This is a genomic window from Lentibacter sp., assembly GCF_965657785.1.
Taxonomy (GTDB): domain Bacteria; phylum Pseudomonadota; class Alphaproteobacteria; order Rhodobacterales; family Rhodobacteraceae; genus Lentibacter.
The window spans coordinates 9623-95500 of sequence record NZ_CBFHPP010000010.1 but is presented as its reverse complement, the minus strand read 5'-3'; the positions used below and the strand labels follow the sequence as shown (position 1 = coordinate 95500).

The following is an 85878-nucleotide window of genomic DNA, read 5'->3' as shown; positions in this document are numbered from 1 at the left end:
AATGGCCTTAAAGCCCCCCGTGCCCCAGCCCGCGTTGATAAAGCAGTTGCCCAAAGGCGTCTTGCCAATCACGGGGCTGCGGTCTCCGGTCACGTCCACAATCCCGCCCCATTGGCGCAGCATCTTGAGACGGCTCACCATCGGGAAGGTCTCCACAAGCGCGCGCACGGTTTCCTCGATATGGTGGAACGAACCCCGCTGGGTGTAGTTGTTAAACCCGTCGGTGCCGCCGCCAATCACCATCTCGCCCTTGTCGGACTGGCTCATATAGCCGTGCACCGTGTTGGCCATAACGACAACATCCATACAGGGCTTGATCGGCTCAGACACAAGCGCCTGCAGCGCCACCGATTCCATCGGCAGCCTGAAGCCCGCCATATTTGCGAGCGCGCCCGAGTTCCCCGCCACAACGAGGCCGAGCTTGTCACAGTCAATCGCGCCCTTTGTGGTCTCCACACCCGTGACTTTGCCGCCCGATGAGCGCACAGCCGTCACTTCGCACTGCTGGATGATATCCATGCCCATATCCGAGCACGCCCGCGCATAGCCCCAAGCCACAGCATCATGCCGCCCCGTGCCGCCGCGCGCCTGATACAAGCCGCCCAAAACAGGATAGCGCGGCCCCTCCAGCGAAATGATCGGCACAAGCTTTTTGACCTCTTCTGGCCCGATAAAGCGCGTCTCAACGCCCTGAAGCATATTGGCGTGCGCCGTGCGCTTGTAGCCGCGCACCTCATGCTCGGTCTGGGCCAGCATGATCACACCACGCGGGCTAAACATCACGTTATAGTTCAGATCTTGCGACATCGTCTCATAAAGCGAGCGCGCCTTCTCATACAAAGCCGCCGACGGGTCTTGCAAATAGTTGGAGCGAATAATCGTGGTGTTGCGCCCCGTGTTGCCGCCGCCCAGCCAGCCCTTCTCAAGGATCGCCACATTGGTGATCCCGAAGTTCTTGCCAAGATAAAACGCCGTGGCAAGCCCGTGCCCGCCCGCACCGACGATGATCACGTCATATTTCTTCTTCGGCTGCGGCGAGCGCCACGCGCGCTCCCAACCAGTGTGAAAGCGCGCAGCCTCGCGCGCCACAGCAAATGCAGAATACCGTCTCATGGCTCGAATCCAATCGTGTTAGATGCTTGGCTCCTGTCTGCCGCAAAACCGGCCCACATCCCCCCAGCATTGCGCCACAATCCCTCACAATTGCGACATCATCGCGCGTGCATCCGTTTTGCCCTTCCCAGACGCCCCCCGCCGCCCTAAATACCGCTCATGTTGTTCTGGATCATCTCCGCCGCTCTGGCCCTGCTCATCGCCGCTCTCTTCGCCCTCGCGCTGCTCACCCGCCGCGCCGAAGCCGAGCATCCCGCAGCCTATGATCTGCGCATTTATCGCGACCAGCTCAAAGAAGTGGAGCGCGATCTCGCCCGTGGCGTGATCAATGAGGCCGATGCCGAGCGCATCCGCACCGAAGTCGGCCGCCGCGTTCTGGCCGCCGATGCCCAGCTCTCCCAAGCCGAGGCCAAAGGCGAACAGCCCCGCGCCCTCACAACAGCCACAGCCGCCGTTCTGGCCCTCCTGCTCACGGGCGGAGGTTTTGCGATGTATACCCAGCTCGGCACAGCGGGCCTTGGCGATCTGCCCTATAAGGCCCGCCTGCAAGCCGCCGAGGCGCTCTACACAAGCCGCCAAAGTCAGGCGGCCTTTCTCGCCCGCCTGCCCGCGCGCACCGCCCCGCCGCAAGAGGCCAGCTATCTTGAGCTGGTCGCGCGCCTGCGCGAGGCCGTTGCACAGCGCCCCGACGAGCTTCAGGGTCAGGAATTCCTCGCCCAAAGCGAAGCCCGCCTCGGAAATTACGCCGCCGCCCGCGCCGCCCAAAGCGCGGTCATCCGCCTCAAAGGCGACACTGCCAGCGCCAGCGACTTCGTCACCATGGCCCAGATGTATATCACAGAGGCCGAGGGCTACGTCTCCCCCGAAGCCGAAGCCGCCCTGCGCCGCGCCCTCAAAGCCGATAACACAGACCCCGTCGCGCGCTACTTCCTCGGCCAGATGTGGCTGCAAAATGACCGCCCCGACCGCGCCTTCGGCCTCTGGTCACAGCTCCTCACCCAAGGCCCCGAAGCGGCCCCCTGGATTGCCCCGATCCGCCAGAGCATTGATGACATCGCCTGGCTCGCAGGCGTCGACTATACCCAACCAGCCGCCGTCACTGCGGGCGCTGACACAGGCCTCAATATCCCCGGACCGAGCGTTGAGGATATTGAAAACGCAGGCGAAATGACGCCCCAAGAGCGTCAGGAGATGGTCCAGAACATGGTCCAGCGCCTCAATGACCGCCTCGCCACGGAAGGCGGAACCCCCGAAGACTGGGCGCGCCTGATCAGCGCCTATGGTGCCTTGGGCGACGAGGGCCGCGCCCTCGCAATCTGGCGCGAAGCCCAACAGCGCTTTGCCGATGCGCCTGACGCGCTGGAAACCGTGCGCCGCGGGGCCGCCCGCGCAGGGGTTGATCAGTGATCTGCGAAACCCCTGAAGACTTCCGCGCCGCCCTGCCCGCCTATGGCGCGCTCATGGGCCTTGATCTGGGCGACAAAACCATCGGCCTCGCTGTCTCTGACACGTTCAGAAGCTCCGCCAGCCCGCTGGAAACCATCCGCCGCAAAAAATTCACCCCCGACGCCACAGCCATGCTGGCGCGTGCCACCGAACGGGGCATCGCAGGGCTCGTCCTCGGCCTGCCGCGCAATATGGACGGCACCGAAGGCGCGCGCTGCCAATCGACCCGCGCTTTCGCCCGCGCCCTCACCCGCATGACAGACCTCCCGATCACCTATTGGGACGAACGCCTCTCCACCGTGGCCGCAGAAAAAGCCCTGCTTGAGGCGGATACGACCCGAAAACGTCGCGCAGAGGTGATCGACCATGTCGCCGCCTCCTATATCCTCCAAGGACTGCTCGACCGTCTCGGGCATATGAAGGCAGAGTGATATGAGCGAAAATTCCAAAGTCTGGCAACGCGCCGAAATCGACAGCCCCTGCATCCAGATCTGCGTGGTGCACCCCGAAACACGGCTCTGCACAGGCTGCGCCCGCTCGATTGACGAGATCGGCCGCTGGTCGCGCATGAGCCCCGAGGAGCGCAGCGCCATCATGGCCGAACTGCCCGCCCGCGAAGCCGCCCCCACAGGCCGCCGCGGCGGACGCGCCGCCCGCCTCACCCGCTGATCACAGGCACCAAAGAAAGCCGCCCGCGCCATCACATCACACCGAACGGCCCGATCCCACATCGCGCCGCCCCTTTCTTTTTGCTCTAAATATCCAAACACACCACCAGCCAACCCACGCAACATCAGCGGCCCCGCAGGCTGCGCATTCACCGCGCACCTCCCAACGCCGCAGCGCTTCCAAACGGCCCGACCCCAGACCGCGCCGCCTCTTTCTTTTTGCTCTAAATATCCAAACACAACACCCACCAAACCACACGGCGCTGGCGGCCTTCGTAGGGGGGGGGCGCATTCACAGCCCCCACCGTGCGCTGCATTATCTTAATTTCTGTTAACACTTACCTGCTTGGGGTGGTGCACGCATGGTGCACGCAAGGTGCACGGATATCACCCCCCCAGAATCACCCCGCGCCGCACCCGTTAACCATCCGGAACGCCGCCTTAAGGGGGCCTTAATCCGCCATCAACCAGCGCCGCCGGTCGTGCAATTCGGGGCGAAAATACGCCACCATACGGGGCGCTGTCCCAGCCCCGCTCCAAGGCGCGACTCCATGCAGCGCAAACCGGTGCACGAGATAGGCCTCGCCCAGTGTGGCGGACACCTCAACCCTCTGACAGGTCTCAAAAATCTCGGCCCGCGCCGCCTGATAGGCGGCCGTCAAATCGACCTCATGCCAGCGCGCTTCAGGCACGCCCTCAAAGGCTTGTTTCAGCATTTGTGCAAGCTTGAGATGGCTGCCTTCCCACACAACCATCGGAGACTGCGCACTCTCGCTTAACGGAACGCCAAGCACCCAAGCGTGATACTCCCCCATCCGCCTTTGCCGCTCAGGCCCCTCCAGTTTCAACCCATCCAAATGCGCCGCCGCGCGTTTGACCCGATATCGCCCCGCCGCTGCGCTCTCCCCCTCACGGGGTTTGGGATAGCCCGGATAAATCACCGAAAGCTGCGCCCTATGCAGCGCCAAGGAGCCGAACAGATTTGACGCAAACCTGTAAGCCGCCCCCGATAGCGCTCCACTGTCCGCAAGAGCGCCACGCGGGTCGTTTGGCAAAGCGTCCACACCAACAAACCACGTGCCCTCACATTGGTGCCAATGGGCGTTCTGAGGCGCCTCGACCGCCGCCCATGCGGGCGCGCAAACAGATTTGGCCCAGTTGACAAGCGGGCCGTCACAGGGGAATTTTACCCAACCTTTTTCAAGGTATTCTTTCAATATCCCAATGCCTTACGCAGCATATTTAATGCAACAAGCGTGAGAAAGACGGCAAACACCCGTTTCAGCGGCTTCGGATCCATAGCGTGCGCGAGCTTCACCCCGTAAGGCGCTGTTATCATTGTCATAGATACGATCACGCCAAAGGCCACAAGGTTCACAGCCCCGAGTGTCAAGGGCGGCGCCTCTGCCACCTCCATAAAGAGAAACCCGACCACAGCAGGCACCGCAATAATGACGCCAAACCCCGCCGCCGTCGCCACTGCACGGTGAATAGGCACGTTGAACAAAGACATCAAAGGCACCCCGAAACTGCCCCCGCCAATGCCCATCAACACCGAGAGAAATCCGACCGCAGGCGACAGCGCAGCCCGCCCCGCCGCTTTGGGCATCTCCTGCCCCAGCCGCCAGTCACTGCGCCCGAAGCCCATATAAAGACCGATCACAACGCCCAAACAGCCAAAGATCGCTTGTAGCGTCACAGAGCGCAAGGACGAGGCCACCACCATTCCAAGAGCCGCGCCAATCGCAATTCCAATCGCCCAAGAGCGCAGGATATCCCAGTCGACAGCGCCCTTTTTGTTGTGGCTCAAGACCGAGCGCACAGACGTGACCACAATCGTCGCCAGTGACGTCGCCAAACAGACCTGCATCAGCTGCGGCCCGTCATATCCAAGCACCTGAAAAGCATAGAAAAAAGCAGGCACAAGAATAATCCCGCCGCCCACGCCGAGAAGCCCCGCAAGCACCCCCGCAAAGGCCCCGATGGCCAGTAGCATCACCAGCATCTGAAGTAGCAAACCTGTCTCTGGCATCGTTTCGTCCTTATTTTTGCGCCTCAAGCGCACCCTCGCGCGCGCCGCGCACAACGTCCAGCGCTTCTTTGATCAAAGCCACACCCGCGCCCTCCTTATGCGCTCCCTCCGAGAGCACCCGCCGCCAAAGCCGCGCCCCGGGCTGGCCCGCAAACAGGCCAAGCATATGCTTGCTGATCTGGCCAAGCTTGCCACCTTCGCCGAGGTGTTGCGCCACATAGGGCAACATGGCTTCGACGCTGTCCAGAGGGTCCGCAAATGGCGCCTCAGCACCAAACACGAGAGGGTCCGCCGCGCCCAGAATATCCCAAGGCTGATGATAGGCCGCCCGCCCGATCATCACCCCGTCAAGCCCCATCTCAAGGTGCTTTAAGGCCTCCTCAAGCGTGCCCACCCCGCCATTGAGCGAGAGGTGCAGATCAGGAAAATTTCGTTTCATTTCATAGACAAGCGGATAATCAAGCGGCGGGATATCGCGGTTTTCCTTGGGCGAAAGCCCCTTCAGCCAAGCCTTGCGCGCGTGAATGCTAAAGCGCGTCACACCAGCGCCAGACACCGTCTCAAGAAAGGCTGGCAAAACCTCTTGCGGCTCCTGATCATCCACACCAATGCGGCACTTCACAGTGACAGGCACATCCACCACCGCCTGCATCGCCGCGCAGCACTCGGCCACAAGATCGGGCTGGCGCATCAACACCGCGCCAAAAGTCCCCGACTGAACACGATCAGACGGGCAGCCCACATTGAGGTTGATCTCGTCATACCCCGCCTCAGCCCCGATCCGCGCGGCTTCTGCAAGCTCGGAAGGGTCAGAGCCACCAAGCTGCAAGGCCACAGGGTGCTCTTCAGGGCTATGCGTCAACAAATGAAACGCCCGCCCCCGCACCAAAGCAGGCGAGGTCACCATCTCTGTATAAAGCAGCGCTTCGCGCGACAGGAGCCGATGCATAAAACGGCAGTGCCGATCCGTCCAGTCCATCATAGGCGCAACGGAGAGTCGCGCAGCGTGGCTCACAGGCTTCGCTTTGTCTTTGATATCTTTGTTTTTTTGCATCATCAGGCACCCGAGGCTCTGCGCCAACCCGTTCCAAGCGGTTCGGCTCAAGCCTCCGTTTAGGCCATCATGCCCCAAACGTAAACGGGGCAGCCTCAGTCGCGAAAGGCGCGGTCTTTGATCCGAACCACAGGTTGTGTCAAATAGGCCAAGACAGTCTTTTTCTGTGATAGCATATCCACCTGAGCAATCATCCCGGGAATAATCTCAAGCTCAACGCCATCCGCATCAGTCAGCGTTCCGTTTAACCTAATTTCAACCACATAGACGCTACGCTCGCCGTCAGGCGCCGCTACAGTGTCCGCCCCTATACGCGTCACAGCTCCGTCCAGCGCGCCATAGCGGGAGGCGTCATATGCCGTTATACGCACCTTCACCTCTTGGTTCGGACGGATAAAGGCAATATCCGCAGGGTCGACAAAAGCCTCCACAGTCACCGTGTCGCCAAAAGGAACGATTTCCGCAACAGTCTGGCCCTGCTGGGCAACGCCCCCGAGGGTGGCAAATAAAACCTGATTTACAATCCCGCGTGTCGGGCTACGAATCTCGGCGCGCTTCAGGCGTGTTTGCAAAGCCGGAATGCGGGTTTCAAGCGATGCCAAACGCGCATGAACCTCGGTCAATTCCTGGTGCGCTTTGGTGAGCTGGTCCCGCTTGCGCGCAACGATCTGGCTTTCAATCTCTATGACAGCGGTTTGCGCCATGACAATTTGCGTTTCTGTCTCTTTGAGGCGCCCGTTCAGCTCCGCAAATTGGCGCCGCAATGAAATAAGCGCGAGCGGGCTCTCGATCCGCTTTTCTACAAGAGGTTCCACAACTTTGATTTCCTCCAGCAAGAGCGCAATGTTTTGCTCCGCTACGTCGCGCCCCACTTCTGCGCCCTCAATCTCAGCCATCTTGATGTCGCGCCGCGCTTCCAAAACCAGAAGGTCCGCAGACAGCTGTTCTTTGAGAGACAAGAACAGCTGCTGTTCCGCCTCCAAAATGTCCTGCGTCTCAGCCTCTGTTATCATATTGAAAGCCGTGCCTGAAATCTGTGATTTCAAACGGTTCTGACGAATGAGCAACGCGGCGGCATCCGCCTGTGCCGTGTTCAGTTCCGAGCGCAGCAAGGTCGGATCAAGCCGCATAATCACATCATTTGGCTCAACAATATCGCCGACCTTGACCCCAATCTCGGTGATCGTGCCAGTTTCAGCCGCTTGCACCACCTGCACCAATTGGCTCGGAACAACGCGCGCGTCCGCACGTGTCACATCGTCAATCTCCGTCATATGCGCCCAATAGCCGACACTCAACAAAACCAAACCCACAGCAACCAACAGATAGGTTCCAGAGCGGCCTGAGCGGCCGCGCAGGTCTCGGGCAATTTTATCAAATTCTGCATTAGACATTGGCGAGCGCTTCTTTGTTTTCTGGGCGGCGTGCCCGCGCCATCATTTCGTTTTTGGTGCCATCAAAGCTAACTTTTCCGTCCTTCAAGACAATCACCCGATCCACCAGCGCCAACAGACTGGTGCGATGTGTCACAACTATCAGGGTCCGCTGGTCAGTGGCCCAAGATTTTATATTCTCAATAACCTTGGCTTCTGTTTGCACATCCATGCTTGAGGTTGGCTCATCCATAATCAATGTGGGCGGATCGCCAATCAAACTGCGCGCGATTGCGATGGCTTGCCGCTGCCCGCCAGAGACACCCATGCCGCCCTCGCGCACCGCCATGTCAAATCCGTGCGGATGACGCGCCGCCATGCTTGCGGCCAAAGAAAGCTTCGCCTTTTCAGCAACTTCTTCGTCACTTACGCCAAATCGCCCCGCCACGATATTGTCGCGCAAGGTGCCTGAAAAAAGCCAACAATCTTGCAACACAGCCCCGATGTTGCGCGTCCGGTCCGCAGGGTCCACCGCCCGCGCATCAAGCCCGTCTAACATGACAGCCCCGTCATCCGGTTCAAAAAGCCCAAGGATCAGCCGCGCCAATGTGCTTTTCCCAGACCCGACAGGCCCCATGATGGCGACTTTTTCGCCCGGCTTAATCTCCAGATTAAGCCCGTTCAGCACAGAGCCAAGCTCGGGATCATAGGCAAAACTCACATTCTGAAACGCCACATGGCCCTCAATGCGATCGCGGCTCAAATAGCGACGGCCTGTCTCGCGCTCGCCTTCTGACTTCATCATCTGGTCAATCTGGCGATAGGCCACAATCGACTGATTGAGACGCGTTAAGATTTGTGAAATCTGCCCCAAAGGCGCGAGTGTTTTGCCCGTCAAAATCACACAGGCGATCAATGCGCCCATAGACACAACACCATCGCGGATCAGAAAAACGCCATAAAACACAATCCCGATCTGCGCCACTTGCTGCACCAGTTGGGTAAAATTCACCGTGCCCTGCGCCAGAAGCCGTCCCTTGCCGCCACTTTCCGATTGGTTCTTCACAGCTGCACGCCAACGCGCCCGCATGACGGGTTCCGCCCCTGTCGTCTTGAGCGTTTCCAGGCCCGAAAGGGTTTCCATTAAAATGGACTGTTTGGTCTGCCCGTCACTGCTCGCTTCTGCGGCATATTTGCGCAAAAAAGGCTGAACAATCAGCCCCGCAATCAAGACAACAGGAACAGCCACCAAAGGCACAATCGCCAGCGGCCCGCCGATCATATAGATCACAGCGACAAACAGCGCTAGAAACGGGAAATCAACCAAAGCGGTCAAAGACGCCGAGGTGAAAAACTCGCGCACCACCTCAAAATCACGCATGATAGAGGCCATCTGCCCGTTCGAGCCCGTGCGGGCGCGCATCTTGAGAGCCAAGAGATGATTGAACAGCCGTTCTGCCATTTTTTCGTCGGCATATTTACCCGCTGCATCAATAAACCTGATCCGTAACGACTTGATAAGAAAATCAAACCCAAGCGCAAATCCAACGCCAAAGGTCAGCGCCAGCAGGCTGTCAATCGCCTCATTCGGCAAAACCCTGTCATACACAACCATCGTAAAAAGAGAGGAGGTCAGCCCCAGCACATTGGCCACCGCTGCCGCAAGAATGATCTGCAGGTATACACTGCGCAGGCCTTTGAACGCCCCCCAAAACCAATGCCCGTGTTCGGGCGGCTTCCCCGCCTGCCATTGCCGGTTTCGGCTCACGCGCAGGACATAGGACAGAGCCTCAAGCCGAGAGTCACCACTCTGCCAAATCTGCTCTTCAGGCCCCTGTGCAAAATCAACCACCGTAAAGTCGCCAGCCTCACTCTTTGACAGGACAACACATGAGGCCCCCTGCGCATCAAGGCAAATAAGCGGAAACAAGACGGGATCAAGCTGACTCAGATTGCCCGCGCCAAACTCGGCGGAAAACCCTGCCGCCTCTAGCGCATGAACGGCGTCTTCCACACCGTAAGCTTCTGTTTCGCCTTGAAACACGCGCAACAAATCAGCTTGGCTTAATTTATGTTCAAGCTGTTCCGTTAAAAAGATCAGGCTTTTCTGGAGGGTATTTTGCATCGCGATACGGCCTCACTCTTGCTCTTGACGATCGTCAAGCCCAACAGGTCGCAGCGGCGCAATAATACCAAGCGCATCCAGAATATCGCCCGTGACAGCCAAAATGGCATACTCGGCGCGGCGTGCCTCGCTCTTTTGACGGATATAGCGCTCTTGCGCCACGTCAAGCTCACGCACGGCCTCAACAATTTGCGTGAAATTCCCTTTTCCAAGCTCAAACTGCCCCTTTGATGTCACCAAGGCCTGCTCATTGAGCGCCACAGCCCGCTGTGTGGCCGAAAGCCGTGCCTGAATGGAGCCTGTCTCCGCCTTGGCCTGGCTCAAACTGCGCGTCAACTCACGCTTCAAGCTATCAAAAGCCGCCAATGCCTGATCGCGCCGCGCCTTTGCACTGGCGGCTGACGCATCCTCCAGCCCGCCGCGATAAATCGGAAAGTTAACACCCAGCCGCGCTTGCACCCCGTTAGAAAAGCTTCCCTGATTAAAATCCGTCTCCAAAATCGCAGAGACCGTCGGGACGCGTGCACGCGCACTCAAGTCCAGTTCCTGCTCGCGCGTCTCAAGAACAAGCGCAAGCTCGCGCAGCCTCGGACTGTTTTCAAGAGCAAATCCCTCATCGGTCTGGCGCAGTTGCGGCGCAGGTGGAATGCGCAAGCTCTGCTTGGGCGGCGCACCAAACACCTCGACCCAAACGGCTTTGGACGAGGCTAAATTGGTGCTGGCTTGTGCCACATCCGACTGTGCATTTGACAAGCGCCCCTTGGCCGAAAGCACATCTGCAATCGAGCCAGCGCCAGCCTCAAAACGCTCCTCAATCAGCCCGACAAGCCCCTCAATCTGAGCCGCATTTTGCTTGGCTTGTGAAAGCAGGTCTTTGTCTCGTTCAAAATCAATCACAGTTTCAACGGCTTGAAAGGTCCGCGCACTCAAGCTTGCCACTTCAGACTGATAGACGCGCTTGGCTTCGGTTTGCCGCAAGGCCACACGCGCCTCTGTGCGCCCGCCATCATATATAATCTGATTGAGGCGCAAAACAGGCACAGATGTGCCACCAGAGGTAAGCGACCCCTCGGCGCTGATCTGCGGGCGCAACGCGCTTTTCTCAATTTCTATTTGCGCGCTGGCATCAAGGATAACCGATCCAGCCGCCTTTGACAGCGGTCCCGTCGTGACACCTTGCTGGATCAGAGCCGCAAAGCGCGTTTGCGCCAATGAGCCGTCTGTGCGCGCCCGAGCAGCCGCAGCATTTTTGTGACGCGCCGCGCTGGCGTCAGGCTGCGTCTCCGAGCTGAGCGCAGGGGGCTCCCCGCCCCCAGTTTGGCCTGCCTCACAGCCAGCCAGTGCCAAAAGGCAAATAAGGGCCACAGGTTTCATAATGGTTTAACTCTCAAAATCAACTTCTAAGGCGGGGACATCTGCCTCAAGGTCGCGCGCAATCGAGGACAAAAAACCGTCGCTCTGAACAAAGGTCTCCGGCCGCGCAGCTTGCGCCCCTTGTGACTTCGCCACAGCCTTACTGTGCAACGAAAAAAGTTGCGCATACGCCAAGCCAAGCGCCCCCGATTTGTGCAGTTTTACAATCGCTTGCTCGGATAGGGACATAAGCTTTGGTTCATCAATCTCATAATACCTAAACTTGCTTTGCCCCGCAGGCTTCAGCACCCCAGCGGCCTGCAAATCTCCTGTCAGCCGCGCAGCCAAGCCCAGATCTGCTCCAAAACTCTTAAAATATGCACTGACTTTAGCAACAGGCACGGTCACCTTAGCACCCTCAAAAAAGCTTCGCCCCTGCCCCTGGTCTCCCACCATGTTATCCCAAACAGCAAGGCACAGGCGCCCCTTTTCTCTCACAAAGGTAAACGGATAGAGTCGCAGCAAAAAAGGCAGCCCCAAGGCGGCCTCTTCGCGCTCAAACCCGCACATCTGGGCCTGAACCTCATCGGTTAAGGCCACAACAAGCGCCCAGCCCGCATCTTCCCGCTTGAAATACCAGCCGTAGCTGCGCCCAACGCGCGCAGCCTCATTCGCCCCGATCTGGACGTCGGTCAAACTCCGCACAAAGTTAAGGTCGGAAGGCGCGCGCCAGGTTTTCTGTGCAAGTCGTCCTGCGCTCAAAGCAATAGCGCGCGGCGGGTGCGCATCAAATGACACCCCCGCCGCCCCGCCTTAAGCGACCTCCGGTGTGGGCGGAATATCTTCCACGAAGAGCAACACATTGTCATGCAGCGGCGCGTTAAAGCCGTTTTGTTGCAGGTTCTCAAAGATCGCTACGGTCTCTTGAACAACAACATCGCCACTCTCATTGACTTCAAGCTTGGCAAAGACAGCCTCGCTGCTGCCACCCTCAACGAACATTCCATAGAGCAAGTCATCTTGGCCGTCATACTCAAAGAACGAAAGGTCGTTGTTGATCACAGCAAGATCGACTTCGCCCGTCGCAACATTGACCATTTCAGGCAGGTTGCTGTCAAAGATGGTGAAGTAATCAAACTGCTCGAGCCCGCCCAAGTCGCGCATCACGATTATGTCGCCTTGGTCCGCGCCTGGCGCCATTCTGAAGCCAGAGATCGTATCAACACCCTCGTCTTCGATATCAATGTAGATAAAGGTCTGATCATTCAGCGTCGCGCCATCAAAACTTGATTTGTAAATCTCAAGCCTGTCGCTGCCGTCTCCCAGCACAACCCCAAAGTCGCCTGTTCCGCCGACATCAACGGTGTCATCCCCAGCGCCTGAGTCAATCCAGGTGTCAGCCCCGTCCCAGCCGTCTCCCGCGCTGGCGTCACTGTCAATCAAGATAAACTGCGCATCTGCCCCAAAGACCTCGGCGGTGCTCATATCGCCCGTAACCGCGTCATAAAGCTCTGTCGGGCTAAGGTTCAGATCGCTGATCGACAGCCAGGTGGCCCCGCCTGTCGGGCCAAAGTCAAGGTCCACAATATTGCCAAGCAGCTCTTGGTTCTCGCCCGTGCCCGAGACAGCAAAGCCGCTGCCGGTCACAACCGCGCTATAAGAGGTGCCCTGATACACCCCAACAAAGGTCACGCTTGTTGAGGAGAAACTCGCAACATCAATATCGCCGTTTTCAACTACCGCATCAAAGGCATCATAAGGATCAACACCCCCCGTATCAAACTGCTCGAAGGTCACCACACGGCTGCCAAAGTCAGCCGGGTCAAACGGTGCCTCCGAGTAGACAAATGACGACAACACATCAAGGAACTCAGCCGCCGTATACCCAGCGATCGTGACCGAATTTCCGCCGCCAAAGGCCACATTCACTGCCGCAGCCCCGTTATAAGTGGTCTCCGTAAGCGCTGTGTCAAAATCAACGTCCACGTCTTCGGCGGTGTAAATGTCGTCGCCCTCTTCTGGATCAAAGTCGGTAATGGTGTCATTGCCCGCTCCGACAACAAACTCATCTGCCCCCGCGCCACCTGTCAGAACATCATCCCCACCAAGGCCATTGAGCGTGTCATCGCCCTCTGTGCCCACCAGCGTGTCGTTTTCTGATGTGCCTACAATGCCATCAAGGCTCGCAAGATAGTCTTCCACATCCTCGATAAAGACATTTTCGAGCAAGACCGTTGTGCCGCCTATCGACACTTCGGTTGAGCCACCAACAGCGGTCAGAACCAACTCTTCCTCGCCACGACTGTCTGCCAGAGCATCAACAATCATATCGCCTTCTGAGATGTTGAAATCAGCGATCACATCATAGCCGCCATGACCAACAACAAAGGTGTCGCCGCCATCACCGCCACGCAGGTAGTCGTTGCCTGTCCCGCCTGTGAGCGTGTCATCGCCCGCATAAGCGCGCAGCTGTGAGCCTGTGTTGGCCGCCGTCAAGCTGTCAGCGCCGTCCCGCGAGCCGCGGATCGCTTCAACGCTTACAAGCGTATCGCTAAAGGCCACACCGTCCCAGGTGCCCGTGACAATCCCCGCGCCCAAATCCGCCGTGATCGCCCCAACGCCGTAGCGTTCATAGCGCACCATGTCAAAGCCATCGCCCGCATCCAGCGTGTCATTGCCGCCGCCCAGAATAAAGCGGTCATCAAACGCGCTACCCATCACGCTGTCGGCCGCCGAGCTGGTCTCTAGCTCAATATTACCCGCGCCAGCGCCCGCGCCTATCAAGTTGATCTGAACAGACCCTGCGCCCCCGCCAATATCAACCGCACCCGTGCCCAAATCAGCCACAACCGCGTCATCGCCCTTGATAGAAACACGTGTTGTGCCCGAGCCAGGGCCGACATTTACATTCACAACGTCATCGCCGCCTTGATAGTAGAAAGCACTCCAAGTGTAGCTGTTCTCCGCCCCTTGGGTAATCGTCACACTGTCGTCTTCCGCTGTGGTGATAAGGCCAAAACCCCAGTTGGAAACCGAAGCCACCCCTACCAAAGTATCCGTGCCAAGCGCGCCTTTAGAAACGCTGCCGGTGTTGGCCTGATAGTCCACCGTCGCGGTGATACCTGTGCCAACGAGCTTTGAGTAATCCACTTCGGCATAGGTCGTCTCCGTGCCACCCGAGAACACAAGCTCATCATCCCCGAGGCTGGCCACCAGACGGTCAGTGCCATCGTCGTTGCTCACGCCGTTGAGCGTATCATTGCCAATGGTGCCTTCAAGCGTATCACTGCCCGTGGTGCCCGTGCGCGACACGCCATCAAGCTCAAGGTCCAGCAACAAAGCCTGCGCCTCGGCCCCGCTCACGCCGTTCAGCGCCAAGCCGTTCCCATCGCCAAAGTTCAGGAAAGCGCCTTGATCATACGGCCCAGTGCCGTTGCTGTATTCGCTCACAGACACATTCAGAACGCTGCTTGCAGCCGCACCGGCAAACTCAAGCGTGTCTTCGCTGACATCAAAGTCCTCGACCCAATCGTCGCCGCCCGAGTAATGCAGCACATCAGCGCCCGCGCCCAGCATTATTTTATCATCGCCCGCGCCCGACACCACAGTGTCATTGCCGCCGCCCGCGCGCAGCTCCGAACCGCTGTCCGCCGCGGTCAAACTGTCGGCAAACTCGGTGCCCTGCACCTCTTCAAAGCCCGAGAGTGTGTCAGTTGCGCCAAAGCCGTCTGTCGCCGTGCCAGCTTGCAAGTCAACCGTGACACCAGCGTTGCCGCCATATTGCGCATCGCGGTCATAAGACACACGGTCATTGTCACCACTGCCGCCCATCAGCGTATCGTTGCCATCAAGGCCGCGCGCCCGTGATGGTCCATCGCCATCCGCCAGCTGAATGCTATCGGCAAACATCGAGCCACGCACCATTTCAACATTGGTAATCGTGTCGACCGAGCCATCGCCCTTGGTGGCTGTGCCAGCGTTCAAATCAACGGTGACACCATCCTCAGCACCCACATAGGCCACTTGGTCATAATCGCCCGCGCCGCCGTCAATGGTGTTTGAGCCGAGGGTGTCAAAGATATAATCGTCGCCCTCGCCGCCCTGATAGCTGTCATCCCCTGCACCAAAGCTCAGGTTATCGTCGCCCGCGCCGCCATCAACACTGTCATTGTTGGGAGATATACCATCAAAATCAAGGTCATCGCCCTCAGCCGAGCCTGTCAACGTGTTAGTAAAGGCACTGAACAAGTCATCAAATGCGTCTGCGTTGATCACACCCGCCTCAGAAACAAGCGCCGCCAGCCCTGAGGGCAATATCGCCGCAGGAACAGCCAGCCCCGTTGCCACCAGAGCATTGGGTGTGGCCGTTGTGCCCACCGTATACCCCGAAATAACGCCCGTGGCGCTGCCGTCTGCATAACTCAGCCCCGTGCCTGTAAAGCTGAAGACAACCCCGTCATCGCTTGTAAAGGTGATGGCTGTGTCGCTCACAACAGGGGTGCGCAGGCTGGCCGATCCGTCCACACCCTGCACAAAGACATCAGGCCGCGCGCCCGAAATAGCGACAGCCTCCGTGTTATACGGCACTACAAAATTAGACACAGCCGCATTCAGCACAATATTCGCGCTCAAATCCGTGTCGCCCAACGTGACCGAGCGTGTCGCCGCATCGCCTGTGTTGCCAAGCGCGTCTTCCGCCACCGCAGAAATGTCAAAAGGCCCTTCTGATGGCAGATCAGCGGCGTCAAATGTCGCGCTAAAGCTGCCATCTGTCTCGGAGGCCGTGACGTCCACATCCACCTCACCGATGCTCACCGTGACAGTTGCGCCAGTCTCAGCCGTGCCCGTCACCGTCAGGTCTTCGAATTGCTCGATCAGGTTGAGTTCGTCATCACCCGTCACCGCGTCAATCACAGGCGCATCAGGCGCCGTAGCATCCACCTCAACAGAGCCAACCACGCGCCCTAGCGTAAAGACAGTGCTCCCCGCAGGGGCCGCCGCAACACGAACATCATACTCTCCTGTCGCCTCAGGCAGATCCGCCGCCGCAAAGCTCACGCTCCACGCGCCCTTCGTGGCACCCTCAAGCGCCGCAGCCACAACAACCGTCTCAACCGCATCCCCGATCGTGACTTCAACCGTGCTCCCGGGCCGCCCCAGGCCTGCAACCGTGATGTCATCCTCGGGGCCATCCGCCCCATAAAGCTCACTGATTTCCGTTGAAACCGTCGGGCGCAGCGGCACAACAGCCGCCGCTTGCTGGCCAACGTCCAGATCGTCAAGATCGGTGTTGCCGTCCTCACCCGACGCTTCAATCGCGTCCACAAGCTCACCTTGCACAACTTCTTGCACGGCCTCGATCTGCTGCTGCACCTCTTGCAGGTCAGAGCCAGCCGCCTGCTCAATCAGCGTGTTGGCATTTTTCACTTGCCCCGCAATCGCGCCAGACTTCGTAGCATCCACACCCGCGCTCTCAAGAGCAGCCCCGATCGCATCCGTATCTTCCAATGCGCTATCGTTGCCCGCCGCCAGAAGCGACTCCGCCAGCGAACCTGTCGCCTGCTCCGAGCCTTCCAGCGCCGCAGCATCATCAGCAGCCCCTGCCGCCGCCGCGTTGATCACAGCCGCGACTTTGGCCGCCGCCTTAAAGGCGTCCGCATCCGCCGCACCGGTGCCATTTTCAATCGCTTCAATCGGGTCAAGCTCAAGCAGGTTCTGCCCAGACAGCCCAAGCGCTGTGGCCAACTGCGCGCTCGCATCTTCGACCGAAATTTCGTTGCCATCTGCGGCCCGCTTTTCAACCAGACTTTGCACAAGCGTCGTCAGCGGCGTGATGACATCCGCGCCCGCAGGAGCCGTCAATACCCCCGTGAAGGGTTTGCCCGTCGCCGCGTCGGTGCCGCCAAAGGAAATCAGTTTCGCGGTCGGATTGGCACTGCTTTCCGCCAAGGTCCAGTTGCCTTCGCTGTCGGTCGTCGTATTCGGCTCGCCCGCGTCCAAGGCCTCGTTGCCATTCAGGTCGCGATAGACGGTCGCGCCCACCAGATAGCCGTCCACAACGCGGCCACCATTGTTAAACACTGGCGCAGGTGCCGCCGCTGCGGTCCCCGAAGAGCCGCCACCAAGCGCCGCCAAGGCTCCAACACCCACGGCACCGCCCGCAGCCATTCCGGCCGTGATCGTCGCGCCGGCTTCAAGGCCCGCGGCCATAACTTCGGCCACTTGCTGTGCCACAGCCTGCGAAACCACAATATCGCCCGCAGGGCCTACGGTGTAACTGCCTTCCGGAATTCGGATCGTCTCGCCATTTTCTAGCGTGACAAGCAAAGACCCATCGGCCTGTTGCACCGCAGAGGCCACGCCCTCAAGCCCCGCAATATCCAGCCCCGCGCCTTGCGCACTTGCATCATCAGCACCCAACAACACCAGAACCATAGCAGAGCCGCCCACAGCCAGACGCAGGGCATTCTGTTTTGCAAACCGCTTGAAATAACTTTGCCGCGCCTCATTCTCCCGTGGGATCGCGACAGGCATTGCCTGTGCTTGGCTGAGCTTTGAGAGCCTCGTGGCAAATTCTGATGAAGACGAAACAGACACAACAGACGGCAGAGCACCGCGAGAAAACACAACCATTTAAACAACCCCAAGGCTAACCAGTTAATATATTTTTAAGCTCGGCCAATGCTGCCGCCAAGTCAACCCATGTGATATGCGCTATAAATGTTTAGCGAGATTTTGCACTTTAATCATATGTTATTAAGAATAAATTTTTTTCCCTTGGTGCGCGCTCTTTTCGGCGCATCTTGGGCCATCGGGATGGGCACACGCCTCACGCCAGACAAAACCCGAATCTCACAGCAGATCAAAGCCCAGCAGAGTCCTGTTTTCCGCCCTTGCACTGGCTCTGTTTTCGGGCAAATTGGGCCCAATTCCGACCCGCGCGCCGCGCCCCTGCCGAAAGTCAATTCCGTGCAAACTTCTTACGACATAATCATCATCGGCGGCGGCATCATGGGTGCCTCAACAGCCTGTTTTCTATCACAAAATCCTGATTTTGACGGCACCATTCTGGTTGTCGAGCGCGACCCGACCTATGAGTTCGCCTCCACCTCTCACACAAATTCCTGTATGCGCCAGCAGTTTTCAACAGGGCTGAATGTGCGCATCTCCCAGTTTGCCGCCGACTATGTCAAAAATCTCGGCACATACCTCAACGATAGCCGCATCCCCAAGCTCGACATCCAGAATTTCGGCTATATGTATCTCGCCGATAGCGACGAAATGGTCGCGACCTTGCAGACCAACCACGCGGTCCAGCAGGCCGCAGGCGCAGCCACCCAGCTCATGAGCCGCAACGAGATTGCCGCCGCCTACCCTTTCTATGCGCTCGACGATATCCTCCTTGGCTCGATCAACACGGTTGATGAAGGCTTCTTTGATGGCCAGGCCGTATTTGACTGGCAGCGTCGCATCAGCCGTGAGGCAGGTGTGGAGTATATCGCCGCAGAGGTCACAGCCCTCAACAAGAACAGGGCTGGCAACCGCATCGAAAGCGTCACGCTCAGCACAGGCCAGACCGTATCTTGCGGCCAGCTCGTCAACGCCACAGGCCCCCGCGCCGCGCGCACCGCCGCCATGGCAGGGATCAGCCTGCCCGTTGAGCCGCGCAAGCGCTTCACATGGGTGTTTCGCGCCGAAAACCCGCTGGAGCAGCCGCTGCCACTCACGATTGACCCCTCTGGTGTGCACGTGCGCGAAGTCAGCGGCGGAACCTATATGGCAGGCGCCCATACAGAAGAAGACCCCGCCGTCGCTTTTGATGATTTCGCTATGGATCACAGCCTTTGGGAAACCTACGTCTGGCCCATGATCGCAACCCGCATTCCCCAGTTTGAGGCCATCAAGGTCGTCTCCGAATGGGCAGGCCACTACGCCTATAACACGCTCGATCAAAACGCCATCACAGGCCCCCACCCCGAGATTGGCAACTTTCTGTTTCTCAACGGGTTTTCAGGCCACGGGCTACAGCAATCCCCCGCCATGGGGCGTGGCACGGCCGAATGGCTCACCTATGGGGCCTACCGCAGCCTTGATCTTAGCGCCTTCCATTACGAGCGCGTGACCACAAACACCCCGATCCTCGAAAAGGCCGTGATCTAGGCCAGTTTCGGCAGATCAGTGCCCGCCACAGCACAGATGTCGCCCGCCCCCACAAGGATCGCGGCTTGGGCCAGATCGTCGGCCATATAGCGGTCGTCCGTGAGGCTCGCGATATCTTGGCGCAGGCGGCTCACGACGGCTGCCAAAGGCGCACTCGTCGCCAAAGGAGCGCGAAACTCGACACCCTGTGCCGCGCACAAAAGCTCAACTCCCAAGATGTTTTCAAGGTTACGCACCATCTGCATCAAGCGCCGCGCCCCATGGGCCGCCATGCTCACATGGTCCTCTTGATTGGCCGATGTGGGCGTGCTGTCGGTGACAGTCGGGTTTGCCAAATGCTTGTTTTCGCTCATCAATGCCGCCGTCGTCACCTCGGCAATCATAAGGCCCGAGTTCAGCCCCGGATTGGGCGTCAGGAACGGCGGCAAATCAAAGCTCAAGGTCGGATCGACCATCAGAGCCACCCGCCGCTGCGCAATCGCGCCGATTTCCGAAAGCGCCAGTGCAATCATATCGGCCGCAAAGCCCACAGGCTCGGCGTGGAAATTCCCCCCCGACACAATCAGCCCCGCCTCGGTCAACACGAGCGGATTGTCCGTCGCCGCATTGGCCTCGATAATGAGCGTGCTCGCCGCTTGGCGCATCACATCCATAGCCGCCCCCGTCACCTGCGGCTGACAGCGGATGCAATACGGGTCTTGCACACGGGTGTCGCCCTCGCGGTGGCTCTCGCGGATCTCCGAGCCGTCAAGAAGCGCGCGCATCGCGCTGGCGGCCTCGATCTGCCCTGCATGGCCGCGCAACTCGTGAATTTCGGGCTGCAAAGGCGCGGTCGAGCCCATGATCGCGTCGGTCGACAGCGCCGAGATCACAAGCGCGCTCTGCGCCGCGCGCCAGCCCTCAAAGAGGCCCGCCAGCGCATAGGCTGTCGAAAACTGTGTGCCATTGATACAGGCCAGCCCCTCCTTGGGGCCAAGCGCGACAGGCGCAAGGCCAGCCTGCGCCAAAGCCTCGGCAGCAGGCATCAATACGCCCTTGTGGCGCGCCTTGCCCTCGCCCATCATGGCCGCCGTCATATGCGCCAAGGGGGCCAAGTCGCCAGAGGCCCCGACAGAGCCTTGCGCAGGAACTTCAGGCGTTACGCCCGCGCGCAACATCCCTTCAAGAAGCTCCACAAGCGCCCAGCGCACACCAGAGGCGCCGCGGCCGAAAGACAAAAGCTTGAGCGTCATCATCAGGCGCACATGGGCCTCAGGCATTGCCTCGCCCACGCCGCAACAATGGCTCAGGATCAAGTTGCGCTGAAGCTGGGCTGTATCCTCGGGGGCGACTTTCACGCTCGCCAATTTGCCAAACCCCGTGTTCACACCATACACAGCGTCCGAACCAGCCGCCGCCTCGGCAATGCGGCTCGCCGCCCGCTCCACAGCGGGCTTACACGCAGGGTCCAGCACAGGGGAGATCCCGTCGCGATACACCCGTTCCAGCTCGGTAAGCCCGACAGACATAGGCGTCAAAACGATTGTGGTCATGAAAACTCTCCCCCTTAGGTTTGGGGAAGAGTTACCGACTTAAAAATAATATGTCCACACATATTAAGGCGGCGATCACGCCAGCGAGGGCAACCAAAGCACAATGCCCGGGAAGGCAACAAGCCCCGCAATCGTGAACGCATCTGCAATGAAAAACGGTGTCACGCCTTTGAAAACATCCTGCACCGTCAAATCATCGCGCACGCCCGCGACGACAAAGCAGTTGAGGCCAATCGGCGGGGTGATCAGACAGAACTCCGCCATTTTGACAACAAGTATGCCAAACCATATCGCACACATCGGCCCCGACATCCCGAAAGCACTGTCGATCGCGGCCACGTTTTCGCCCCCGTTCAGGGCCATAACCGCTGGATAGACCACAGGCAGCGTGAGCAACAGCATCCCGATCGCATCCATAAACATCCCAAGCACAGCATAGGCCAGCAGGATACAGATCAGAATAACCATGGGCGACAGCTCAAGCGATGTGATCCAGCTCGAAAACGCATCAGGAAGTTCCGCAAACCCAAGGAAGCGCACATAGATCAAAACGCCCCAAATGATTGTAAAAATCATCACCGTCAGCTTGGCGGTTTCAAGCAGCGCTTCCTTCAACTTCGGCCAACGCATTCCGCGATAAAGCGCCATCAGAAAGACGATAAACGCCCCAACAGCGCCGCCCTCGGTGGGTGTGCCCCAAGCGTCGCCAAACGGGTTGTAAACAAAGAAAATAATGATCACGACCACAGCCACAATCGGCAAGGCAGGTGGCAGGCTCTCAAAGCGCTCCTTCCACGTAAAGCCCGTGACAGGCGGGCCAACGTTTTTGAAGACCACTGCAATCCCAATGATAATCAGCGCATAAACAACCGCTGAAAAAACACCCGGAATAAACCCTGCGAGCAAGAGCATCCCCACGTCTTGCTCCACGATAATGGCATAGATCACCAAAATCGCCGAAGGCGGGATAAGCGAGGCCAAAGTCCCCCCCGCCGCCACAACACCGGCAGCAAACTGCTTGTTATATCCGATCTTGAGCATCTCAGGGATCGCGATCCGCGCAAAGACAGCCGCCGTGGCCACAGAGGCGCCCGACACAGCCGCAAAGCCCGCCGTCGCAAAGACTGTCGAAACAGCAAGCCCCCCCGGAACCCAAGCGATCCAGCGTTTACAGGCCTCAAAAAGCGCGGTCGTCAGCTTGGCATGATAGGCGAGATAGCCGATCATGATGAAGACAGGGATCAGTGATAACACCTGTGCAGAGACTTTCGAATGCGGCGTCAGCCCTGCAATCTTGGTGCTGATTTCCACCGCTTTCCAAAACCGTTCGGGATCATAGTCAAATCCGTTCCAGCGCAGCCAGATCAGGCCAACATAGCCCGCAAGCCCCGCCGCAAATGCGACGCGCATCCCGAGCAAAACCAACACAAGCATCCCCGCGGATGTATAAAGACCAATTTCAATCGGCTCCATCAGTCAGCTCCCTCCAGAAGTTTGGCCTCAGCCATCGCCTGTTCCTCTATCGTCAATGACAAAGGCACAGCCACAGGGCTTTCCAGCCCCAAGACAAGCGCGCGGCCATAGCCCCAAGCCTGAAGCACCAAACGCAACATCAAAACGCCAAAGGCAAACGGCACAACAAGCTTGCTCGGCCAGATCGGCAGGCTGATATCAATCGAGCTGTCACGCGAACACCAAGGCCGCGAACAGTCAAACGAGCGGTCAAAATGCTCCCAGGCGCCATAGGTGAGACCCACAATCAGCAAAAGCATTAATAAAACTGAGATCAGTTCAAAAAACCAAAGCAGTCGCCCCTTGAGCGCATTGACCAGCATATCCATGCGGATATGCGTCCCGTCTCGCGCCACATAAGAAACACCCATGATTGCAATCACAGGCATCGCCGCTTCGATATAATCGACATAGCCCAACAAAGGGCTGCCAAAAAACTTGCGCGCCGTCACAGAATAGGCCGCCAAAAACATCAACGAAAAAATCGCGAGGCCGCTCAATAGAGCGCAAAAGCGCTCCAAAGGCAGCAACATACGGTCCAATTTGCTTAGTAAGCTGGAATCCTCCAGCACAGCAGCTGACCCTGCCATTTCACTCTCCCCCGATTGTTATCACATAGAATATGCGCAAAAAGGCCGCGCGATGTCGCGCAGCCTTCCGTTTTTGGTCAAGGGCGCAGTGCCCCTGCCCGCCGATCAGCTTCCGCTTTGCGCATCAGCAAGTGTTTTGACAACAAGGTCATAAAGCTCTTGGCCTGGAATGCCTTGAGCTTCCATATCCGCAATCCACGCATCGCGGATCGGATCTGCCGCTTTGGTGCGGAATTCAGCAATCACGTCAGGCGCGATCACGACTTTTTCCACGCCTTTTTCTTCCAGAACAGCGTCCCAACGCTTCAGAAGCTCGCCGTAGTTGCTGAGGTAGAACTCAAGCGCCTCGGGAACCGAGCTGTCAAGCGCCGCGCGGTGCTCATCTGAGAGGCTTTCATAAGCGTCGATGTTCACAACAACAGGGCAGTTCACAGTGCCTGGGTTGAGGTTTGAGGTCCACCAGTCGGCTTCGTTGATTGTGCCAAAGCTCAGGTGAGCGTGCTGGGCAAAGGCAACTGTGTCCACAACGCCAGATTCCATCGCCTGGTAGGCTTCCGAGGAGGTCACCGATGTCGGAACAGCGCCAACCGCTTCAAAAGCTTGGCCGATACCGCCCGTCGCGCGCACGCGCATCCCTGCAAAATCACCCAGCGTCGCGCGAGGCTCGCCTGTGCCAACAAGGTTATACTGCGGCATTGGGGATGTCATAAGAAGCTTGGCATTCCACTGCGCCATTTCTTCTGTGGCAGCAGGGTGTGCATAAACTGCGTTTGACACAGCAAGCTCTTGCTCAAGATTTTCCACGCCAAGGAACGGCAGCTCAAGAACTGTCACAACGCGGTTTTTGTCGCGGTGATAGCCCGCACAGAATTGCGCCATTTCAAACGCACCAATCGAAATACCATCAAGGTTTTCGCGGTTTTTTGACAGGCCGCCATAGCTGACGTTCATAGTAAACTCGCCACCCGTCTTTGCGCTGACAAGCTCGGCCAGTTTTTCGACGTGCTCGGTAAAGGCGCGACGCTTGCCCCAGACAGATACGTTCCACTCGGTGGCCGCAGCCTCGGTGGCAAAGCTCAAAGCAACGGCAGCCGCTGCCAGTTTTGCAACTGTGTTCATAAGGTCTTCTCCCATTTTGCAGCCCTGTTCGCAGGCCGTCTGCGCGAAAGTTAACGGCAAGACGGCCCTAAGCCAAGCCTGTTGATCCTGTGACGCGGCGAATTTCTTACGCTTCCCCTTTTCAACTGGGCCGCATATAACCGAGAAAAGAGACGAGTAAGCGCGGTCGCGTTCGCAAAATAAGGGACAAGAGCCATGGCTCACATTATCGTTGTCGGCAATGAAAAAGGCGGCGCAGGCAAATCAACGGTGTCCATGCACATCGCCACAGCGCTTTCGCGTCTGGGCCATAAAACCTCTGTGCTTGATCTGGATTTGCGCCAAAAAACCATTGGTCGCTACCTTGAGAACCGTATCGAGTTTTGCACCAAAGCGGGCCTTGATCTGCCCACGCCCGAGTATCACGAGCTGCCCGAGATCGACAAAGACACCCTCAAACCCGGCGAAAACATCTATGATCACCGCCTCTCCGCCGCCGTTGCCAGCCTTGAGCCTGACAATGACTTTATCCTGATTGATTGCCCGGGCTCTCACACCCGCCTCAGTCAGGTGGCGCATTCGCTTGCCGATACGCTTGTCACCCCGCTCAACGACAGCTTCATCGACTTTGACCTGCTCGCCCATATCGATTCTGAGGGCGAAAAAATCAAAGGCCCCTCGGTCTACTCCGAGATGGTCTGGGCCGCCCGTCAACTGCGCGCCCAAGCGGGCCTCAAGCCGATCGACTGGGTGGTGATGCGCAACCGCCTTGGCGCACAGCGCATGGTCAACAAAGAGAAAATGGAGCGCGCCGTCAGCAATCTCGCCGCGCGCATCGGCTTTCGTGTGGCCCCCGGTTTTAACGAGCGGGTGATTTTTCGCGAGCTCTTCCCGCGCGGCCTGACCCTGCTCGACTTGAAAGACGTGGGCGTGCAAAAGCTCAATATCTCCAATATAGCCGCCCGTCAGGAACTGCGTGAAATGATGAAGTCCCTCAAACTTCCCAACGTCAGCGTCGACTTTTAAGTGTCAGATATTTTTGATATTTTCCTGATCTGCCCGCCCGGGCTCGAGAAGGCTTTGGCCGCTGAGGCGCTAGAGCACGGCTTTGCCCCCGCCACCGCGATTGCGGGCGGCGTTGAGATCAAGGGCGGCTGGCCCGAGGTCTGGCGCGCCAATCTGATGCTGCGCGGCGCGGTCCGTGTGCTGGTGCGCATCGGCGCATTTCGCGCCTTTCACCTCGCCCAGCTTGACAAGCGCGCACGCAAGTTTCCATGGGCCGACTTTTTGCGCCCTGATGTGCCTGTCCGCGTCGAAGTCAGCACCAACAAGCGCTCCAAAATTTATCATGCAGGCGCCGCCGCCCAGCGCATCGAGACCGCAATCAAGGAAAGCCTTGGCGCGCCCGTCTCTGCCGAGGCCGCGCTCACGCTCAAGGCACGCATTGAGGACAACCTCGTCACCTTCAGTCTCGACAGCTCAGGCGAAAGCCTGCACAAACGCGGCTTCAAAGAGGCCGTCAACAAAGCCCCCATGCGCGAAACGCTCGCAGCCCTCTTTCTGCGCGAGGCGGGCTATACGGGAAGCGAGCCTGTGCTTGACCCCATGTGTGGCTCTGGCACCTTCCCCATCGAGGCCGCCGAAATCGCCATGGGCCTCGCACCGGGGCGCGCGCGCAGCTTCGCCTTTGAAAATCTCGCAAGCTTTGATCCCGCCGCTTGGGAGAGCCTGCGCAGCAGCGTAACCCCGCGCAGCACCGATCAGCGCTTTTACGGCTCCGATCGCGACCAAGGCGCCATTGCCATGAGCACGCGCAACGCCGACGCCGCAGGCGTCTGCGCCCTCACCAGCTTCGCCTGCACCTCCATCTCCGATCTCAAGCGCCCCGACGGCCCAGCAGGCCTTGTGATCATCAACCCGCCCTACGGCGCGCGCATCGGCAACAAAAAGCCCCTCTTCGCGCTTCATGCCGCGCTCGGAGCCACGCTCAAGGCCGAGTTCCGCGGCTGGCGCGTCGCGATCATCACAACAGAGGCCTCCCTCGCCAAAGCGACAGGCCTCAAGCTGACAGCAGGCCCCTATGTGCCCCACGGCGGCCTTAAGGTGCGCCTCTACCAATCGGGGCCGCTTTAGGGCGTTTGCGCAGGAGCACACTGACGTTGGACAGCGCCAAAGCCCCGATCACAATCGCCCCGCCAACAAGCGCATAACCTCCGGGGTCTTCGCCCAGCGCAAACCAGACGAGCAAAGGCGCCAGCACCGACTCAAGCAAAATCAAAAGCGCCACTTCCGCCGACGGGATATACCTCGGCCCCAGCGCCAGCCCGATCGAGCTGATCGCAATAAACACCCCGTGCAGCCCGATAAGATAAATCTGCCCTGCCCCAAGCTGAAGCGGCTGCACAAACGGCCAGAGGCACAGCGCCGACACCAGATAGGCCACAGGCAACATCGGCACCATCGAGACAGAGCGCACCCGCCGCGCCGCCGTCAGCGCAATGGCAAAGACAAAAGACACCCCCACAGCCAGAAGATCGCCCTTAAGGCTCGCACCGTGGGTTTCGCCCGAGCCATAGGTGATCACCCCAAGGCCGATAAACACCGCAATCATCGTCAGCATCATCCGGCGGCTCATCCGCTCTCCGAGCCAAACAAAGCTCAGCAGCGCCGCAAAGACAGGCATCGAGGCAATGATAAACACCACATTGGCCACGCTGGTGTGACTCACCGCAAGCGTAAACAAAACCCCTGTGACGCTCATCGCCACCAAATAGACATAGGCATAAGGCCCCCCGCGCAAAGCCGCGCCCACAGAGCGCGCCCCCGTGCTCAGAAGCACATAGACCAAAACCAAAAGCCCCGTGCTCAGGCCCCGCCAAAACGAGATTTCCAACGGCGGCACCTCAATCAGCCTGATAAACAGACTGTCAGGCACAACAAACAAAACGCCCATCATGGTGATGAGCAGCCCCTTAAGCTGGTCACTCATAGCTTAGCCAAATGGTGCAAAAGCTTGCGCAAAACAGCCACCTCTTCGGGCGAAAACGCCGTCGCCAGCTCCGCGTCATAGTCAATCGCGACGCCGCGCAGCTCCTGATAGGCCGCCCGCCCTGCCCCCGTCAGCTCCAGATACTCCAGCCGCCTGTCGGCCTCGTCGCGCTCGCGCGTCAAAAAGCGCCGCACCTCAAGCCGCGCCACCGCGCGGCTGATCTTGGTCTTGTGCATCTTGGAGCGCTCGCCGATTTCCTTGGCTGTCAGCCGCCCGTATATCCCGAGGTGAAACAAGACCCGCCACTCGGTCCGCAACATTCCGTAGCGGTCTTTGTATATGTTCTGAAACGCAAGGCTGCTTTCCTCTGCCGCCTGATTGAGCAGGTAGGGCAGAAAATCTTGCAAATCAAAGTCATCTTTTTTTGGCATAGCGCGTCTCCCTCTGTTGTTAGTTACAAAATCAACTGTTAATGACGCAACCAAATTCGACAGGATGCGCGCCATGACCCAAAAAAACGTTCCTCACAGCTTCACACAGGCCCCCTCTCTGGACGGCCCGCACAAAGGCTATATGCCCGGCTTTGGCAATGATTTCGAAACCGAAGCCTTGCCCGATGCCCTGCCCCAAGGCATGAACTCCCCCCAAAAGTGCAACTACGGCCTCTACGGCGAGCAGCTCTCTGGCACAGCCTTCACAGCGCCAAGCCATCAAAACGAGCGCACATGGTGCTACCGCATCCGCCCAAGCGTGAAACACTCACACCGCTACACAAAAATAGATCTGCCTTATTGGAAATCTGCCCCCCATGTGGACCCTGATGTTGTGTCCCTCGGTCAATACCGCTGGGATCCCGTCCCCCACGCAGGCGCGCCGCTCACATGGCTCACAGGGATGCGCACCATGACAACTGCGGGCGATGTCAATACACAGGTCGGCATGGCGAGCCATATCTACCTTGTGACCGAAAGCATGGTCGATGCGTATTTCTACTCGGCTGATTCCGAGATGCTGATCGTCCCCCAAGAAGGCCGCCTGAGATTTGCCACCGAGCTGGGGATCATTGACCTCGCCCCTCAAGAGATCGCCATCATCCCCCGCGGCCTCCTCTACCGCGTCGAAGTGCTCGAAGGCCCCGCGCGCGGCTTCGTGTGCGAAAACTACGGCCAGAAGTTCGAACTTCCGGGCCGTGGCCCCATTGGTGCCAACTGCATGGCCAACCCGCGCGACTTCAAAACACCCGTCGCCGCCTTTGAAGACCGCGACGCGCCTTCAACCGTCACAATCAAATGGTGCGGCCAGTTCCACGAAACCAGGATTGGCCACTCCCCGCTTGATGTCGTCGCATGGCATGGCAACTACGCGCCCGTAAAATATGACCTCAGCACATATTGCCCCGTCGGCTCGATCCTCTTTGATCACCCCGACCCCAGCATCTTCACAGTGCTCACAGCTCCCTCGGGCCAAGAAGGCACAGCCAATATCGACTTTGTCCTGTTCCGCGAGCGCTGGATGGTGGCCGAAGATACCTTCCGCCCGCCGTGGTATCACAAAAACATCATGTCCGAGCTCATGGGCAACATCTACGGCCAGTATGACGCCAAGCCCAAAGGCTTCATTCCGGGCGGCATGAGCCTGCACAATATGATGCTGCCCCACGGCCCCGACAAAAACGCCTTTGAGGGCGCCTCCAATGCGGAGCTGAAGGCTGAAAAGCTCGACAACACCATGAGCTTCATGTTTGAAACCCGCTTCCCGCAGCACCTCACAGGCTTCGCCGCCAAGGAGGCCCCGCTGCAAGACGATTACATCGACTGCTGGACTGACATCGAAAAGAAATTCGATGGCACCCCTGGCAAGAAATAAGGAATACCAATGACATTGCTCCCCTCATGGGTTGCCTCGGCCAATACCGCCGACGCCCCCTTCCCGCTCAACAACCTGCCCTATGGCGTCTTCTCCACAGCCGACAGCGACCCGCGCTGTGGCGTCGCCATTGGCGATATGATCCTTGATGTGGCCGCCGCCGAAGAGGCTGGCCTGATTGCTCTCACAGATGCGCCACTCTTTGATGTGCCCTTCTGGAACGAGGTGATGGAAGAAGGCCCCGCCCTATGGGCCGCCCTGCGCGCCCGCCTCACAGAGCTGCTCGCCGAAGGCGCAGCCGAGAAGGCCGAGCTTGCCGAAATGCTCGTCGCGCAATCAGACGCCGAGATGCACCTGCCCTTCCTTGTGAGCGAGTTTACAGACTTCTACGCCTCCAAAAACCACGCCACCAATGTCGGCACAATGTTTCGCGGCGCAGAGAATGCCCTGCCGCCGAACTGGCTCCATATTCCCACCGGTTACAATGGCCGCGCCTCCTCTGTGGTGGTTTCCGGCACAGACGTGCGCCGCCCTTGGGGCCAACTGAAGGGGCCAAATGACGACGCCCCCCGCTGGGCGCCGTCCCAGCGCTTTGATCTTGAGCTTGAAATGGGCGCCATTGTCGGCACGCCCTCTGACGGCCCCGTCACAGTGGCCGAGGCCGACGCCATGATCTTTGGCTACGTGCTCCTCAACGACTGGTCCGCGCGCGATATTCAAGCGTGGGAATACCAGCCCCTCGGCCCGTTTCAGGCCAAGGCAACAGCCACAAGCATCTCCCCGTGGATCGTCACAAAAGCCGCGCTTGAGCCGTTCCGCACAGACACACCGCCGCGCGAAAAAGAGCTGCTCGCGCACCTTAAAGACTGCGGCCCGATGCTCTATGATATCGACCTGCAAGTGACGCTGACGCCTGAAGGCAAAGCGCCAAGCACAATCGCCACAACAAACTACAAAGAGATGTATTACTCCTCTGCCCAGCAGCTCGCCCACCACACCACATCAGGCTGCCCGATGAACCCCGGTGATCTTTTGGGCTCAGGCACAATCTCCGGCCCCGAGAAGCACCAGCGCGGCGCGCTCTTGGAGCTCTCATGGGGCGGCAAAGAGCCGGTCACTCTGGAGACAGGCGAAACCCGCTCCTTCCTTGAAGACGGCGACACGCTCACCCTTCATGGCGCCGCCAAGGGTGACGGCTACACCATCGGCTTTGGCACCTGCGCAGGCAAGCTTTTGCCCGCTCTCGCAGATCCATACCAACGCGAGCCCTTTCTTTTTGCTCAAAATATCCTCGCCGAAGGCTCCAACAGCGCCACAGGCACAACGCTCTGAATAGGAAACCCAATGTCTAAAAAATTCGCATCCCAAGGCGACATGACCGAAAAAGAAATCTCCTTCGTCGAAGTCGGCGAGGGCCTCTGGGCCTTCACCGCCGAGGGCGACCCCAACTCTGGCGTCATCATCGGCGATGAGAGCGTCATGATCGTTGAGGCCCAAGCCACGCCGCGCTTGGCCCAAAAGGTGATCGAAAAGGTCCGCACCGTCACAGACAAACCGATCAGCCACCTTGTGTTGACCCATTATCACGCCGTCCGCGTGCTCGGCGCTTCCGCCTATGGCGCACCCGAAGTGATCATGTCTGACGCCGCCCGCTCCATGGTCGTTGAGCGCGGTCAGGAAGATTGGGACAGCGAGTTCCAGCGCTTCCCGCGCCTCTTTGAAGGCCACGAGAGCATCCCGGGCCTCACCTACCCGACCACAACCTTTTCCGAAAGCATGACCGTCTACCTCGGCAAGCGCCGCGTTGACATCATGCACTTGGGGCGCGCCCACACTGCGGGCGACGCTGTCGTTCATGTGCCCGATCAGAACGTGATGTTCACAGGCGATATCGTCGAATATCACTCCGCCTGCTACTGCGGCGACGGTCACTTTGCCGATTGGGGCAACACGCTCGACAACATCGCATGGTTTGATGTCGACGCTATCGCGCCGGGCCGTGGTGATGCGCTCATCGGCAAAGACATGGTCAACGCCGCCATCGAAAACACCCGCGACTTTGTCGAAAGCACCTATCGCCCCGTGGCCCGCGTGGCCGCACGTGGCGGTTCGCTCAAAGAAGCATGGGACGCCTGCCGCGCCGAATGTGACCCCAAGTTCGCCGACTACGCGATTTATGAGCACTGCCTGCCCTTTAACGTGGCCCGCGCCTATGACGAAGCGCGCGGCATGGACCACCCGCGCATCTGGACCGACAAGCGCGACATCGAGATGTGGGAACAGCTGCAAAGCTGATCCGCCCTGCCTCTTTGGGCCAGCCTCCGCGCGAGGCTGGCTTGCCAGAGACAGAGACCAAGACACGCGCCCCATGTCACAAGAGGAGACTGATATGTTTGATGACCGTTATACACTCGCCTACCGCCTCTACCCCTATGCGCGCCACGCCGACCAAGACAAAGCGGCGCCCGTGCGCCACCCTGTCGTGGTCATGGGCGGCGGCCCCGTCGGCGTCGCCACAGCGCTTGATTTGGGCGCACAAGGCATCCCCGTTGTTGTGCTGGATGATCACGAAGGCGTCGGCATGGGCAGCCGTGCAATCTGCTTTGCCAAACGCAGCCTAGAGATCGCCGACCGCTACGGCGCAGGCAAGCCCATGGTCGACAAAGGCGTGGTCTGGAACCTCGGGAAAGTCTTTCACAAAGAAGACAAAGTGTTTGAATTCAACCTTCTGCCAGAAGAGGGCCACGAGTTCCCCGCCTTCATCAACCTCCAACAGCCCTATTTTGAAAGCTTCATGATCGAGCGGCTGTTTGAGATGCAAAAGGCCGGTGCGCCGGTTGAAATCCGTGGCAAAAACCGCATTGATAACGTGACTGTCAAAGACGGCCATGTGGTGCTTGAGGTGATGACCCCCGATGGCCCCTACACCATGGAGGCCGACTGGCTGATTGGCTGTGACGGGGCAAATTCTCCCCTGCGCAATATGCTCGGCCATGACTTCAAAGGCAAAGTCTTCCAAGACAGCTTCCTCATTGCCGACATCAAAATGATCAACGAAAGCTTCCCGACAGAGCGCTGGTTCTGGTTTGAGCCAAGCCACGGCTCGGGCGCATCAACGCTCCTTCACAGACAGCCCGATGATGTCTGGCGCGTCGATTTCCAGATCGGCTGGGATGTCGACCGCAAGGAAGAGATGAAAGAAGAAAACATCCGCCGCCGCCTTGATGCCTTCCTTGGCGAAGGCGTCGAATACGAGATGGTCTGGTCCTCGATCTACACCTTCCAATGCAAACGCATGGAAAAATTCCGCCACGGTCCGGTGATTTTTGCCGGCGATGCCGCCCACCAAGTCTCGCCCTTCGGCGCGCGCGGGGCCAATTCGGGGATGCAGGATATCGACAATCTCGGCTGGAAGCTCGGCCTTGTGATCGCGGGCAAAGCCCCCGAGAGCCTGCTTGATAGCTACAACATGGAGCGCGTCCACGGGGCGGATGAGAATATCCTCAACTCGACCCGCGCCACCGACTTCATCACGCCCAAGAGCGAGATCAGCCATATCTTCCGCAACGCGGTTCTGGAGCTGTCCGAGCACTGCGAGTTTGCCCGCCCGCTGGTCAATTCGGGCCGCCTCTCGCTGCCCTGCGTCTATGACGGCTCGCCGCTCAACTCGGCCGATGGCCTGCCCCAAGCCCCCGAGCGCACCCGCCCGGGCGCGCCCTGCCCTGATGCGCCCTTGGGCGAGGGCTTTTTGTTGCCAAAACTTGGCGGCACATTCACCCTGCTGACGCTTGATGCCGAGGCCCCCGAGAGCTTTGAGGAGAGCGGCGTCACCGTCACCCGCCTCGCCCTCTCCGCCAAAGACGACCCCACAGGCGCACTCGCTGCGCGCTATCTTGGCGAGGCCAAATCAGGCGTCTATCTCATCCGCCCCGATCAACACGTCGCCGCGCGCCGCGACCGCTTTGACGAAAATCTCTTCCGCACGGCCCTGCGCCGCGCAACAGGCAAGGAATAATCCCATGAGCACATTGACCCTGACCCCCAATATCAAAGGCGGCGATGACTTCTATGAAGAGCTGCTCGGCGCCCATGACGGCCTCAGCAAGGACGAGAGCGACAGCTACAACGCCCGCCTGATCCTTATTCTCGCCAACCACATTGGCACGCGTGAGGTGCTCTCCGAAGCCATTATAGCCGCGAAGCGCATAAAATAAATCAGAAGAGGGCGGAGCAGATCGCGCATCGCCCTCTTGCCACTTCGCCCGCACAATCCGCTTGTCAGCCCCGAAAATGCAGTTACCCTGTTAACAAACGAGGGAGCCGCAAATGCGCTGGACAGATTTTCCAAAATGGGGCCGCTACGTGGCCGATTGGGCCGCAGAGTATCACAGCTCCCTGCGTGAGCGCCCCGTGCGCGCTCAAACAAAGCCAGGCGAGATCGCCGCCCAGCTTGCCACTGCCGCTCCCGAAGAGGGCCAGCCTGTGGAGGAGGTCATCAAAGACTTCGAGCGCATCGTAATGCCCGGCATTACCCACTGGCAGCACCCGCGCTTCTTTGCCTATTTCCCCTCCAACGCCTCTCCCGCCGCCGTGCTGGCAGATTTCTTCACAACCGTGATGGCCCCGCAATGTATGCTCTGGCAGACCTCGCCCGCCGCCACCGAAATGGAAACCCGCATGATGGGCTGGCTGCGCGACGCGCTCGGTCTGCCGCAAGCCTTCCACGGCGTTATTCAAGACAGCGCCAGCGGCGCAACACTCGCCGCCGTGCTCACCATGCGCGAGCGCGCCCTCGACTGGGCCGGCAACCAAAAGGGCCTCACAGGCCAGCCGCGCCTGCGTGTTTACGCCTCCGAGGAGGTGCACAGCTCGGTGGACCGCGCGATCTGGATCGCCGGGATCGGTCAGGAAAACCTCGTGCGCATCCCCACCCATGGCCCCCTGCGCGCCATGGACGCGGCCAAACTTGACGCCGCAATCAAAGCCGATATCGCCGCAGGTTTCCTCCCCGCAGGGGTGATCGCCTGCACAGGCGGCACAGGCACAGGCGCCTGTGATGATATATCCGCCACCTGCGATGTCGCCGCCGCACACGGGCTTTACACCCATGTTGATGCCGCTTGGGCTGGATCGGCCATGCTTGCGCCCGAGTTCCGCAGGCTCTGGGCAGGGGTCGAGAAGGCCGACAGTGTTGTGCTCAACCCGCACAAATGGATGGGCACGCAATTTGACCTCTCCGCCCATTTTGTGCGCGCCCCCGAAGACCTCACCCGCACCTTGGCGATCCAGCCTGAATATCTGAAAACCCACGGCAAAGACGGGATCATCAACTACTCCGAATGGTCCGTCCCCCTTGGGCGGCGCTTTCGCGCGCTCAAGCTCTGGTTTCTCTTTCGCACCTATGGGCTTGAAGCCCTGCGCACCATGCTGCGCAATCATGTGACGTGGTCCGAAGAGCTCTGCGAGCGCTTCCGCGCCACGCCCGATTTCGAGATCGTGACAGAGCCTGTGCTCTCGCTCTTTACCTTCCGCTACGCCCCCACGGGAGCCACGGACCTTGACGCCCTCAACCAAAGCCTCGTGGATCGGGTCAACGACGACGGCCGCATCTATATCACCCAAACCCGCAGCCAAGACGCGCTTGTGATCCGCTTCCAAGCCGGCCAGTTTGACGCCACCCGCGCCGATGTGATGATGGCTTATGATGTCATCACCGAGCTTGCGGCCACCCTTTAAGGAGAAAGATATGCCAGCCCCCCACAACCCGTTCAAAGCCGCGCTCAAAGCGGGCAAAACACAGCTCGGCTGCTGGGCCAGCTTTGCCCACCCCTACCCCCTCGAAATGGTGGCAACCGCAGGCTTTGACTGGATCGTGATCGACGGCGAACACGCGCCCAATGATCTGCAAACCATCACAGCGCAACTGCAAGTGCTTGAAGACAAACACTCCCACGCCGTGGTGCGCATCCCGACAGGCAACGACTGGCTGGTGAAACAGGTGCTGGATGCCGGCGCGCAAACCGTGCTTGTGCCGATGGTCGACACCGCCGAGCAAGCCGCCGCCCTCGTGGCGGCCATGCGCTACCCGCCCCACGGCATTCGCGGCGCAGGCGCTGCCGGCGCGCGCGCCTCCCGCTTTGGCGCGATTGCCGATTATGTGGCCACAGCCAATGACGAAGTCTGCTTGCTGGTGCAGGTCGAAACCCGCCTCGGCATGGAAAACCTTGATGCCATTCTGGCGGTTGAGGGCGTTGATGGTGTCTTTATCGGCCCTGCGGACTTGGCCGCGGACATGGGCTTTCCCGGCAACTCTGCCGCGCCCGCCGTGAAAGCCGCGATCAAGGATATGCTCGCCCGCATAGGCGCGTCTGACAAAGCCGCCGGCATCCTTGGCGTCACGGAGGCCGCCACTCAAGACTATGCCGACTGGGGCGCGCAGTTTCTGGCTGTTGGGGTTGATGTGGGCGTTTTTACCAAGGCGATCAGAGATCTGGAAAGCCTCTGGCGCGCGCGCCTTTAAGGTCGAATTTTTCCTTCGGAAAAATCCGACCCAGCGAGGGGGCCAGCCCCCTCGCGCTCCCCCGGGATATTTGAGGCAAAAAGAAAGGGTATATTTTAAGGACCTTTGAATATTGAAAAGCTGGACCTCTCGGCCAATTTCGATCAGATTGCGCTTATGGCAGGCCAAACAGACACCATCATTGCCGCAGTCTTGCGGGATATTGAGACGGGGGCTTTGCGCCCCGGCGACTTTATTGAAGACGCCGCTCTCATGGCGCGCCATGAGGTGTCGCGCACCCCCGTGCGAGAGGCATTGATCCAGCTGGAAGCCACAGGGCTTGTGGCCCGCGTGGCTCGCAAGGGCGCTATTGTTTTTCGCCCGACGCTTGAGCAGTTTCTGGCCATTTTGGAAGTCCATGCCAAGCTTGAGGGCCAAGCGGCAGGGCTGGCGGCACGGCGGCTTTCGCGCGCCCATGCCGAGGCTTTGGAAGCGGCCGTTGCGGCCTGTGAGACCCATGCGCGCACCCATGGCGACGCCGCAGCTGACGCTTATTACCAGCTCAATATGGACTTTCATCGCGTTGTCGCCGAGGCCGCAGGAAACCCTTATCTGCTTGAGATGATCAAGACCAATGCCCGCAAGCTCATGGCCTATTATCGCGCGCGCTATCACTACACAGGCGTCATCGCGACCTCGGCCAAAGAGCACCGCGCAATCGCCGATCTCATCACAGCGAGACGCGCCAAGGAGGCCGAAGCCGCTATGGAGCAGCACGTCAGCTTTGACCATGTGACCGCGCTTGATCTCTTGGCTGCTTTAAGCTGATTTTCTTTCTAAAAACAGTGCGATGCGCTCGGCCATTGCAATCATATCCGCTTCATTCACCAGCGAGGCGCGCGCCCGCTCTGTCACCTCTTGGGGCAGCTCTTCGGCCAGATGCTCCACCAGCGCCGCAATGAAGGCAGGCTCCATCTCAGGATGATACTGTGTCGTCATGATCTCCCCGCCGATCACAAACCCCGCTACATTGCAATCAGGCCCCGCAGCGACCACCTCGGCCCCTTCGGGCAGCTCTGTCACCTGCTCCGAGTGGCTGGCATAGAGCGGCAGAACGCTCCCGTCGGCAAAGCGCTTTTCCACCAAACCAAAGACCCAACCCGCAGGGTTCGGCCCGACGTCGCCCCCCAGAGCCTTGGCAATCGCCTGATGCCCGAAACACGCCCCGAACATTGGCAGCCCTGCGGCGTAGATCTCGTGAATGAGTTCAAACAAACGCGTCACCCAAGCGGCGCCCGAGTTCACAGAATGGGGCGAGCCGGTGATCAACACGCCGTCAAGCCCCGCCAGATCCGCAGGAAACACCCCGTCTTTCACAGAATAGACCTCAAACCTCCAATCAGGGCGGACCTTGCGGATCATCGCAGGAAACTTCTCGCCATCCTTCGGCCAGCGCGCCGAGAAATCGCTCTCATCAGTGTTGGTCATCAAGACAGCAATGCGCATCTGGCCGCTCCAGTTCAGATTCTTCTTTACATATTTATATGCCCTTATAATATACTTAACAAGTGAAACTAAGCAAGAGGCGGCCCCATGACAGTCTGGACCCCTACAGATGACGGCTATGCCGACCTCTCAAGCCATGACACTTTTGAGGCAGGCGCGCCGCACAACACCTTCAAGCGCCTGCGCGATGAAGACCCTGTGAGCTGGACAGACTACGCCGACGGAGACAACTACTGGTCGATCACCCGACACGCCGACATGATGGAAATGAACCGCAACACACGCGTCTTTTCTTCGGCGCGCGGCATCCGCATGGAAGACCAGTCTTATGAAGAGTATCTCGCGCGGCGCACCTTTCAGGAAACCGACGCACCCGAACATATGCAAACCCGCATCAAAGTTGCCAAAGCCTTCTCAAAGCCCGTGATTGCCAAGTTTGACGCCGAAATCGGCGTTCTCTGCGACGAGATCCTCGAAGAGGCGCTGAGCGTCGACAGCTTTGACGCGACCAAGACAATCGCCCGCGAACTGCCGATGCGGATGCTGGGCCGTATCCTTGGGCTGCCCGAAAAAGACCTGCCCTGGCTTGTGGAAAAAGGCGATGCGCTGATCGCCAACACAGACCCAGAGTTTACAGACCATGTGCTCGACAAAATGGAAACCGACGCGTTTCGCATGATGCCGTTCAACTCCCCTGCGGGGGCGGAGCTGTTTCTCTATGCCAAAGACCTCATGAAAGAAAAAGAGGCCGCCGGCGACACAGAGGGCGTGCTGCATATGATCTTGCAGCCCGACAAAGACGGCAACACCATTTCCGAGGAAGAGTTTCGCAACTTCTTCTGCCTTCTCGTCGCCGCCGGCAATGACACCACGCGCTACTCTATCGCCGCTGGAATGCAGGCCATGTGCCATCAGCCCGAATTGCTCGCCCAGATGCAAACCGGCGATATCTGGAGCACCGCCCCCGACGAAATCATCCGCTGGGCCACGCCTGCGCTCTACTTCCGCCGCACGGCGATGCAAGACTACGAAGCCCACGGCAAAAAAATCCGCGCGGGCGACAAAGTCCTCTTCTGGTGGTCCTCAGGCAACCGCGACGAGCGCGCCTTTGACGCGCCGATGCGCGTCAATCTGATGCGCGAAAACAACCGCCACGTCAGCTTTGGCCAAGGCGGGCCACACGTCTGCCTCGGGATGTGGCTGGCGCGGCTTGAAGTGCGGGTTTTGTTTCAAAAGCTTGCCAAACGCCTCTCGGCCATCGAAGCTGACGGCGAGCACCAGTTTTTGCGCTCAAACTTTGTCGGCGGGATCAAGTCCCTGCCTGTGCGCATCAAAAGAGCCTAAACAGAACAGAAAAAAGGGCAAAGACCCTCAGGGAGACACATATGAAAGACCGCCTGCGCGTATTATTCTGCGACCACCTCAGCATCATGCGGGGAAAATACCTTCCCAATAGCAAAATCGCCGATGCCAGCACCCGCTTTTGCCGTTCCACATTCGGCGTGCATTACGACAAGGACCTGCTGCCAGCTCCCGGCTCCATGATGATGGAAGGGCTGCCCGATATGGAGCTGATGTGGCGCGCCGAAGAAATCCGCGACAGCTGGGATGAGGGCACCAAAATTGTTCTGGGCGATCTTTATGATGCCGACGGCGCCCCGCTTGAAATGTGCCCCCGTGGCGCGCTCAAACGCGCGGTTGCGGCATGGGAGGCCAAAGGCCTGACGCCCAAAATAGGCATCGAGCTTGAATGTTTCGCGCTGCAACTTGACGACGCCGGCCAGATCGCGCCCTATGATACCCCCGGCGGGGTGGTCTATGGCACAGGCCCGTTCTCTGATCCGCTGCGCTTTAATGATGCGATCTGGGAAGAGGCCGACCGCCTCGGATTTGATCTGGAAGTGATCACCAGCGAATATGACAGCCCGCAGTTTGAATATGTGCTGACCTTCTCAGATGCTGTCAAAGCGGTCGATGATATTGTGCTCTTCCGCCTTATGGCGCGCGAAATCGCGCTCGAACATGGCGTGCTCTTGAGCTTTCTGCCAAAGCCGCTGGCCGAGGCGGGCGGCTCGGGAATGCACATCAATTTTTCGTTCACCGACCAGAGCGGCAAAAATGCACTCGCATCGGGCGCAAAGGGCGGCCCCGAGCATATGAATGATCTGGCGCGCGGCTGCCTTGCGGGCCTCTTGCATCACCACAAAGGCCTTGCCGGCCTGATCGCCCCGACGGCCAACAGCTATGAGCGCCTCCAGCCCGGCTCGCTCTCGGGCTTCTGGAAAAACTGGGGCGGCGATCACCGCAATGTCACAACGCGGATCAGCTCGGAAGGCGGCGCCAAAGCGCGGCTGGAGCACCGCATGGCCGACGCCTCCTCAAACCCCTACACCGCCACAGCCGCCGTGCTGCAAGCCGCGCTTTTAGGCGTAGACAACGGCTATGAGCTGCCCGCCATGGAAACGGGCGACGGGTTTGAAACAACCGACGCCACCGAGAGCACCGCCACCAGCCTTGCGGGCGCAATCGCCGATCTGCAGGCCGATACAGCCCTCACCCGCGCCGTGGGCCAGGGTCTCTGTGACAACCACATCTTTATGAAAGAACAGGAAGTCGAAAAAACCCGTGATCTGCAAGGCGAGGCCCTGCGCGACTTTTATGTTTATTTTGTGTAAAGGACGACGCTTATGAATGTGACATGGTCCCTGCCCGACGGCAGCGAAATTTCAGCCGACGTCGCGGAGGGGGTGAACATGATGGAAGCCGCCCTCGCCAACTCTGTGCCCAATGTGATCGGAGAATGCGGCGGCAGCCTCGCCTGCGCGACCTGCCATGTCTATGTCGATGAGGGCTGGCACGACAAGACCGGGCAGGCGGGGGATTTTGAGGACGCCATGCTCGACGCCACAGAGGCCGAACGCGGGCCACATTCGCGCCTGTCCTGCCAGATTGTGGCAAGCCCCGAGCTTGACGGGCTCAAGCTGATCGTGCCTGCCGTTTAAGTCTTTGGCAGGCGTCGAATTTTCGCTGCGCGAAAATCCGACCCAGCGAGGGGGCCAGCCCCCTCGCGCTCCCCCGGGATATTTTTAGAAAGAAAAAGGCAGAATTGGGCTTATTCGGGCCTAAGGGCTTTTTTTGTGTATTAAATTGATTTAGGTTTACCGAAGATAAATTTCGGGAATCCTGAATATGCAAACCAAAGCCCCTTCCGTTCATGACGCCGAGCCGATCCCTGAGGCCGCGCGCGAGGCGATTGACCAATTGCTCGCTTCGGGCGATCTGTTTCGCTATACAGCCCCTGAGGACGCGCCTGTGGCGCTTCTGGAGCGGGAATTTGCCGAGCTGCTCGGTGCAAAATATGCGCTCGCTGTTTCGTCATGCTCTGCTGCGCTTTTTCTGTCGCTCAAGGCGCTTGGCCTGCCGCGCGACGCCCGCGTGCTGATCCCTGCTTTTACATTTGCCGCCGTGCCCTCTGCGGTTGTTCATGCTGGGTGTGTGCCTGTGCTCTGCGATGTGGGCGACACCTATCGTATTGATATGGCTGATTTCGAGGCCAAGCTTCACGAGGATATCAGCGCCGTGATCATCTCCCATATGCGCGGCCATACCTCTGATATGGACGCCATCATGGCGCTCTGTGCGGCCCGCGACATCCCTGTTGTTGAAGACGCAGCCCACAGCCTTGGCACCACATGGCATGGCAAAAATATCGGCACGCTCGGGCGCATCGGCTGTTTTTCCTTTCAGTCCTACAAGCTTGTCAACGCAGGCGAAGGCGGCATCCTGATCACCGATGACGCCGACCTGCTCGCGCAAGCCGTAATCATGTCAGGCGCTTACGAGCACAACTGGCGCAAGCATGGCGAGATCGATACGGCCCTTGAAGCCGCCTTTGCGCGCTGGCAAAACCGCCTGCCGCTCTACAACCTGCGCCTGAGCAATCTCTCCGCCGCCGTGATCCGCCCCCAGCTCCCGCTTGTGGCCGAACGCGTCACCAAGGGCCGCAGCAATCATGACTATGTTGCCGCAAAGCTCTCCCAAAGCCCCTGGCTCACAGTGCCCGCCAAGCTCGCCCCCGAAGAGCGCGCGCCAGACAGCATCCAGTTCAACCTTGTGAACATGACAGATGACGAGGCCACAGCCTTCGCCAGCGCCGCCGCCACGCGCGGCGTCAAAGTCCAGATTTTCGGGATGAGCACAGACAACGCCCGCGCCTTCTGGAACTGGCAGTTTATCGGCGGCGAGACGCCAGAGCTGCCACAAACCCGCAAGATGCTCATGCGCGCCTGTGATACCCGCCTGCCGGCGCGCCTGTCGCGCGAGGACCTCGACTTTATCGCAGAGGCGCTTTTGGCGGCTGCCGAAGACGCCAAGGCAAAGCCCGCGCTCAAAGCAGGTTGATCACACCTTCGGTGTCCGGAAAAGCCTCCAGCGCCGGATCAATAATGGTCTGGCGCAGGATCGGGCGCAGCTTGTTGGCGACCCCCTCTGGCATATCCTGCAAGATCCCCTCGCGCGCCGTCAGGCTGATCCGCCGCGACAGCGGCTCAAACGGCAGCGCCATCACATCAATCTTGGGCGCAAAGCGCCGCGCCCGCATCAAAGCCAGCGGCGTCAGGATCGTCCAGCCCGCGCCCTGCCCGACCATTGCCAAGATCGCATGATAGCTATCCAGCTCAAAGCGGTGCGACAGCCGCAAGTTCTGGCGCGACAAATGGCTGGCAATCTGGCGGCCCATATGGTGGCGCGAGGTATATTGAATAAGCGGCAGACGCTTGAGCTGGCGCAGCACATCGACCTTGCGATCAATCGCGCCCTTGGGGGCTGCCACAACAAAGCCTTCCTCCATCAAGGGATGCACTTCCATACCGCTCAAGGCTTCGCCCATCTCGGCGGCGACAATCACATCGAGCGCCCGCGCATCAAGCTGGTCGTGCAGAAAATGGCTCGCCCCTGTCTCAAGCAGAAACTGACAGGTCTTCAGCTCGTCTGCCATCTGGGTCAGAAGCTGGGGCGTCACATCTGCCGCCAGATCTTCGATCATCCCGAGGCGAAACCGCGTCAGCCCGCGCATATCGCTCATCGCAAGCTCGGCGCGCACCTGTTCGGCCTCGTTCATGATGTTTTGCGCCCGCCTGCGGAAAATCTCTCCCGCAGGGGTCAGCAAAATCGGCCGTGCATTGCGCTGCAAGAGCGTGACGCCCATCGCGCCCTCAAGATTGGTCAGCTGCTGGCTGACCGCAGACGGGCTGGCTCCAAGGCGACGCGCCGCCGCAGTGATCGAGCGCTCCTCGGCTGTCGCGATAAAGACTTCCACCCCCCAAAGGGTAATCCGCCCTGTGTTATCCGCCATCTGGCCCTACTTGCCCATCTTGGACAGCTTGGCCTGAAGCGCCGCCAGCTCGGCCTTGATGTCATCCAGATCGTCGGCGCTGTCGTCCTTGGCAGCCGCAGCCGCTGCAGGTTTGGCCGCGCTGCTGCCGGCCGCGCCAAAGCCGCCCGTCATCGCCTTCAAAAACGCCTCTTGCTGGGCCTGAAGCGCTTCAAAGCCCGGCATCTGCGGCATAGGGCTGATCGTGCCCATATTTTTCATCATCTTTTCCTGCCCCTCACGGAGCATATCAAAGCTGGCTTGCAAAAACTCGGGCATCATCTGGGTGGCTTGGTTTGTATAGCTGCGCACAATGTCATTGAGCACAGAAACCGGCAGCATATTTTCGCCGCGGCTCTCGTGGTCTGCAATGATTTGTAGAAGATACTGCCGCGTCAGGTCATCGCCAGACTTGAGATCCACAATCTGGACCTCCCGCCCCTCGCGGATAAAACTCGCAATATCGTCAAGCGTCACATAGTCGGATGTTTCGGTGTTATAAAGCCGACGGCTTGCATACCGCTTGATCAGCAATGTTTTCTGAGCCTCGTCCACGCCAGAATCCTCCCAAATGAGCCGCGCTGCACTGCAGCTTAGGGGAGTGTCTCAGAAAAAGAAAGAGCGGGCCGCAATGGACCCGCTCAAGAGTGGAGCGCTTTCAGAATGGGAGGAGACTGTTGCGCTCTATCTCGGTCTGCTTACTTCGCAGCAGCTGTCGCTTTTTTCGCGGCAGCCGTCATGTCTTCAGTCGCTTTTTTAACGGCTGTTGTGGCTTCTTCCGAAGCTGATTTGCCAGCGGCCATCAGAAGCTCAACAGTTTCCATTTGAACTTTTTTCGCAACTTCAGCGAAAGCGGCCATGTTTTCTGAAGCCACTTCAGCTTGGGCTGAGGCGAAATCTGTGATCGCTTTGGCGTAATCAGCAGGCTCTGCTTTGGCTTTTGACATATCGCCAAGCTTGGCAAGTGTCTCAGATGTCCATTTTGTGGAGATCGCAGCTGATTTTTCAGCAGCGCTCAGTGCCACAGAAGAGAATTTCTCGCCGAGCTCGGCTTGGCTTTTGAACTGGCCTTCAAAAGCGGCTGTGTCTACGGGGAATGCGCCCATCATGTCTTTGAGAGTCGCTGTGAAATCTTGTGCTTTAGCCATTGTAAAATTCCTATCAGGTTGGTCGGGCTGTAACTGTCTTGCCCGAGGTATTGGTTACGCGTCTGAAGAATATATACACGCTGCACCGCAGCATTTCAAGTCTTTTTCTGCACTGCAGCAAAATAAAAGTGACCCAAGGTAAACCCTTTGTTTTGCAGGGCTTTTCAGCTTAGCCGCAGCGCAGCATTATTCTGTTACAAAAGTTTCACAGAATCGCATGGCATCGCATGACATCGCGGGGCATCCACGGCCCCCTCCCTCGCAGAGGCAGGGCCACAAGGCCAAGCCCGCCAGATCAAGGCCTCAGACCTCAGGCTTCAGACATCAGGCTTCAATGTCACATAGGTCCCGGGCGCAGGGCAAAGCGCCTCATAGCCCTTGCCGCCCAAGGCACGCGCCGCAACCATCGGCCCCGAGCGTTTGCCAAGCCAGCTTTCCCAGCGCGGCCACCATGACCCGGCATGAAACTCGGCCCCCGCCCACCAGTCTGCCGCCGTCTCGGGCAAAGCCTCATTGGTATAATGGCCGTATTTCTTCTTGCTCGGCGGATTGACCACGCCGGCAATATGCCCCGACTGGCTCACAACAAAGGTCTTGTCTGTCGCGCCCGTCATACCAAAGCCACGGTAACAGTCGCGCCACGCCGCGATATGATCGGTCTCACAGGTTACAGCAAACAACGGGATGTCCACATCCCTCACATGAAGCCGCTCGCCCAAAAGCTCATAGCCCTCGCCAACAAAGGCGTTCTTCTGGCACAGCCCGCGCAGATACTCCATGACCATCTTGCCAGGCAGATTGGTGCTGTCCCCGTTCCAATAGAGCAAATCAAACGCAGGCGGCGTCTCGCCCATCATATAAGACTTGATCGCAGGCCCGTAGACCAGATCATTGGAGCGCAGAAAGCTCATGGTCCGCGACATGATCACCGAGCGCAAGACGCCGTAGTTGGCGACTTCCTCCTCGATCCCGTCAACAAAATCATTCTGCAAAAACGGCGTAAACTCGCCCTGCTCGCCAAAGTCCGACAGCGCCGTAAAGAATGTGGCTGATTTGACCGAGGTGTCGCCCTTGGCCTTCATATCCGCCAGCGTCAGATGCAGCGTCGTGCCCGCAATGCAATATCCCACAGCATTGACCTCTGCCTCGCCGGTGATCTCTTTGGTCGCACGGATCGCTTCTTTAAAGCCCGTCTCGATATAATCCTCCATGCCCCAGTCGCCCTCGGCACGGCCCGGATTGCGCCAGCTCACCACAAACAAGGTGTAGCCCTGCTCGGTGATCCACTTGATCAGGCTGTTTTCGGCCTTCAGATCAAGAATATAAAACTTGTTGATCCATGGCGGAAAGATAATCAGCGGCGTCTGATGCACCTCTTCTGTCGCGGCCTTATACTGGATCAGCTCCAGCATCTCGTTGCGAAACACAACCGCGCCCTCGCTCGTCGCCACATTACGCCCCAGCTCAAAGGCGCTCTCGTCACAAAGCTTGACCAGAAGCTCGCCGTCATTGGCCTCCATATCCGCCACAAGGTTTTCCAGCCCGCGCACAAGGCTCTCGCCCTCGGTTTCCACCGCCCGCTCCAGCGCGTCAGGGTTGGTGCCCAAAAAGTTGCTCGGCGCCATCATCGCGATGATCTGCTCGGAAAAATAGCCAAGCCGCCGCTTGTCCGTCGCGCTCAGATCTTCCACATCCGCAACAGCGGTGCGGATCGCCTCCGAATTGATCAGATATTGCTGCTTCACAAAGTTAAAGTAAGGGTGGCTCTGCCACAAAGGGTTCTGAAAGCGCTTGTCCGTCTCGGTGTGGTCTGCGGGGGCCTGAAAGCCCTCTTTCACAAAAGCCTCCTGCGCCTCGACAAAATGCTGGACCGACTTGCCCCAATATTCCAGCTGCTGTTCATAAATGCGCTGCGGGTTCTCCACCATCTCGGCCCAGTAGTTCACAGCCGCCTGCGCATAAAGCTCGGGTCCGGGGCCGCTCAGCGTCGGATTCACCGCTTTTCGCCCGCTGATTGCCCGCATCAACCGCTCGGTCAGCGCCTCGACCCGCTGCAAATTCGCCTGCATTTTGTCAAGATTTTGACCTGCGACATCATCTATTGTTGTCATCTTAACAAAATTCCCCTATCTTTTTCTGCAACGCAGCATAATCATTACGGTTCGCACAACAACGCGACGAAGTGACTTACCCTAGGTAAACCCAAAGCAAAAGGACGCCCAAATGCGCTATATGGCCAGCTACGACTTTATGGAATCGTTTCGCAATGCCAACCAATGGTTCGGCGCAACCGCCAAGTCCTTTGCATCTTACCCCGCTTTTGCGCTCACGCCAAACCCTGCTTTTCAATGGCTCGCCGCTTGGGGCGAAGTGACAGAGCGCAGCTTTGAGCGCATGGTCGCCAAGCCCGACTGGGGCATTGACACCTTCACCTGCGATGATGGCAAAGATCACATCGTCAAAGTCGAGAAAGTCGTCGAAGGCGCCTTTGGCGATCTGATCCACTTTAACGTGACAGGGCGCGAAAAAGCCCCCCGCAAAGTGCTCATCGTTGCGCCGATGTCAGGCCATTACGCGACGCTATTGCGCTCCACGGTCAGAAGCCTCATTCGCGACTGCGAAGTCTATATCACAGACTGGCACAATGCGCGCGACATCCCCGTTTCCGAGGGCAAGTTCGACATCGAAGATTATACCCTCTATCTCGTTGATTTCATGCGCGAGCTCGGCCCCGACACCCATGTGATCGCCGTGTGCCAGCCCGCACCGCTCACGCTTGCGGCCACAGCCTATCTCGCCGAAAAAGACCCCGAGGCACAGCCCCGCTCGCTCACCCTCATTGGCGGCCCGATCGACCCGGACGCAACCCCGACCGAAGTCACAGACTTTGGCCGCCGCGTCACAATGGGCCAGCTCGAAGAAAGCATGATCCAGCGGGTCGGCTTCAAATACAAAGGCGCAGGCCGCAAGGTCTATCCGGGCCTTTTGCAGCTCTCCTCCTTCATCTCGATGAACTCCGAAAAGCACAGCAAAGCCTTCATGGACCAGATCTCGCGGGTCGCAAATGGCGAAGCTGGCGAAAAAGACAAGCACAACAAATTCTATGACGAATATCTCGCCGTGATGGATATGACCGCCGAATTCTATCTCTCCACGGTCCACCGCATCTTCAAAGAGCGCGAAATCGCCAAGAACGAATTCGTCGTCGCGGGCCACAAAGTCGATATCGGCAAAATCACCACTGTCGCTGTCAAAACAGTCGAAGGCGAAGAAGATGATATCTCCGCCCCCGGCCAATGCGTTGCGGCGCTTGACCTCTGCACAGGCCTGCCCGACAGCAAAAAAGCCTCCCACCTTGAGCCAGGCGCAGGCCATTACGGCATCTTCGCGGGCAAAAGCTGGCGCAACAATATCCGCCCGCTGGTGCTTGATTTCATTGATGCCAATTCCGAGGCCCCGGCCAAGCCGCAAAAAGCCGCTCAAAAAGCAGGCAAAAAAGCGGCCAATACAAACGCCGCCTAAAACAAGAGCCAATCCATCACGCTCAAGGCTGCGCCACAGGGCAGCGCAATGGCAAGCGCCAGCAGCGCCGCCCCCAGCGGCGTGAGCTTCGGAGCGGGCAGATCATGGCCGAATACTGTGTTTTTCTGTCTCATAAGGCGATGTTAACCACGCATTAGGTTTCTTTTGGCTTAACAGGCCTATGACAGAGGCACATTCGTTTCAACAATCCGAGCTTTTCAACAGCGCCCTCGCCCGCATGGGCCGCGCCCCGCGACGGATCGCTCTGCCCTCGGGCGAGGCTTTCACCCTCAGCCGCTTTGGCCTGTCGCTGGCGAGCCGCCCGCGCGACACCGCCGAAATCTATGAGGCCCTCGCCGCGCAGCGCATCCATATCATCAACGCCGAAAGCGCGCACCCCGCTCTGCCGCAAAACGGCTATCGCCAGCTCATCAAGCCCGCCCATATCGCCTGTCTGGGCCTCTCGCCCGACCCCGAGGCGCAGCGCGCCGCAATGCGGCCCAAATGGCGGCGCAGCCTTGAGCGCTTTGAAGCCGCGCGTCCCGCCCACATCGGCCTGAGCCAACGCGCCTTTGATCCTGATCAGGACGCATGGTTGCTCAAGGCCGAGGCCGCCCAGTCGCGCGCGCGCCGTTACAAGAGCTATCCGCGCAAGCTCACAGAGACCATGGCCGAGGTCTGCCCCAAGGCGCTGCGCCTCTTCACCCTGTCTGAGGCAGACCAGCCCCTTGCGGCCATGCTCTTTGCGCTGCACGGCCCCTGCGCCACCTATTACATCGGCTGGTCTGGCCCCGAGGGGCGCCGCCTTGGCGCACATTGGCTCCTGCTCTGGCGCGCCATGCAAGACCTGCCCATCCGCCGCATCACCACGCTCGATCTCGGCCTGATCGAGACAGACCACAGCGCAGACCTTGCCCGCTTCAAGCTCGGCTCTGGGGCCGAAGTGCGCGCCTTGGGCGGCACATGGGCGCGCCTGTTCTAAGCCCCTGTTTTGGCCTCTGCCACGCGGCTCTGGCCTGTCCATACTGCGGTCTATACAGCCTGCCCCATAGGCGGCCCCACGCCCTCAGGCGCGCAAAACATAGGGCTGGCGCAGCCATTCGCTCAACAGTGCGTTGACCGCCTCTGGCGCTTCCAGCGTCGGCAAATGCCCCGCACCCTCCACCACCGCCAGCTTGGCATAGGGGATCAGCTCGGCCATGAACTCATGCCGCTTCACAGGCGTCAGCCCGTCATGCGCCCCACAGACCACAAGCGCTGGCATCTTGGCCTTTCGCAAGGCCGCCTGCTGGTCACGCCTGCGCTGCAAAGCTTTGATTTGTCTGATAAAAACCTCAGGCCCAAGGCTCTCCGCCATCTCCTGAACCACCTTCAAAACAGCGGGCCGCTGCGGCGTCGGGGCCAGAAACTCGGGCTTCAGAAAGCCGCGGATCACATCCATCATCCGCCCCGCCTTGATCCCCACAATCATAGGCTCGTAAGCGGCCGCCGATTGCGGCGTCTCCGCCAGCGGGTTGGTGTCCATCAAACACAGCCGCGTCACACGGTCAGGCGCACGCCGCACGATCTCCATGGCGATAATCCCCCCCATAGACAGCCCCACAAGCGCAAATTTTTGCGGCGAATCCAACAAGATAGAGGAAGCAATTTCTTCAATTCGCTCGCCGTCTGTGGTGCAGGCCATCATCACATTATGGCTGCGGCTAAAGTGCTCGATCTGAGGCTGAAAAAGCCGCGCGTCACACATCATACCAGGGATAAACAACAGCGGCTCACGCATCAAACAGGCTCCTTACAGGCCCAGATTGGCAGAAGCGCCGCCAAGGTCAACCGCTCAAATCAAACAGCCTTTATCAGGCCGCAATAACCTCCTCCACCGCCGCCTCGATCAGCCCCAAACACACCTCGTCTGAAAAGCGGTGATCCGCGTCCTTGATCAGAGCGAGCCTCATATCAGGCCCCTCGGCGTGCTCCAAAAGCCTGACAGCCGTCGCCACGCTCACAGCGGTATCCGCCGTGCCCTGCAAAAACCGCACAGGAAACCCCAGCTCCAGTTTATCCCGCAAAACCAGATGCTTGCGCCCGTCCTCAATCATCCGCTTGGTAATAATATAAGGCTCCATATAGTCAGAGGGCAGCGCCACATGGCCGACCGTGTCCAGCTCCGCCTTCTGCGCCTCGCTAAAGTTGGCCCAATAGCCATCCTCGGTAAAATCAGGCGCCGCCGCAATGGTCACAAGCCCCCTGATCCGCCGCGGAATGGCCCGCGCCAGCAAAAGCGCCTGCCAGCCCCCCATAGAAGAGCCAACAATCACCAATGGCCCCTCCGTCACCCCCTCAAGGATCGCCAATGTGTCCTCATGCCAGTCGCCAATGCAGCCCTCTTCAAACGCGCCAGAGCTTTCGCCATGCCCCGAGTAATCAAACCGCAGGAAGGCCAGCCCGCGCGCCTTGGCCCAAGCCTCCAGATGAATGGCCTTGGTGCCTTCCATGTCCGATTTCAGCCCGCCACAAAACACAAGCGTCGGCCCCGCGCCGCCCGCCTTGTGATAGGCAATCCGCCGCCCCTGTGGCGTTTCAAAATAATGGGCTTTGCTCATGAAATCGCTCCTTCTTTCGCCTCACTCTGCCTCAGAGCCGCCGCCCTGCCAAGCCCCCCGCTTGCGCTTGACAATCGCCCCCCCGTGTCGCAGTTAACGCCCGAACCATACCCGCAACCGGGCGCTTTCGTAGGCGCCAAACTGACGAGGAGCTAGGCATGAGCCAGATTTCCCTTACCTTACCCGATGGCAATTCACGCGACTACGCAGCCGGCATCACCGCCGCCGAAGTCGCCGCCGATATTTCCACAAGCCTCGCCAAAAAGGCGATCTCGGCGACAGTGAATGGCCAGCATTATGACCTCGCATGGCCGATTGAGGCCGATGCCGACATCGCGATCCATACGCTCAAAGACGAAGATCAGGCCAACGAGCTGATCCGCCACGATTTTGCCCACGTCATGGCCCGCGCCGTGCAAGAGCTTTGGCCTGATGTCAAAGTCACAATCGGTCCGGTGATCGACAATGGCTGGTATTACGACTTTGATCGCGAAGAGAGCTTCACTCCGGAAGACCTCGGCGCAATCGAAAAAAAGATGAAAGAAATCATCAACCTGCGCGACAAAGTTCGCACAGAAATCTGGCCCCGCGACAAGGCCGTTCAGCACTACAAAGACAAGGGCGAGCCTTTCAAAGTCGAGCTGATTGACGCCATCCCGGGCGACGAGCCGCTGCGGATGTATTGGCACGGCGAGTGGCAGGATCTCTGCCGCGGCCCGCATTTGCAGCACACAGGCCAGCTCCCCGCTGACGCCTTCAAGCTGATGAGCGTGGCAGGGGCCTACTGGCGCGGCGACAGCAAGCGCGAGATGCTGCAACGGATCTATGGCGTCGCCTTCACAGGTAAGGAAAAGCTCAAAGCCTACCTCACCATGCTAGAGGAAGCCGCCCTGCGCGATCACCGCAAACTTGGCCGCGAAATGGACCTCTTCCATATGCAGGAAGAGGCCCCCGGCCAGATCTTCTGGCATCCCAACGGCTGGACCATCTACACCACCCTGCAAGATTATATGCGCCGCCGTCAGCGCGCGGGCGGTTATGTCGAGGTCAACACCCCACAGGTGGTCAACCGCAAGCTCTGGGAGGCCTCAGGCCACTGGGAGAGCTATCAGGAAAATATGTTCATCGTCGAAGTCGACGAAGACCACGCCCGCGAAAAAACCGTCAACGCGCTCAAGCCGATGAACTGCCCCTGTCACATTCAGGTCTTCAACCAAGGTCTGAAGTCCTACCGTGACCTGCCCCTGCGCATGGCCGAATTCGGCTCCTGTAACCGCTATGAGCCTTCGGGCGCGCTGCACGGTATCATGCGGGTGCGCGGCTTTACGCAGGACGACGGCCATATCTTCTGCACCGAAGATCAGATCGAAGACGAAACAGCGCGCTTTATCAGCTTCCTGTCCGAGATCTACGCCGAACTCGGCTTTACCGATTGGTCGATCAAGCTCTCCACCCGCCCCGAAAAGCGGATCGGCTCGGAAGAGACATGGGACCAGCTCGAAAAAGCCCTCGGCAACGCCTGTAAAGCGGCGGGCTATGACTATGAAATTCAGGATGGCGAAGGCGCTTTTTATGGCCCCAAGCTCGAATTTGTCCTGACAGACGCCATTGGCCGCAACTGGCAGTGCGGAACGCTGCAAGTTGACAGCAATATGCCCGAGCGCCTTGAGGCCAGCTACATCGGCAAGGATGGCGACAAGCACCTGCCCTATATGTTGCACCGTGCCACGCTCGGCTCTTTTGAGCGTTTCATCGGCATTCTGATTGAGGAACACGCAGGCAAGCTGCCGTTCTGGCTCGCGCCGCGCCAGGTTGTGGTGGCGACGATTGTCTCGGATGCGGATGACTACGCCGCCGAGGTCTGCGCCGCGCTCAAAGCGGCAGGCGTGCGCGCCGAGCTGGACATCCGCAATGAGAAGATCAACTACAAGGTCCGCGAGCACAGCCTTGGCAAAGTGCCTGTGATCCTTGCGGTCGGGCACCGCGAAGTCGAAGAGCGCACCCTCACAGTGCGCCGTCTTGGCGAGAAACAGACACGTGTTGCAGGCCTTGATGAGATCGTCAGCACACTGTCCAAATCCGCCACACCGCCCGATCTATTGTAACATCTGATCGGAACCAGAACCGCAGGCAGGCGCTCTCACGGCGCCTGCTTTTGCATATGAGCTGCCCGTCTTGCGCTCAGAACAAAAGCTCATGTAATAGATTAAGTTACGCTGCGAAGCTCTTGTTAAAAAATAACAATACGAGATTACAAATCACAGCCTCAGACCCCAAGCGCCGCCTGTGTGTCCTTGGCCCAGCCCAAGTAAAGCACACCGTTCGCCTCGATCAATGGCCGCTTCATCAGCGCAGGATGCGCCGCAATCAGATCAAGCGGCGCACCCGCACGTTCAGCCTCGCTCAGGCCCCGCCATGTGGTCGACCGCGTGTTCAAAATCGCCGCGCCAAAGGCCGCCTCGGCCCGCGCAAGCAGCCCCTCAGGCAGCCCCGCCTCGCGGATATCGACAAGCTCCGCCCCCGCCAGCGCCTTCTGCGCCTTGCGGCAGGTATCGCAGTTTTTCAGCCCGTAAATCTTCATCTTGCTCTCCGAATCTCACATTTCATTTGATTTTTACAAAATATATGCAACCCTTCCCACAGTGACTTTCTATTTCTGACTTCCGCCCAGTCACCCTGACGGAACCACGAGATCGTGAGTGACGTAAGGTGTATGAGGCCCGCCCCAAAAAGGCCTCGGTAAAAGGGAAGAAGGAGAAGCGGAATGCCAAATGGCACCGTGAAGTGGTTTAACACAACAAAAGGCTACGGCTTTATCGCCCCCGATGATGGCGGCAAAGACGTTTTCGTTCATATCTCTGCGGTTGAGCGCTCTGGCCTCACCGGTCTGGCAGATGATCAGAAAGTCAGCTTCGAGCTGGAAGAAGGCCGCGATGGCCGCCAAATGGCCTCAGACATCAAGCCCCAATAAGCCGACAAAAACGGCGCGGAAGGCTTCCCCTCCGCGCCGCTCATATAGGCCTTAAATCAGGCGCAAAAGGCTCAGGAACAGCCCTTCTCGCCTTCAATGCAAGTGTCACTGGGCACATAGCGCACGCGCTTTTTATAGACGGTTTTGTGCCGTTTCACTGCCGGCTGCGCCATCATGGACGAATAGCTCACAGTCTGGTTCGGCGTGCCACAGCAGATCACCCCGCCCATCACAACAGGCGAAAGACCCGTCGGGCAGTTGTTTGCGCCCTTGTAAGGATAGAGTGGCATAGCGTCGCTTGCCATGGCAGGTGCGCCCATCAGCGCCACAAAGGCAGCCCCGAGAATGACTTTTGTTTTCATAACACTTCCCTCGTTAAAAAATGATCAACACTTGGATTAACGCTACCAATCCCAGCCAAAAGGTCAAACAAAAAGCAAGGCTTTGCTTTCCAATCTGTCAATCTTCAGCCCGACCAACAGCCCAGATCGGCGCGTCTCTGGCTCAGTCGAGCAGTGTGCGAAACTCGCGCCACTCGCCCTTGCTCATGCCCGAGGCTTCCTGCGTCACCTCTTCGCCCTTAAGCATCCGCTTGACCACATCAAGCGCCTTGCTCGAGAGCGTCGCGCCGCCCATGCGGTAGTCCTCAAAGGCGCTATAGGCCGCAGGCACCCAATCGGCCACAACTTTGCAAATCTCGTCCGCATAAACGCGGATCTCGTGTTGCGCGTGCGCATCGGCCCGTAGCCGCAGGAAATGCAGCAAATTGTGCAGATCGACCTTCCAGTACCACTGCGTATAGATATTGGCTGGCAGGTTCATCCGCGCCAACTCGCGCGCAAGGTTGTCCGGCTCGCCTTCTTTGCCGATCATTTCCTCGTAATGGTCATAGCAGCGCGCCGCATCGCCCTTCAGGATTTCAAGCACCCGCGCAGAGGCTTCGGCCGAGAGCGGCTCGCCGCGGCCCTGATTGTTGATCACAGATTGCGCCGCCAGCTGCTCGGGCTGCGGAATGTAGAACTCGCGGTCAAGGATCGAGTAGCGCGCCGAATATTCGTTCACATTCGCGGTGCGGTGGCGGATCCACTGACGCGCCACAAACACAGGCAGCTTCACGTGCAGCTTGATTTCGCACATTTCAAACGGCGTCGAATGCCAATGGCGCATCAGATAGCGGATCAAGCCCTCATCGTTCTGCACAGATTTCGTGCCCTTGCCATAGCTCACCCGCGCCGCCTGACAGATCGCCGCATCATCGCCCATATAGTCGATCACACGGACAAACCCGTGGTCGAGCACAGGATAGGCCTTGTAAAGATGCGCCTCCATCCCTTCGCTCACCGCGCGCAGCGTCGGCGTCGATGTCGCGCGCAATGTCTCGATTTCGGCCTGCTGGTCTGGGGTCAGAGACATGGGGGCATCCTTCTTATAGGGTCTGAGTCGCCCGCGACTATATCTTGTGAACCCAGAGCATTGAAGCACTATAAACTGCGCTAAATTGCAACGGGTCAGAATTCATCAACCCTCCCCCCCCTCACGCTGATTGACAAGCCAGCCCCAAAGGGCGATTTTCGCCTCGTGTTGTGTAACAAGGGTTTGTTTTTATGAAACGTTTTGCCGCCGTCTTGGCCACTCTGAGCTTTCTGGGCGCGTGTAGCGGCGACGGGACCAACCCGTTTGATCCCCCCACAGCAGCCACCACAGACCCCAGCACAATCAATAACAAATACCTGTTTGATCTCACCGACAAGCTGACCATGAACAGCGTCACCTACGACCAGACAAACAACGAACTTCTGATCAACAACCTGCCCTTTGACGGCCCTTCCCAGCGCTATGAACACCGCCGCCTGCAAAACGGCGTCGATGTCTTTCGCAGCATCCAGACGCCGACAACAGGCCGTGTGCGCAGCTATGCCGTCTTCATGAAAAACGCCAACGCCGAAGTCACAGCCGCCGTCGGCGAAACCTGGGCTGGCTTTGGCTATGCGGGCGCCAATGTAAAGCGCGCCGCCTATGGCCTGCCAAGCGGTGTTGGCGAATATGTCTACCTTGGCACATACGGCGCCGTGCGCACGCGCGACGACGGGCCAAGGCTTGAGCTCGTCACAGGCGATGTCGAACTGCTTCTCGACACAGGCGACTTTGACCCGACAACAAGTGCCGCCGATAGCGACACCACGCTGGAAGGCGCAATCGTGGGCAGCGTCCGCAACCGCTTGAGAACAGACCCCGACGGCAACGCAATCAGCAATCAACTGCCCAATATATCGCTGGTTCTGGTGCAATATGACCCCGCCACAGGCAGCTTCGTCGACGGCGAAGTGACGACCTATTTTGGCCTCGACGTGCGCGACACGGGCGAATGGGAGGGCCTGATCTCTGGGCCACAAGGCGAGACTTTGGCCGGCTATGTTGTGATGACAGGCACAGCCGAAATCCAAAATGTCCGCTACGAAGTGATCGACTGGACAAACCCCGTCACAGGCGAAACAGGCACAGCTGAGGGCTATACAACCGAGGAAGATTACGACCGCATCTTCGCTCTGGTCAACGCAGGCCAGCAAGTCCCCCTCGAAACGGCTGTTCTGCCCGCTGGTGCCGTGGCCAATGGCCCCGCGCGGATCGAGGAAATCCAGTTTGAATCAACCGCAGAGGCGCGCGAAGTCGGTGTCTTTTCGACAAATCAACAACCGACAAACACCACGCCCCTTCCATAAGCCGATGCCCGTGCGCCCCGCCTCTCTTGTGCAGAGCCTGCTGTCTGGCGGCCCCGTTCTGGCCGCTCTGCTCGGGCTTTGCCTCTTGGCCGCGCCCCTTGCCGCCCAAGACAGCCCCAAGCGCCTCAGCCCGCCCGAGGCGCGCAGCTTCGCGCTTGGCCTTTTGCACCAAGGCGAGCCGAGGGACGCCCGCGCCATTGCCCTTGGCCTCTTGCGTCAGGACAGCCGCGACTATATCGCCCTCATGGTCCTCGCCGAGGCCGAGCGCAGCCTTGGCCGCCCCGCGCAAGCCAAGTTCGCCGCCCGCCGCGCATGGCGCTCCACCACAGTTGAAAAAGAGCGCTTCGCCGCCGCCTTTGCGATGTCCAATGTTCTGAAATCAGAACAGAAGTTCGGCCAAGCCCAGCTCTGGCTGCGCCGCGCCAGCACAGCCACAAACGCACCCCGCTTTGAGGAGGCCGCCCGCACAGAATACCGCCGCGTGCAAGCAGCCAACCCGTGGAGCCTCAGCTTCAACCTCTCCCTCGCGCCCACCTCCAATGTCAACGGCGGCCCGAATGACAACACCTACACCATCGGCGATCTTGTCTTTGTCGATCCGACGGCTGTGCCCCTCTCAGGGGTCGAAGTCGGCACAATGCTCAGCGTCACCCGCCGCCTCAAGCCCGCCGATTGGGGCCGCGTCAGCTTTGGTCTGCGCCATGACGCGCGCCGCTACCTGCTCTCCTCCGCCGCCAAGCGCGCCGTGCCCGCAGCCAGCGGCAGCGACTACGCCTTCACAGCGCTTGATGCCCACATCCGCGTCGATTTTGCCTCCTCAAAAGAGCGCGCCCGCACCAGCGCAGAGATCGGCCTCAGCCACGTCTGGCAAGCTGGCACGCGCCTCGCCACAAGCCACAGACTGCGCCTTTCGCGCGGCTTTGCCCGCAAGCGCCTCGCCTTCGCAAGCTACGGATTTGCTATCGAAAACCAGACCCGCCACGACAGCGCCCCGCGCTCCAATACGGCCTATACGCTCGACGGCTTCGCGCTCACCGCGCTGCCAAACAAGAGCCTGTTGCGCTATGGGGCGTCGCTCTCCAAGGTCGAAAGCGCCTCCTCGGATATGGCCCATACCGCCGCCAGCCTCTCGCTCGCCTATCTGCCCGCCGCGCCTCTGCTGGGGGCAAAGACCAGCCTCTCTGGCGCGCTCCAGCTGCGCAAATACGACCGCCTGCGCTACGGCAGCACCCTGCGGCGCGATCAAAAGCTCTCATTTGCCGCCAATTTCACCTTTGAACAGATTGATTACATGGGGTTTTCCCCCTCCCTGACGCTCAACGCCACGCGCAACATCTCAAACAAAACGTTTTTTGACACGCAAGAGTTCGGCCTCAGTCTCGGGATAAAATCGACGTTCTAGTCTTGGCGCGCCTCAAATATTCGCTAGTCTCTCGGGCAACCACAGGAGACGCAAAATGCAAGTGACGTATCTACACACCATGGTCCGCGTGAAGGATCTTGAAGCATCCATCCGCTTTTACGAGCTGATCGGCCTTGAAAAAACCCGCCATTATGACAGCGAAGAAGGCCGTTTCTCGCTGATTTTCATGGCCCCTCCCGGACAGCCTGAATGCCCCCTCGAGCTGACCTATAACTGGGATGGCGATGACGCTCTGCCCGATGACAGCCGCCACTTCGGCCACCTCGCCTATGAGGTCGAAAATATCTACGAGATGTGTCAGCGCCTGCAAGACAACGGCATCACAATCAACCGCCCGCCGCGCGACGGGCGCATGGCCTTTGTGCGCTCGCCTGACAATATCAGCATCGAGTTCTTGCAAAAAGGCGCGCCGCTGGCCCCCGCAGAGCCATGGGCCAGCATGGACAACACGGGCCACTGGTGATGCTGCGCAGGCTTGCCGCCCTCGTCCTGAGCTGCGCGCCGCATATGGCCGTGGCCCAAGACGCGGGCTGCCGTCTTGCTCTGGTGCTCGCGATAGATGTTTCTTCCTCCGTCGATCGGGGCGAATACGCGCTGCAAAGCGGCGGCCTCGCTTCGGCGCTCATCTCTCCCGATGTGGTGCGCGCCTTTCTCGCCTCGCCCCGCCCCGTGGCCCTTGCGGTCTTTGAATGGTCGGGGCGCTACAATCAGGTCATGGTGCAAAACTGGGTGATGATCCGCTCGCGCGCCCATCTGCTCTATGTCGCCGAAAAAGTCGCCCGCTTTGAGCGCAGCTATGACGAATTTCCGACAGCCATGGGCTACGCTTTGGGCCATGCCGCAGGCCTGCTTGAGCGCGCCCCCGACTGTGACGCAAAGACAATCGACATTTCAGGCGATGGCGTCACCAACGAAGGCTTCCAGCCGCGAGATGCCTATAACGCCTTTGATTTTGACGGGGTGACGGTGAATGGCCTCGCCATCAATGGCGCGGACATGGAGGGCGAAACCGACCTCATCCCCTATTATCAAACAGAAGTGCTCCACGGCGCGGGCGCTTTCTTACAGGTCGCCCAAGGCTTTGCCGACTTTGAGCGCGCCATGGCCCGCAAGCTTGAGCGCGAAGTCGCCCCCGGCTTTATCTCCGCGCTACAGCCCCCGCACCGCCCCTGAAAAAAGGGCACGCCGCTCCGGCGCGCCCCCGTCGTCTTGCCTTGCCCGTGTCTTGTTCTGCGCGTTTGGTCTTGCCCTGCCCGTGTCCAAGCCTGCTTAATAAATATAACGAATTTGGTCCGCCCAGTAGCGTTCCATCCGCTTGAGCGCGCTGGTGATATCCTCCAGCCCCTGATGGCTGAGCACCTGTTTGTTGACAAGCCCGTCGGCATGGCGCTGAAACAGCTCCGCCACCACCTTATGGATCCTGCGCCCCTCAGGCGTCAGCTTGACCCGCACAGAGCGGCGGTCGATCTCGCAGCGTTGATGGTGCATATAGCCCATCTCCACCAGCTTCTTGAGGTTGTAGCTCACATTGGAGCCTTGATAATATCCGCGGGTCTTGAGTTCCCCCGCCGTGACCTCATTGTCGCCAATGTTAAAAAGCAAAAGCGCCTGCACAGCATTGATCTCCAACACCCCCACACGCTCAAACTCGTCCTTGATCACATCAAGAAGAAGCCTGTGCAAACGCTCGACAAGTGCAAGCGCCTCCAGATATCCTGACATGAAACTGGCTTCAGGCCCGTTTCCCATTTGCATTTGAAAGCTCATCCATTTGTCTCCGTCGTATCTGCTCAACGGAGAACCTGAGCTAAAAAGCCGAAAAATCAGTTAAACACGGGGGTGATTTGCTAAAATGCAAGTTATATCGCCCCGTGCCGCGCCCTTTCAGCGCGCAGAAACGTGCTCTGCAATCTCCTCGATCAGGCCCGCAAGCCCTTGTGGCGCAGGGGTTTGCCCGCTCACCCACTGGTAAAGATCCTGATCGTTTTCATCGAGAAGATTTTCGTATAAATCGAGCGCCTCTGCGCTCATTTCGGCAAGACGCGCCTCTGAAAAGCGCATCAGGATGAGATCCATCTCCTTAATGCCCCGCCGCATCGAGCGCATTTTGAGCCGTTTCAGTCGGGTTTCGCGCGTCTCGCCTGTCATGATCAGTCCACCCAGCTGCGCAGTTTTTTCTCCAGCGCTCCAAGACGGTTCGCTGTGCGCAAGGCGCGGCTCTTCAGATCGACGATCTCCGCCAAGATCTCGTTCATGTCCTTTTCTTCGCGGGTCTCGCTCTGCACAGGGTCAACGCCCTCGCCCGTCCCGTCCAGAAGCCACATCATCGAGACATTCATCATCCCCGCCAACATACTCAAACGGTTGGCGCGCGGCTCGGCCATGTCGTTTTCCCAGTTCTGGAGCGTGCCAAGCTTGACGCCAAGCCGCTTGGCAAGCTGCTTCTGGGTCATGCCCGCCGCTTCCCGTGCGCCCGCAACGCGATCCCCGAAGGTGGATGTTTCGGGGTCAAACCAGTCTTTTGTCATATCCTCAGACATATCTCTCCTAATCCGCCGATCTTCCTTGATCAGCCTCACTCTGCAACCTAAGACGTTACCAAGCCAATGCAAACCAGGTATATCCCCATGTCCTTCCTGTCCAAGACACTTTCCCGCGTCAAACCGTCACCCACCATCGCAATCAGCACAAAAGCCGCCGAGCTGAAGGCCGCGGGCCAGGATGTGATCAGCCTCTCCGCAGGCGAGCCAGACTTTGACACCCCCGATCATATCAAAGCCGCCGCCATTGCCGCGATCAACGCAGGCAAAACCAAATACACAGCCCCCGACGGCATCCCCGAGCTCAAGCAGGCGGTCTGTGACAAGCTCGCGCGCGACAACGGCCTCTCCTATACGCCCGCGCAGGTCTCCATCGGCACAGGCGGCAAGCAGATCCTCTACAACGCGCTCATGGCCACGCTCAACGCGGGCGACGAAGTCGTCATCCCCGCGCCCTATTGGGTCAGCTACCCCGATATGGTCCTGCTCGCAGGCGGAACCCCTGTGGTTGCCCCCGCCAAAGCCGAAAACGCCTATAAGCTCACGGCCGAAGAGCTTGAGGCCGCGATCACACCCAAAACAAAGTGGCTGATCTTTAACTCGCCCTCAAACCCCACGGGCGCTGGCTATACATGGAACGAGCTCAAGGCCCTGACAGATGTGCTCCTGCGCCATCCCCATGTCTGGGTTATGTCTGATGATATGTATGAATTCCTCGCCTTTGACGGGTTCAAGTTCTGCACCCCCGCCCAAGTCGAGCCTGCGCTTTATGATCGCACGCTGACCTGCAATGGCGTCTCCAAAGCCTATGCCATGACTGGCTGGCGCATCGGCTATGCCGCTGGCCCCGTCGAGCTGATCGCCGCCATGCGCAAGATCCAGTCGCAATCGACTTCAAACCCGAATTCCATCGCCCAATGGGCCGCCCTTGAGGCGCTCAACGGCTCTCATGACTTCATCGCCGAAAACAATGCCGTCTTCACCCGCCGTCGCAATCTTGTGGTCGATATGCTGAACGCCTGCGAGGGCATCACCTGCCCCAAGCCCGAAGGCGCATTCTATGTCTACCCCTCCATTGCGGGGCTGATCGGCAAGACATCCGCCCAAGGCACGCTGATTGACACAGACGAAGCCTTCGCCACCGCGCTTCTCTCCGAAACAGGAGTCGCCGTGGTCTTTGGCGCCGCCTTCGGCCTCAGCCCCGCCTTCCGGATCAGCTATGCCACATCAGACGAAGCATTGGTTGACGCCTGCACCCGTATTCAGGCATTCTGTTCAACACTGACATAAGCGTAAATCATAAGAGTAACACAGCCTGTCCATGGTCGCCGATCTTCCACCATATTACTTTCGCGTCCGCGACAACGGCGCTTTCGTGTTTCGGGTCGATACCGAAAACCGTCAGCGCCGTATCGAAATGGACCAGATCGCCGTGGTCAATATCCGCAACGGAGAGATCAAGCCCCATGGCGGGCGGGTGCTGGAACCAGAAGATATGGCCGCGATAGAACAGTGGATGCAAGAGCGCGCCCGCCTTCTGGCCTATCGCGATATTGATGACATCCACCGCGCTGTGGACTATCTCAACACCACAACCCAATGGGCACAGGCCAAAGCAAGCGATGAACAGCTCGAAGCCGTCACAGACGCGCTTCTGCTCGCCATGCACGATCTGCGCACAACCCTCGTGCGCAAGAAGTCAGAACGCCTCTTGCAAGACTGACGCAGCGCGCGCGCTCACTTTGCGTCAGCTCATTTCACGCTCAGCCCGCTCAGTTGCGCAACAATATGGCTGTCGGTGTCGTCGCTATCTGCCGAAACAGCAAAGCCCACAAGCGCCTCAGGCGTTCCGCCAAAGGCGCGTTTGTAGTCGGCGGCAAAATCCACGCTCTCACTGTGCGCCCCCGTCCCCGCGCCGCGCAAAACAACAGTCTTGCCACGCGCGCCAAGATAGGGGCTGTCCAAGAGCGCGCCGCGCCTGTGCGCCCCGCCCCAAACATAGACCAGAACCCGCACCTGCTCATGGGCCAAAAGCTTGGCCACAGAGGCCCCCTTGAGCCGTTCGGCCTCGGCGCGGGGCATAAACACCGCATAAAGCGCGATGTTGCGGTCGTCCCCGCCCTTGTTGCGGAGGTCTGTCGCAGGCACAGAGCGCTCCACAGCCCAGGACCAGCGCGCCGCACTGCGCCCCCATTGCGCCTCAGGCAAAGGCTTGTAGATCAGCGAGACCGAGCCTTCAGAGCCAATGCTCAAAGAGCGCCCGCCATAGCCATAGTCATTCTTGGAAAAGAGCGAGAATTTCTGGTGTGTCCAGCCAGCGTCAAAGCGCACCGCCTCAGCAAAGGCTTGCGCCCCAAAGCCAAGCACCAAACCGCAGACTAGACCAGCTTTGCCAAACCTCACACGCATCACACACCCACTCCCCTATCTGGACAGGAGCCTAACGTGACAGCGCCCGAAGGCAACTCAAGCCTGCTCCGCAGCCCTCACAGTTGAGTGATCGCTCAGCGGCTGCCAGCGCAGAAACCGCCAGATCAGCAAGACAGCCGCAACAGCCAGCCCGACCGCCAGCCCAAGCCATATCCCGACACCGCCCATGCCGAATGTGACCCCGAGAAGATAGGACACAGGCACCCCGATGATCCAATAGGCCACCGCCGCAATCACCATAGGCACCCGCGTGTCCTGCACCCCGCGCAGAACACCAAGCGCCATGACCTGCGCCGCATCCACAAGCTGAAACAGCGCCGCCGCCGCCATCAACCCGACGCCAATCGCCATCACCGCAGGTGCATCAGGATCGCTCGGATCGAGAAAGGCGCTCAAAAGCGTCTCAGGCATCACCAGAAAAATGACGACAGCCACCAAAGCGAAAATCATCGACATCCCAAAGACCGTATAGGCCCCGTGCCGCAACGCACCGATGTCTGCGCGCCCGAAGGCCCGCCCCGCGCGCACCGTGGCCGCATTGCTCAAGCCCAGATGCACCATAAAGGCCAGCGAAATCACCTGCATCGCAATCCCGTGCGCCGCAAGCTCCAGCGTCCCGATCCAGCCCATCATCACAGAGCTGGCCGCAAACAGCCCGACTTCGGCCAGCGCCGTGATCCCGATCGGCCAGCCAAGGCGGAAAACCTCGCCAAAGGCCTCCCAATCCGCCCGCCAGAAGCGCACAAAAAGCTGGTGTTCGGGCGTCGCCCATTGCGCGTAAGCCACAATCAGCACAAACGACAACAGCTGCACCACAAGCGAGGCCCAAGCCGCCCCGACAATGCCCAGTTCAGGCGCGCCCCAATGGCCGAAAATCAGCGCATAATTCACCAGCGCATTGGCAAAGACCGCCGCCACCGTAATCCAAAGCACAGCCTGCGTCTTTTCCAAAGCCGCCAGAAAGCTCTTCAGCGTCATAACCATCAGCGCCGGAAAAATACCCCAGCCCGCAATCGCGAGATACTCCGCCCCCATCGCCGCCAGCGCGGGCGCTTGCCCCAAAGCCAGAAGCACAGGCTCCGCAAACACAAAGAACGGCATCACCGCGACCCCGAACATGATCGAGGCCCAAAGCCCCATCCGCGTGACCCGCCGCGCCGCGCGCTCGTCGCCCGCGCCCTCTGCTGTCGCCACTTTGGGCATCACCGCCCAGGCAAAGCCCGACCCGAAGATGAAAAAGACAAAGAACATCGTCCCCGCCAGAACCTGTGCCGCCAAAGCGTCAACATCATACCAGCCAAGCATCAGCGTATCGATCAGCGTGATCATCATCTGCGCCACATGGCTGCCCACAAGCGGCAGCCCAAGCACGAGATAAGCCTTGATATGGTCACGCGTTGTCTGGGTCATTCCCAAGACCTACGCCGCGCGGCACGGCGGGGCAAGCACTCAGCACCCCTCAGACCAAATGTTAATATCTCCCCGTGCCACCGCACGGCGCATTACCTAATTTTCCCTTAACACAGCTCGGAGTCAGCCGGTGCACAGGTGGTGCACGTCCTGTGCACGCTTATCACCCCCCCAGAATCAGCGGCTCCCGCCCCCGTTAAGACAGCAAAACGCGAGCGTTACAGAATATTAACCCGCCTCTGCCTGCTGCAATAAAGATTGTCTCCCGCCCCCCTTTGCGCTTTAGAGGGCAGCGTTGCAAAACCCAAAGGTCCGCCCCGCTATGTCACACGCCCCAACCCCGCTTGATCCTGCGCCCGTCAGGCTCGCAAAGCGCACGCTGCTCTGCCTTATGGGGCCGGTTTACTTTCTCTATATCGGCTTTGTGCCGCTCCTCTGCGCGCGCCGTCAGGGCTTTCGCGGCTGGTATTGGCGCACCGTCAAACGCGCCTGCTCACGCCTTCTAAAGCTGCTCAGCATCCGTGTGAACATCTCGCCAGAAGACCAAGACACACTGGCCCATGACACCAACAGCCTGATCGTCATCAACCACCGCAGCCACCTTGACGGCTTCACCCTGATGGACGCCATCCCCGATCAGAAATGGTTCACTTTTGCCGCCAAAAAAGAGCTGTGCGACGCCGCCCTGCTTAGCACAGGCTTCAAAGGCGCAGGGCTGGTCGAGATCGACCGCCAGAGCGGTAAAATCGCCATGGAAACCCTGTCATCAGCCGTTGAAACCATGCCCGCGCGCCGCTCGGTTGTGCTCTTTCCCGAGGGCACACGCGTCACATCTCCCTCCCTTGGCCCCTTCAAAGCAGGCGCCATCGTGGTGGCCCGCGCCACAGGCCGCAGCATTCGCCCCGTCGTGATCCTCGGCGCCGACACCCTCCTGCCGCGTGGCAAGGTTCTGCCCCATAGCGGTTTGATAACGCTCAAAGTTTTGCCGCCGTTTCACTGCGATCTATCAGCCTCCGTCGAGGCCGACCTCGCCCGCCTGCATCGGGAAATGTCAGAGGTCTTTGAGCGCGGTGCTTAGGGCTCGCGGAACGCCTCGCGTGACTTGTAAAGCGGCTTGAGCAAATAGGTCAAAACCGTCTTCGCCCCTGTGTGCAGCTCTACATTGGCCTGCATTCCGGGGCGGATTTCGATCCGGCTCTGGCGCGCATTGAGCTGGCTCATATCGACTTTCACAGTCACTTTATAATGCGCCGAAGCCTCAGGGTCGCGGGCGTTTTCGTCCTTGAACGTATCGGCCGAAATCACATCAACCACGCCCTTGAGCGAGCCATATATCGTGTAATCATAAGCAGATAGCTTGACAGTCGCCTCCTGCCCACGGCGGATATTGGCGATATTCTTGGGCTGCACCCGCGCCTCGACAAACAGCTCTTCATCCAGCGGAATGATCTGCAAAATTTCTTCTCCAGGGCGCACCACCCCGCCAATCGTGGTCACAGCCAGCCCGTTGACGATCCCGCGCAACGGCGCGCGCAGCGTGGTGCGGCTCAGCTGGTCCTGACCCGACTTCAGCCCCTGCTTCAGCGTGGCAATTTCCTTGAGCGTGTCAGAGTATTCTTCGGCCCGCTCCAGCCCCGTCTTGGTAACAATCTCGTCATGGCGGATCTTGGCATCAGCATAGGCCTTGCGCGCCCGCGTCACTTCGATCAGCGCCACGATCTTCTTCTTGAGCAGCTCTTCCATCAGCTGCTTTTCCTGCTCCGCCTGCAACAGCACCTGCCGCGCGCCTTCGCGCGCCGTGGCATATTCTGTCTGACGCGCCACCAAAAGCGCGCGCTCTGAGGCGACAATCTCGGGGCTGCGCAGCTGCAAGACCTCGGGCACGCCAAATTCGTGACGCCCCTCAAGCTCGGCCTCCAGCCGCAGACGGCGAATATCAAGCGCAATGATCTGCTCTTGCAAGTCATCGACCGAAGACTGGAACTGCGTGCCTCTCAGCCGCGCCAGCACATCGCCCTCGGCCACAACCTGCCCTTCCTTGACAAGCAGCTCGGCCAGAATGCCGCCTTCAAGGTTCTGGATAATCTGGGGCCGCGAGGAAGAAATCATCTCGCCATCCGCGCGCACAATTTCATCAACCCATGCAAAAGCGGCCCATAAAATAAAGATAAAGACAGTCGCCGCACAGAGCCAGATGGTGAGGCTCGGCCCGCGCATCTTGAGGTTGAGTTGCCCTGCCAGATGGGTTGAAGATGCCATGCTCATGCTGCTCCGCCTCCTGCATCCTTATTGAGATGCGCCAAAACCTGATCGCGCGGCCCGTCCACAGCCATGCGCCCGTTTTGCAAAATCAGCGTGCGCGTGGTCAGCTGCAAAATCGGCACACGGTGCGTGGCAATCACAGCGGTGCGGCCCTTAAGCCAGCTCTGCAAGCGGTCCACGAGGACTTTTTCAAGCGTCTGATCCAGCGCCGCCGTTGGCTCGTCCAGCAAGCAAATCTTGGGGTTTTGCAGCCAGAGCCGCGCCCAGCCGATCGACTGGCGCTGCCCGACAGACAGCCCCGATCCGCCATCGCGGATATCCAGATCAAGCCCCTTGGCGTGGCCCTTCACAAACGGCCCAAGCCCCGCAAAATCGAGCGCCTCAAGCAGGCGCGCGTCATCGCGCTCCAGCATATTCAGGTTGAGATTGTCCCTGAGCGTGCTGGCAAAAAGCTTCACCTCCTGGCCCAGATAGCCCACCATGCGGCGCAGATCGCGCGGATCGATCTGGCCCATCTCCATACCGTCCAGAAGCACGCGGCCCTGCGTCGGCGCATATAGCCCCGCCAAAACCTTCAGAAGCGTTGACTTGCCCGAGCCGTTGGAGCCGAGCACAGCCACAGCCTCCCCTGCCTTGAGCTGAAGGGCCGCAACATCAAGCTGCGGCGTGCCGCCTTCGTCATACTGAAAGCGCATCTCGTGCATCTCATAAGTGCCTTCAAGACGCTCGCGGCGCAAATAGCTGCGCCCCTCGGCGCGGTCTTGTGGCGCATCGGCAATCGCATCCAGACCATCGAGCGCTGCCTTAACATTGCCCCAACGGGCCATCGTTCCCGCAAGTTGGGTCAAAGGCCCCAACGTGCGCCCCGTTAACAATCCAACAGCAATAATCGACCCGACCGTAAATTCGCCCGCAAAAACAAGGTAAGTCCCCATAATCACAGCAAAAACATAAGTTGCTTGCTGCACAGCCTGCGACCAGAAGGTCAGCGCCGAGGCCAGCTTGCGCTGCTCGCTTGATTTCAAAGCCGACAACGCCGTCAGCTCCTCCCAAAGCCGCCGAATCCGGTCCTCGGAGCGCTGTGTTTTAACGGTATCAAGCTCGAATATTGTCTCATGCAACATCCGGCTTGCCTTGGCGCTCGCCCCTTGCGTCTCTTTGGTCAGTCGGATCATTTTTTTCTGGAGGAAAAAACCGGGAAGAACCATCAGAAGACCGCCAAGGACGAGCACCCAGACGACGTTTCCTGCTATCGAAGCCACCAGCAGGAGAAAGACAAAAATAAAGGGAATATCGGCCAATGCACCGACTGTGGAGGCGGTGAAAAACTCGCGCACAGAGCCAAATTCGCGCATCGAACTGAAGAGCTGGCTCGGCTCCTGCCCCGCGCGTTCACTGCGCATTCCAAGGATACGATCCATCAGCAGTTTCTGCACCCCAAGCTCGATCTGCCGCCCCGCCCCGTCCATCAGACGGGCGCGCGAAATCTTGAGAAGCGCCTCCATAAGAATCGCAAGCCCCGCCCCCGCCGCGAGCACCCAAAGGGTCGCCTCGCTTTGATGCGGGATCACGCGATCATAAACCTGCAAACTGAAAAGCGCGACAGCCACAGCAAGCAAGTTCGCCACCAGCGAGCCAAGCACCACCTCGCCAAACGCGCGGCGAAAGCGACCAAACTGCCCCCAAAACCAATGTGGCGCGCGCGTCTCGGGCGTATGCGTCTGGCTGATCTGCGTAAGAGCGGCCTCCGCCTTCACAACAAGCCCCGTGAAATAAGGCTCAAACTCGCCCAAAGGCACACGCGCACGGTTGTCAGCACAGGTCTTGTCATAGATCACGAGGGCGGCGTCTTCTTGCCCCATCACCAGCAGAAGCTGTCCCCCCGTCATAACAGCCAGCGCTGGCCAGTTCGCATTGATCGCATGGCTGACAGTCTCGACCGAGGTGTTTAGGCCCTGCGCCCGCAACGCCTGCGCCAGCGTGTTCGGGTCAGCCTCTTGGGCGCTCTGCTCCATACCCTCAAGCACATCACGCGCCACACAAGAGACACCCAATATTCCAGCATAGGTCGCGGCCAGCTCGGCCCGCGCCATGAGGCGCGCGCCCGTCACAGGCATCTCCACAGACGCCACAGACGCCTCAGGCGGCGTCGCATTCGCAGGCCGCGCCATCACTTTTATGGGCTTGATCTGTCCGATCACAGGGGCCTTGCCGCGCTCAGCAGCCCGCTCTGCGGCCCGCTCGGCCGCCACGCGCAGAGCATGGCCGTCCTCGTCCACGACCCGCCGCTCGATCCGTGGCTTCGCGTCAGACGCGCCAATAGGCTCCGCCTGATTGGCAACAGGTTTCAGCTTGGCCCGCCCGCCAGCCTTGATTGTCAGCGAAAGCGGCGTCTTCTGGGTCAAATTCTGCTCCCATCCGCCAAAAGTCCAAGCTCATTGGCCATATCAAGCCGTGCGCGCACCAAATCATACTTAAGCGCAATCGCGCTCTCCGCCTGCGCGGCATAGGTCTCATAAACCCCGACCACATCCATCACCTGCCGCTGGCCCGCGTCATACTGGCTCTGGAACAGATCAAGGTTGGCCTTCGCCCCGCCCGTCAAAGCCTGTGCCTCCAAAAGCTGGCGGCTCAAAGCTGCCGCTTCGGCCTCCTGCTTGGCAAGGCGGCGGTTGGCCTCCTCCTGTGACTGCGCCACACGACGGCCCGCGGCCTCTTCGGTTGCCTTGATCGCCTCAAGATTGGCGCCCATACCAATGCCAAGGGGGTTTGTCGGCGCAACCTGTCCCGTCACCCCGCCCCCGCTGGAAGAGACAGACGCCGAAACAGTCGGCAAATAGCCCGCACGGTCGATCTGCGCATTGGCAATCGAGCGGCCCTTTTCGGCTTCAGACAGCAACACAGACAAAGGCTGCGCGTCATAACGGCTCACAGCAAGCTGCGTCAGCCCCTCAACATCGCCAAGTTTTCTCACAGACATGGCGTTCAGCTCAGCCAAAGAGGCCAAAGCCGTCTCGGTTTCAGTGTTGAACTGGGCTTGCATCTTGGCGAGCTTGTGGCGGATCACGCTGAGGTCAGACATATCCGACACCCCGCCCCTGACCCGCTCGGTCATGATCCATTCAAAATGCTTCATATCCTCCAGCGCAACCCCAAGCATAGCCGCCGTCTCGCGCGCCTCTTGGCCCTGCAAGTAGAGCAGCAGCGCCGTGTGCACCCGCGCGTTGGTATCAATCGACAGGTTTACGGCGGCCACTTCCACATCTGATTTGGCAAAGGCGCGCTCCGCCGTCTTGCGCCCGCCCGCGTAAAGCACAGTATCAAGCACAATGCTTGCCACAGCGTCGCTCAAGGACGTCAGGGAAATGCTCGGCCCGAGCGTGGGCAGCCAGTTCTTGGATTGCGCCTCTGCGCGCAGGCGCGCGGAGCGAAGCTCGCTCTCTGCCGCGCGCGCATTCGCCGCCAAAACAGGCGTCGACACCCGTTCAAATGCGCTGCCGCTGGGCAAAACGCTTTGGCGCGCCTGAAGCGCAGAAATGACAAGCGACTCCGCCGCTTCCTTTTCCCGCTTCTGCACAGCCTGCGTGTCAAGATCCGCCGCCTTAAAGCGGCTGACCTCTGGCAAACCCGATACGCAACCGCTCATCAAGGTCACCATTAAAAATGCACTCGTGGCCCTCAGGCCCAATAGGTTATGCCCCATAGATCGCCCCGTTTTTTATTAGGCGTTATAATTTGGGTGAACGGGGGCGCGCTGTTTTGCCTGTGCGCGCCCCGCGCTCCTCATTTAGATGACGACGTTCACATCATCATCGATCAAAACAGTATGGTCACTGCCAATAGTGTAGACATCATAAGTCTCATCGCCTTCGCTCACAGTCGCCGTGGTCTTCACAGCGCCAGTGATCGTAACCGTGTCATCATCTCCACCATGGATCACCACAGTGTTGGAGTTTTCCGAGAAGGCCTCGATCTGGTCCAGCGACAGCGTGAGGTTGGTGTCTTCCGCAAAGGTCAGATCAATCGCCTCGATCTCAAGCCCCGCAAATCCTGTGTTAACGCTGCTCATGTCGATATTTGACCCGCTCGGATCATCCAGCGCCATAAAGGTGCTCGAGACGTTGCCCGCGTCATCCGTGGCTGACACAACAAGATGCGATCCGTCAGGAACGGTGCTGTCAAACTCGAAGTCCATGTTTGATCTGATCGCAACCGCATCGTCCGCATCCGCCACAAGCCCGACAGCGCCGCTCTCGTCCACCTCATAAATCGCCTGTGCGTCTTCCGCCGCCGCCACTTGCAAGTTGGTATAGCCACTGTGGTCGCGGGTATAGCCTTCGATTGCGGGGCTATCAGGCAGAACCGCATCAATCTCGATGGTCTGGCGCAGACTGTCAGTATTGCCCGCAGCATCCCGCGCGTTTACGACGATCTCGGCACTGTAGTCTTCCGCCGAGAAGGCTGACGCAGGCAAATCAAGGGTCCAACCCCCGCGGCCATCGACAGTGGCGGTATAGGTCGTTCCGCCAAAATCGACCGTCACAGTCGAGCCGGCTTCCACTTGGCCTGATACAGTGATCCCGTCACGCACCTCTGACGCATTAAAGACAGTGTGGCTGCCCTCCTGCACCGCGCCGCCAACCAGCTCGTTCACATAGGTGTCAAAGGTGACTGTCCGACCATCAGAGGCCACATTTCCTGCACGGTCCGTAACGGCGACTTGAAGCTGATAGCTGTTCTCATCATCCGGCAAGTCGCGGCCCGGGAAGGTCACGCTCCAATTGCCCGCACCATCAACAGATGCGTTGTGGCTCTTGCCATCAATCGTCACAACAACCGCAGTCGAACCCGCCTCTGTTGTCCCGCTGAACGTCACTCCGCCGCTGCGCTCAAGCCCGTTGACCACGTTGTCAGTGGTCACATTGTCCACCGAAACCCCAAGGTTGCGCACCTCGGTATCAACCTCCACAGAGCCCGTCACTGTGCGGCTGTTGCCCGCCGCGTCTGTTGTCGTAGCCGTAATTGGCGCGGTATACTGCCCGGCCTCGATCTGGCTCGCACCAAAGTTGGCCGTCCAGTTGCCGCTTGCGTCCGTCACAACATTCACAGTCGCCGTGCCCATCTGAACTTGGACCAGATTGTTCGCATCCGATGTGCCCCGCACAACCACACCGTCAGAGGCTTCCGCCGCGTTGATGATATTGTCGGTTTCAATCGGCGCACCAGAAAGCGTGAGAGACCCCGCCATATTGTCAACAACCACCGCCTGCGTCAGCGTCGAACTGTTGCCCGCGCCATCTGTGGCGACGGCTGTCATGGTAAAGCTGCCGCCGTTTGATTGCGGTATTTCACTCGCGCCGTAGCTCACGCTCCAGCTGCCGTTTGCCGCCACAGTCGCCGCGCGATCAACCCCCGCAAAGTTGACCATGACAGTCGAACCAGGCTCAACCGTGCCACCAAAGTTGACACCACTGGCCGCCTCGGACGCGTTGACAACGCCATCCGTGCCGCCTGTGGTCGTGTTGATCGTGTAGCTCTCAACCAGCGTGTCAAATTCAACCGTGCCAGTGGTGCTTGAGGTATTGCCGACAGCATCCGTCGCCGTCACAGTCACATTGCCTGTGTAGTCGCCCGTGCGCACTTCGCTGGCCGCGTAACTCGCGCTCCAGTTGCCCTGCGCATCCACAGTGGCGTTGCGCTGCACACCATCAAGGCTCACAACCACGCTTGAGCCGGGCTGCGTTGTTCCCGTCAGAGTCACACCACCGCTATGCTCGGCTTCGTTGATGATCCCGTCTGCGCCGCCATTCGCACCGCCAAACGTAACCTTGCTCACCGTATCCACCACCAGGGTTTCCACTGTGGTGGTCGAGTTGCCATAGCTGTCGGTCGAAACGATGGTCACATCGGCTTCATATTCGCCATCTTTGACTTCACTGGTCGAAAAGCTCACAGACCAATTGCCGTCTTCGCCCACAACCGTTTCATGGGTCACAGTGCCGATGGTCACAGCAAGCGACGCTCCCGCCTCGCCCGTGCCGCTGATCTCAACACCGTCACTATAATCCGCAGCCGTCACAAGGTCGCCGGTCGACTGGACACCCTCCGCCAGATTGACCGCCGGCCCCGTCAAATCTATCGTCACATTCGGCCCCGTAAGCTCGGTGACAGTGCCCCCTACCTCGCTGACAACAACCCCAACCGCATACACCCCGTCAGCAGGGAAGTCATCGCCCACAAAAGTGGCAGACCATGCGCCACTGGCATCAGGCGCAACCGTGACAGCCTTATCCCCGATCGTCACAACCACATCGGAGCCAGGCTCAGCCGTGCCCGTCACTGTCACGCTCTCCTGAGCCGCCGTGACGTCATCGCCACCAATCACAACCGTTCCGCCGTTCACCGTCGGCGCAACATAAGTGGCTGGGCCGCCCGCCTCGCCGCCGCCGCCCGCAACGCCTCCCAAAACGCCAATACCGCCCGCAACAGCCGCCGCCGTTCCGACGCCGCCAAGACCGCCAAGCAGACCAACAGCGCCAAGCATCGACACCTCATCCTCCTGCCCCATGACCGCATGAGCCACTTCGGTGCCATCCACAAAGATCAGATCGTCGCCCGCGCCGTATTTGCCCCAGGTCTCGGCCACGCCATACTGGCCATAAAGCTCACCATTCGCGCCATCCACCAGCGTCACTTCGCTGATGTATGTGTCCGCCGAAACATAGAGCTTCGCAACCGGCGTGCCAGATCCGTCAAAATAATTCTCAAGCAAAATCACGCGCCCGTCGGCCAGCGTGATCTCAAGGTTTGTGCCCGCGCGGCCATAGCTGACAATGTCGCTTTGCCGAAGGTTAAAGGAATACTCCCCACCCGCACTTGCTTGAATTGTCGTAAGAGTTTGGTCCGCCGATACATTTCCACGATCAACAGAACCCGTGCCACCACGGGCAACGAAACTAATCGGTTTCATAAAACACCACCATTTGCCTCAACATGAGCAACGTCATTGAATGCGCCGCTTTTCTGTCACAATCGTTACGCATAAAAAACGCATTTGGATAGGGGCAATTTAGGGGGAACCCGCAAATTATGGCGTCATAGCTGATATTTAGGGGCGTTTTCGTTGCACAGCTGCAACAACTCAACCTCACCCTAGGTCAGCAAAAGCTGCGCCGAGTGCCGTGACGCCCGCCCCCGATCCGCTATGTCAAAAACACCTGCCCCTGCATGGAGTGCGGAATTTTCGCCCCCAAACGGCTCAAAATCGTCGGCGCAAGTTGCAGCTGGTTGATCTCGCTGTCCCGCTCAGGCCCCTGCCCCTCGCCAAAGTAATACATCGCCGTCAGCTGTTGCAAATCATCATGTCCGCCATGATGCCCGCGCGCGTCCTGCCCGTGATCCGCCGTCACAATGATCTCATATCCCATGTCTCGCCACTTATGGATAAACGGCGCCAGCATCTCGTCCATCACAAAACACGCATGATCCATCTCCTGACAATCGTGGAAGAAACGGTGGCCCATGCTGTCGAGCGTGCAAGTGTGCAGCATTCCATAATCCAGCCCAAACCGCGCACATAGATTTGTCAGCGTGCCAAACAGGTCCACATCAGACGGCGTCATCTGGTTGACCAGCCCATAGCCCGTCATGGTGTGAAAGCGCCCATGGTTGATGGTCGCGCTCTCCGGCTCGTCATACTCGATGTCGCGCACATAATCAAAAGGGTGCCTGTTGAAAAATTCGCTCCAGAACGAATGCGCCACAGCCCCCGTCACGCCGCCCGCCTTGCGCACCGCCGCAAAGATGTCCTCTTCCTTGAGACGAAACACATTGCCATTGCCGGTGCAGCCATGCACCTGCGGGCTGACACCGGTATGAATGCTCGCATAGCAACTTGCCGAGATCGAAGGCAAAACCGCACGGTGCACAAAGCGCTGCGCCTCGCCACTCGCTACCCAGCCCTCAAGATTGCCAAACAGACGGTGAAAGTTGCGCAAAGGCACCCCGTCCAGAATAATCAAAAGCAGTTTACGCTTCATCCTCAGCTCTCCCTGGCCAATCTCAGGCGCCTAAATCACGGCCCCATGGCTTTTCTTTTTGCTTAAAATATCCTGGGGAGAGAGGTTCCCAAAGCCTTAGGGCTTTGGAAACCGAGAGGGGCAAAGCCCCTCTCGCAGGGGTCGGATTTTCGCAACGCGAAAAGTCGATCCTCCCTCAATTCCCCGCACTTTCCATCTTGCGGTTGGCAATCACCTCTTCAAGCCACCCCAGCTTCATCTCGGGCACCGAGCTGAGCAACAGGTCGGTATAGTCGTCAAACGGCGGGCTCAAGACCTCGGTCTTGGTGCCATAGCGCACCACTTCGCCCTGATACATCACAGCAATAGAGTCCGCGATGGCGCGCACCGTGGCGAGATCATGGGTGATGAAGAGATAGGCCACATCCTCGATTTTTTGCAAATCCAGCAAGAGCTTGAGAATGCCATCCGCCACAAGCGGATCAAGCGCGCTTGTCACCTCGTCACAGATAATCAGCTTGGGCTTGGCCGCCAAAGCGCGCGCAATACAGACCCGCTGCTTTTGCCCGCCGCTGAGTTCGGCGGGGTAACGGTCCTGAAAGCCCTTGCCAAGCTCGATCTCGTCCAGAAGCTCCTGAATGCGCTTTTGCTTCTCCGCCCCACGCAACCCGAAGTAAAATTCAAGCGGGCGGCCGATAATAGTTCCCACCGTCTGGCGCGGGTTCATAGCCGTGTCCGCCATCTGATAGATCATCTGCAACTCGCGCAAATCGTCCCGTGGCCGCGTGCGCATCACAGGGTTCAGATCGCGCCCCGCAAAATGCACCCGCCCCTCGCGCTGTGGCAAAAGCCCCGTGATCACGCGCGCCAGCGTCGATTTTCCAGAGCCGCTCTCCCCCACAACAGCCAGCGTCTGGCCGGGGTGCACCTCGACATTCACATCTTTGAGAACATCAAACTTCGTGCCCTTGTAGCGCGCTGTTATATTCTCGCAGATCAAGACAGGCTCGCGTGTGGGCTGCTTTTCCTCGTGCTCGATCGAGCGCACAGAGACAAGCGCACGGGTATAGTCTTCTTTCGGTGCGTTGATGATCTGATCCACAGAACCATATTCCACCATATCGCCCATCTTGAGCACCATGATGTCATCAGAGACTTGCGCCACGACGGCCAGATCATGGGTGATATAAAGCGCCGCGACGCCCGTGTCGCGAATGGCCTCTTTGATCGCCATCAAGACATCAATCTGCGTCGTCACATCCAGCGCCGTGGTTGGCTCGTCAAAGACAACAAGGTCAGGCTCGGGGCAAAGCGCCAGCGCCGTCATACAGCGCTGCAATTGCCCACCCGAGACTTGATGGGGATAGCGCTTGCCAATGTTTTGCGGATCGGGCAACCCAAGCTTTTCAAACAGCACAATCGCGCGCGCCTCGGCCTCGGCTTTGGTGAATTTGCCATGGCGGATCGCCGCTTCCGTCACCTGCTCCAAAATCTGTTTCGCAGGGTTAAAGCTCGCTGCCGCCGACTGGCTGACATAGGTGACTTCCCCGCCGCGCAAGGCCCGCAGATCGCCCTTGGAGCTTTGCAAAATATCGCGCCCGTTCACCCAGACTTCGCCACCCGTCAGCTCAACGCCGCCGCGCCCGTACGCCATGCTCGCCAAGCCAATCGTCGACTTGCCTGCGCCAGATTCGCCAATCAGCCCAAGCACTTTGCCTTTTTCCAGATCAAAAGAGACGCCATGGACAATCTCGATATCATGCGGCTTTTCACCCGGCGGATAAACCGTCGCCCCGATCTTGAGGTCGCGCACTCTGACAAAAGCCTCGCTCATCCGCGGCCCCCTTTCAGGCTGGTGGTTCGGTTCAAGACCCAATCCGCCACAAGGTTCACACTGATCGCCAGCGTCGCAATCGCAATCGCAGGGTAAAGCGCAGCCCCGATGCCATAGATAATGCCGTCTTTGTTTTCTTTCACAATCCCGCCCCAATCCGCCAGCGGCGGCTGGACGCCAAGGCCAAGGAAGCTGAGCGTCGAGATAAACAGAACCATAAAGATAAACCTGAGGCCAAGCTCGGCTACAAGCGGGCTCAGGGCATTGGGCAGGATCTCACGAAAAATAACCCACATCCGCCCCTCGCCGCGCAAAGAGGCCGCTTCGACATAATCCATCACATTGATGTCCACAGCCACAGAGCGCGCCAGACGGAAGACGCGGGTGGCGTCCAAAAGCCCCATCACAAGGATCAGAACAGGCACAGTCACAGGCACCATAGCCAGGATCACAAGCGCCAGAATAAGCGAAGGGATTGCCATCAAGAGATCGACCAAGCGGCTCAGGAGCTGATCGGCCCAGCCGCCCAGAACAGCGGCCAGAAAGCCCAGCGTCGAGCCGGTCACAAAGCTCAGGATCGTGCCCGCCGTAGCGATAAAGATCGTCGTTTGCCCGCCATAGATCATCCGCGTGAGAAGATCGCGGCCAATGTTATCTGTGCCCAGCAAATGCGCCGCACTCGCAGGCTCCCAGACATCGCCAACAACCTCGGCCATACCATAAGGCGCCACAAAGCCCGCAAAGATGGCCACGAAGAAATAGGCCCCCGTGATGATCAGGCCAATGAGGGCCGAAAAAGGAATGTTCTTGATCATTTCGGATGCCTCAATCTTGGGTTCGCAAGGATCGAAATAATATCCGCAAGCATATTAAGGCCAATGTAGATCGCCGCAAAGATCACGCCGCAGGCCAACACAACAGGCACATCGCGCTTCGTCACCGCATCGACGAGAAACTGCCCCATACCAGGATAAACAAACACAACCTCGATCACGACCACCCCAACCACAAGATAGGCAAGGTTGAGCATCACAACGTTCACAATCGGGCTGACCGCATTTGGAAAGGCGTGTTTGGCAATCACATTGAACACGCTTAAGCCCTTAAGCTCGGCGGTTTCGATATAGGCCGATTGCATCACATTCAGGATCGCCGCACGCGTCATCCGCATCATATGGGCCAAAACGACGAGCGTCAGAACCATAACAGGTAGCACAATCGACTGAAGCTTTTGCCACAGAGACATATCATCATTGATCATCGCCAGAGCCGAGCCAAAGCCAAGCTTCACCGCGAGGAAATAGACCAGCACATAGCCGATCAGAAATTCAGGAATAGAAATCGTCGTGAGTGTCACGCCCGAAATCAGCTTGTCAGGCCAGCGGTTGCGATAGCGCACCGCCAGAAGCCCAAGGAAAATCGCCAGCGGAACAGAGACAATCGCCGCCCAGAAGGCCAGAAACAGCGTATTGCCCAACCGCTTGCCAACGCTGTCGGCAATATCAAGACGATTGATAATCGAAACGCCCATATCGCCTTGCAAGATGCCGCCAAACCACTCGAAATACCGCGTCGTGGCGGGGCGGTTGAGGCCCATTTCCTCGCGCAGGTTGGCAAGGCTCTCAGGCGTGGCCGCTTGGCCCAAAACAGCCTGCGCCGCATCCCCGGGCAAAGCTTCGGTCAGGCCAAAAATCAGCACAGAGGCGGCACAAAGGAGGAGTATGCCCAGCGTTAACCGCTGGGCAATCAGTTTTATGATCGGGTGCATAATGCTCTGTTCCGCTTATGCAAACCAGGTCTTGCGTGTGATATAGCCGTTCATCAGCTCGGCGTTCGGGTCGGTTTCCCAGCCCATCACGTCATTGCTGACCGCATCGACAAAGTCGTTGAACATCGGACAGATCAGACCGCCCGTGTCACGCACGATATATCCCATCTTCGAATACATCTCTTTGCGCTTGCCCGCGTCAAGCTCGGCACGCGCCTTCACAAGCAGATCGTCAAACTCGGCGTTCTTGAACTTGGTGTCGTTCCAATCCGCCGTCGAGAGATAGGCTGTCGTATACATCTGGTCCTGCACAGGACGACCGCCCCAATAGCTCGCGCAGAACGGCTGCTTGTTCCAGACTTCTGACCAATAGCCATCATTCGGCTCACGCTTGATTTCAAGCGGAATACCCGCTTGTGCTGCCGTCTGCTGGAACAGCGCCGCCGCATCAACAGCCCCCGGGAAGGCCCCATCTGCAACCCGCAAGATGATCGGGCTGCCATCATGGCCAGACTTTTTGTAATGCTCCGCCGCTTTGGCGAGGTCAAACTCACGCTGCGGGATGCTCGCATCAAACAACGGATAGGCCGCATTGATCGGCATATCATTGCCCACAGAGCCATAGCCTTGCAAAATCTTCTCAACGATTTCTGAGCGGTTGATCGCATATTTCAGCGCCATCCGCAGCTCGTTGTTGTCAAACGGCGCTGTGTCCGCGTGCATGATAAAGACATAATGCCCACGCCCCGGGGTCGAGTTCACAGTCAGGTTTGGCGCGCGGCCAAGAAGACCGGCGATCTTGGGCTCCACGCGGTTGATAGCATGAACTTGGCCCGACTGAAGCGCCGCTGTCCGCGCGGTCGCGTCATTGATCACAATGATTTCAACGCCATCATAATGCGCCGCATCGCCCCAGTAATTTTCGTTGCGCGAATAGACATGGCGCACGCCGGGTTCATCGGCTTCAAGCTTGAACGGCCCCGTGCCAATGCCCGCAGCAGGATTGTCCATGCCGCCATTTGGCTGGATGACAAGGTGATAATCCGCGATCAGATAGGGCAAATCCGCGTTGGCTTCGTTCAGCTCGACTTTGAGTGAATCGCCGTCAATGCTGACGTTTGAAATCCCGTTCATAATACCAAGAGCACCAGATTTTGACTCCTCGTTGGAGTGGCGCTCCATCGTTTGAAGCACATCCTCTGGCGTCATGGTCTTGCCGTTGTGAAACTCGACATCCTTACGGATTTTGAACATCCAGGTCTTCGCGTCCGCCGAGCTCTCGACAGATTCCGCAAGCCGGTTCTCGATGCTTCCGTCTGCAGAGACTTCGACAAGCGTTTCGCCAAACTGGCGGCCGTTGTGATAAGGCACTTGGCTCGCATATGTCGCAGGATCAAGCGAGTTTGTGCTTTCGCCACCGACAGATCCGAGCTTGAAAACGCCGCCCTTTTTGGGCGTGCTTGCCGCAGCCGTATTTGCCAACATTGAGTTGGCCGCAACCGCCGACACACCCAATGCACTGGCTTTGCCCATAAAGTCACGGCGCGAAAGCTTGCCTTCAGCCACGCGTTTTTTCAGATAATCAAGTTCGTTGGTCATTCTCTTCTCCCGTTGAATGTCTCGCCGCTTCGAGGCGGCTTTTTTTGATTGCTGAGTCAAGGAAAGCCGATTGCGCCTGAGACAGCAAGGTTTTTCTCGTGACAGTTTTGTTATGACGCTCACATCATATCGCGCGCAATCGCCTCTTCCACATCGCGCGCATAGATCAGAACGTTGTTCTCATAGGCCTCAAGCCGCCCGCTCACATAGAAGGTGGCACCGTCACTTTTCATCTCGGCAAAGGTTTCCGTGCGCAATATTATGTCGTCGCGCTCGGTTTCTTCTGTCCAATGCGTGCGCCCAAACGCCGAAAGCGGATCATCAGGGTGAATCACCCATGTCTCCCGTGAGACGCCGCCGCTCACAAGCCCGTGCGCCGCGTCACGCCGCTTGCCGAAATCATCGTTGATGATCAGCGTAATCTGCCCCGTCTCATGGTCAATCTCTTGGCGTTTCTCGTTGCGCGGCGGGCGCAGCTCTTCGGTCTGCCAGCCCGCAGCGCCCTCCACGTCTTCAAAGCTCCACTCGTCAGCTTCAGCCAAAGCGCGCTCAGGCAAGCCAAGCGTCCCCGCCGTCACAGTCACCCGGCCCGCTTCGGGCGACGGCCAGATCAGAGGCCAGTAAGCCGTTGAAATAGAAACCGCAATTTTATGGCCCTCAGGCACCCGATAGGCAATATGATCAAGCTCAAGCGCAATCTCGACAGCCTCGCCCAAAGGCATCTCTTCGGGGCTGGCCGAGCTCGTGCGATGTGTGAGGTTCAAAACCCCAAAGCTGATCCGCGTGCGCGCCCCGTCAGGGTGCACATGGTTGAGCCGCACAGCGATTTGCCCCTGCGCCGTCTCGCTCGCCAATGTGAGGCGCAGCTTGGGCCGCCCGACAATATCGACAGAGCGCGCAAGCGCAGGCCCCGTCCAAACCGCAGAATAAAGATCATCCACGCGCTGATCATCAGATAGCTCGGGGCCACGCCCAATCGCGTAATATTCCCCGCCACCCAGCCCGCAGTGCTGCGGCGAGGCGATTGTGGCGCGTGTTTCGCCCTCGCGCCCCAACTGCCCGTCAGGGCCAAGCGGATAATCGCGCATCTCCCCGCCCGTGGCGCTCTCTGCAATCCAGACGCCCTCCCGTGGCTCGTTAAAGCGGCTGGGGCGATAGCCCTCCATGACATAGCCGCGAAACGCGGGGTCACTGTCCACGCCCGTCTCGATCCCCTTGAGCCACTTGTCCCACCAGCGCTTGGCCTCCTGCAAGAAGCCGATGCGCGGCTCGGGCGTGGCAATATGCGGGTAAAGATGCACCCACGGCCCGCTGATCCCTTTGGCACCTTCAATGTTGTCAACCAGAGCTGGCACGGCGTTCTTATAGCCGTCCGCCCAGCCCCCGATGGCCAAGACCTTGGCCTTGATGCGGCTGAAGTCCTCGCAGACAGAGCCATGTTGCCAAAAGGCGTCGCGCCGCTGGTGCTTGAGCCAGTTGGCAATGAGAAACGGCTCGCGCTCCAGCCGCTCCAGCCAGATCTCGCGCCAGTCCTTGCGCAAGGTAGGGTCAGGCGGGCGGCTCGAATAGGCCCACATGGTCGAGGACCACGCAAGGTTTTCATTGAGCAAACACCCGCCCTTATAGTGAATATCATCCGCAAAGCGGTCCACCGTCGAGCAAATCGAAATCACCGCCTTGAGCGGTTCGGGCTGCAAATAGGCTGTCTGCAGGCAGTTAAATCCGCCCCAGCTGATCCCCTGCATCCCGATGTGGTCCGTGCACCACGCCTGCGCCGCGAGCCAGTGGATCACCTCGACAGCGTCATCAAGCTCTTGCTGGGTGTATTCGTCTTCCATGTGGCCATAGCTGTCGCCATTGCCGCGCATATCAACCCGCACCATGGCATAGCCCCGTGCCGCCATCCACGGATGGCTGGTCTCGTCGCGCGCGCAGGTCCCGTCGCGCTTGCGATAGGGCAAATGCTCCAAAACCGCCGGCACAGGGTCTTCCCCCGCATCCACAGGCATCCACACCCGCGCCGAAAGGCGCACCCCGTCAGACATGACAATCCCCAGATCAGGGATATCAATGATCTCTCTTAAACCTTGCTCGCTCATACTGCGAAGTCTGACCCCCTGCACACCAAAGTCAAGCGCGCAAACCTAGCCCGCCAGCCGAAACGGCTCGGCCTGCGCCTCGGCACTGTCAGGAGCCTCCGCTTTGTCGCCCTCGCCCCATGTCATACTGATCGCACAATAGGGCTTGCCGCCATAGTCGACAGGCGACCCCACAACCGCAGCCTCAAAACCGATCCCCCGCACGATTGCGTCAAAGTTTTTGCGGGTAAAAGCCAGAAGCTCGACCGCTCCCACCTCCTCCAAAAACTCGGCAATGGTGAGGAAAAGCGCGGTCAGCGCGGGCTTGCCAGAAGCCTCCAAACGGCTCACTTCCCAAATATCGCGCTCTGTCGGGGCGACACGGCTGCCCAGGATGGTGGCCGGAATTCCGGGCAACAACCCCAAAGTGGCGTCGCGCATCATGTAGCTATACTCGTGAACGCCGTAAGACACCCGCGCCGATGTCGGCAAAAGCCGCGCATAGCCCTCGACCTGCCCGTCGCGCTCGATCAAAATGTAAACCGTTTCGGCGCGGTCATATTGATCCTGCTCGATATGCGCACTGCGCGGGATATCCCACCCAAGCTTGTCGTGAAACAACACCCGACGCTTGCGCAGGTGTTCATGCACCAAAGCCCCGTAAACACCACGGTTTTGGTCACTCACGACAATACGATTCCACATAACACAGCCCCCCAGTCGGCCCCGAGCGCAAAGATTTCATACACAGCAGCCCCCTCAAGAGACACAACCTTGAGTTGCATTGCAAGTCAAAAGAATGCGCGCCCTCAACAGCGGCCACAGGCGTGGCTGCGCCACCGCCGTCAACTCCAAGCTCAGGGATGAGATTTCAGTCGGGTGTGGTGTCAGTCAGCTCGTTGAGCAGATCCAGCAGCGCATCAAGCTTTTGCTGGCCGACACGCTCGCGCAACTGCTCGGCAATCACAAGGCTCTCGGGCTGGGCGGCCACCAACATATCGCGCCCCTCTTGCGTGATCCGGACCTGCACACGACGGCGATCCTCAGGATGACCCTTGCGCGCAATCAGCCCCTTTTTCTCCAGAAGCTGCATGATCCGCGTCAGCGACGGGTTGAGCAAACAGGCCGCCTCGGCGATCTCTTTGGGGTCCATCATGCCGCGCTCGTCCAGCACACGCATCACCCGCCACTGCTGTTCGGTCACGCCGATCTTGGCAAGCAACTGCCGGTAAGGCGCCATAATCGCCTCCCGCCCCCGCAACATAGCAATGGGCAAAGACCGCCCCGTGCTTGGAAGAAGGTTGGCCGCCGTGCCGTTCTGGTCTGGATCCGTGTCACTCATGCGCCCCTTTATGCGCAATGTGGGCTTTTGAGCAAGCAGTTTAGATGTCACAGCGCGCAGCGACGGCTCTTGCGGCGCACCCGCTTTCGAATTTGCTTCGCAAATCCGACCGAAGCGAGAGGGCGCTGCCCTCTCGCGCTCTCCCGGGATATTTCCAGAAAGAAAAAGGTGAAGAGGCCTTGCCCACTTCCCTGCCCCGTTCTCCTCTGCCATACTAGGGCAAACCTATAACAAGACGAGCAGCGACATATGTCAGACGATCTTCTTTCCGGCGCGGGCGCCAGCCCCGACAGCTACGACGCATCCTCCATTCAGGTGCTTGAAGACATGGAGCACGTCCGCCTGCGCCCCGGGATGTATATCGGCGGCAAGGACGACCGCGCCCTGCACCATATGGTTGCCGAAATCATCGACAACTCGATGGATGAGGCCGTCGCAGGCCACGCCACATGGATCGAAGTCGAGCTCCATGAAAACGGCCATGTGTCTGTGCGCGACAATGGCCGCGGTATCCCGACAGGGCCGCACCCCTCTGATCCGAACAAATCCGCGCTTGAGATTATCTTCTGCACGCTCAACGCGGGCGGCAAGTTTTCGGGCGACAGCTACGAAACATCGGGCGGCCTGCACGGCGTCGGCTCCTCCGTCGTCAACGCGCTCTCAGATCATTTGCGCGTCGAAGTCGCGCGCAACAAAGAGCTGTTTGCTATGGAGTTCTCCCGTGGCGTGCCACAAGGCAAGCTCGCCAAGATCGGCGCCGCACCCAACCGCCGCGGCACCTCTGTGACCTTTCACCCTGACGCCGAAATCTTCGCCTCTCTCAAGCTCAAGCCTGCCCGCCTCTTTGCCATGGCGCGCTCCAAGGCCTATCTCTTCTCTGGTGTCGAGATCCGCTGGAAGACTGCGCAAACAGACGGCGACACCCCCAAGGAAGCCACATTCCACTTCCCAGGCGGCTTGGCGGACTACCTCAAGGAAGTCATGGGCGGCGCAACCACCTATTCGGAAAATCCCTTCGCAGGCACAGTATCTTTCGAGAAGTTCGAACGCCCCGGCAAAGTCGAATGGGCGATCAACTGGACGCCCTCCCGCGACGGCTTCATCCAGAGCTATTGTAACACCGTGCCCACCCCTGAGGGCGGCACACATGAGGCAGGCTTCTGGGCCGCGATCCTCAAGGGCATCAAAGCCTACGGCGAGCTTGTCGGCAACAAAAAGGCCGCGCAAATCACCCGCGAAGACCTCACCACAGGCGCAGGCGCGCTTGTGAGCTGCTTCATCCGCGAGCCAGAGTTTGTCGGCCAGACCAAAGACCGCCTCGCCACCGTGGAAGCGCAGCGCATGGTCGAAAACTCGGTGCGCGATCACTTTGACAACTGGCTCGCCGCCGATACCAAATCCGCAGGCGCGATCCTTGATTTCTTGGTGCTCAGAGCCGAAGAACGCCTGCGCCGCCGCCAGGAAAAAGAGACCTCGCGCAAAACCGCCACACAAAAGCTGCGCCTCCCCGGCAAGCTCACCGACTGCTCCTCCAAGAGCCGCGAGGGCACCGAGCTCTTCATCGTGGAAGGTGACTCCGCTGGCGGCTCCGCCAAAATGGCCCGCGACCGTCGCAACCAAGCGCTCCTGCCCCTGCGCGGCAAAATCCTCAACGTGCTCGGCTCGGCCTCCTCCAAGATCGGAACCAATCAGGAAATCGCCGACCTGACCCAAGCGCTTGGCGTCGGCCTCGGCACCAAATTCAACGTTGATGATCTGCGCTATGACAAAGTCATCATCATGACAGATGCCGACGTCGACGGCGCCCATATCGCCGCGCTCCTGATGACCTTCTTCTTCACCCAGATGCGCCCGATGATCGACCATGGCCACCTCTACCTCGCCTGCCCGCCCCTCTACCGCCTGACGCAGGGCGCGCGCCGCCTCTATGTGGCGGATGACGCCGAAAAAGACCGCATGATGGACAAGGGCCTCGGCGGCAAAGGCAAAATTGACGTGCAGCGCTTCAAGGGCCTTGGCGAAATGGACGCGAAAGACCTCAAAGAAACCACGATGGACCCGAAATCACGCAAACTGATCCGCGTGACGATTGACGAGGACGAACCGGGCCAAACAGGCGATCTGGTCGAACGGCTGATGGGCAAGAAGCCCGAAATGCGCTTCCAGTATATCTCCGAAAACGCGCGGTTTGTTGAGGAGCTGGATGTTTAAGGCTGACGACTAAGCTCCCTCATTCCGCTGGAGAAAATTTCATTTTGCCGCTCCGTGTCGGTAATGACTTCATCATGCGCAGCTTCCCAAAGAGCTTTTACTTCATTAGCACTCAAAACTTCGATACTAATTTTACGATCTCGGTTCGCGGGGTCTGAAACACTTGATGAATGATCATTTCCGTCGCATTTTGAAATATGCTGTTGCATTGCAAAAGCGAGACTACCTTCTTCATAGAAATAAACCCTTCCACCACGGTATGGAGCCCAACTGGGCCGAATAGCTCGCTTTTTGCCGTGGTCGAAGCTTACGTAGCCTACTTCTCCAATTTTTGTGCCATGGTAACGAAACGAAATAAGGATAACTTGACTTCCTTTTGGTAGGCTATGCCCAACCTCTCCCCTGACCCACTCTTCATCGAGAGCTTCTGCATCATCGTCAAATTTATAGGTATACTCAGGGAAAGCGTTGTGAAAATAGATGCCGCTTTCCCAAGACTTCCAGCTACCTTCATCTTTCAGTAAATGCTTCAATCGCTCGTAGGGTTCAAGGTTAAGCCCAAACCTTTCCCTAAACATGACTTCAACCTGATCTGATGAAGCGGATTTATCTATTGGCGTATTGGTGTCTTCAATTCGTGAATAAATCGCAGGAAGAACAGTGACCCCCCTACACCTATAACACTCCAATAGTCGATATGGCTTTTCAGGCTTGTCAGCTATCTCTAGGACATCAATATTTTTCCCACTTGAGCTCACGCTCCACAGTCGTAACGTAGGAGTGCGTCCGGCCTCGAATTTGCTAGCTATGTCCCGAAAGAAGCTCACCAGATCAGCCTGATTAAGCCTATTTTCTTGTGGAACTCCAACTATCCCAAATGTTTTATCCTCGATGCCGTAGACCAAATACCTACTGCCAACCCAATCAGCGTTAGCGAGACATAGAACATCGTGAACAAGCTCAGCTTTGTTTTCGTGATGCTTCTGCTTAAAATCCCAATACACACCTTCGCGAGTTCTTGAGATCAAGTCTGAAACAAGTCTGAGAGTGTCTTTTTCCTTCATGCGTCTAGGCTCACTTTAACTCTTAAATCGAACTGTCAGCAATCTTTAGAAAGTGAGCACAACTAAGCAAGGCTAGAAATTGGCATCACACGCCAAAGAGGAGCCTCAACATGGCTACGGCCCACTTTCAGGACCATACCACCGCACGCTCCCTTAATCCCCCCTCACCGCCGCAAGACCCATTCCCCTGGTGCACGCTTTGTGCACGCCTTGTGCACGCTTTTCACCCCCTTCCCAAATCGCCAAAATCACCGCGTTAACCCTCTCGCCAGCTCGGCGGGTTCCCGCTACTCTCCCCCCATGCGCCTCATTGCCCTCGCCCTCATCCTCTTCCTCGCAGCCTGCGGCCGCCCCCTCACAACGGGCGAAACGGCGCTGCTGTCCCAGCTCTACGGCGAGAGCTTCGCAACAGAGCGCGCCCGCCTGCACAACGGCGCGCTGGTCGGCTCGGTTACCTTCAAACGCAAGAAGCGCCCCCGCCTCACCTGCCGCGAGCGCATCTTCCCCGAGGGCCGCGACGAGATCGTCACAACAAGCCCCGCTGCGGTGGCGCTCTTCAATCATGTGTTCTTCTCCAAGCCCTTCTTTTCAAAAGACTATATGCATGGCTACCCGGAGAGCATGAGCTTGTATGCCGCCATGCTTCTCGCC

General features: G+C 58.9%; 74 protein-coding genes. 30 read left to right on the top strand and 44 right to left on the bottom strand.

The window, feature by feature from the left end:
* Positions 1–1113, bottom strand: a 1113-nt coding sequence (locus tag ACTF58_RS08010) for a sarcosine oxidase subunit beta family protein (protein ID WP_438991445.1), incomplete at its 3' end; no start/stop codon positions are given.
* Between the two features lie 159 nt (positions 1114–1272).
* Between ACTF58_RS08010 and ccmI the strand changes: the two genes are divergently transcribed.
* From ccmI to ACTF58_RS07995, 3 genes are read left to right on the top strand one after another with little or no spacing between them, the layout of a single operon-like run.
* Positions 1273–2520: a c-type cytochrome biogenesis protein CcmI gene (gene ccmI / locus ACTF58_RS08005; protein WP_438991444.1), complete on the top strand. Its 1248-nt coding sequence runs from the start codon at positions 1273–1275 to the stop codon at positions 2518–2520.
* Entirely contained in the window at positions 2517–2990 is a 474-nt protein-coding gene (ruvX, locus tag ACTF58_RS08000) for a Holliday junction resolvase RuvX (RefSeq protein ID WP_438991443.1), read from the top strand. The genes ccmI and ruvX overlap by 4 nt, the downstream gene beginning before the upstream one ends.
* A gap of 1 nt (position 2991) precedes the next feature.
* Positions 2992–3228 carry a DUF1289 domain-containing protein gene (locus ACTF58_RS07995; RefSeq protein WP_438991442.1) on the top strand — a complete coding sequence of 79 codons (237 nt, stop codon included), beginning with the start codon at positions 2992–2994 and terminating at the stop codon, positions 3226–3228.
* Between the two features lie 451 nt (positions 3229–3679).
* Here the strand turns inward: ACTF58_RS07995 and ACTF58_RS07990 are convergent, their stop codons facing one another.
* The 8 genes from ACTF58_RS07990 to ACTF58_RS07955 form a co-directional block, all read right to left on the bottom strand.
* Positions 3680–4444 carry a hypothetical protein gene (locus tag ACTF58_RS07990; RefSeq protein ID WP_438991441.1) on the bottom strand — a complete coding sequence of 255 codons (765 nt, stop codon included), beginning with the start codon at positions 4442–4444 and terminating at the stop codon, positions 3680–3682.
* Complete coding sequence (locus tag ACTF58_RS07985; protein ID WP_438991440.1) at positions 4441–5259, bottom strand: sulfite exporter TauE/SafE family protein; 819 nt, start codon at positions 5257–5259, stop codon at positions 4441–4443. Before ACTF58_RS07985 ends, ACTF58_RS07990 begins: the two co-directional genes overlap by 4 nt.
* Positions 5260–5269: 10 nt before the next feature.
* A complete protein-coding gene (gene dusA, locus ACTF58_RS07980) occupies positions 5270–6313 on the bottom strand; it encodes a tRNA dihydrouridine(20/20a) synthase DusA (protein ID WP_438991439.1) in 1044 nt (347 codons plus the stop codon).
* Positions 6314–6408: 95 nt separating this feature from the next.
* Complete coding sequence (locus tag ACTF58_RS07975; protein ID WP_438991438.1) at positions 6409–7707, bottom strand: HlyD family type I secretion periplasmic adaptor subunit; 1299 nt, start codon at positions 7705–7707, stop codon at positions 6409–6411.
* On the bottom strand, positions 7700–9811 hold the full coding sequence (locus ACTF58_RS07970) for a type I secretion system permease/ATPase (protein WP_438991437.1): 2112 nt from the start codon (positions 9809–9811) through the stop codon (positions 7700–7702). The genes ACTF58_RS07975 and ACTF58_RS07970 overlap by 8 nt, the downstream gene beginning before the upstream one ends.
* 12 nt (positions 9812–9823) lie before the next feature.
* Positions 9824–11185 carry a TolC family protein gene (locus ACTF58_RS07965; RefSeq protein WP_438991436.1) on the bottom strand — a complete coding sequence of 454 codons (1362 nt, stop codon included), beginning with the start codon at positions 11183–11185 and terminating at the stop codon, positions 9824–9826.
* Between the two features lie 6 nt (positions 11186–11191).
* Entirely contained in the window at positions 11192–11962 is a 771-nt protein-coding gene (locus ACTF58_RS07960; protein WP_438991435.1) for a SapC family protein, read from the bottom strand.
* Between the two features lie 15 nt (positions 11963–11977).
* Entirely contained in the window at positions 11978–17797 is a 5820-nt protein-coding gene (locus ACTF58_RS07955) for a beta strand repeat-containing protein (protein WP_438991434.1), read from the bottom strand.
* A gap of 336 nt (positions 17798–18133) precedes the next feature.
* Between ACTF58_RS07955 and ACTF58_RS07950 the strand changes: the two genes are divergently transcribed.
* Positions 18134–19324, top strand: a complete 1191-nt coding sequence (locus ACTF58_RS07950; RefSeq protein ID WP_438991433.1) for an NAD(P)/FAD-dependent oxidoreductase — start codon at positions 18134–18136, stop codon at positions 19322–19324.
* On the opposite strand, the gene hutH is transcribed toward ACTF58_RS07950, so the two are convergent.
* The 4 genes from hutH to ACTF58_RS07930 form a co-directional block, all read right to left on the bottom strand.
* A complete protein-coding gene (gene hutH / locus ACTF58_RS07945; RefSeq protein WP_438991432.1) occupies positions 19321–20856 on the bottom strand; it encodes a histidine ammonia-lyase in 1536 nt (511 codons plus the stop codon). The genes ACTF58_RS07950 and hutH overlap by 4 nt on opposite strands.
* A gap of 75 nt (positions 20857–20931) precedes the next feature.
* Positions 20932–22329: a TRAP transporter large permease gene (locus ACTF58_RS07940; protein WP_438991431.1), complete on the bottom strand. Its 1398-nt coding sequence runs from the start codon at positions 22327–22329 to the stop codon at positions 20932–20934.
* Positions 22329–22958 (bottom strand): TRAP transporter small permease subunit, encoded by a 630-nt coding sequence (locus ACTF58_RS07935; protein WP_438991430.1) that lies wholly within the window; start codon positions 22956–22958, stop codon positions 22329–22331. Before ACTF58_RS07935 ends, ACTF58_RS07940 begins: the two co-directional genes overlap by 1 nt.
* A gap of 105 nt (positions 22959–23063) precedes the next feature.
* Positions 23064–24077: a C4-dicarboxylate TRAP transporter substrate-binding protein gene (locus ACTF58_RS07930; protein ID WP_438991429.1), complete on the bottom strand. Its 1014-nt coding sequence runs from the start codon at positions 24075–24077 to the stop codon at positions 23064–23066.
* 195 nt (positions 24078–24272) lie between these two features.
* Between ACTF58_RS07930 and ACTF58_RS07925 the strand changes: the two genes are divergently transcribed.
* Both ACTF58_RS07925 and ACTF58_RS07920 read left to right on the top strand, forming a co-directional pair.
* On the top strand, positions 24273–25082 hold the full coding sequence (locus ACTF58_RS07925) for a division plane positioning ATPase MipZ (protein WP_438991428.1): 810 nt from the start codon (positions 24273–24275) through the stop codon (positions 25080–25082).
* The gene (locus ACTF58_RS07920) at positions 25083–26189 is read left to right on the top strand and encodes a THUMP domain-containing class I SAM-dependent RNA methyltransferase (RefSeq protein ID WP_438991427.1); all 1107 of its coding nucleotides are present in this window, start codon (positions 25083–25085) and stop codon (positions 26187–26189) included.
* Here ACTF58_RS07920 and ACTF58_RS07915 read toward each other — a convergent pair.
* Both ACTF58_RS07915 and ACTF58_RS07910 read right to left on the bottom strand, forming a co-directional pair.
* Positions 26155–27045 (bottom strand): DMT family transporter, encoded by an 891-nt coding sequence (locus ACTF58_RS07915; RefSeq protein ID WP_438991426.1) that lies wholly within the window; start codon positions 27043–27045, stop codon positions 26155–26157. The genes ACTF58_RS07920 and ACTF58_RS07915 overlap by 35 nt on opposite strands.
* Entirely contained in the window at positions 27042–27476 is a 435-nt protein-coding gene (locus ACTF58_RS07910; protein ID WP_438991425.1) for a MarR family winged helix-turn-helix transcriptional regulator, read from the bottom strand. Before ACTF58_RS07910 ends, ACTF58_RS07915 begins: the two co-directional genes overlap by 4 nt.
* Before the next feature lie 73 nt (positions 27477–27549).
* Here ACTF58_RS07910 and hmgA point away from each other — a divergent pair, with 73 nt between their 5' ends.
* From hmgA to ACTF58_RS07870, 8 genes are all read left to right on the top strand, one after another.
* Complete coding sequence (hmgA, locus tag ACTF58_RS07905) at positions 27550–28911, top strand: homogentisate 1,2-dioxygenase (protein ID WP_438991424.1); 1362 nt, start codon at positions 27550–27552, stop codon at positions 28909–28911.
* Between the two features lie 9 nt (positions 28912–28920).
* Positions 28921–30243, top strand: a complete 1323-nt coding sequence (gene fahA, locus ACTF58_RS07900; RefSeq protein WP_438991423.1) for a fumarylacetoacetase — start codon at positions 28921–28923, stop codon at positions 30241–30243.
* A gap of 12 nt (positions 30244–30255) precedes the next feature.
* On the top strand, positions 30256–31206 hold the full coding sequence (locus tag ACTF58_RS07895; protein WP_438991422.1) for an MBL fold metallo-hydrolase: 951 nt from the start codon (positions 30256–30258) through the stop codon (positions 31204–31206).
* A gap of 94 nt (positions 31207–31300) precedes the next feature.
* Positions 31301–32926, top strand: a complete 1626-nt coding sequence (locus ACTF58_RS07890) for an FAD-dependent oxidoreductase (protein WP_438991421.1) — start codon at positions 31301–31303, stop codon at positions 32924–32926.
* Between the two features lie 4 nt (positions 32927–32930).
* On the top strand, positions 32931–33125 hold the full coding sequence (locus tag ACTF58_RS07885) for a DUF2783 domain-containing protein (protein WP_438991420.1): 195 nt from the start codon (positions 32931–32933) through the stop codon (positions 33123–33125).
* Positions 33126–33237: 112 nt separating this feature from the next.
* Positions 33238–34647, top strand: a complete 1410-nt coding sequence (locus tag ACTF58_RS07880) for a pyridoxal phosphate-dependent decarboxylase family protein (protein ID WP_438991419.1) — start codon at positions 33238–33240, stop codon at positions 34645–34647.
* Between the two features lie 10 nt (positions 34648–34657).
* On the top strand, positions 34658–35431 hold the full coding sequence (locus ACTF58_RS07875; RefSeq protein WP_438991418.1) for an HpcH/HpaI aldolase family protein: 774 nt from the start codon (positions 34658–34660) through the stop codon (positions 35429–35431).
* Between the two features lie 156 nt (positions 35432–35587).
* The gene (locus ACTF58_RS07870) at positions 35588–36238 is read left to right on the top strand and encodes a GntR family transcriptional regulator (protein ID WP_438991450.1); all 651 of its coding nucleotides are present in this window, start codon (positions 35588–35590) and stop codon (positions 36236–36238) included.
* Here the strand turns inward: ACTF58_RS07870 and ACTF58_RS07865 are convergent.
* On the bottom strand, positions 36230–36916 hold the full coding sequence (locus ACTF58_RS07865) for a type 1 glutamine amidotransferase (protein ID WP_438991417.1): 687 nt from the start codon (positions 36914–36916) through the stop codon (positions 36230–36232). The two genes, ACTF58_RS07870 and ACTF58_RS07865, sit on opposite strands and share 9 nt — an antisense overlap.
* Before the next feature lie 87 nt (positions 36917–37003).
* Here ACTF58_RS07865 and ACTF58_RS07860 point away from each other — a divergent pair, with 87 nt between their 5' ends.
* From ACTF58_RS07860 to ACTF58_RS07845, 4 genes are all read left to right on the top strand, one after another.
* Entirely contained in the window at positions 37004–38260 is a 1257-nt protein-coding gene (locus tag ACTF58_RS07860) for a cytochrome P450 (RefSeq protein WP_438991416.1), read from the top strand.
* A gap of 41 nt (positions 38261–38301) precedes the next feature.
* On the top strand, positions 38302–39591 hold the full coding sequence (locus ACTF58_RS07855) for a glutamine synthetase family protein (protein WP_438991415.1): 1290 nt from the start codon (positions 38302–38304) through the stop codon (positions 39589–39591).
* A gap of 12 nt (positions 39592–39603) precedes the next feature.
* On the top strand, positions 39604–39918 hold the full coding sequence (locus ACTF58_RS07850; RefSeq protein WP_438991414.1) for a 2Fe-2S iron-sulfur cluster-binding protein: 315 nt from the start codon (positions 39604–39606) through the stop codon (positions 39916–39918).
* Positions 39919–40105: 187 nt separating this feature from the next.
* Positions 40106–41317, top strand: a complete 1212-nt coding sequence (locus ACTF58_RS07845; RefSeq protein WP_438991413.1) for a DegT/DnrJ/EryC1/StrS family aminotransferase — start codon at positions 40106–40108, stop codon at positions 41315–41317.
* On the opposite strand, the gene ACTF58_RS07840 is transcribed toward ACTF58_RS07845, so the two are convergent.
* From ACTF58_RS07840 to phaC, 4 genes are all read right to left on the bottom strand, one after another.
* Positions 41304–42269, bottom strand: coding sequence for a LysR family transcriptional regulator (locus tag ACTF58_RS07840; RefSeq protein WP_438991412.1), 966 nt, complete (start codon positions 42267–42269; stop codon positions 41304–41306). The genes ACTF58_RS07845 and ACTF58_RS07840 overlap by 14 nt on opposite strands.
* A gap of 6 nt (positions 42270–42275) precedes the next feature.
* The gene (gene phaR / locus ACTF58_RS07835; protein ID WP_438991411.1) at positions 42276–42842 is read right to left on the bottom strand and encodes a polyhydroxyalkanoate synthesis repressor PhaR; all 567 of its coding nucleotides are present in this window, start codon (positions 42840–42842) and stop codon (positions 42276–42278) included.
* A 143-nt stretch (positions 42843–42985) separates the two neighbouring features.
* Positions 42986–43435: a phasin, PhaP gene (locus ACTF58_RS07830; protein WP_438991410.1), complete on the bottom strand. Its 450-nt coding sequence runs from the start codon at positions 43433–43435 to the stop codon at positions 42986–42988.
* Positions 43436–43752: 317 nt separating this feature from the next.
* Positions 43753–45546: a class I poly(R)-hydroxyalkanoic acid synthase gene (gene phaC, locus ACTF58_RS07825; protein WP_438991409.1), complete on the bottom strand. Its 1794-nt coding sequence runs from the start codon at positions 45544–45546 to the stop codon at positions 43753–43755.
* 112 nt (positions 45547–45658) lie between these two features.
* On the opposite strand from phaC, the gene phaZ reads away from it, so the two are divergent.
* The gene (gene phaZ / locus ACTF58_RS07820) at positions 45659–46957 is read left to right on the top strand and encodes a polyhydroxyalkanoate depolymerase (protein ID WP_438991408.1); all 1299 of its coding nucleotides are present in this window, start codon (positions 45659–45661) and stop codon (positions 46955–46957) included.
* Here the strand turns inward: phaZ and ACTF58_RS07815 are convergent.
* A complete protein-coding gene (locus ACTF58_RS07815) occupies positions 46954–47091 on the bottom strand; it encodes a hypothetical protein (RefSeq protein WP_438991407.1) in 138 nt (45 codons plus the stop codon). The two genes, phaZ and ACTF58_RS07815, sit on opposite strands and share 4 nt — an antisense overlap.
* A gap of 47 nt (positions 47092–47138) precedes the next feature.
* On the opposite strand from ACTF58_RS07815, the gene ACTF58_RS07810 reads away from it, so the two are divergent.
* A complete protein-coding gene (locus tag ACTF58_RS07810; protein ID WP_438991406.1) occupies positions 47139–47939 on the top strand; it encodes a GNAT family N-acetyltransferase in 801 nt (266 codons plus the stop codon).
* 84 nt (positions 47940–48023) lie between these two features.
* Here ACTF58_RS07810 and ACTF58_RS07805 read toward each other — a convergent pair whose 3' ends face one another.
* Positions 48024–48737, bottom strand: coding sequence for an alpha/beta fold hydrolase (locus ACTF58_RS07805; RefSeq protein ID WP_438991405.1), 714 nt, complete (start codon positions 48735–48737; stop codon positions 48024–48026).
* 73 nt (positions 48738–48810) lie between these two features.
* Positions 48811–49557 carry an alpha/beta fold hydrolase gene (locus tag ACTF58_RS07800; protein WP_438991404.1) on the bottom strand — a complete coding sequence of 249 codons (747 nt, stop codon included), beginning with the start codon at positions 49555–49557 and terminating at the stop codon, positions 48811–48813.
* A gap of 158 nt (positions 49558–49715) precedes the next feature.
* On the opposite strand from ACTF58_RS07800, the gene thrS reads away from it, so the two are divergent.
* Positions 49716–51662 (top strand): threonine--tRNA ligase, encoded by a 1947-nt coding sequence (gene thrS / locus ACTF58_RS07795; protein WP_438991403.1) that lies wholly within the window; start codon positions 49716–49718, stop codon positions 51660–51662.
* Positions 51663–51823: 161 nt separating this feature from the next.
* Here thrS and ACTF58_RS07790 read toward each other — a convergent pair whose 3' ends face one another.
* Positions 51824–52138, bottom strand: coding sequence for an arsenate reductase family protein (locus ACTF58_RS07790; RefSeq protein WP_438991402.1), 315 nt, complete (start codon positions 52136–52138; stop codon positions 51824–51826).
* Positions 52139–52321: 183 nt separating this feature from the next.
* Between ACTF58_RS07790 and ACTF58_RS07785 the strand changes: the two genes are divergently transcribed.
* Positions 52322–52528: a cold-shock protein gene (locus tag ACTF58_RS07785; protein ID WP_438991401.1), complete on the top strand. Its 207-nt coding sequence runs from the start codon at positions 52322–52324 to the stop codon at positions 52526–52528.
* A gap of 71 nt (positions 52529–52599) precedes the next feature.
* Here the strand turns inward: ACTF58_RS07785 and ACTF58_RS07780 are convergent, their stop codons facing one another.
* Together ACTF58_RS07780 and thyX are read right to left on the bottom strand one after the other, a co-directional pair.
* Positions 52600–52890: a hypothetical protein gene (locus ACTF58_RS07780; RefSeq protein ID WP_438991400.1), complete on the bottom strand. Its 291-nt coding sequence runs from the start codon at positions 52888–52890 to the stop codon at positions 52600–52602.
* Positions 52891–53032: 142 nt separating this feature from the next.
* A complete protein-coding gene (gene thyX / locus ACTF58_RS07775) occupies positions 53033–53941 on the bottom strand; it encodes an FAD-dependent thymidylate synthase (RefSeq protein WP_438991399.1) in 909 nt (302 codons plus the stop codon).
* Positions 53942–54132: 191 nt separating this feature from the next.
* Here thyX and ACTF58_RS07770 point away from each other — a divergent pair, with 191 nt between their 5' ends.
* From ACTF58_RS07770 to ACTF58_RS07755, 4 genes are read left to right on the top strand one after another with little or no spacing between them, the layout of a single operon-like run.
* On the top strand, positions 54133–55248 hold the full coding sequence (locus tag ACTF58_RS07770) for a hypothetical protein (protein ID WP_438991398.1): 1116 nt from the start codon (positions 54133–54135) through the stop codon (positions 55246–55248).
* Positions 55249–55258: 10 nt separating this feature from the next.
* Positions 55259–56650 (top strand): tetratricopeptide repeat protein, encoded by a 1392-nt coding sequence (locus ACTF58_RS07765; protein WP_438991397.1) that lies wholly within the window; start codon positions 55259–55261, stop codon positions 56648–56650.
* Between the two features lie 55 nt (positions 56651–56705).
* Positions 56706–57134 carry a VOC family protein gene (locus ACTF58_RS07760; RefSeq protein WP_438991396.1) on the top strand — a complete coding sequence of 143 codons (429 nt, stop codon included), beginning with the start codon at positions 56706–56708 and terminating at the stop codon, positions 57132–57134.
* Positions 57101–57844, top strand: coding sequence for a DUF1194 domain-containing protein (locus ACTF58_RS07755; RefSeq protein WP_438991395.1), 744 nt, complete (start codon positions 57101–57103; stop codon positions 57842–57844). Before ACTF58_RS07760 ends, ACTF58_RS07755 begins: the two co-directional genes overlap by 34 nt.
* A gap of 96 nt (positions 57845–57940) precedes the next feature.
* Here ACTF58_RS07755 and ACTF58_RS07750 read toward each other — a convergent pair whose 3' ends face one another.
* The 3 genes from ACTF58_RS07750 to ACTF58_RS07740 form a co-directional block, all read right to left on the bottom strand.
* The gene (locus ACTF58_RS07750; RefSeq protein ID WP_245724356.1) at positions 57941–58438 is read right to left on the bottom strand and encodes a MarR family winged helix-turn-helix transcriptional regulator; all 498 of its coding nucleotides are present in this window, start codon (positions 58436–58438) and stop codon (positions 57941–57943) included.
* Between the two features lie 117 nt (positions 58439–58555).
* Complete coding sequence (locus tag ACTF58_RS07745) at positions 58556–58819, bottom strand: succinate dehydrogenase assembly factor 2 (RefSeq protein WP_438991394.1); 264 nt, start codon at positions 58817–58819, stop codon at positions 58556–58558.
* A gap of 2 nt (positions 58820–58821) precedes the next feature.
* Positions 58822–59211 (bottom strand): helix-turn-helix domain-containing protein, encoded by a 390-nt coding sequence (locus ACTF58_RS07740; RefSeq protein ID WP_438991393.1) that lies wholly within the window; start codon positions 59209–59211, stop codon positions 58822–58824.
* Positions 59212–59298: 87 nt separating this feature from the next.
* On the opposite strand from ACTF58_RS07740, the gene ACTF58_RS07735 reads away from it, so the two are divergent.
* Positions 59299–60501: a pyridoxal phosphate-dependent aminotransferase gene (locus ACTF58_RS07735; RefSeq protein WP_438991449.1), complete on the top strand. Its 1203-nt coding sequence runs from the start codon at positions 59299–59301 to the stop codon at positions 60499–60501.
* A 31-nt stretch (positions 60502–60532) separates the two neighbouring features.
* Positions 60533–60934: a hypothetical protein gene (locus ACTF58_RS07730; protein ID WP_438991392.1), complete on the top strand. Its 402-nt coding sequence runs from the start codon at positions 60533–60535 to the stop codon at positions 60932–60934.
* A gap of 29 nt (positions 60935–60963) precedes the next feature.
* On the opposite strand, the gene ACTF58_RS07725 is transcribed toward ACTF58_RS07730, so the two are convergent.
* On the bottom strand, positions 60964–61620 hold the full coding sequence (locus ACTF58_RS07725) for a DUF3047 domain-containing protein (protein WP_438991391.1): 657 nt from the start codon (positions 61618–61620) through the stop codon (positions 60964–60966).
* A gap of 57 nt (positions 61621–61677) precedes the next feature.
* The gene (locus ACTF58_RS07720) at positions 61678–63051 is read right to left on the bottom strand and encodes an MATE family efflux transporter (RefSeq protein WP_438991390.1); all 1374 of its coding nucleotides are present in this window, start codon (positions 63049–63051) and stop codon (positions 61678–61680) included.
* Between the two features lie 322 nt (positions 63052–63373).
* Here ACTF58_RS07720 and ACTF58_RS07715 point away from each other — a divergent pair, with 322 nt between their 5' ends.
* Positions 63374–64129, top strand: a complete 756-nt coding sequence (locus ACTF58_RS07715; protein WP_438991389.1) for a lysophospholipid acyltransferase family protein — start codon at positions 63374–63376, stop codon at positions 64127–64129.
* On the opposite strand, the gene ACTF58_RS07710 is transcribed toward ACTF58_RS07715, so the two are convergent.
* From ACTF58_RS07710 to hpaR, 12 genes are all read right to left on the bottom strand, one after another.
* Entirely contained in the window at positions 64126–65316 is a 1191-nt protein-coding gene (locus ACTF58_RS07710; protein WP_438991388.1) for an HlyD family efflux transporter periplasmic adaptor subunit, read from the bottom strand. The two genes, ACTF58_RS07715 and ACTF58_RS07710, sit on opposite strands and share 4 nt — an antisense overlap.
* Entirely contained in the window at positions 65313–67430 is a 2118-nt protein-coding gene (locus tag ACTF58_RS07705) for an ATP-binding cassette domain-containing protein (protein ID WP_438991448.1), read from the bottom strand. The genes ACTF58_RS07710 and ACTF58_RS07705 overlap by 4 nt, the downstream gene beginning before the upstream one ends.
* A 284-nt stretch (positions 67431–67714) precedes the next feature.
* On the bottom strand, positions 67715–68959 hold the full coding sequence (locus tag ACTF58_RS07700; protein ID WP_438991387.1) for a TolC family protein: 1245 nt from the start codon (positions 68957–68959) through the stop codon (positions 67715–67717).
* A gap of 141 nt (positions 68960–69100) precedes the next feature.
* Positions 69101–72283 (bottom strand): Ig-like domain-containing protein, encoded by a 3183-nt coding sequence (locus tag ACTF58_RS07695; RefSeq protein ID WP_438991386.1) that lies wholly within the window; start codon positions 72281–72283, stop codon positions 69101–69103.
* A 232-nt stretch (positions 72284–72515) separates the two neighbouring features.
* Positions 72516–73352: an alkaline phosphatase family protein gene (locus ACTF58_RS07690; RefSeq protein ID WP_438991385.1), complete on the bottom strand. Its 837-nt coding sequence runs from the start codon at positions 73350–73352 to the stop codon at positions 72516–72518.
* Between the two features lie 175 nt (positions 73353–73527).
* The gene (locus ACTF58_RS07685) at positions 73528–75165 is read right to left on the bottom strand and encodes an ABC transporter ATP-binding protein (protein WP_438991384.1); all 1638 of its coding nucleotides are present in this window, start codon (positions 75163–75165) and stop codon (positions 73528–73530) included.
* Positions 75162–75977, bottom strand: coding sequence for an ABC transporter permease (locus tag ACTF58_RS07680; protein WP_438991447.1), 816 nt, complete (start codon positions 75975–75977; stop codon positions 75162–75164). Before ACTF58_RS07680 ends, ACTF58_RS07685 begins: the two co-directional genes overlap by 4 nt.
* Positions 75977–76933, bottom strand: coding sequence for an ABC transporter permease (locus tag ACTF58_RS07675; RefSeq protein ID WP_438991383.1), 957 nt, complete (start codon positions 76931–76933; stop codon positions 75977–75979). Before ACTF58_RS07675 ends, ACTF58_RS07680 begins: the two co-directional genes overlap by 1 nt.
* Before the next feature lie 15 nt (positions 76934–76948).
* The gene (locus ACTF58_RS07670; protein ID WP_438991382.1) at positions 76949–78532 is read right to left on the bottom strand and encodes an ABC transporter substrate-binding protein; all 1584 of its coding nucleotides are present in this window, start codon (positions 78530–78532) and stop codon (positions 76949–76951) included.
* A gap of 119 nt (positions 78533–78651) precedes the next feature.
* A complete protein-coding gene (locus tag ACTF58_RS07665) occupies positions 78652–80631 on the bottom strand; it encodes a CocE/NonD family hydrolase (RefSeq protein ID WP_438991381.1) in 1980 nt (659 codons plus the stop codon).
* A 45-nt stretch (positions 80632–80676) separates the two neighbouring features.
* On the bottom strand, positions 80677–81315 hold the full coding sequence (locus ACTF58_RS07660) for an acyl-homoserine-lactone synthase (RefSeq protein WP_438991380.1): 639 nt from the start codon (positions 81313–81315) through the stop codon (positions 80677–80679).
* 166 nt (positions 81316–81481) lie between these two features.
* Positions 81482–81952 carry a homoprotocatechuate degradation operon regulator HpaR gene (gene hpaR, locus ACTF58_RS07655; protein WP_438991379.1) on the bottom strand — a complete coding sequence of 157 codons (471 nt, stop codon included), beginning with the start codon at positions 81950–81952 and terminating at the stop codon, positions 81482–81484.
* Between the two features lie 249 nt (positions 81953–82201).
* Between hpaR and parE the strand changes: the two genes are divergently transcribed.
* Positions 82202–84163: a DNA topoisomerase IV subunit B gene (gene parE, locus ACTF58_RS07650; protein WP_438991378.1), complete on the top strand. Its 1962-nt coding sequence runs from the start codon at positions 82202–82204 to the stop codon at positions 84161–84163.
* Here the strand turns inward: parE and ACTF58_RS07645 are convergent.
* Positions 84160–85227 carry an RNA-binding domain-containing protein gene (locus ACTF58_RS07645; RefSeq protein WP_438991377.1) on the bottom strand — a complete coding sequence of 356 codons (1068 nt, stop codon included), beginning with the start codon at positions 85225–85227 and terminating at the stop codon, positions 84160–84162. The two genes, parE and ACTF58_RS07645, sit on opposite strands and share 4 nt — an antisense overlap.
* Positions 85228–85878 lie beyond the last annotated feature (651 nt).

Coding starts and splice junctions, on each gene's coding strand:
- ACTF58_RS07730 (WP_438991392.1), top strand. CDS start 60,533: ATGGTCGCCGATCTTCCACCATATTACTTTCGCGTCCGCGACAACGGC.
- hutH (WP_438991432.1), bottom strand. CDS start 20,856: ATGACCACAATCGTTTTGACGCCTATGTCTGTCGGGCTTACCGAGCTG.
- ACTF58_RS07720 (WP_438991390.1), bottom strand. CDS start 63,051: ATGACCCAGACAACGCGTGACCATATCAAGGCTTATCTCGTGCTTGGG.
- ACTF58_RS07770 (WP_438991398.1), top strand. CDS start 54,133: ATGAAACGTTTTGCCGCCGTCTTGGCCACTCTGAGCTTTCTGGGCGCG.
- hpaR (WP_438991379.1), bottom strand. CDS start 81,952: ATGAGTGACACGGATCCAGACCAGAACGGCACGGCGGCCAACCTTCTT.
- ACTF58_RS07660 (WP_438991380.1), bottom strand. CDS start 81,315: ATGTGGAATCGTATTGTCGTGAGTGACCAAAACCGTGGTGTTTACGGG.
- ACTF58_RS07805 (WP_438991405.1), bottom strand. CDS start 48,737: ATGCGTGAGCCGCTGTTGTTTATCCCTGGTATGATGTGTGACGCGCGG.
- ACTF58_RS07815 (WP_438991407.1), bottom strand. CDS start 47,091: ATGAGACAGAAAAACACAGTATTCGGCCATGATCTGCCCGCTCCGAAG.
- ACTF58_RS07840 (WP_438991412.1), bottom strand. CDS start 42,269: ATGGCGGATAACACAGGGCGGATTACCCTTTGGGGGGTGGAAGTCTTT.
- ACTF58_RS07925 (WP_438991428.1), top strand. CDS start 24,273: ATGGCTCACATTATCGTTGTCGGCAATGAAAAAGGCGGCGCAGGCAAA.
- ACTF58_RS07780 (WP_438991400.1), bottom strand. CDS start 52,890: ATGAAAACAAAAGTCATTCTCGGGGCTGCCTTTGTGGCGCTGATGGGC.
- ACTF58_RS07785 (WP_438991401.1), top strand. CDS start 52,322: ATGCCAAATGGCACCGTGAAGTGGTTTAACACAACAAAAGGCTACGGC.
- ACTF58_RS07870 (WP_438991450.1), top strand. CDS start 35,588: ATGGCAGGCCAAACAGACACCATCATTGCCGCAGTCTTGCGGGATATT.
- ACTF58_RS07940 (WP_438991431.1), bottom strand. CDS start 22,329: ATGGAGCCGATTGAAATTGGTCTTTATACATCCGCGGGGATGCTTGTG.
- ACTF58_RS07685 (WP_438991384.1), bottom strand. CDS start 75,165: ATGAGCGAGGCTTTTGTCAGAGTGCGCGACCTCAAGATCGGGGCGACG.
- ACTF58_RS07715 (WP_438991389.1), top strand. CDS start 63,374: ATGTCACACGCCCCAACCCCGCTTGATCCTGCGCCCGTCAGGCTCGCA.
- ACTF58_RS07690 (WP_438991385.1), bottom strand. CDS start 73,352: ATGAAGCGTAAACTGCTTTTGATTATTCTGGACGGGGTGCCTTTGCGC.
- ACTF58_RS07955 (WP_438991434.1), bottom strand. CDS start 17,797: ATGGTTGTGTTTTCTCGCGGTGCTCTGCCGTCTGTTGTGTCTGTTTCG.
- fahA (WP_438991423.1), top strand. CDS start 28,921: ATGACATTGCTCCCCTCATGGGTTGCCTCGGCCAATACCGCCGACGCC.
- ACTF58_RS07665 (WP_438991381.1), bottom strand. CDS start 80,631: ATGAGCGAGCAAGGTTTAAGAGAGATCATTGATATCCCTGATCTGGGG.
- ACTF58_RS07930 (WP_438991429.1), bottom strand. CDS start 24,077: ATGAACACAGTTGCAAAACTGGCAGCGGCTGCCGTTGCTTTGAGCTTT.
- ACTF58_RS07885 (WP_438991420.1), top strand. CDS start 32,931: ATGAGCACATTGACCCTGACCCCCAATATCAAAGGCGGCGATGACTTC.
- ACTF58_RS07880 (WP_438991419.1), top strand. CDS start 33,238: ATGCGCTGGACAGATTTTCCAAAATGGGGCCGCTACGTGGCCGATTGG.
- ACTF58_RS07850 (WP_438991414.1), top strand. CDS start 39,604: ATGAATGTGACATGGTCCCTGCCCGACGGCAGCGAAATTTCAGCCGAC.
- parE (WP_438991378.1), top strand. CDS start 82,202: ATGTCAGACGATCTTCTTTCCGGCGCGGGCGCCAGCCCCGACAGCTAC.
- ACTF58_RS07985 (WP_438991440.1), bottom strand. CDS start 5,259: ATGCCAGAGACAGGTTTGCTACTTCAGATGCTGGTGATGCTACTGGCC.
- ACTF58_RS07915 (WP_438991426.1), bottom strand. CDS start 27,045: ATGAGTGACCAGCTTAAGGGGCTGCTCATCACCATGATGGGCGTTTTG.
- thrS (WP_438991403.1), top strand. CDS start 49,716: ATGAGCCAGATTTCCCTTACCTTACCCGATGGCAATTCACGCGACTAC.
- ACTF58_RS07845 (WP_438991413.1), top strand. CDS start 40,106: ATGCAAACCAAAGCCCCTTCCGTTCATGACGCCGAGCCGATCCCTGAG.
- ACTF58_RS07810 (WP_438991406.1), top strand. CDS start 47,139: ATGACAGAGGCACATTCGTTTCAACAATCCGAGCTTTTCAACAGCGCC.
- ACTF58_RS07910 (WP_438991425.1), bottom strand. CDS start 27,476: ATGCCAAAAAAAGATGACTTTGATTTGCAAGATTTTCTGCCCTACCTG.
- ACTF58_RS07875 (WP_438991418.1), top strand. CDS start 34,658: ATGCCAGCCCCCCACAACCCGTTCAAAGCCGCGCTCAAAGCGGGCAAA.
- ACTF58_RS07670 (WP_438991382.1), bottom strand. CDS start 78,532: ATGACCAACGAACTTGATTATCTGAAAAAACGCGTGGCTGAAGGCAAG.
- ACTF58_RS07860 (WP_438991416.1), top strand. CDS start 37,004: ATGACAGTCTGGACCCCTACAGATGACGGCTATGCCGACCTCTCAAGC.
- phaZ (WP_438991408.1), top strand. CDS start 45,659: ATGCGCTATATGGCCAGCTACGACTTTATGGAATCGTTTCGCAATGCC.
- dusA (WP_438991439.1), bottom strand. CDS start 6,313: ATGCAAAAAAACAAAGATATCAAAGACAAAGCGAAGCCTGTGAGCCAC.
- ACTF58_RS07760 (WP_438991396.1), top strand. CDS start 56,706: ATGCAAGTGACGTATCTACACACCATGGTCCGCGTGAAGGATCTTGAA.
- ACTF58_RS07965 (WP_438991436.1), bottom strand. CDS start 11,185: ATGAAACCTGTGGCCCTTATTTGCCTTTTGGCACTGGCTGGCTGTGAG.
- ACTF58_RS07695 (WP_438991386.1), bottom strand. CDS start 72,283: ATGAAACCGATTAGTTTCGTTGCCCGTGGTGGCACGGGTTCTGTTGAT.
- ccmI (WP_438991444.1), top strand. CDS start 1,273: ATGTTGTTCTGGATCATCTCCGCCGCTCTGGCCCTGCTCATCGCCGCT.
- ACTF58_RS07935 (WP_438991430.1), bottom strand. CDS start 22,958: ATGGCAGGGTCAGCTGCTGTGCTGGAGGATTCCAGCTTACTAAGCAAA.
- thyX (WP_438991399.1), bottom strand. CDS start 53,941: ATGTCTCTGACCCCAGACCAGCAGGCCGAAATCGAGACATTGCGCGCG.
- ACTF58_RS07645 (WP_438991377.1), bottom strand. CDS start 85,227: ATGAAGGAAAAAGACACTCTCAGACTTGTTTCAGACTTGATCTCAAGA.
- phaC (WP_438991409.1), bottom strand. CDS start 45,546: ATGACAACAATAGATGATGTCGCAGGTCAAAATCTTGACAAAATGCAG.
- ACTF58_RS07800 (WP_438991404.1), bottom strand. CDS start 49,557: ATGAGCAAAGCCCATTATTTTGAAACGCCACAGGGGCGGCGGATTGCC.
- ACTF58_RS07735 (WP_438991449.1), top strand. CDS start 59,299: ATGTCCTTCCTGTCCAAGACACTTTCCCGCGTCAAACCGTCACCCACC.
- ACTF58_RS07755 (WP_438991395.1), top strand. CDS start 57,101: ATGGGCCAGCATGGACAACACGGGCCACTGGTGATGCTGCGCAGGCTT.
- ACTF58_RS07745 (WP_438991394.1), bottom strand. CDS start 58,819: ATGACAGGCGAGACGCGCGAAACCCGACTGAAACGGCTCAAAATGCGC.
- ACTF58_RS07895 (WP_438991422.1), top strand. CDS start 30,256: ATGTCTAAAAAATTCGCATCCCAAGGCGACATGACCGAAAAAGAAATC.
- ACTF58_RS07705 (WP_438991448.1), bottom strand. CDS start 67,430: ATGCCTGTGACGGGCGCGCGCCTCATGGCGCGGGCCGAGCTGGCCGCG.
- ACTF58_RS07970 (WP_438991437.1), bottom strand. CDS start 9,811: ATGCAAAATACCCTCCAGAAAAGCCTGATCTTTTTAACGGAACAGCTT.
- ACTF58_RS07700 (WP_438991387.1), bottom strand. CDS start 68,959: ATGAGCGGTTGCGTATCGGGTTTGCCAGAGGTCAGCCGCTTTAAGGCG.
- ACTF58_RS07855 (WP_438991415.1), top strand. CDS start 38,302: ATGAAAGACCGCCTGCGCGTATTATTCTGCGACCACCTCAGCATCATG.
- ACTF58_RS07750 (WP_245724356.1), bottom strand. CDS start 58,438: ATGAGCTTTCAAATGCAAATGGGAAACGGGCCTGAAGCCAGTTTCATG.
- hmgA (WP_438991424.1), top strand. CDS start 27,550: ATGACCCAAAAAAACGTTCCTCACAGCTTCACACAGGCCCCCTCTCTG.
- ACTF58_RS07675 (WP_438991383.1), bottom strand. CDS start 76,933: ATGCACCCGATCATAAAACTGATTGCCCAGCGGTTAACGCTGGGCATA.
- ACTF58_RS07830 (WP_438991410.1), bottom strand. CDS start 43,435: ATGGCTAAAGCACAAGATTTCACAGCGACTCTCAAAGACATGATGGGC.
- ACTF58_RS07995 (WP_438991442.1), top strand. CDS start 2,992: ATGAGCGAAAATTCCAAAGTCTGGCAACGCGCCGAAATCGACAGCCCC.
- ACTF58_RS07790 (WP_438991402.1), bottom strand. CDS start 52,138: ATGAAGATTTACGGGCTGAAAAACTGCGATACCTGCCGCAAGGCGCAG.
- ACTF58_RS07890 (WP_438991421.1), top strand. CDS start 31,301: ATGTTTGATGACCGTTATACACTCGCCTACCGCCTCTACCCCTATGCG.
- ACTF58_RS07740 (WP_438991393.1), bottom strand. CDS start 59,211: ATGTCTGAGGATATGACAAAAGACTGGTTTGACCCCGAAACATCCACC.
- ACTF58_RS07975 (WP_438991438.1), bottom strand. CDS start 7,707: ATGTCTAATGCAGAATTTGATAAAATTGCCCGAGACCTGCGCGGCCGC.
- ACTF58_RS07710 (WP_438991388.1), bottom strand. CDS start 65,316: ATGAGCATGGCATCTTCAACCCATCTGGCAGGGCAACTCAACCTCAAG.
- ACTF58_RS07725 (WP_438991391.1), bottom strand. CDS start 61,620: ATGCGTGTGAGGTTTGGCAAAGCTGGTCTAGTCTGCGGTTTGGTGCTT.
- ACTF58_RS07865 (WP_438991417.1), bottom strand. CDS start 36,916: ATGCGCATTGCTGTCTTGATGACCAACACTGATGAGAGCGATTTCTCG.